Here is a 114,362-nt window from a genome sequence, read left to right as displayed (position 1 = left end):
GATCAGCCGAGCCCGGTCACCAACGATGCGGCGGCCACCGCGGCCAGCACGGACACCGGCCCTGCGGACCCGGCGGCTGGTACGGACACCCGCACTGCGGGCCCGGCGGCTGGTGCGGACACCGACGCCGGCGACCCGGCGACGACCGCCCCGGCCGCTTCCGGAGTGGAGGCCCCCGGGCCACCGGACCCGTGCCTGCTGACCAAGACTGAGATGTCGCGACTGGCCGGGGTGGAGATCGTCGCCACCGACACCGACGAGTCCAGCCAGGAGGTGGCGGTCTGCGCCTACCACTTCCACTCGACGGACGGGCCGGCCATCCTGCTCCAGTACCACCGGGGCGGCGCGGCAATGATCAACAATCCGCTCTTCAAGGGCACCGAGAAGGTGTCCGGGCTCGGCACCCCGGCGGAGTGGTTCGACGGCCAGGCCGGTCTGCACGTGGCCGTCGGGGACGGCGACGCGCTGGAGGTGATGCTCGGGGTGTCCAGCGTCAAACTACGCGGCGGTGACCTGAAGGGTCTCGCCGTGGACATCGCGAAGCTGGCGCTAACCCGCCTGGCCGGCTGAGAGCAGGTGCTCGGCCAGCGCCAGGTCGAACGGCCGGGTGACCTTGAGGGCGTACTCCGAGCCGGGCACGCAGACCACCGGCACACCCTGCTTCTCCACCAGGCCGGCGTCGTCGGTCAGCGGGTCGCCGGCCGTCGCGTGGGCGGCGGTCAGCACCGCCCGGCGGAAGCCCTGCGGGGTCTGCACGGCCCGCAGGGCGGACCGGTCCACCGTGCCGAGGACCAGCTCGCCCGTGCCGACCTCCTTGATCGTGTCGACGACGGGGAGCACCGGGATCACCGCATCGTGCCCGGAGCGGACGGCCGCGGCCACCGACTCGATCAGCTCCGGCGGGGTCAGCGCGCGGGCCGCGTCGTGCACCAGGACGATCTCCGGGCCGGCGGGGACGGCGGCCAGCGCGGCGGCCACCGACGCCTGGCGCTCCGCGCCGCCGGGCACCACGATCACCGGGGCGACCGGCGCGAGCATCGCCTGGACCGAATCGACGTCGGCGGCCGGGGCGGCCACCACGACGGTGTGCACGGAGGGCGCCGCCGCGATCCGGCGTACCGCGTGCACCAGCAGCGGTTCGCCGGCGAGCGGCCGGAGCGCCTTGGGGGCGCCGGGACCGAGGCGTACGCCGGCACCGGCCGCAGGAACAAGGACCGCGACGTCACCGCGCGGATTGAGCTGCGCGGTCACGTCGCGGTCCTCGGATTTCTTTGCTACGGGGTGGGTACGACGATGCTGTGGAACTCAGGCCTCGGTCAGCACCTTGTCGAGCAGCGTCTCCGCCTCGTCCTTGGTGCTCTTCTCGGCCAGCGCGACCTCGCCGACGAGAATGTCGCGAGCCTTGGCGAGCATGCGCTTCTCACCCGCGGACAGACCCCGCTCCCGCTCCCGGCGCCACAGGTCGCGGACGACCTCGGCGACCTTCAGCGGGTTGCCGGAGGCCAGCTTCTCCAGATTCGCCTTGTAACGCCGCGACCAGTTGGTCGGCTCCTCGGTGTGCGGTGCGCGGAGCACGTCGAAGACCTTGCCGAGGCCCTCTTCGCCGACCACCTCACGCACACCCACGATCTCGGCGTTCTCAGCGGGCACCCGGACCGTCAGGTCACCCTGCGCGACCCTCAGGACGAGGTACTGCTTGGGCTCGCCCTTGATGACCCGAGTCTCGATTGCCTCGATGAGTGCGGCCCCGTGGTGGGGGTAAACAACGGTCTCGCCGACACTGAAAACCATAGGTTCGAAACCCCTTTCGCTGTGTCTAGGGTAACACGCTCAGGCACCGATGTCTCACCGCTGTCCTGACCGTTGGCGCAGCTCAGGGGCCCTGTGAGAGGTATTTCTTCAGCTTGACAGGCGGTCAAACCGACGGTTTCCACACGCTCCGTGACCAACGGATGACAACCCGATGCGGGTGACGGAGCGTGGATGTCTAGGGCGATGCGCTCCTCCCATGGTAGCCCCGGAATCCCGAGTGCGCCCAGGTGTGGCGGTACGCCGACCGGTGCGGGACCCTGGGAGGTGGACGCGACGTCCGCTCACCGAGACGGTTCCTGGGGGTCCGATGGGCATGCCTGACGCTGAAGGCCAAGGGCCGCCGGACGGGCTGCCCGACCTGCCCCCGGAGTGGGGTCGGGTGGTCGTTCCCGACGACGCCTCGGCCCTCGCCGAGGAGGCCCGGCAGGTCCGTCGCGAGCTACGCCGGACCGGCCGCACCGCCCGACCGGGCGGCCGCCCGCCGCTGGGGCTGCCGCTGCTGGTCCTGCTGGTGTCCGTGTTGATCACCCTCGCCGGGCTGGCCGCGGTCACCTGGCCCCGCTCCTCGCGCTCCGGCGGCAGTCCCACGGTCGTCCCCTACCCGAGCAACTGGGTGGCGGTCGGGCCGCTCCCCGCGCTGGACCTGGTCGGCGCCGACGAGTCCCCGGTGCCGCTGCGCAGCCTGCTGCCGGCGATGATCGTCCTGGTGGACGCCTGCGCCTGCGCCGAACAGGTCACCCAGGCGGCGGCCGCCGCACCCCCGGGCGTCACCGTGGTCACCGTCACCGAGGGCCGCCAGGCCGAGCCCGCCGCCGCCCCCGGCGTACGCACCCTCGCCGACCCGGCCGGCGGGCTGCGCGCCTACTCCCACCTCGCGGCCCGCCCCGGCACGGCCCCCGCGCTGCTGGTGGACCGGGAGGGCACCCTGGTGCGGGTCGTACCCGAGCTGGGCCAGGTCGAGGAGTATCGCGACGACCTGGCTCGTATCGCCGGCTGACCGACCGGTCAGGGCGCGGTCAGGAGCCGGGCATCCAGGTCGACCTCGCCGTCGGCCACGGTGAACCGCACCAGCAGCGGGCCGCCACCGCCGGCGGTGAGCGGGCGGACGAGCGGCGTCCCCGCACAGGTCGTGGTCAGTGGCGTGCTGTCCTGGTCCGAGCCGGAGTAGGCCACCGTCAGCGTCCCCGGGCCGGTGCAGGACACCGCGAGCAGGTGGCGCTCGCCGGCCGACGGATTGGTCTGCCGGACCAACGGAGCGTCACCCGCGCCGAGGTGGGACCGCTCCGACCAGAGGGCGCGCGTGCTGAAAGCTTCCGCGGCGGCGCCCGGCTCCTGATGGACGACCAGGCCCTGGTCCGGGTCCGCCTCCGGCCCCGGGATCACCTGCCCGGTGTCCGGGTCGACGAACACCCGCCTGGTGTCCGGGTCGGCCAGCCGCACCCCGGGCTCGAGGAAGGCATCCGCCGACGGGCTGGGTGAGGCACCCGTCGGGCCGAGCGCCGGTGCGGCCTGTCGCCACCACCAGCCACCGGCGGCCAGCCCGGCCACCGTCAGCCCGGCCAGCAGCGCACCCCGTACCCGGTCGTCGGCGCCCATGCGGTCAGGGTAGCCGCGCGGCGCGGACGGCACCGTCCCGTGCCACCGGCCGGTCACCCGGTGCGGTCGAGCAGGGCGGCGTACAGGGTCAGGCCCGGTCCGAACGCGAGCATCACGATCCGCTCCGGCGGCGTCTGGGCCCGGCGCAACCGATCCAGGATCAGCAACACCGTCGGAGACGAACAGTTGCCGTGCTCGTCCAGCGTGGCCCGGGACGCCGCGAGCGCGTCCGGCGGCAGGGCCAGTTCCCCGTCCACCACGTTGAGGATGCGCGGGCCGCCCGGGTGCACCGCCCAGCCGTCCACCTCGGAGACCGTCCGCCCGTGCCGGGCCAGCAGCTCGTCGACCAGCCCCCGGACGTGGCGCGAGAGCACCTGCGGGACCTTCGGCGACAGCCCCATCCGGAAACCGGTGTCGGTGACGTCCCAGGTCATGTGGTCGGCGGTCGAGGTGTCGGTGACCGAGGTGACCTCGCGCAGCGCGTACCCCCGGCCGCCGGGGACGAGCACGGCGGCGACCGCGGCGTCCGAGAAGAGCGCGTGCGAGACGATCTGCTGTGTGTCCACCCGGACGCCGGCGGGCTGGATGTGCAGGCTGGTCAGCTCGGCGCAGAGCAGCAGCGCCGGGCGGCCGCGGGCGCTGACGAAGTCGCTGGCCGCGCCGAGCCCGGGCAGGGCCGCGTAGCAGCCCATGTGGCCGACGAACATGCGCTGGGTGTCCGGGGCCATGCCCAGGTCCCGGGCGAGCAGGATGTCCAGCCCCGGGGTGGCGTACCCGGTGCAGGAACAGACCACGAAGAGCCCGACGTCACCGGCGTCCAGCCCGGCGGCGGTGAGCGCACGGCCCACCGCCTCCTTGCCGAGCGGCAACGCCTCGACCTGGTAGCGCCGCATCCGGCGCTCGGTCGGCCACTCGGAGACGTCCTCCAGCAGCGGGTTCACCGCCGCCTGTCGCCGGGACACCCCGGAGTTGGCGAAGATGCGCTCGGCCAGGGCGTGCGTGGTCCCGGAGAAATGCTTCGCGAAGAAGCCGTCCCAGAGCTCGTCCTGCGTCGTGGCCGGCGGCAAGGCCGTACCCACACCCGCGATCACCGGCACGGCCATGTCGCCCACCTCTCGTTTCCGATCCCACGCTTCACCAACGACCATCTCCCGTTCGCGACTGCGGGGTTCGCAAACCCGGCTCACTCCTCGCGGTCACCAACGACCATCTCCCGGTCGCGACCGCGGGGTTCGCCCGCCGCGCTCACCAACGGCCGGCGCCCGTCGCCGGTGCTGGCCCGCCGCGCTCACCAGCGGGGCGTCGCGCCGTCGCGGTCCGGGTCGCCGCCGAGTGCGGCGATGCCGAGCCAGTCGGCGCAGACGTCGGAGGTCGCCGGGTGCAGCGAGCCGCACCGGGAATCCCGGTAGAGCCGCTCCAGCGGGTGGCCCCGGCGGGTGGCCGAGGTGCCGGCGGCCTCCAGCATGGACGCCGCCACATCGGCGGCGGTGGTGCCGGCCAGCAGCTTGGCCCGCCACACCCAGCGGTTGGTCTCTGGGTCGCCGGGCGCCTCGTCGACCCGGCGGGCCGCCTCGGCCACCACCAGCTCGGCCGCCGCGACCGCCGCGTCCGCCCGGCCCAGCCGGGCCCGGACCGCCGGCAGACCGGCGAGGTTACGGGCGTTCAGGTGCTCGGCGGCGGCCTCGATCGCCGCCCGTGCCACCCCCACGTAGACGGCGGCGTAGCTGGCCACCAACCAGTGCGGCATGAGCTGGGCGACCACCAGGGCCAGTCCCTCCACCCCGCCGAGCAGCCGGTCGGCGGGCACGGTGACGTCCAGATGCAGGTCGTGCGAGGAGGTGGCACGCATGCCCAGCGAGTCCCAGGTGGCCTCGACGGTGATGCCCTCGCCGGCCGGGACGAGGAACTGGGAGACCACCGACTGGTCGGCGGCGCTGCGGGCGGCGACCAGATAGCCGTCCGGATGCCCGGCACCCGAGCAGAAGGTCTTGCTGCCCTTGATGTGCCAGCCCCCGTCGACCGGCTCGTACACCGTGCTGAGCTGCGACAGCCGGGCGCCGGCGCCACGCTCGCTCATCGCCACCGCGTACCAGGCGCCGTCGGCCGCGGCGCGGAGCAGCCGGTCCCGGGCGGCCAGCGCCTCGTCCGGTACGCCGAGCGCCTCGGCCAGTTCCTCGGTGACCGCGCCGAGTGCCCCGGTGACCGAGGCGTGCATGTTGAACACCAGCGCGGTGGCGCCGTTGCCCCGGGCCAGCTCGGTGGCGACGGCGGCGTACCCGGCGAAGCTGGCGCCCGCGCCGCCCAGCTCCCGGGGCACCATCAGCCCGAAGAGCCCGGCCTCCCGCAGGTCGGCGAAGTCGTCGACCGGAAAGGAGCCGTCCCGGTCGTGCCCCGCCGCGCGGGCAGCCAGTCGCGGTGCCAACCGGCGGGCCGCCTCCAGCGCGTGCACAGTCATGTCGCCCCCTTCTCGGCGTCCCTCTACCCCGGCCGGCCCCGGCTATCCGTGCCGGACCCCCTGGCCCTGGTAGAGCACGGCTCTGGACCAGGTCGGCACGATCCGGGGCGTCCGCCCGGGCGGACGGTCGGTGGCGCCGCTCCGCATCCGGCGCAGCAGCCAGGCCAGCGTCCCACCCAGCTCGGGACGGATCCCCCGCAAGCGCAGCGCCACGCCGTGTCGGGCGCACTCGGCGACCAGGGCGCGGGCGTCCACGAACAACCGTGGATCGTGGATGCCGCGCGGCACCGTGGGCAGCCGTTCGCCGATCTCCACCGCGATCAGCCGGGCCAGCACGGTGTCGTTGAGGGTGTCCAGCACCAGCAGGCCGCCCGGACGCAGCAGGCGACACGCCTCGGCCACCGCGCGACGCCAGTCCGGCACGTGTTCCAGCAGTTCGCCGGCCGAGACCACGTCGGCGCAGCCGGCCGCGAGCGGGACGGCGGTGGCGTCGGCGCGGAGCGCGGCCACCCCGTGCGCGGCGGCCTGGACGAGGGCGGAACGGGTGAGGTCCACCCCGATGTGCCGGTAGCCCTTGCCGGCCAGGTGCGGGGCGAGCAGCCCGGCGCCGCAGCCGAGGTCGACCAGGACGGCGTCCGACCTGGACGCCGGGGGCACCAGGTCGGCCCGGGCCCGGGCCAGCCAGTGCAGCATCGCGAACGCCCCGTCGGGCCGCCACCACTCGCCGGCCAGGTCGTCGTACTGGCGGGGGTCGTTGGGTGGCAGCACCCGGAGCGGGGTGGACACGGGGGCCGCGTCGCGCATGGACAGAGCGTGACACGACTCCCCGTTAACGACCAGACTTCTCTTATGTCGTCGTCGGTGTTAGGGCTGGTCAGGGCGAGCCATCCGGAGCCGGCCGCCGCGGTCACCGTGGTGGCCGGGCTGCTGGCCTGGGGTGTCGGGCACCGACCCGTCGGGATCGCCGTCGTGGTGCTCACCGTGCTGGCCAGCCAACTCGCCGTCGGGTGGAGCAACGACCTCATCGACGCCGACCGGGACGCCGCGGTGGGACGTACCGACAAGCCGGTGGCCAGCGGGCTGATCGGACGGCGTCCCCTCGCCCGAGCCGCGGTCGCGGCCGCCGTCGCCACCCCGCTGGTGGCGCTGCTCACGGGCGGCGCGGCGGCGCTCTGCGTGACACTCGGGCTGGTGTCGGCGCTGCTCTACAACTGGCCGCTGAAGTCGACCCCGGTGTCCGTGCTGCCGTACGCGGTCTCCTTCGGCACGCTGCCCGCGTTCGTGGTGCTGGCCCTGCCCGGCGCGCCCGCACCCCCGGTCTGGCTGGTGGCCGCCGGCGCCTGCCTGGGCGCCGGGGCCCACTTCGCCAACGTCCTGCCCGACCTGGCCGACGACGCCCGGACCGGGGTGCGCGGGCTGCCGCACCGGCTCGGCGCGGCGGGCAGCCGGGTGGCCGCCGCCGCGCTGCTCCTCGCGGCCACCGTCATCCTGGTCGTCGGGCCGCCCGGGCCGCCGTCGTGGGCGGGCCTGTCGGCGGTCGCCGCCGCCGTCCTGGTACCGGCCCTCGGCTGGTACGCCGGCCGGGCCGCTGCCCGGACCGGTGGCCGGCCGGTGGCCGCCTTCCGGGCGGTGATGCTGGTGGCGCTCATCGATGTGGTCCTGCTGGTGGCGAACGGACGGGTGGTGTGACGGATCCCCGGAAGGTGGCATAACCGGGTCGGCGTGCGGGCCTCGATCAGCCCCAACTACCCTGGAGCGCGGTCTGCGCGGGTATGACCACCCCGTGCCCGGCGTACGGCCGGGTGGGGATCGTGACGAGGAGGACCGACGTGACGCGCTCGATCAGGGGTTCCCGGCGGGCGGCCCTGTTGCTGGCCGGTACGGCGGCGGCGACGAGCCTGCTGCTGTCCGGGTGTGGCGCCGGCCAGGTGGCCGAGACCGCCAAGAAGATCCCGTCGGTGCAGGGCGTCAACGTCCAGACCCCCGACAACGTCTACGCGGTGCGCGGCCTGTACGTGCAGTTCCCCGGCGTCGAGGGCTACCAGGCGGGCGCCGACGCCCCGCTCAACATGGTGATCTACAACGACAGCGCGTCCCCGGTCACCGTGACGGTCACCACCGACAGCGCCCGGGACGTGGTGCTGGCCGGTGCCACGCCGAGCGGCGCCCAGGCGAGCCCGAGCGAGTCGGCCACCGAGCCGGCGTCCGCGTCGCCCAGCCCGACCGAGCCGTCGGCCTCCGCCAGCGCCGCCGAGTCCGCCAGCGCCTCGGCCAGCCCGTCGGCCTCGCCGAGCGAGTCGGCGCCGACCCAGCCGGCCCGGATCGAGATCCCGGCGCTCGGCTACGCCCAGCTCAACGCCAACAGCGGCCGGTTCCTCCAGCTCGTCGGCCTGAACGACAAGCTGCTCTCCGGCCAGCAGGTCGACCTGATCTTCGACTTCGGCAACGGCAAGACCATCAAGACCGCGGCCCCGGTCGGCGTCCCGCTGACCCCGGCCGCGCGCCCTTCGCCGGTCGTTCAGCCCCGCGAGGAGGAGGGTGGCGCCGGCCACCCCGGTGGCCTGGTGGAGGGTGGCGGCCACAGCTGACCGACCCGATCGTCGACGACACCGCCGGTGTGGCCAGCGCCACGCCGGCGGTGTCGACGTTTCCGGGTGGGCTTTCGTCGTACCGCCCGGTTAGCGTCCTGGGGTGAGCACCTCCCGATCGACGTCCCCCCGCACCACCGCCGCCACCGGCCGGAGCCGGGGCGCCGCCCGCGAGCCGCGCCCGGCGTACGAGTGCGACGCCTGCGGCCACCAGCCACCCAAGTGGGTCGGGCGCTGCCCGGAGTGCGGCGAGTGGGGCTCGGTGGTCGAGTGCACCGTCACCGGGCCGCTGGTCTCCGGCCGGGTGGTCAGCTCCCGGATGCCTGCCGAGCCGGCCCGTCCGATCGCCACCATCAGCGCCGCGCCGGCCCGGGCCCGGCCGACCGGGGTCAGCGAGCTCGACCGGGTGCTCGGCGGTGGCCTCGTGCCCGGTGCGGTGGTGCTGCTCGCCGGCGAGCCGGGGGTCGGCAAGTCGACGCTGCTGCTCGACGTCGCCCAGCAGTGGGCGGCCAACGCCGGCAGCCCGTCCCTGGTGGTGAGCGGCGAGGAGTCGGTCAGCCAGGTGCGGCTGCGCGCCGAGCGGATGGGCACCCTGCACGAGCAGCTCTATCTGGCCGCCGAGAGCGACCTGTCGGCGGTGCTCGGCCACCTCGACGCGGTCAAGCCGGGGCTGCTGGTGCTCGACTCGGTGCAGACGATCTCGACCACCGGTACGGAGGGCGTGCCGGGCGGGGTGACCCAGGTCCGGGCGGTCACCGCGGCCCTGGTGACGGTCGCGAAGGAGCGGGGCATCGCCACCGTGCTCGTCGGCCACGTGACGAAGGACGGTCAGGTCGCCGGCCCCCGGGTGCTGGAGCACCTGGTCGACGTGGTGCTGCACTTCGAAGGCGACAAGCACTCGTCGCTGCGGATGGTCCGGGGGGTGAAGAACCGGTTCGGCGCGGCGGACGAGGTGGGCTGCTTCGAGATGCACGAGGGTGGCATCAGCAGCCTGGCCGACCCGTCCGGGCTCTTCCTGACCCGCTACGCCGAGCCGGTGCCGGGCACCTGCGTCACGGTGGCGATGGAGGGCCGGCGGGCCCTGGTGACCGAGGTGCAGGCGCTGATCGGGGCCACCGTGGCCGGCTCGCCGCGGCGTACGGTCTCGGGGCTGGACGGGGCCCGGCTGGCGATGGTGCTGGCGGTGCTCCAGCGGCGGACCGAGCGGCTGACCCTGCACGACCGCGAGGTGTTCGCCGCCACCGTGGGCGGCATCCGGGTGGTGGAGCCGGCGGCCGACCTGGCCGTGGCGCTCGCGGTCGCGTCCGGCGGCCTCAACCTGGCCATCGCCCCGCATCTGGTGGCGATCGGCGAGGTCGGGCTCACCGGCGAGGTGCGCCGGGTCGGTGCGGTCCCCCGCCGGCTGGCCGAGGCGGCCCGGCTCGGTTTCCGGTTGGCCCTGGTGCCGCCGGGCTGTGGTCCGACCAGCAGCGGGGTGACGCAGGACAACATGCGGGTGATCGAGGTCACCGACGTCCGTGCGGCACTTCAGGCGGCCGCCCGCGCGTCCGCGGAGTGACGCGTGGGGCGGCAGGGGCGGACCGGCTGGGCCATTTCGGGCACCGGGCGCACCCGGTTGTTGATCACCGAAGTAGGACATCGTGACACATCACAGTAACCACGAGAGCACCCACCGCACGGCAGTCCGTAGACTGTGCCCGTGCCGATCGACCGCGATGCCACCAAGCCCGCCGCGGCGACGCCGCACGCCCGCACCGGCGCGGTGGGCTCCCCCGCCCGTCCGATCAACGTGACCGTCACCGGAGGCGTCGGCGCCGGCGGAGATCCGCTGCGCGCCAACCTCGCCCTGATGGCGCCGGGCACCGCGCTGCGCGACGGGCTCGAGCGCATCCTGCGCGGCCGCACCGGCGCGCTCATCGTGCTCGGCTACGACAAGGTGGTCGAGCAGCTCTGCACCGGCGGCTTCCCGCTGGACGTGGAGTTCTCCGCCACCCGGGTCCGCGAGCTGTGCAAGATGGACGGCGCCGTGGTGCTCTCCAGCGACGGCACGCGGATCGTCCGGGCCGCGGTGCACCTGATGCCCGACCCGTCCATCCCCACCGAGGAGTCCGGCACCCGGCACCGCACGGCCGAGCGGGTGGCCCGGCAGACCGGCTACCCGGTCATCTCGGTGAGCCAGTCCATGCGGATCATCAGCCTCTACGTCAACGGCCAGCGGCACGTGCTGGACGACTCGGCGGCCATCCTGTCCCGCGCCAACCAGGCCCTGGCCACCCTGGAGCGCTACAAGCTCCGCCTGGACGAGGTCTCCGGCACCCTCTCCGCCCTGGAGATCGAGGATCTGGTGACCGTACGCGACGCGGTGGCCGTGGTGCAGCGGCTGGAGATGGTCCGCCGGATCGCCGACGAGATCGCCGGGTACGTGGTGGAGTTGGGCACCGACGGCCGGCTGCTCGCCCTCCAGCTCGACGAGCTGATGGCCGGCGTGGACGCCGACCGCACCCTGGTCATCCGGGACTACCTCCCGGTCGGCCGCAAGTCCCGCACCCTCGACGAGGCGCTGGTCGAGCTGGACCTGCTCAGCGCCACCGAGCTGATCGACCTGGTGGCGGTGGCCAAGGCCATCGGCTACCCGTCCGCCTCCGACGCCCTCGACGCGGCGGTGAGCCCGCGCGGCTTCCGCCTGCTGGCCAAGGTGCCCCGGCTCCCCACGGCCGTGGTCGACCGGCTGGTGGTGCACTTCGGCAGCCTCCAACGGCTGCTCGGCGCCACCGTGGAGGACCTGCAGACGGTCGAGGGAGTGGGCGACGCCCGCGCCCGGGGGGTCCGCGAGGGCCTGTCCCGGCTCGCCGAGGCGTCCATCCTGGAGCGTTACGTCTGAGCCCGCGTCCGCCCCGGCCGCCGGTCAGCCGGCCTCCGATCAGCCGGTGATGGTCAGCTTCACCGGCTCGCTGAGCTTGGTGCCCACCCGGGCGAAGACCTGGTACGCGCCGGGCTGCGCGTACGGGCCGTCGGCCAGACCGTTCGCGCACTTCGTGCTGTACCGGCCGTTCCAGCCCAGCTCGTAGGAGCGCTCGAAGTTCGGCGTGAACGACTGCACGTCCGAGCCCTTGCCGGTGCCGCAGGTGTCCGAGGACCAGACCTTCTCCGCGCCGACCTTGACGAACAGTTCCTGGAGGTCGGCGCCCACATCCCGGCTGCAGGTACGGTTCGACACGTTCTTGACCTTGAGCCGGAGGGTGACCACCGTGCCCTGCCGGGCGGTGGCCGGCAGGGCCACCGGGGTCACCCGGATCTCGGAGTCGGCGCAGGTGCCGTCGTCGACCACCGGGGCGGCCGGCACGTCGTTGGACCCGCCGCCGCTCTGCCCGCTGTCCGAGCCGCCCGAGTCGCCGCCCGAGTCGCCGCCCGAGTCGCCGCCGGCGTCGCCGGGCGTCGGGGACGGGCTGCCGGAGGTCGGTGTCAGCACCGACCCGGTCGGCTGCGGCGCCGGCCCGGACGCCTTCGCCGAGGGATCGGCACCCGTCGCGCCGGTGTTGTTGCGCTCCGTGCCGGTGCAGGAATAGAGCAGGACAATCAGGAAGAGAAGCCCCGCTCCGAGCACGACGGCGCGACGCCGCCAGTACACGGCGGGTGGCAGGGGGCCGACCGTCAGACGCATGATGCGTTCACGGTAGCGGCGTACCGCACGACGCGGGGCACGACGCGCCGGTACGGACGAACCCGGCCGAGCCGGCCCTCCACACTCGACGGCAGGTCGTCACCGAGCGGCTCCGGACGGGCGCGCAGCGCCATGACGGCTCAGAGATAGACCTTGCGCTGGTAGACGGCGTGCGCCCCGGCGACCCGGTCGAGAAAGAGCAGTCCGGCGCAGTGGTCGATCTCGTGCTGGAGCGCCCTCGCCTCGAACCCGTCCGTCACCAGCCGCACCGGCGCGCCGCTGCCCGGCAGCACCCCCTCGACCACGAGCCGGCCGGCCCGCTTCACATCGCCGGTCAGGTCGGGCACCGACATGCAGCCCTCCCGGCCGGCCTTCCAGCGGCTCGCCTCCACCACCTTGGCGTTGCAGAGCACGAAGGTGCCATGCACCGTGACCGCCTTCGGGTGGCCGGTTACGTCCACCGCGAACACCTGCGCGCCCACCCCGACCTGCGGCGCGGCGAGGCCGACACAGCCCGGCGAGACCCGCATGGTGGCGACCAGGTCGGCGGCGAGGCGGATCACCTCGGTTGAGGTCGGGTCGACCTCCGGCCCGGGCCGGCTGAGCACCGGGTCGGGCGCGGCGACCACCGGACGCACCTCGCCCGGCACGCCGAGCGCCTCGGGGGTCCAGCCACCCAGGCCGACGTACTCGGCGGTCACAGCAGGTCCGGGTCCGCCGGCCGGAGGCTGACGCCCACGCCCAGCTCGGCAGCAGTACGGGCCAGCCGGCCGGCCACCTCGTCGGAGCTGCCCGGCGGCAGTTCCACCTCGGCGACCACCACGTAGAGGGACCCGGTCAGCCGGGTGCTCAGATCGGTGACGTTGCCGCCCGCGTCGGCCAGCACCCGGGTCATCGCCGCGACGATGCCCATCCGGTCCGCGCCGTGCACCGCCATCACGTACGGCTCGCCGGCCGGCGCGGTCCGCCCGTCGGGGGTGACCGCGCGTACGGTGGCCAGCAGTTGGCCGTCCGCGGCGAGCGGGGCCAGCGCGGCCTCGACCTCGGCGGCGGCCGGGCCCACGCAGATCAGGGTCATCGCGAAGTGTCCCCGCAGCCGGGTCATCGTGGAGTCGGTGAGGTTCGCGCCGAGCCGCGCGAGTGCCTCGGCGACGTCGGCCACGATGCCCGGCCGGTCCCGGCCGATGACGGTGATCGCGAGCTCGTTCATCCGGACATTCTGCCCCGTCGGCCCTGGTCGGCCGCGTGGGCCCGGCCCGCCCGCCCATCCTGCGGGAAAGCCGTCCGTGACATGATCGGCAGCGCGATGTCTGAGCCCACCTTCGCCACCCTGGTCAGCCGGTGGTACGAGCGGAACGCCCGCGACCTGCCGTGGCGCAAGCCGGGCGTCGGCGCCTGGGCCATCCTGGTCAGCGAGGTCATGCTCCAGCAGACGCCGGTGGTCCGGGTGCTGCCCGCCTGGGAGGCGTGGCTGGCCCGCTGGCCCGTCCCGGCCGCGCTCGCCGAGGACACCCCGGCCGAGGCGATCCGGATGTGGGGCCGGCTCGGCTACCCCCGCCGGGCCGTCCGGCTGCGGGACTGCGCGGTGGCGATCGTGGACCGGCACGGCGGTGCGGTGCCGGACCGGCTGGACCAGTTGCTGGCCCTGCCAGGCGTCGGGACGTACACGGCCCGGGCGGTGGCGGCGTTCGCGTACGGGCAGCGGCACCCGGTGGTCGACACCAACGTGCGCCGGGTGGTCTGCCGGGCGGTCGCCGGGGAGCCGGACGCCGGACCGGCCACCCGCCCCGCCGACCTGGTGGCCACCGAGGAACTGCTGCCGGCGGAGCCCGCCGCGGCGGCCCTGGCCAGCGCCGCGTTCATGGAACTCGGTGCCATGATCTGCACCGCCCGCGCACCGCGCTGCACGATCTGCCCGGTCGAGTCCGTCTGCGCCTGGCGGGCGTCCGGGCAGGAGGCCCCGGCCGGCCCGACCCGCCGCCCCCAGCGGTACGCCGGCACCGACCGCCAGGTACGCGGCCTGCTGCTCGCGGTGCTCCGCGAGGCGACCGGCCCGGTGCCGCACCAACGGCTGGACCAGGTGTGGCACGACGACGTGCAGCGGGCCCGGGCCCTGGCCGGGCTGGTCACCGACGGACTGGTCGAACCCGTCGGCGAGGAGTCCTTCCGCCTGCTCGGCGACGGCCCCCCGATCCCTCTCCCCCGCCCCTGATCCCCACCCCGGGCCGTCGTGGCAGCACCCGGTCGCCGATCTGGCGGTATCTCACCCCCGCGAGGGCGCCGAATCGCCGAACTGGCGGCACCACGCCGCCGCGGACACCACCACATCGCCGACCTCGCGTCGATCAAGCGCGACGGCGACGCGGCCGGATTTGCGCCGAGCCGGCAAGGCGGTCCGGCGAGACGGTGCGGGGCAGGGCGGGGCAGGAGCAGGGCAGGAGCAGGAAAAGGCGACGGCCCCGGCGGCTTTCGCCGACCGGGGCCGTCGCCCTGTTTGATGTGCCTTACTCGTCCGCACCTGCGGTGGCGGCGCCACCGAGGTCCGCCGGGACGGCGTCCGGCACGGCCACCGGCCGGTCGGCGCCCCGGAAGACGAGCTTGGACTTGTCGATGTTGCTCGGGTCGCCCTCGCAGTCCACCACCACGATCTGACCCGGGGTCAGCTCGTTGAAGAGGATCCGCTCGGAGAGGTTGTCCTCGATGTCGCGCTGGATCGTGCGACGCAGCGGCCGCGCGCCCAGCACCGGGTCGAAGCCCTTCTTCGCCAGGTACTTCTTGGCGTTGTCGGTCAGCTCCAGGCCCATGTCCTTGTTCTTCAGCTGGGTCTCGATCCGCTGGATCATGATGTCCACGATCGACAGGATCTCGTTCTCCCGCAGCTGGTGGAAGACGATGGTGTCGTCGATCCGGTTCAGGAACTCGGGCCGGAAGTGCTGCTTGAGCTCGTCGTTGACCTTCTGCTTCATCCGGTCGTAGTTCGACTCGGAGTCCTCAGAGGCCTGGAAGCCCAGCGACACCGCCTTGGCGACGTCCCGCGTACCGAGGTTGGTGGTCAGGATGATGACCGTGTTCTTGAAGTCCACGATCCGACCCTGGCCGTCCGTGAGCCGCCCGTCCTCCAGGATCTGGAGGAGCGTGTTGAACACGTCCGGGTGGGCCTTCTCGATCTCGTCGAACAGGACCACCGAGAACGGCCGACGGCGCACCTTCTCGGTCAACTGCCCGCCCTCGTCGTAGCCGACGTAGCCGGGAGGGGCACCCACCAGCCGGGACACCGTGTACCGGTCGTGGAACTCGGACATGTCCAGCTGGATGAGGGCATCCTCGCTACCGAACAGGAACTCGGCGAGCGCCTTGGACAGCTCGGTCTTACCCACACCGGACGGGCCGGCGAAGATGAACGAGCCGGACGGGCGCTTCGGGTCCTTCAGGCCGGCCCGGGTACGCCGGATCGCCTTCGAGACCGCCTTGACCGCGTCCTCCTGGCCGATGACGCGCTTGTGCAGCTCGTCCTCCATGCGCAGCAGGCGCGAGGTCTCCTCCTCGGTCAGCTTGTAGACCGGGATGCCGGTCCAGTTGCCGAGCACCTCGGCGATCTGCTCGTCGTCGACCTCGCTGACGACGTCCAGGTCACCGGCCTTCCACTCCTTCTCCCGCTGGGCCTTCTGGCCGAGCAGCTGCTTCTCCTTGTCGCGGAGCTGAGCGGCCCGCTCGAAGTCCTGCGCGTCGATCGCGGACTCCTTGTCGCGGCGCACCTGGGCGATGCGCTCGTCGAAGTCACGCAGGTCTGGCGGCGCGGTCATCCGGCGGATGCGCATCCGGGCACCGGCCTCGTCGATCAGGTCGATCGCCTTGTCCGGCAGGAAGCGGTCGGAGATGTACCGGTCGGCCAGGGTTGCGGCGGCCACCAGGGCGGCGTCGGTGATGCTCACCCGGTGGTGCGCCTCGTAGCGGTCCCGCAGGCCCTTGAGGATCTCGATGGTGTGCGCCAGCGAGGGCTCACCCACCTGGATCGGCTGGAAGCGGCGCTCGAGAGCGGCGTCCTTCTCCAGGTGCTTGCGGTATTCGTCGAGGGTGGTGGCACCGATGGTCTGCAGCTCGCCACGGGCCAGCATCGGCTTGAGGATGCTGGCGGCGTCGATCGCGCCCTCGGCGGCACCCGCACCCACCAGGGTGTGGATCTCGTCGATGAACAGGATGATGTCGCCGCGGGTGCGAATCTCCTTGAGCACCTTCTTCAGGCGCTCCTCGAAGTCACCGCGGTAGCGCGAGCCGGCCACCAGGGCACCGAGGTCCAGCGTGTAGAGCTGCTTGTCCTTCAGCGTCTCGGGCACCTCGCCCTTGATGATCTTCTGGGACAGCCCCTCCACCACGGCGGTCTTGCCGACGCCGGGCTCACCGATCAGGACCGGGTTGTTCTTGGTACGGCGGGAGAGCACCTGCATGACCCGCTCGATTTCCTTCTCGCGCCCGATGACCGGGTCGAGCTTGCCCTCGCGGGCGGCCTGGGTCAGGTTGCGGCCGAACTGGTCCAGCACGAGGCTGGTCGACGGCGCGGCCTCACCCGGCGCGGCACCTGCCGCGGCCGGCTCCTTGCCCTGGTAGCCGGAGAGCAGCTGGATCACCTGCTGGCGGACTCGGTTGAGGTCCGCGCCGAGCTTGACCAGCACCTGGGCGGCGACGCCCTCACCCTCGCGGATCAGGCCGAGCAGGATGTGCTCCGTGCCGATGTAGTTGTGGCCGAGCTGCAGCGCCTCACGCAGCGACAGCTCCAGCACCTTCTTGGCCCGCGGCGTGAACGGGATGTGCCCGCTCGGCGCCTGCTGGCCCTGGCCGATGATCTCCTCGACCTGCTGGCGGACGCCCTCGAGGGAGATGCCGAGGCTCTCCAGGGCCTTTGCCGCGACACCCTCACCCTCGTGGATCAGGCCCAGCAGGATGTGCTCCGTACCGATGTAGTTGTGGTTGAGCATCCGGGCCTCTTCCTGGGCCAGGACGACAACCCGTCGCGCTCGGTCGGTGAACCGCTCGAACATGCCCTCGTGCTCCTCACGTGCCGTGCGCCTTGATGGTCTAGATCTTGGCGGGGCCGGTGCGCGGACGTCCGGGACGGGCGTCCGTGCCTCCTTACTCTATCGCCGCGGACCGACTCCGCTGAGGTCGTGCGACCCCGCGAATGGCCGTTCACGCGTCGTTTCTGACAACCGTCCACGCTCAGGAGGTGTTCCGGTACCCCTGCCTGTACGCGCAGAGCGAAATTCGACCGTGGGTGGAAAAGCCCGGTCGGGGGCTCCCCGGACGTCTCCGGGCCGGGGCGGGCGGCGTCAGTGCCGGCCGCCGGTCATCCACAACCTGTGGACAAGTTCTCCACTGCCTGTGGACAACTTCCCCCACGGCGGTTTTCTTCCCGGTCCCGGCCCAGGTTTCCCGGCACCCGACCGCCGCTCCCGACGGCCCCGGGACATACCGGACAGACGGCGCGAGAGGGCTGAAACGGCGACGCCGGCCCGGAGTGGCACTCCGGTCCGGCGTCGTAGTCGCCTGGTAGGCGCGTCGGCTCAGTGGCCCGCCTTCGCGTGGTACTCGTCGACGATCTCCTGCGGGATGCGGCCCCGGTCCGAGATGTCCTTGCCGGCCTTCTTGGCCCAGGCCCGGATGGCCTTGTTCTGCTCGCGGTCGGCGGTCGCGCCGCCCCGGCCACGCGCGGCCCGGCCACCGACGACCACCCCGCCGCGCCCGACCTTGGTGCCGTGGGCGATGTACTGAGCGAATACGTCGCGCAATTTCTCGGCATTGGGAGCCGACAGGTCGATCTCGTACTGCACGCCGTCGAGCGCGAACTTGACGGTCTCGTCAGCGTCCCCGCCGTCCAGGTCATCGACCAGCTTGTGAATGATCTGCTTGGCCACAGCCCCACATTCCTTTCGAGCAGGGTGGTCCTCCCGTTATTACAGGAGCACGATAACCCGCCCGACACTTGCCGCGTCAATAGGACCCGGTAACGACCCGGTAGTGCTTCGCGGCTACTCGGGGCGGACCAACGGGAACAGGATGGTTTCCCGAATTCCCAGGCCGGTCAGCGCCATCAAGAGCCGGTCGATTCCCATTCCCATACCGCCGGCCGGCGGCATTCCGTACTCCATCGCCCGGAGAAAGTCCTCGTCCAGTCGCATGGCCTCGTCGTCGCCGCGGGCGGCGAGCTGCGCCTGGGCCACCAGCCGCTCCCGCTGCACCACCGGGTCGACCAGCTCGGAATACGCGGTGCCCAGCTCGAAGCCGAGCACGTAGAGGTCCCACTTCTCGGCCAGGCCCGGCTCCGTGCGGTGCGCCCGGGTCAGCGGGCTGGTCTCCTCCGGATAGTCGCGCACAAAGGTGGGCGCCTGCAGCGACGGGACGACCAGTTCCTCGAACAGCTCCTCGGCCAGCTTGCCCGGACCCCACTTGGGGTCGACACCGAGCCCGACCTTGTCCGCGTACTCGACCAGGCGGGACCTTTCCGTGCGCACGGTGACCTCCTCACCGAGCGCTTCGGAAAGAACACCGAACAGCGTCACCGACCGCCACTCGCCGCCGAGATCGAACTCGCGGCCGTCGGCGTGGGTGACCACCGTCGAGCCACCCACCGCGATCGCGGCCTGCTGCACGAGATTACGGGTCAGCTCGGCCATCGTGTTGTAGTCGCCGTACGCCTGGTAGGCCTCGAGCATCGCGAACTCGGGCGAGTGCGAGGAGTCGATGCCCTCATTACGGAAGTTGCGGTTGATCTCGAAGACCTGGTCCACACCGCCGACCACGGCACGCTTGAGAAACAGTTCCGGCGCGATTCGCAGATACAGATCGGTGCTGAGCGCATTGCTGTGGGTCACGAATGGGCGGGCCGCCGCGCCACCGTGCAGCAACTGGAGCATCGGGGTCTCCACCTCGACAAAGCCCTGCGCGTGCAGGGTGTCGCGGAGGCTGCGCACGGCGGCGGCGCGGGTGCGTACCATCTGCCGCGCCTGCGGCCGAACGACCAGGTCCACGTAGCGCTGGCGGACCCGGGCCTCCTCGCTCAGCGGCTTGTGCGCCACCGGCAGCGGGCGGAGCGCCTTGGCGGTGACCGCCCACTCCTCGACCAGCACCGACAGCTCGCCGCGCCGGCTGGTGATCACCTCACCGGTGACCCCGACGTGGTCGCCGAGGTCGACCAGGCGCTTCCAGTCCTCCAGCCGCTCCGGGCCGACCCGGTCCAGCGAGAGCATCGCCTGCAGTTCGGTGCCGTCACCGTCCCGCAGCGTGGCGAAGCAGAGCTTGCCGGTGTTGCGTACGAAGATCACCCGGCCGGTGACCGAGACCCGGTCGCCGGTGGCGGTGTCGGTGGGCAGGTCGGCGTACTGCGCCCGGATCCGGGCCAGCGTGCTGGTCCGGGGGTATCCGACCGGGTACGGCTCGACGCCCTCGGCGAGCATCCGGTCCCGCTTCTCCCGGCGGACCTTCATCTGCTCCGGAAGGTCGTCGGCGGGGTCGACTGGCACGGCGTTCTGCTCGGTCACGGCACGCTTCCTCAAGCCTTGGGAAAAATCGGCGGGTCAGCCCATGAGCGTACTCAAGCGGCCTGCTGGCCGTTACGGGATAACCTGCCGCTCATGACGGACCCCACTCAGGCGCTCTCCTTCGGCGTCGCCGCCGCCGAGTACGACCGGTTCCGCCCCCGGTATCCCGAGGCAGCGCTGCGCTGGGCGCTCGACGGGCTCGTCGTGCCGGCCAAGGTGGTGGACCTGGGCGCGGGGACCGGCATCCTCAGCCGGGGCGTGCTCGCGCTCGGCCACGACGTCGTACCGGTGGAACCGGATCCGGGAATGCGGGCGCAACTGGCAGTCGCCACCCCGGGCACGACGGCGCTGGCCGGCAGCGCCGAGGCGATGCCGCTGCCGGACGGGTCGGCGGACGCCGTCCTGGTCGGCCAGGCCTACCACTGGTTCGACAAGGAGCCTGCGCACGCCGAGATCGCCCGGGTGCTGCGGTCCGGCGGCACCTTCGCCCCGATCTGGAACGTCCGCGACGAGCGGGTTACCTGGGTGGCGGAACTGACCCGGATCGCCCACCTCGGCGACACCGCCGGCGACGTGACCGAGAAGTACGGCGACTTCGGCCCCGCCTTCGAGCCGGTCGAGCTGGGCGAGTTCGCCCACACCACCACACTCACGCCCGACGAGGTGGTGGGCATGCTGCACACCCGCTCGTACTGGCTCACCGCCCCGGCGGAGGAGCAGGAAAAGATCGACCGGGAACTCCGGGAGCTCTTCGCGACCCACCCGGACCTGGCCGGGCGGGAGACCGTCGAACTCCCCTACCGCACGTTCGTCTTCCGCTCCCGACGGCGCTGAACCACCGAAGGGTTTCCGGGCAGCCCGACCGGCGGAGGGATCAAGCCTGACCGCCCGGAGCCGGTTGGGCTGCCCGGAAACCCACCGGGTCAGAGGTTCCGCTCATAAACCATCCGCAGGCCGATGAGCGTGATCATCGGCTCGTGGTGGGTGATCGTGCGGCACTCGTTGAGCACCAGGGCGGCCAGGCCACCGGTGGCGATCACCGCCTTCACCTCGCCCAGCTCCTCGGTCATCCGCTCGACGATCCGGTCCACCTGGCCGGCGAAGCCGAAGTAGAGGCCGGCCTGGAGGCACTCGACGGTGTTCTTGCCGATCACCGACCGGGGCATGGTGGCCTCCACCTTGCGCAGCTGGGCGGCGCGGGCGGCCAGCGCGTCGAAGGAGATCTCGATGCCCGGCGCGAAGGCCCCGCCGAGGAACTCGCCCCGGCCGCTGATCACGTCGAAGTTGGTGGTCGTGCCGAAGTCCACCACGATCGACGGCCCGCCGTAGAGGGTGTACGCGGCCAGGGTGTTGACCACCCGGTCCGCGCCGACCTCCTTGGGGTTGTCGATGGCGAGCTGCACCCCGGTGCGTACCCCGGGCTCGACGATCACACTCGGCAGGTCCGCGTAGTAGCGGGCCAGCATGGTGCGCAGTGAGCGCAGCGCGGCCGGCACCGTGGAGCAGGCGGCCACCCCGGTGATCTCCACGGCGTCACCGGCGAGCAGTCCCCGGAACATCAGACCCAGCTCGTCGGCGGTGGAGCGGGCGTCGGTCTTGATCCGCCAGGAGTGCACCAGCTTGTCGCCGTCGAAGGTCGCCAGCACGGTGTTGGTGTTTCCGATGTCGATGCAGAGCAGCACGCTGGCAGCCTAGACGGCGCTCGCGCCGCGGGTGAGCGCGAGGAGTGAGCCGGGTTTGCGAGCCCCGCAGTCGCGAACGAAGACCAGCACAGCTCATGCCGTGCGCAGATCCAGGGCGATGTCCAGGATCGGCGAGGAGTGGGTCAGCGCGCCCACCGAGAGGAAGTCCACCCCGGTCGCGCCGTACTCGGCCGCCACCGGCAGGGTCAGCCCACCGGTCGCCTCCAGCTCGGCCCGGTCGCCCACCGCCGCGACCACCTCGCGCAGCTGCGCCGGGGTCATGTTGTCCAGCAGCAGGAAGTCGGCGCCCGCCTCGACCGCCTCCACCGCCTCGGCCAGGGTGTCCACCTCCACCTGCACCGGCACGTCCGGGAACGCCTCCCGGACCCGGCGGTAGGCGGCGGCGATCCCGCCCGCGGCGACCTTGTGGTTGTCCTTGATCATGGCGACGTCGTGCAGACCCATCCGCTTGTTGGTGCCGCCGCCGGCGCGGACCGCGTACTTCTCCAGGGCGCGCAGGCCGGGGGTGGTCTTGCGGGTGTCGAGCACCATCGCCTTGCTGCCGGCCAGGGCGTCGGCCCAGGCCCGGGTGTGAGTGGCCACCCCGGACATCCGGCACAGCAGGTTGAGCGCCGTCCGCTCGGCGGTGAGCAGCAGCCGGGTCGGGCCGGCCACCGTGGCCAGCACGTCGCCGCGGGCCACCCGCTGCCCGTCCTGGGCCACCAGCGACACCTCCACCGTACGGCCGGCGCCGGTCACCTCGCCCACCAGCTCGAACACGGCCGCGGCCACGGCCAGCCCGGCCACCACGCCGTCGGCCCGGGCGACCAGGTCACCGGTGTCGTGCTGGGCGGCCGGGATGGTGGCGACGCTGGTGACGTCGAGGAAGTCGGGACCCAGGTCCTCGGCGAGCGCGTCGACGATCACCCGCCGTACCCGCTCCGGGTCCAGGCCACCGGCCCGCAGGGCCCGCTCCGTCGACTCCCTCACCGTGCCTCCTCTGTTCGCGACTGCGGGGCTCGTTCCTCCCAGCGCTCGGTCAACCGTCCCTCGGTCCCGACCCCGGCGACGAGATGGCCCAGCCACCGGTCGTCGGCCGTCGGGAAGTCCTCCCGCCAGTGGCAGCCCCGGGTCTCACGACGGGTGTACGCGGCGGCGACCAGCGCCGACGCCACGGTGATCAGGTTCGTCGCCTCCCAGTCGGCGGTACGCGGAACCCCCCGGCCCTGACCCAGCTCGGTGAGCGTGCCGGCCGTCGCGGCCAGGCTCTGCGCCGAGCGGAGCACCCCCGCCCCCCGGGTCATCGCCCGCTGCAGGGTGGCGGTGGTCGCGGCCGGCACCACCCAGCCCTGGCCACCCACCCAGGCGCCGGTCTCGGCCGGCTTCGCCTGCTCGGGCAGCCCGGCGGCCACGTCCTCGGCGATCCGGCGGGAGAAGACCAGCCCCTCCAGCAGCGAGTTGCTGGCCAGCCGGTTGGCACCGTGCACCCCGGTGCAGGCCACCTCGCCGCAGGCGTACAGGCCGGGGATCGAGGTGCGGCCGTGCAGGTCGGTACGGACGCCGCCGGAGGCGTAGTGGGCGGCCGGCGCGACCGGGATCAGGTCGGTCGCCGGGTCCACCCCGATCGCCAGGCAGGACGCCACGATGGTCGGGAAACGCCGGGCCAGGAAGTCCCCGCCGAGGTGCCGGGCGTCCAGGAAGACGTGGTCCGCGCCGGTGGCCAGCAGCACCCGGTGGATGCCCTTGGCGACCACGTCCCGCGGAGCCAGCTCGGCCAGCTCGTGCTGGCCGACCATGAACCGCTTGCCGTCACCGTCGACCAGATGGGCGCCCTCGCCGCGCAGCGCCTCGGAGACCAGCGGCTGCTGGGCCCGGGCGGCGCCGGGCGCGCCGGCCGGCACGATCAGCGCGGTCGGGTGGAACTGGACGAACTCCACGTCGGTGACCGCCGCGCCGGCCCGCATGGCGAGCGCCACGCCGTCGCCGGTGGAGACCGCCGGGTTGGTGGTGGCCGCGAAGATCTGGCCCATGCCGCCGGTGGCCAGCACCACCGCCCGGGCCAGGAGCGCCCCGACGCCGTCCTCACTGCCCTCGCCCAGCACGTGCAGGGTGATCCCACACGCCGGGCCGAGCCCGTCCGGGCCGTCCCCGGGGGCGCGCAGCAGGTCCAGCACGAGGGCGTGCTCGACCAGCCGGATCCACGGGTCGCGGTGGACCGCCGCATGCAGCGCCCGCTGCACCTCGGCCCCGGTGGCGTCGCCGCCGGCGTGCACGATTCGGTCCGCCCGGTGGCCGCCCTCGCGGGTGAGCATCAGCGAGCCGTCCGGGTTACGGTCGAACTCGGCCCCGATCCGCATCAGCTCGCGCAGCCGGGTCGGGCCCTCCTCCACCAGCACGCGGACCGCCGCCGGGTCGCACAGGCCGACCCCGGCCACCTCGGTGTCGTACGCGTGCGCGACCGGGGTATCGGTCGGGTCGAGCACGGCGGCGATGCCGCCCTGCGCCCAGCGGGTCGAGCCCTCGTCCATGTTGACCTTGGTGACCACCGTGACGTGCAGCCCCGCCTCGCGCAGGTGCAGCGCGGCGGTCAGCCCGGCGACCCCGGAGCCCACCACGATCACGTCCGTGGTCTCCACCCAGCCGGGTGCGGGCGCGGCCAGCAGCCTGGGCAGGGCCGGCAGGTCGACGGTCGGAACGTCCATGAGCACAGTCAACCCGAACGTCCCTCGCCCCGGGCGGCGGGGGCGGGACGAGTGGTTTCGGCTACCTCGTCCGCACCGGCAGGCCGGCCGGCCCGGCATCCTTCAGGGAGGCGGTGACCGTCCGGTCGCTGAGCCACAGGTAGCAGCGGACACCACGGTCACCGACGGCCCACCGGCCGGCGCCGGGCGGGCGTACCACCACACCGCTGCGGAAGCGCAGGGTCGCGTCGTCGGGCACGCCGACGTACCGGGCGAGGACACTGTTGCAGCCGGCGTAGAGCGGAACCCAGTCGGCGTCCCTCGTCGGGTAGGGGCGGTCCGGCGCCGGCCACACCCCGACGAACTCGGCGTCGTGCGCGGTGCCGCAGTCCACCGGGGACAGCGCCTGCACCCGCCGGGCATCGCTGCCGGTGCGCTGGCAGCCCAGCCGCAGCGCGGACGGCCCCTTCAGCGCGTCCCGCAGGCTGCCCGTCCGGGTCACCACCTGCGCCGCCGCCTCGACCGTGGTCAGCTCGGTCAGGTCGCAGCGGTACCACCGGGAGCCGGCCGTCCAGCCGGGCCCGGTGGGCAGGGCCACCGCCAGCCGCAGCCGCCCGGCCCGCCAGTTGTCGCCAACAAACCCGCTGGCCCGGGCGTCGCAGTCGGCGAACGCCGTGCGCAGCTCGGGCGAGGCGGGGGCCGGTGGGGCGGTGCGGTCGGCCGGGAAGGCGCCCACGTGCACCGTCTCCACCCGGTGCGGCAGGTCGCAGCCCACCGGGTCGTAGCCGGCCAGGCCGACCGTGGCGGTGAAGTCGGCGACCTGGCAGACCCCGGCCGCCGGGGTGAACGCCCCGGCCGCCGGCAGCGCGGCCCAGTCGTCGGTGAGGTCCCCGTCCAGCCCGCCGACCCCGGCGCAGCCGGCCAGGGCGGCCCCCGCGACCAGGGCGGCGACCAAGATCGTCATCGCACGGCGCATCGCGGCCTCCCCCAGCGACGACCGTCAACCCGACGGTCCGCCCAGGGTAGCCGGAAATGACCTTCCGGTGACAGACCGTGCTGTCCGGGTCAGTTCAGGGCGGCGGCGAGCGGGTTGGGCACCGGGTCACCGGCGGTGCCGGCGGCGGCGGTGGTCGGATCGGCGGTCAGGTCGACCACCTTGTTGTCGGCGTCGACGTGCACCACCCGCGGCTGGTACGTCCGCGCCTCGGCGTCGTCCATCTGCCCGTACGAGATGAGGATCACCAGGTCACCGGGGTGCACCAGGTGCGCCGCGGCGCCGTTGATGCCGATCACGCCGCTGCCCCGCCGCCCCGGGATCACATATGTCTCCAGCCGGGCCCCGTTGGTGATGTCGACGATCGCCACCTGCTCGCCGGGGAGCAGGTCGGCGGCGTCGAGCAGCTCCTCGTCCACGGTCACCGAGCCGACGTAGTGCAGGTCGGCCTGGGTCACCGTGGCCCGGTGGATCTTCGACTTGAGCATGGTCCGGAGCATCGGGTCCCTTTCCGGGGTGTGGTGGTGCGTTCAGGAGCGCGGCGCGAGCCGGATCGCCGTGTTGTCGATCAGACGGGTGGTGCCCACCCAGGCGGCGATCAGCAGCCGCGCCGGACCGGCCACCGGCCCCGGCTCCAGGGCGGCGTCGGTGAGCACCAGATAGTCGAGGCGGGCGCCGGGTGTACCGGAGTCGAAGGCGCGGTGGGCGGCGGCCAGCACCCCGCCCGCGTCCGCGCCCTGCTCGGCGGCCTCGACGCCGGCCCGCAGCGCGGCCGACAGGCTCAGTGCCGAAGCCCGCTCCTGCGGCGAGAGGTAGCGGTTGCGGCTGGACAGGGCCAGGCCGTCCGGCTCCCGTACGGTCGGCACGCCGACGATCTCGGTCGGCACGTCCAGGTCGCGGACCATCCGCCGGACCAGGGTGAGCTGCTGGTAGTCCTTCTCGCCGAAGAAGGCCAGGTCGGGGCGGGTGAGCTGGAGCAGCTTCAGCACCACGGTGAGTACGCCGTGGAAGAAGCCGGGGCGGCTCAGCCCCTCCAGGTCCTCGCCGAGCGGGCCCGGGTTCAACCGGACCGTCGGCTGGCCGTTCGGGTACATGTCGGCCACCGCCGGGGCGAAGACCACGTCCGCGCCGGCCCGCCGGCAGATCTCCAGGTCGGCTTCGAGGGTGCGCGGGTAGCGGTCGAAGTCCTCGTTCGGGCCGAACTGGAGCGGGTTCACGAAGATCGTGACGAGCACGTGGTCGGCCTGCTCCCGGGCGGCCCGGAGCAGTGTCTCGTGCCCGGAGTGCAGCGCGCCCATGGTCATCACCACGCCGACCGTGCCGGTCAGCCCGTCCCGCGCCGCCGTCAGTTCCTTGCGCGTGTGCACCAGCTCGGTCACAGCGTCACCTCGGTTCGCGACTGCGGGGCTCGCAAGATCGGCTCACTCCTCGCGCTCACGCAGCCACCTCCCCGTAGATCCCGGTCAGCACGTCCAGCAGCGACTCCGCGTCCGCCGGGCGCAGCCGGCCGGCCGCGATGGCGCGGTCTGCCGTCCGTCGGGCCAACGCCAGGTAGGGGGCCACGGATTCCGGCGCGGTCGCCGCCAGCCGCTCCAGGTGCCGGCGTACGGTGCCGGCATCGCCCCGGGAGACCGGGCCGGTGAGCGCGTCGTCACCGAGCCGCAGGGCGTTCTCCAGGGCGGCCCGCAGCAGCGGGGCGAGCACCTTCTCCGGCCGGTCCACCCCGGCGTCGCGCAGCCGGTCGGCCGCCTCGTTGACCAGGGTCACCAGGTGGTTGGCGCCGTGCGCCAGCGCCGCGTGGTAGAGCGGGCGGTCGGCCTCCGCCACCCACTCCGGCACCCCACCCAGGTCGGCGACCAGCCGGGCGGCGAGCGGACGCAGCTCCGGCGGGGCGGTCACCCCGTACGAGATGCCGGGCAGGCGGGTCAGGTCGTCCGGCGTACCGGTGAAGGTCATCGCAGGGTGCAGCGCGAGCGGCCGGGCACCGACCGCGGCGGCCGGGGCGAGGACGGCCAGCCCGTGCGCGCCGGACGTGTGCGCGACCACCTGGCCGGGGCGCAGCACGCCGGCCTCGGCCAGGCCGGCGATCACGCCGGCCAGGGCGTCGTCGGGGACCGCCACGATCAGCAGGTCCGTGGCGGCGCGGGCGACCGCGGTCACGGACCGGTTCGGGGTCCGCGGCAGCAGCAGCGCCAGCCGGGCCTGCGCGGCACCGGAGGCGCCGGAGGCGGCGGCCACCCGGTGGCCGGCGGCGGCGAGGGCCGCGCCGAGCACGGCGCCGACCCGGCCGGCGCCGAGCACGCCGACGGTGAGGGCGCGCGGAAAGACGAGCGGGGCGCCGGAGGCGGCGCCACCCGGCGGTACGGCGAGCCCGCGCGGGGCGGCCGGACGCGGGCGCAGCGGTGCGCTCATGGCAATCGATCCAGTCCTCGTTGGGGGTACCGGTCGATCGCAAGTATGCGCCGGGGTCACGGACCCTGAACAAGCATGTGTGAAAACCTTCACCGAGCGTGTGGAACGCGGAATTCTGGGCACCGGGTGAGCCGCCGCCGGCACCGGCCACAGCCCGGTCGTACCGTCAGCGGGTGACCTTCCCCGAGCAGCCGCTGCCGTGGCGAGCGGCAATGGAGCGGGCGCTCTACGGTCCGGGCGGATTCTTCGTCTCCGGTGCCGGGCCGGCTGCCCACTTCCGCACCAGCGTGCACGCCTCCCCGGTGCTTTCCTCCTGCCTGCTGCGCCTCCTCAACTCCCTTGATCGTGCGTTGGATCACCCCCCTCGTCTTGACGTGGTGGACGTGGGGGCTGGGCGGGGTGAGCTACTTCGGGCGCTGCTCGCGGGGGTTTCCGGGGAGCCCGCCCGCTCCGGGCGGTCAGGCTTGATCCCTCCGCGGGCGGGCTCCCCGGAAACCCTGACCGCCCCAGCCGCCGCCCGCCCGTTGCCCTCCGGGCTCGGGTCGCTCTCCGCCGGGCCGTCGCCCGCCGCGCCGCTCCCGCTCGCCGACCGGGTACGCCTCACCGCCGTCGAGAAGGCACCCCGCCCCGACGACCTCCCGGCGGAGATCCACTGGGCCGACGAGATCCCGGACCGAATCACCGGACTATTGCTGGCCACCGAGTGGCTGGACAACGTCCCGCTGGACCTGGCCGGGGACACTCCCGAGGGCTGGCGGTATCTGCTGGTAGACCCGACGACGGGCGAGGAGTCGGTGGGTGACCTGGTCGACGCCGCGGATACCGACTGGCTGGACCGGTGGTGGCCGCTGACCGGAAGCGACGACGCTGGCTTGACCGGGTCCGGGTTCCGGGCGGCCCGGCCGGCGGAGGGATCAAGCCTGACCGCCCGGAGCCGGTCGGGCTGCCCGGAACCCCCCACGGGAGCAAGAGTCGAGATCGGCAGGACCCGGGACAAAGCCTGGGCCGACGCCGTCCAGCGAATCGAGAAGGGCTGCGCGTTGGCCGTGGACTACGGGCACCTGAGGGACGGCCGGCCGGTAGACGGAACGTTGACCGGGTATCGGGGTGGGCGGCAGGTGTCGCCGGTGCCGGACGGGTCGGGTGATGTCACCGCGCACGTCGCCATGGACTCGGTCGCCGCTGCCGGTGAGCGGGTCGCCGGGTGTGCGTACACCTTGATCACACAGCGGGAGGGGCTGCGGGCGCTCGGGGCCGACGGCGGGCGACCGCCGCGGAGCCTGGCCGCCCAGGATCCCGCCGGGTACGTTCGGGCGCTCGCCGCCGCGTCGGCGGTGGCCGAGCTGACCGACCCGGCCGGCCTGGGCGGGCACTGGTGGCTGCTGCAACCGGTCGGCGTCCCGGTCACCCAGGTCATGCCCGGCTGGGATCCCTGCGCCTGCCCGGGATGACCGTCATGGTTGGGCTGCCGGCTTGATCCGCGCTCGTGGCACGATGACGGGCATGACCACGGACGCCGGCGACCTCCGCGAACTGACCGTCGGCACGGGTGCCGGCGGGGAGCAGCTCGGCACCGACATGGTGCTCAACATCGGCCCGCAGCACCCCTCCACCCACGGCGTGCTGCGGCTGCGGCTGGTGCTCGACGGCGAGCGGGTGGTGTCTGCCGAGCCGATCGTCGGCTACATGCACCGGGGCGCCGAGAAGCTCTTCGAGGTACGCGACTACCGGCAGATCATCGTGCTGGCCAACCGGCACGACTGGCTCTCGGCCTTCGCGAACGAGCTGGGCGTGGTGCTGGCCGTGGAGCGGCTGATGGGCATGGAGGTGCCCGAACGCGCGACCTGGCTGCGGATGGCGCTCGCCGAGTTGAACCGGGTGCTCAACCACCTGATGTTCCTCGGCTCGTACCCGCTGGAGATCGGCGCGATCACCCCGATGTTCTACGCGTTCCGCGAGCGGGAGACCCTGCAGGCGGTGATGGAGGAGGTCTCCGGTGGCCGGATCCACTACATGTTCAACCGGGTCGGCGGCCTGAAAGAGGAGGTGCCCGCCGGCTGGGCGGGCCGGGCCCGGGCGGCCATCGCCGAGGTCCGCCGGCGGATGCCGGACCTGGACCAGCTGATCCGACGGAACGAGATCTTCCTGGCCCGGACGGTCGGGGTGGGCGTGCTGTCGGCGGCGGACGCCGCCGCGTTCGGCGCGTCCGGGCCGGTCGCCCGGGCCTCCGGCCTGGACCTGGACCTCCGCCGGGACGACCCCTACCTGGCGTACGACCAGCTCGACGTGCCGGTGGTGACGAAGACCGCCGGGGACTGTCACGCCCGCTTCGAGGTGCTGCTCGACCAGGTGTACGCCTCGCTCGACCTCGCCGAGCAGTGCCTGGACCGGGTGGACCGGCTCACCGGACCGGTGAACACCCGACTGCCCAAGGTGGTCAAGGCCCCCGAGGGGCACACCTACGCGTGGACCGAGAACCCGCTCGGCATCAACGGCTACTACCTGGTGTCCCGAGGCGAGAAGACGCCGTGGCGGCTCAAGCTGCGCACCGCCTCGTACGCGAACGTGCAGGCGTTGGCGACCCTGCTCCCCGGCTGCCTGGTGCCGGACCTGATCGCCATCCTCGGCTCGATGTTCTTCGTGGTCGGCGACATCGACAAGTAGCCCTCGGCTCCGGCGGGGTCAGCGCCAGCGGCCGGCGGAGCGGGGGCTGGCGGCCCGGGCCGCCTCGCCGCGCGGCGGGTAGCCGTGCCGGTCGTCGCCGTACCGCGCCGGTTCCGGCTCGGCCTGGTGCCACTCGGGCTCCACCTGGCGCCACTCGGCCTGCCCGCTGCGCTGCGCCGGGGGACGCCACTCGTCCGGTACCGGCACCCCACCGACCGGCAGGGCCGGCCGGTTCTCCCCCGCCCAGCCGGCTCCCGCGTCGGCGGGCGCCGCGTGGCCCCGGTGGGGCTCGCGGACGGACGCCCAGCGATCCTCCACCCGGTACTCGGTGCCGGCGCCGTCGGCGTGCACCGCGGCGTGCCGCTCCCCGACCCGGACCTGCCGGCCATGCTCGTCGTCGCGAACCGACGCCCAGCGGTTCCCCGCGCGCAACTCGGACCAGTACTCGCCGTCCGGATCGTCGGAGACGGCCCGGCCGGGCGGCGCGGGCGAAACCTCGGCGCCGTCCGGCGACGTCCAGCCCGCCCGCGGGCCGGCCCAGGAGCGCTCGTCCTGCGTCGCCGACCAGGACTGCTCGGCACGGGCTCCGGCCCGGCTCGTCGACCACTGCTGGTCGCCGTCGCGGTCCGCCGACCAGGACCGCTGGTCCGCCGGTCCGGCCGGTTCCGTGGACCGGTCCCGCTCACCGCCCTGGCCGGACCAGGCGCCGCCGTCCCGCGCCCCGCCCTGCCCGGACCAGGTACCGCCCTCCCGCGCCCCGCCCTGCCCGGACCAGGTGCCACCGTCCCGCGTTTCACTCTGGCCGGACCAGGTGCCGCCGCCGTGGCCGGTCCGGCGGTCGCCGGACGGCCAGGCGTGGTCGTCCTCCGCCTCCCGGTACCCGGACCAGGGGCGTTCCTCCGGCTCCGCGCCGTTCCACGGCCGCTCCTCCGGCACCGGGGACCAGCGGCCGGCGTAGCCGCCGTAGTGGCCACCCGTGGCCGGATCCGCGGCACCGTCCACGATGGTGTGCCGGGTGGTGACGTGCACGGTCTCGGTGCGATGCACCACCCCGACCTGCCGGGGTTCCGGCCGCCCGTCCGGCTCCGGCGTACGCGGGGCGCCGTAGACGCCGGGCTGCGAACGGTCGGCGGGCGGGACGGGCCGCTCCGTGCCGTAACGGGTGCCGGACTCCGGGCGGCGGGCCGGCTCGTCCTCGTCCCGGCCGGCGGGCTGCCCCCAGCCCGGCTGCTCCGGGGCGGCGTAGCTGGCCCGGCCGTCGTCGTACGTCCCGGTGGACGGCACCCGGGCACGGCCACCGGCGGGTTCCGCGGCGGCGGGCATGCCGGTCCCGGCGGCGGCGGCCGCCGCGGCGTCCAGCCGGCGGCGCAACGCGGTGACCGTCTCCTGGGTCCGGTGCGCCTGGTCGAGCGCCTGGTTGCCACGCTGCGCGGCCGCCGCGATCTCGCTGCGCAGCTCGTGGCGAAGCTGCTCGATCTCCTCGCGCACCTCCTCGACCGCGGCCGCGCCGCCGCTGCCCTCGGCGCGCAGCGCGATGGAGAGACCGATCAGCACCACGGCGAGGATCGCCAGCACGGCACCGAACCGCAGCGGACCGTCGCCGTCGGCGACCAGCAGGAGAAGCGCCGCCAGGGGCGCGAGCGCCACCCCGATCCAGAACAGCACGTTCAGTAGCGATGGCGTGCGCTTTTCGGCGGGGGCGACCGGGGCGGGCATGGCTGAGCAGACTACCGAGAGTTGCCCCGGTAGGGAACGGGCCGAAAGCACCGATGTAACGGTGGCGACCAGGCATTCGCTGCTGGGCGTCCCGGCCGGGTCCGGTCGCCGACGGACCGGGTTCGGTCCGTCGGCGACCGACGACTTTTCCAGATCGGCGACCCGGCGCCAGACGCGCCGAGCCGGTCGCGGGAGGTCAGCTCGCGGCGAGCGCGGCGTCGGAGGAGAAGACCAGGCCGACGCTGGCCGCCCCGGTCTTCAGCGCGTTCTTGGTCTGCGGGCCACCCGCGTCCAGCGAGCTGAACGAGCCGGCCTTGAAGTCGTAGACCTGGACCAGGCCGGCCTGGCACTTCGGCCGCTGCGGGCACTCCGGCGGGCCGGCCAGCACGGTGGCCTGGCCGGAGCACTTGCTCGCCAGGTCGGAGAGCGTGGCGAGCTGGTACTTGTCAGCGAAGGCCTTGGTGACCGCGAAGGCGTTCTGGTCCTGGGCCTGGGACGGCTGGCCGAAGGTGATGCCGACCTTGTCGCCCGCCGCCGTCAACGCGCTGACCGTCTTGTCCAGCTCGGGGGATGAGATCGGCTCGGCGTCCTTGCCGTTGGCCTTGGTGTTGAGGAACTCGGCCATGGTGGCCGCGTACTCGGGGACGACCTGGATCTCGCCCTTTTCCAGGGCCGGCTCGTAGAGCTCCCGGTTGCCGATCGTCTGCACCTTGACCTGGTAGCCGGCCGCGGTGAGCGCGATCTTGTAAAGCTCGGCGATGGTCTGGCTCTCGCTGAAGTTGCCCGCGCCGACCGTGACCTGGCCACCCGGGCCCTGCTCCACGCCCTGGGTGACGCCGTTGGCGTCGGCGAACGCCTTCGCCGCGACCTGCGGGGTCTTCCGGTCGACGTCGACCGCCCGGTTCAGCTCGATCAGCTTGGTGGTGTCGAGCTTCGCGGAGACCTTGTCCAGCGCGGCGACCAGCTGCGGGGTGGCGGCCTTCTTGTTGATCGCGGGGAGGACGTTGTCGGTGTTCTGCAGCTTCTTGTCGTCGGTGAGGACGACCAGCTGGTCGCCCGCGACCGGGGCGCAGCCGGCCCCGGAGGCGCCCTGCTGGGGGGCGTCGGTGCCCGAGGAACCGGCGTCACCGCAGCCGGTGAGCAGGCCCGCCGCGGTGAGGGCGCCGAGTGCCCCGACGGCCAGGCGTGTACGTGCGCGCATCGATTGCCCGCCTTCCGTGTCCCGGCGCGACCCGTCTCGGGCCGGCCGCGTGTCCGACGGGCGATCCGGTCGGCCGCCCGCGATTCCAGCCAATATCCTCCGGGCCGGACCGACAAACTCCGAGCCGATTTCGTCACCGGATCGTCACCCGGCACGCGGTTTGGCCCGGTTCAGGCACCCGCAGTGGCGTCGGTCACGCGCCGGTTCGCCGCGCCTCGGGCCCGCCGCAGCGGGCGCGGCGTCGCGGCCCGCTCCACCAGCGCCAGCACCCCCTCGACCAGCAGCGCCAGCCCGGCGACCAGCACCCCGCCGGCGATGATCTGGCCACCGCCGGCCGCGATGTCCAGCCCGAAGCCGGCCCGGATGATCTGCCCCAGCCCGCCGCCGTTGACGAAGGAGGCCAGCGCCGCGGTGGCGACCACCTGCACCGCGGCGGTACGGAACCCGGCGGCCAGGTAGGGCACCGCGAGCGGCAGCTCCACCCGGCGCAGCAACTGCCCGCCGGACAGCCCCATGCCGCGCGCCGCGTCCCGGGCCTCCGGGTCGGCCTGCCGCACCCCGGTGTACGCGTTGGCCAACAGCGGCGGCACCGCGAACACCGCGAGCGCGACCACCACGGCCGGGCGGCCGAAGCCGAGAAACGTCAGCGGCAGGATGGTCAGCAGCGCCAGGGTGGGTACGGCCAACGTGACGTTGGACACCAGCAGCACGGCACCCCCGCCCCGGCCGGTGTGCCCGAGCCAGAGCCCGACCGGCCAGGCCACCAGGCAGCCCAGCAGGACGGCCAGCGCGGAGATGCTCAGGTGCTCGCCGAGCCGGTCCAGGACGCCGCCCGGGTTCGTCCAGTTCAGCGGGTCGTTCAGCCAGACCACGGCCTGCTCGACGGGGTTCATGCGGCCCGCCGGCGGAGCCAGGGGGTGAGCAGCCGGCCGACGCCGGCGAGGACCAGGTCCAGCACCAGCGCCAGCAGGACGCAGAGCACCGTGCCGGTCATGATCTCCGCCTTGTAGAAGTTGTTCTGGAAGCCGGCGAAGATGAGCTGCCCGAGGCCGCCCCGGCCGACCACCACCCCGACCGTGACCAGCGCCACCGTGGAGACGGTGGCCAGCCGCAGGCCGGTCAGGATGCCGGGCAGGGCCAGCGGCAACTCGATCCGGAACAGGCGGCCCCAGCGGCCGTACCCCATCCCCTCGGCGGCCTCCCGGACCTCGGGCGGCACCTGATTGAGCCCGGCCAACGCATTACGCACGATGACCAGCAGCGCGTACAGCGCCACCACGCTGAGCACGGTGACCGCGCCGATGCCCAGGTACGGCGCGAGGAAGGCGAACAGGGCCAGCGACGGGATCGTGTACAGCGCCCCGGCCAGCGCCAGGATCGGCCCGGACAGCGACCGGAACCAGTACGCGGCCACCGCCAGCGGCAGCGCCACCAGCGCGGCGATCAGCACCGCCCGGCCGGTCAGCCAGGCGTGCTCGCGCAGCGCCGCGAGGATCGTGTCAGAGTTGTCCCGCACGTACTGCCAGGAGAACCACGGGTTACCCGGCGCGGCCCGGTAGCTGAGGTGGAGGGACACACGTGGACGTTACCCCGGGATCCGCCGGCGGACACAGCGCGGCATCGATCACTCTCGAGCGCATCCGCAAGCGCTACCCCGACGGCACGGAGGCGGTGCGGGAGCTGAGCCTGGAGGTGAAGGCCGGCGAGCTGGTGGTGCTGATCGGCCCGTCCGGCTGCGGCAAGTCCACCGTGCTCCGCATGATCAACCGGCTGATCGAGCCGACCGACGGCCGGATCCTGCTCGGCGACGACGACGTCACCCGGGTCGACCCGGTGGCGCTGCGCCGCCGCATCGGGTATGTCATCCAGAACGTCGGCCTCTTCCCGCACCAGACGGTCGCCGCCAACGTGGCGACCGTGCCCGGGCTGCTCGGCTGGCCGCGCGGGCGGACCCGGGACCGGGTGAACGAGCTGCTGGAGCTGGTCGGCCTCGACCCGGCACAGTTCGGCCGCCGCTACCCGCACGAGCTCTCCGGCGGCCAGCGGCAGCGGGTGGGGGTGGCCCGCGCGCTCGCCGCCGACCCGGTGGTGCTGCTGATGGACGAGCCCTTCTCGGCGGTCGACCCGATCGTCCGGACCCGGCTGCAGGAGGAGTTCCTGCGGCTCCAGGCCGAGGTCCGCAAGACCATCGTGCTGGTGACCCACGACCTCGACGAGGCGGTGCGACTGGGCGACCGGATCGCCGTGCTCTCCGAGGGCGGCCGGCTGGAGCAGTACGACACCCCGGCCGCCCTGCTCGGGTCGCCCGCCTCGCCGTTCGTGCGCGAGTTCGTCGGCGCCGACCGGGGCATCCGCCGGCTGGCGGTCACCCCGGTCACCCACGAGGTGCTGGAGCCGCTCCCGGCCGGTGACGGATCGGACCTGCCGGCGGTGCCGCTGGGCGGCTCGGCGTACGACGCACTGGCCGCGCTGCTCAGCTCGGCCGCCGAGCACGCCGTGGTCACCAAGGAGGGGCGGCCGGTCGGGCTGCTCAGCCGGTCCCGGCTGCTGGAACTGGGCGCCGTGGCGGACTGAGCGGCGGCGGGGGCGGAACGCCGTGAGTCGCCTCAGGCGCGGCCGCCGAGGCTGGCCAGACCGATGATCCAGCCCGCGAAGAAGCCGTAGCCGACCCCGGCGCTGGCGGCCTGGAAGGCGGCGAGGAGCGATCCGCCCGGCCCGAGGAGGCTGGCCAGCAGCCCGGTGAACCCGCCGGCCAGGGCGTACGCCGCCCAGCCGGAGAGGAACTGGCTGGCCGAGCCCTGCACCCGGGCCACCTGTGCGGCGGGCAGCAGGTAGAGGAGGGCGGCGGCCAGGATCACCAGCAGGATCGCCCGCAGGTCGGCGGCGAGCACCCCCTGGGACGGGTCGTCGGCGTGCAGCCGCCAGGCCGGCCAGGCGAGCAGCCGCAGAAACCAGCCGCCGGCTCCGTTCGGGTCGGTGTGATCCTGCACCCAGCCCACGTACATCGGGCTACCGCACACGCCGACGAGGAGGAGCGCGGCGAGGGCGCCGGTGCCGGCGGCCGTGCCGTACCTGCTGACGGTCCGGGGGCGGTTGCGCAGCGCCATGGGACGGTCAGTGCCCGACGCACCCCGCCGGGCAAACCTGCGCGCCACCGCCCTGGGTCGGCGGACGGCCATCCGTCAGTGCTTCAGCAGGTAGTCGATGAACGCGGCCCGCAGCAACGGGGCGGACTCCTCGTAGCCGTGGCCGGTCAGCTCCCGCCACAGCGCGTTGGCCTCGTCGATGGTCGGCCCGACCGAGTTGGGGGCGCCGTCCAGGGCGGCGGCCTCGTCCGAGTTGGGCAGGTGCCGCAGCACCGACCAGAAGAACCCGACGTCGCGGCGCTCCCGGGCCAGGGCGAACGCCTGCTCGCGCAGCTCCTCGGTGGAGAGCCTGTCGAGCTCGTCGAAGGTACGGCCGCCGGCGCCGGTGGCAGGAGTCTCGCTCATGCCACCGCCTCGCTTCGCTCGGCGACGGCATGAGACACGACCGGGCTGGGCTGATGATTCGCTCGCTGGCGCTCGCTCATGCCGCCGAGCCTAACCGGCGAGATCAGGTTCGGCCCGTCATCGCCGGCGGCGGCCGCGATCGACGCCGTCCGGTGTCGTCAGCGGTCGTCGGCGTCCCAGCGGCGCGGCTCGCTCTCCCAGCGCGGGGCGTCCCACCTGTCGACGGTCGGGTCGGTGCGTACCGGCAGCACCGAGGGCCAGTCGTCGGCCGGCTCCGGCGGCCGGGCCAACGCCCAGCCGGAGCTGATCGTGGGATCGCCGGGCGGCCCCAACTCCGCCGGGACGAGGGCCGGCCGCGGCCGGCCGAACTTCTCGACCAGCCGGGTGGCCAGCAGCCCGACGCCGAGCGTCGCCCCGCCGACGGCCCACCGGCTGATCGTCCAGCCCTGCGCCGCCGCCCAGACCAGGAAGACCTCCACCAGGCTCACCGCGAACAGCGTGCCGAAGATCCCGCCGCGCCGGCCGTACGCGCTGGTGCCGCCGAGCATCGCGGTGCCGACCGCCAGCACCGACCAGTCCAGCCCGGTGGCCGGCGCGACCGGGCCACTGCCGTTCGCCGCGATCAGCATGCCGCCGAGCATCGCCAGCACGGTGGAGCCGATCATGGCGAACGCCGCCACCGTGGCGGCGACCGCGCCCCGGCGCCGGGCCGGGTCGACGACCGGCCGGAACCGCCCGACCAGCCGCCGGATTGGCCGTATCGCGCCGAAGAGCCCGCCGAGCACGGCCACCGCGGCGAAGCCGATGACGAGGTACAGGGCGGTGGGCCGGGGGTCGTACCCGCCCTGGACCACGACCGGGCCGGTACGCCGCTCGATGTAGACGATCACACCGGCCGCACCGGCCAGGCTCGCCGCCCAGGCCGGCACGTGCAGCACCACCACCGCCAGGGCCAGCGCCAGCCCGCCGAGCACCGCCACCGCCAGCGCGGGGAGCAACGCCTCCCGGACGCCCCGGTCGCCCTGCTCGGCGTAGTGCAGGGCGGCGGCCACCGCGACCGGGCCGACCGCCAGATTCACCACGGCGGCGCGCAGGCTCAGCCCGGCGGCGAGGGCGAGCAGCCCGAGCCCGGCCACGGCGACCAGGAGGGTCTTCAGGCCGCTGCCACGCAGCGCGTCCGCGTCCGCGCGCCAGAGCAGCCAGGTCAGCCCAGCCAGCCCGGCCAGCAGCAGGAACTCCCAGACCACGTGTACGGCGATCCGGTCGCGGCCGGGTTCGCCGTGCGCGGGGTCGTCGAAGACGTTCTCCAGCACGGCGGCGGGCACCCCGGACGACTCGGCCCGGCCCGTTTCGTCGTACCCCATGACCCGCGCCTCCCACGTCGCCCGGCCGTGCCGTCCGACGCTCGGGCGGACCGGCGGCGGCCGTTGCTCTCCGGTCGCCAGGCACGGTACCTGCGGGCGCGGATGGTGGGAACCCCTGATCAGAGGCGGCCGCGCGGAGTCTCCCGGTCGCCGGGATCGCGGTCCTCGTCGTCCTCCTGCTCCGGCACCCGGCAGGACCGCTCCAGCCAGAGCGCCGCCGCGACCAGGGCGAGCGAGGCGACCAGCCCGGCCACGGCGGCCGGCCGGTCGCCGACGGCGGCGTTGGTCCGCTCGACGAAGAGCCACCCGGTCAGCCCGGCGTAGAAGCCGGCGAAGATCGCCCCGGCCAGCGATGACGCCTTGGCCAGCACCACGAACCGGGCGACCAGCAGCGGATTCACCGGGTCCCGCCCGGGTCGGCGTTCGATCCGGCCGCGGGTGTTGACCGCCGCGTACCCCTCGAGCACGGCGAGGCCGGCCAGCGTGACCACCGGCAGCCAGGGCAGGTTCGGCGCGCTGGGGTAGTAGAAGCTGCTGATCAGCAGCCAGGCCAACGCGGCGGCGGCCAGCCCGGCCACCACCAGTGTGGAGATCCGGGTGGGACCCATCCGCCATCGTTCAGGGTCGCGCGGGAACTGCGCCTGACTCATGCGGTCGCCTCGCTCCGCTCGGCACCCGCCTGAGGCTCCGCGGCACAGTGCCGGATGATTCGCTCGCGGCGCTCGCTCATGCCGCCCGGCTCCACTGGGTCATGGGTCCGACTGTAACGCCAGATCCGGTCGAGGGCTGAGTTCCAGGGCGTCCCCGGCCAGCGGCTCGGCGTTGAGCAGGTCGGTCAGCCAGCCGTGCCCGGGCAGCCGGCCGTGCGGTTCGATGTCGATCCACGGCCGCAGCACGAAGGCCCGCAGGTGGGCGCGGGGGTGCGGCAGGGTCAGCTCCGGGTCGTCGCTCAGCACGGGCGCACCGGCGTCGTCCCAGACCGCGATGACGTCGACGTCGAGGGTGCGCGGCGCGTACCGGCGCTCCGGGTCCCGGGTCCGCCCGGCCGCCCGCTCCGCGGCCCAGGCCCGGGCCAGCCAGTCGCCAGGGGTCGCCGCCGGGTCTCCGACCAGCACCGCCGCGTTCAGGTACGCGGGCTGGTCGGCGTCCCCCCACGGTGGAGTCTCGTAGACGCCGGAGACGACCAGCACCGCGTCGCCGAACGCGGCCACCGCCGCGCGGAGGTGGGCCAGCCGGTCACCGAGGTTGCTGCCGATCGACAGCACGGCCCGGGTCACCGGGTACGCCGCATCGTCACGGCCACGTCCCGGAAGGTGTGCGGGATCGGGGCCTCGGGCTTGTGGACGGTGACCGTGGCGGCGACGACCAGCGGTTCGGCCAGGCAGACCGCGAGCAGCCGGTCGGCGAGTGTCTCGATCAGGTTGACCGGCTCGCCGGTGATCACGGTGACCAGCCGCTCGGCCAGCTCGCCGTAGTGCACGGTGTCGGTCACCTCGTCGGAGCGCGCGGCCGGGGCGAGGTCGAGTTCGAGCACTGCGTCGACCACGAACTCCTGCCCCTGGGCACGCTCAAAGTCGTACACCCCGTGCCGGCCGTGGGCGCGCAGGCCGGTCAGCTCGATCCGGTCGGTCACCGTGCCCCCTTCGTTCGCGACTGCGGGGCTCGCAAAACCGGCTCACTCCTCGCGCTCACCGGTCCCCCTCCCGCACGGTGGTCGCCAGGCACGGGCGGCCGGTGGCCCGCCAGACGGCGAGCGCGTCGGCGGTGCCGCGGACGTCGTGCACCCGTACCCCCCAGGCCCCGGCCGCCACGGCGAGCACGCTGGTGGCGATGGTGGCCGCCTCGCGGCCGGAGGTGGGCCGGGGGGTGCCGTCGGCGTCGGCGAGCAGCCGGCCCAGGTACGACTTCCGGCTCGACCCGAACAGCAGCGGGAAGCCGAGGTCCACCAGCTCGGGCAGGCGGGCGCTGAGTTCCCAGTTGTGCGCGGCGGTCTTCGCGAAGCCCAGTCCGGGATCGACGATGATCTTCTCGGCGGCGATCCCGGCGGTGAGCGCCTCGTCGACCCGCTGGCTCAGCTCGGTCCGGACGTCGGCCACCACGTCGCCGTAGCTGGCCAGGTCGCGCATCTCGCGTGAGTGCCCCCGCCAGTGCATGAGCACCCAGGGGCAGCCGGCGTCCCGGACCACCCGGGCCATGTCCGGGTCGGCGAGGCCGCCGGAGACGTCGTTGACCACGTCCGCGCCGGCGGCGAGGGCCGCCTCGGCCACCCGGGCCCGGCTGGTGTCGATGCTGACCGGGATGCCGGCGGCGCTCAACTCGCGGATGACCGGCAGCACCCGGGCCGTCTCGGTCTCCGCGTCGACCCGGTCGGCGCCCGGCCGGGTGGACTCGCCACCCACGTCGACCAGGTCCGCGCCGGCCGCGCGCAGTCGCACTCCGTGTCCGACGGCCGCGTCGAGATCGGCGTACCTGCCGCCGTCGGAGAAGGAGTCGGGCGTGACGTTGAGGACGCCCATCACCACCGGGGCCTGCGCCCGTACCAGCTCGGTCACGACCCGACAGTACCGGTCGCCAGCAGGGCTTCCGGCGGCCCGGGCGGCAACCGGCCACGACGGCCCTGACATGCGGATTGGAACAGGTGTACGATCGGTCGTCCGGGTCGCTCCGGGTCGACTCTTCGCGGGTTGTCGCAAAGGGGGCCGGCCCGTACGCTTTGGAATTGCCCAGCATCGAGATGGCGAAGCCTGGAGGGAGGGCCGAAGCGGGAAGAATCCCCCCAAAGCTCGCCACTCTCCGTGGTGGGTGACGAACACAGCGTCGCGCACGCTGTGCCCAATGAGCACCATCCCGCCAGGCTTGCCTACTGCACCGCCGCGGCGCCGCCGGCCGCGACATGGGGAGGTTTCCAGTGATCGCCACCGAGCTCATGGGGGCGGCGACGGCAGCCGTCGACCACGCGCTCCACACCCTGGCGTCGACTCCACTCGCCGAGCCGGCACCCAAGGGCATCGCCACCGAGAACATCGTCAGCTTCTTCGCCAGCAAGATCGCGCCGATCCTGCTCGCGGTGCTCGGCGTCATCTTCATCGGGCGGGCCAGCCGGGGCGAGATCTCCAAGGTGCTGACCAGCTCCGCGATCGCCATCGTCGGCCTGGCCTTCATCGCCGGCGCCGCCACACTCTTCTTCGTCGGCGACTACCTGATCAACCTGATCTTCGAATAGGCGCGGGCGACCATGCGGCTGCGCACCGACGACGACATCTACCGGGCTCGTCTCGTCTACCTCGGGCCGCCCGGGTACACCCTGCCCGTCCACCTGCCGTACGCCCAGTACGGCCTGTTCATGCTGCTCGTACCCCTCTACATGTTCATCCACTGGCTGTTCACGTTGCAGGTGGAGCTCTTCCCCGCCTGGGAGATCTCGCTGGCCATCGTGACCACCTCGTTCATCTTCCGGCACGTCGACCCGGACCGACCGGCGCGCATGGTCATCCGGACCGCGCTGACGGACTGGCGACGCACCCGGGAGCCGGCCGCCGAGCTGCGCGACCCGCGGCTGGTGGCGAGCCGGATCAGGATCCGGGAGGAACTGGCATGACCGGGCGTACGCCACCGGCGCGGACGAACGACGCGGGTGAGGCGGTCGCATGAGTCGCTCTTCCACGCCGGGCTCCCCGGCCGGACGTCCGGCCGGGCCGCACGGTAACCGAGCGCGATCGTTCGATTACCCGCAGGACGAGGAGCTCGACGAGGTCGCGCTCGACCCGGCCCTGGTCACCAGCCCCGGGCACGGTCGGGTCGGGGTCTTCCAACCGCCCCGCCCGGTGTCGCCCCGCCCGCCCGGTTCGGAGCAGCGGATGCCGGCGGCCGGCGACAGCGGCGACATCGACTCGCCGTTCCTCGACCTGTTCGGCGGCGCGCAGCCCGGCGCACGGCGCCCGGTCCGACCCGCCAGCCCTCCGGCCGGTCCACCTCCCGCGACGGAGCCGACGCCGGTGGTGGCGCCGCCCCGCCGGGGCGTCGGGCGGGAGGCGCTGCCCATCCCGCACCAGCCCGCCGCCCCGACCGAGCCGCTCCCGGCGTCGCAGGGCGAGCACGGTGGCGCACCGGAGGACGAGCCGCCCAGCGCCCGGCGCCGGGAGAGCGCCCCCGGCGTACGGCCGGTGGGCCGACCCCGGGAGGCCGCCGAGGCCGCGCCGTCGCACGGCGCCTCGCCGGTGGAACGGCCGGCCGCCCTCGACCCGGCACCCGCCCGTACCCGGGTACCGCACCAGGCCGGCGACCGGCTCCCCGTGCTCCGGCCGACCACCGAGCCGGACCTGGCCGACGCGGCGCCCCCGGTCGACCGCCCGGCCCGCCGCACCGACCGGCGCGTGGAACCGGCCACCCGGTCGAACGGTCGCGAGGTGGCCACCGCGCCCGGCCGGGAGGTGACCCCGCCGCGGCAGCGGTCCGCCGAGCTGAGCGGGAAGCCCGTCAAGCCGGTTCGGGTCCGCCCCCCGAAGATCAAGTTCGGCGACCGGGACCCGTCGGTGGAACTGGCCGTTACCGAGATCGCCGGTCACCTCACCTTCACCCCGAACACGGTCACCGCCTGGTACTGGCTGCCCGAGGTCCGCTGGGCGTTCCGCCCCGACGCCGAACGCGAGGCGCTGCTCTCGGCGATCTCCGAGCAGTACGCCGGCCTGGCCGGCTTCCGGCTGCACCTGCGCCGCACCACCCGGCCGTTCCCGGCCGACGAGTGGGCCCGCACCATCGACGCGCACACCGCCGCGGCGCTGCCCGACGTGCCCGGTACGCCCGGCTGGGCCGACCACCTGGTCGCCGCGCAGCGGCACCTGATGGCGGTCAACCACGCCGAGGGGCAGACCTACCTCGGGGTCACCTTCGCTCGCCGGTCACTGGGGGACTCCCTCACCGAGCGGCTGCTGCGCACCTTCGGCCGGGGCACCGCCGACGGCGAACGCCGCCGGCTGGGCCGCACGGTCGAGCAGTTCGACGAGGTGCTCGGGGCATTCGGCATGCGGGGCCGCCGGGTCACCGCGCAGGAGCTGGAGTGGCTGCTCTACCGCTCCGTCGCGCTCTGCATGGCGCCACCCGGCGCGCTCTCCCCGGTGACCAACGGCCGGTGGGAACGCGGCGATCTGCTCGCCCTCACCGAGCAGGTCGAGCGCTACCGCACTCCGTACGGCTCGACGGTGAAGCTGGTCAACCGGATGACCGGCGAGGAGCGGCACGTGGCCGTGCTCGCGGTCGGCCGGATGGAGCCGCTGGAGATCCCCGAGCGGCACGAGCCCTGGCTGCACTTCCACGAGCGCCTGCCGTGGCCGATGGAACTCTCCACCCGGGTGGACATTCTCGGCCCCGGCGACTCCTTCCGGAACCTCGAGCACCGGCTCCGGATGATCCGCTCGCAGCAGCTCGACTACGCCGAGCACGGCATCGACGCCCCGCCGGAGCTGGAACGGCTCGCCAAGCGGGCGCTGGTGATCGGCGACGAGATGACCACCGGCCTGCCGGTCGACTCGGCCCGCGCGCACGGCTGGCACCGGATCGCGGTCGGCGGTCGGACCCGCGAGGAGTGCCTGGAGCGGGCCCGGCGGCTCATCCAGCTCTACTCCCGCGAGCTGCGGATCTCGCTCCAGCATCCGAAGAACCAGGACTGGCTGGCCCGCGAGTTCATCCCCGGCGAGCCGATCGCCAACACCGGCTACGTCCGGCGGATGCCGGTCAACCTGCTCGCCGCGGCGCTGCCACAGGCCGCGTCCACGGTCGGCGACCGGCGCGGCGACCTGATCGGCCGCACCGCCGGCACCTGCCGCCGCCCGGTCTTCCTCGATCTGCACTTCCCGATGGAGGTACGGGAACGGTCCGGGCTCGCCGTCTTCGTCGCCGAACCCGGCGGCGGCAAGTCCACCCTGCTCGGCGCGCTCGGCTATCTGGCCGCCCGACGCGGCGTCCAGGTGACCCTGCTCGACCCGTCCGGCCCGCTGGCCCGGCTCTGCGCGATGCCGGAGCTGGCGCCGTACGCGCGGGTGCTCAACCTGACCGGCTCCGACCAGGGGACCCTCGCCCCGTACGCGCTGATCCCGACGCCGCTGCGCAGCGAGTTCGCCGCCGGCTCGGCGGGTGACCGGGAGTTCGAGATCGCGGTCTCCAACGCCCGCGCCGAACGCCGGATGCTGGTGCAGGACATCTGCATGATGCTGGTGCCCCCGCAGGTGGCCCGGGAGGCGTCCACCGCCACCCTTTTCCGGCACGCCGTACGCCAGGTGCCGGCCGAGGAGACCGCCACGCTGGACGACGTGGTCGCCTGCCTCCAGGGGCTCGACGACGACGCCGGCCGGGAGCTGGCCAACCTACTGCTGGACACCGCCGAGATGCCGCTGGCCATGCTCTTCTTCGGCCGGCCGCCGGAGGGGCTGCTCGGCGCGGACGCCGCGCTCACCGTGATCACCATGGCCGGGCTGCGGCTGCCCGACCTGAAGATCGAGCGGGAGTACTGGTCGGCCGAGGAGGCCCTCGCCCTGCCCATGCTGCACACCGCGCACCGGCTAGCCGTCCGCCGCTGCTACGGCGGCTCGATGTCCTCCCGGAAGCTGGTCGGCCTGGACGAGGCGCACTTCATGGAGGGGTGGCGTTCCGGGCGGTCGTTCCTGGTCCGCCTCGCCCGCGACTCCCGCAAGTGGAACCTCGCCGCCCTGGTCGCCTCGCAGAACCCGAAGGACATCCTCGGCCTCGACGTGCAGAACCTGGTCTCCACCGTCTTCGTCGGCCGGATCGCCGAGGACACCGAGATCGCCTCCGAGGCGCTGCGGCTGCTGCGGGTGCCGGTCAACGACGGCTACGAAGCCACCCTGGCCTCGCTCTCCCAGGCGGACTCCGGATCGGCCACCCGGCTCGGCTTCCGCGAATTCGTGATGCGCGACGTCGACGGGCGGGTGCAGAAGGTCCGGGTCGACGTGTCGTACGTGGACGGGCTGCTGGACCACCTGGACACGACCCCCGCCGCCGCCCAGGCAGCCGGGCAGCTGCCGACCGTCCTGGCTGATCTGGAGGCGTGACATGGCGAGGGCCCGGGCACGGATCGCGGCGCTCCTCCTCGCGGTCGGCGTACTCGCCGTGGCCACCATCGCGTGGCCGGTGGTCGGGGCGACACCCGCGTACGCCACCGCCACACCGGTAGCCGCGGCCCGGGCCGAGCTGTGCAGCACCAAGGAGTGGCAGGCCGACTTCCGCGCCTGCGTCGCCCGACTCAAGGAGGTCAGCCAGGACGAGGTCGAGTGCCGCAACGCGCCGGTACCCGCCGCGCCCGACTCGGGCCTGGCCGGCTGGTTCGCCTCCCGCCCCGACTCCGCCAAGCTCCCCGGCCCCAAGGGGCTCTACAGCGACTACGGCTACGCCGGGTACAGCTACACGACGTACGACGTCGACGGCGGCTGCGCCTCGGCCGTGCTCCACCCCGACTACCGCTTCACCACCATGGTCGCCAACGGCGAGTTCATGTTCGCCAACGCGGTCATCGGCGCGTCCAACGCGTTGCGTGAACGGGCCTGGGACCCGCGCTCCATGTGGGCCTGGGCGGACCCGCTGGTGGAGCAGGCCACGAAGGCCGTCTACCAGAAGGTGTTCAGCGTCTTCGGCATCATCACGCTCTGCGTGGTCGGCCTCTACCTGCTCTGGCGGTCACGCCAGTCGGACATGAGCAACGCCATGACCACGGCCGGCTGGGCGTTGCTGGTGATGGTGGCGGTGACCGCCCTGGCGGCCTGGCCGGTGAAGTCGGCGAACGTCGCCGACAGCACCCTGATCACCACACTGGGCGTGGTGCACGACGCCGTCGGGCCGGGCGCCCGGGACACACCTGCCGACCAATGCGACGACTCGACTCGGGATGCGTGCAAGGACCATCGGCCTCCCGCCGTACGGGCCAGCGACACCGCCACCGAGACGATGCTCTACCGGAACTGGCTGCGGGGCGTGCTCGGCTCGGCCGACAGCGAGACGGCCAAGAAGTATGGTCCGGCGCTCTACGACGCCAAGTCGCTCACCTGGGAGGAAGCGGAGAAGCTCCGCCAGAACCCGGCGACACGGCAGGCCACCATCAAGGCCAAGCAGCAGCAGTGGGCCCGAGTCGCCGAGCAGATCAAGACGGAGGACCCCGAGGCGTACGAGTACCTCCAGGGTGTCCGCGACATGGACCGGATCGGGGCCGGGTTCATCGCGGTGCTGGCCTCGCTCCTCTTCGCGATGTTCGACCTGACCGCCTCGCTGCTGGTGCTGCTCGGCTTCCTGATCTTCCGCTGGGCGGTGATCGCCGCGCCGATCCTCGGCACGGTCGGTCTGCTGCGTCCGGCGAGCGCGGGCCTCCGCCGGCTGGCGAACGCGGTGGTCGCGGCAGTCTTCAACATCGCCATCTTCGGCACCGGCGCAGCGATCTACCTGTTCGCGGTCGACCTCATCATGAACACGCCCGCACTGCCCGGCTGGCTCCAGATGGTCCTGGTCTGGCTCTGCGGCGTGGTGGGTTGGCTGCTGCTCCGCCCGTACCGGCGGATCACCCAGCTCGGCGGCAAGGACAGCAGCGAGGCGATCAGCTCGGCCGGCTCCTGGCACCGCCGGTTCTTCCGCGATATGCGGGTGGCGGCGCGGCTGGACGTGGCCGAGCCCGGCGGCACCGCCGAGCCGACGTTCGGCCGGCGGCGCGGCGTCGCGCTCGAGCAGAGCAGGCTCCGGCCGGAGGCCCGGCACGAGGACCCGTCGCACGCCGGGGTCGCCGAACGCCAGCGGCCGGACGGGCGGGAGCGAGCCGAGGAGACACCGGTGCCCGAGCCGCAGGGCGGACGCCGCAGCACCGCGCCACGCCCCCGCCGGCAGCCGGCGAGTTGGACGGAGCCCGACGTGCCCGAGGAGGCTCCCTCCTTCGCCGTCTACCGGCCGGGCTCGACCGACCGCGCGCCGGCCGACCCGGCCCCCCGGGTGCGCTCCGAGGCGCGGTGAGGCCGATGCGTCGGGCACTGGAATTCCTGGTCACCCGGGTCCTGCGGTCCCGGCTCGGCGTCGCACTCGTGATCGCCGCCCTGGTCTTCGGCGTGATCGGCGCGGCCCGGCTGTTCTCCGGTCCGGTCGACCCGACCGCCGGCCTGAGCAACCGGCCACGCGAGCCGATCAGCACCGTCGACCCGGAGGCCGGTGACGACGGCGTGCTGGCGAGTTCGGCGCCGCCGCCCTCGCCAAAGACCCGGCCGGGCGAGTTGACCCCCGAGCAGACCGCCGGCCGCTTCACCACCGCCTGGTTGACCGGCCCCGGTAGCAGCGGGGAGGACTGGCAGAGCCGCCTGCGGCCGCTGTCCACGAGCGCGCTGACCGAGAAGCTGACCGGCGCGGACCCGGAGAGCGTGCCGGCCCGACGGGTGGCCGGCCAGGTGACCCTCCGGCCCCGGACGGAGTCGTTCGTGGAGGCGCTGGTCCCGCTCGACAATGGCCGGCTCCGGCTGGAACTGGTGGTCTCGGACGGGCGGTGGCTGGTGGACGTGGTCGACTGGGAGCGGCAATGAGCGCCGCGGCGGACGAGACGGTCCCGCGCCGCAGGCGGTTGCGGCTCGGCGTGCTGGTCACCGCGCTGACCGCGGTGCTCGCCCTGCTCTGCTGCGTCGGTGGCGCCGGCGCGTTCTTCCTCACCGAGCTGGGCGGCGACGAAAAGGACGACCTGACCGCCCGCCTGGGCTGCGACGCCGCCTACCAGGTCGACGTCACCGGGGACATGCCGCGCTTCACCGAGTACGGCGAGGGGCAGCTGCGCAACGCCGCCGTCATCATCAAGGTCGGCCAGGACATGAAGGTGCCCGCCCGGGGCTGGGTCATCGCGCTGGCCACCGCCATGCAGGAGTCCGCCCTGCGCAACCTCGCCAACACCACCGTGCCGGCGTCGCTCACGCTGCCGCACGAGGGCGTCGGCTCCGACCACGACTCGCTGGGCCTGTTCCAGCAGCGGCCCGGTTGGGGCAGCGTCCAGCAGCGGATGACGCCGTCCTACGCCGCCGGCAAGTTCTACGAGAAGCTGCTGAAGGTGCCGAACTGGCAACGGCGCCCACTGACCGTGGTGGCGCAGCGGGTGCAGGTCAGCGCCTTCCCGGACGCGTACGCCAAGCACGAGGACCTGGCCGGCCGGATCGTCGACGCGCTCGCCGGGGGCGCGGCCCGCACGGTGGAGATCGCCGGAAAGGCGGTCTGCGACGCCGCCGCCGGCGCCCGGATCGCCGCCTCCGGCTGGACCGCTCCGCTCCCCGGCGGCATCGTCTCCGGCTTCCGCACCACCGAACGCCCCAGCCACAACGGGGTCGACCTGGATGCGGACAAGAGGACGCCGATCCACGCCGCAGCCGCCGGCCGGGTGCTGGTGGCTCGCTGCGACCCCGACCACTCGGGACGGCGGGACTGCGACCGGGACGGCTGGCCGGGCAAGGGCGGCTGCGGCTGGTTCGTGGACATCCTGCACGCCGGCGGTTACGTCACCCGCTACTGCCACCTGATCCAACGGCCTACGGTGACGCCCGGGCAGGCCGTGGCGGCGGGCCAGGTGATCGGCTACTCCGGCAGCAGCGGAAACTCCTCCGGCCCGCATCTGCACTTCGAGGTGCACACCGACGGCGACCGGTCCAGCCGGGGCGCCATCAATCCTGTGCCGTTCATGCGGGAGCGCGGCGCACCGCTGGTCGGCACCGCGTGAGGCACGCCGGCACATGAGCAATCCCCTGCCCGACCCCTTCGCGGATCAGCCCGACTGGGCGCCGCGGCCGCCCCGACCGGTCGAGATCGTCCCCGCCGCCGGCCGCGTCGACCTCCGGGGCCGCCGGGTGCTGGTCGGCCTGCCCGGCCTCGGCTGGCGCGGCGATCTGCGCGCCGACGAGCAGGTGGTGCAGGGCAGCCGGACGTACGTGCCGGTCATCCCGGAGCACGAGTGGTACCGCGCCGAGGCGGAGCAGGTGGAGGTCTTCGCGCCGCTGGTGCCGGTGGAACGGGTCTGGGTGGAGACGGTGGCCAAGCGGGGGCCGGCGGCCCGACCGGCCGGGTCGGGTCTCCGGCTGGTCTCCCTCGACGCGCCCACCCGTCGCCCGCCCACCCCGGTCGTCGAGGCGGACTCGGTAGTCGGCCGGCGCGTGGTGCACGTGACGGGAGCGACCGAGCAGCGCGACCTCCGCGCGGTGACCGAGACCTACGCCGGCGCGGACGGGGACATCTGCGTCCGGGTGGCGCCGGAGCTGGAGTGGTACCGGTGGGCGTGGCGCGGCCAGGCACCGATCACGTTGGAGGTCCCGGTCCACCTGCTCTGGCTCGAATGAGCCGAGCTCACCCGATCTTCTTGCCCCCGCAGACGCGCCAACCATCCTTGTCGACCACCTGGAACTGCCAGTCCTCGCGCCGGCTGCTTCGCATCCGGCCGTCTGCGGAACTGGAAATGGTCAGCGTGGTGGTCACCGATTCACCATCACCGTTTTTCACGCTGGTGAGCGGCCCCCAGCTGACCCGGACGACCACGTTGAAGTTCGCCTCGCGCCGTTCCAACTCCTCCCGCAGACCACGGACTGCGTTCAGATCATCCCCGGCGTCACAGGCGAATTCCTGCGCCCTTATGTCGTTGCGGTCCACCAGGAACGCACGAAGGTAGTTGTCCACCACCACGTCGGGGGCGCTGCGGTCGGGCGCGGTGGCGCGGTCGTACAGCACGAAACCGACGACGGCGCCGCCGGCACAGAGCAGCGCCAGCACCCCGGCGACGACCGTGAGGACGGTACGCAGCGGCCGGCGCGGACGTTCCGGCGCCGGGGCCGGCGCGGGTGGCGCCAACTGCTCGGGCGGGGTCCGCTGCGCCGGTACGCGGGAGACCTGGGAACCGGCGGGGGGCTGCACTGATTCCACCTCCTGAGGCTATCGGCTGCGCGCCGCGTACCCAATGCCCCAGATCCCCCGATCGTGGCGAACCGCCGGGCCGGCCGCCGCCGGCGTGGGCGCCCCCGGCGGCCCGGCCGGGCGGGATCGGGTGAGCCGGCTCACCACCACGGCAAAGACCGGCGCAGCGCCGACCGACATCCCGGAGGACGGCCCTCGGCTGGGATACCGTCACACCTCGGGGAGGAGATGTCGGCCTCGGGAAGAGAGGTGGACGCGGTGGCGAGTCCGAAGGCGCGAGCCGGTCGGGCCGCCGCGCTGCACCGGCGGGCCGAGGCCGCCGCGACCGCCGCCGCCGGCATCCTCGACGAGATCCGTCCGGCGCCCGCGGACCACCACCGGCAGTACGAGTTGGCGGAGCGGCTCCGGGCGGCGGCGGCCCTCGCCGCACCCGGCTGGGCCGGCGATCCGCTGGAGACCCTGGCCGTGGCCACCCCGCCCGGGGACCGCCCGCCACCCGTCGTCCGGGTCGGCACCGCCGCGCCACTGGACGACGCCCGGTTCCCCGCGCTGGTGCCGCTGTTCGGCAGTGGACATCTGAGCATTGACGCCGGCGCCGACGATCCGCGGGTGGCCGGCCTGCTCCGGGCCCTCCTGCTCCGGCTGTTCGCCGCGACGCCGGCCGGGGCCCTGCTGGCCCGCGCGGTCGACGGCACCGGTGCCGGGGCGACCTTCGCCGGGTTCGCGGCGCTCGCCGATGCCGGGCTGCTGCCCCCGCCGGCGACCGACGTGGCGGGACTCCGGGCGGTCCTCACCGAGGCCGAGCAGTGGGTGGCCGCGGGCACGGCCCGGCAGCGTGGGCACGACCGTACGTTGCTGCTGGCGGTGGCCGCGCTGCCCGACGGCACGGCCCCATCCGACCTCGCCCGGATCGGGGGGCTGGCCGCCCAGGGGCACCGGGCCGGGCTGCACCTGGTGGTGGCCGGCTGGCCGGCGGGGGACCCACTGCCGCAGGCCACCCCGCTGGCGGTGCGCACCGCGTACGCGTTGCTCGGCGATCCGCCGGGCGTGGGCTTCAGCAGCCCGGGCGCGGAGCCGCCCGGCGGGCTCAACTGCCCGGTCTTCGTGGCGGAGGACCCGCCGGAGGAACTGGTCGTCGGGGTCTGCCTGCGGCTGGCCCGGCAGATCGAGGACGGCAGCCGGCTCGCCCTGACCGACCTGCTCCCAGCGGGCGAACTGTGGACCGACCGCGCGGTCGACGGGCTGTCCACCATGGTCGGTGACGCCGCGGGGCGCCCGGTCAGCCTCGGCTTCACCGAGCTGACCCCGCACTGGCTGGTCAGCGGCCGTTCCGGGGCGGGGCGGTCGGCGTTCCTCACTAACGTGCTGTTCGGCTTGTCCGCCCGCTACGGCCCCGACGAACTGGCCCTCTACCTGGCCGATCTGGGCGACGGCGAGTCCTTCGTGGAGTTCCTCCAGACCGAGCGGGACCGCTCCTGGGTGCCGCAGGTCCGGGCCGCCGGAATGGCCGCCGACCGGGAGTACGTGGCGGACCTGCTCGGCGAACTGACGGCGGAGCTGCGTCGCCGGGAGGAGGCCGGCCGGCGAGCCGGCGGGCAGCGCTACCCGGAGCTGCGCCAGCACCAGGAGCTGCCCCGGATCGTCTGCGTGATCGACAACTTCCCGTTGCTGCTGCACGAGCGGGACCGGTTGGCCACCGACACCCTGGCCCGGCTGGACGCGCTGGCCCGCGCCGCCCGGGCGTACGGGATCCATCTGGTCCTGGCCGGCGAGGGCGACCTCGGCATCGGCGGCCCGCGCGACCCGCTGCTCGGCCAGTTCCCGGTCCGGGTGGCGCTGGCCGGCGGCTCGGCGGTGCTGGAGCCGACGAACGACGCGGCCGCCGGCCTGCCGGTGGGCAGCGCGGTGGTGAACACGGCCGGCGGGCTGGGCGGGCCGCGCGGGGCGACCCGGGGCCACGAGCGGATGATCCGGTTCCCGGACCCGCACGCGGACCTTGAGGTTCTCGCCGAGCTGCGGCACCGCCTCTGGTCGGCCCGACCCGAGAACACCACCCCGCCGGTGGTCTTCGCCGGGTACGCGCGCCCGCTGCTCGCCAACGACCCGCGCTACCGGGCCGCGCTGGCCGGTCGGGCGCACACACCGGCCGCGTTGCCGGGCCGGGCGGTGGATGTGCGCCGCTCGACGGTGGCCGTACCGCTCGGGCCGGCGGCCGGCCGGAACCTCGCCGTGCTGGGTCGGGACGAGGAGGCGGAACGGCTGCTGCTGACCGCCGCGAGGAGCGTGGCGGCACACCACGGCGCGGCCCGGTTCGTGTTGGCACCGCTGGCGCACGGGTCGGTCGAGCCGGCTGCGGCGCTCGCCGCCGAGCTGGCGGAGCGGCACGAGGTCGACACCGTCGACGTGGCCGGCCTGCGGGCGGCGATCGAGGCGGACGAGCCCGGCTACCTCGTGGTGTTCGGGTTGGACGTGCCGGGCGCGGCCGAGCTGCCGCCCGATCGGCTGCGGTTGCTGCTGCTGGAGGGGCCGCCAGCCGGGCGGCACCTGCTCGGCTGGTGGCGCTCGGTGGGGCCGCTGGTCGGGGTGCTCGGCCCGGAGGGCGAGGTGGACAAGCTCACCGCCGTGGTGGTGACCGACGTGCCGGGCAGCCGGCTGGAGCAGCTCTTCGACCGGCCTGTGCTGTGGCGGCCCCGGCCAGGGCGGGCGATGCTCTGGGACGGCCCGGGCGAGCAGGGGACGGTGCTGGTGCCGTTCGGGGAGGGGCCGCTGCCGTGAGCGCGGACGTTCGGCTCGGCAGCGTGGCGCGGCGCGCCGCCGGGGAGCGAAGCGAGGCGACGGCGTGAGCGAGACCGGCACGCCCGTGCCCACGCCCCGGTCCGGCGGACCGACGGCCGACGTCGACCCGGCCGAGGCGGCCTGGGCGGACTACGTCGCCGCCGCCCGGCAGCTCGACGGGGTACGCCGGGCGGCGGCGACCGCCGCCAGCGAGCAGGCCCGGTCGGTGGCGGCGGCCCGGGAGGAGCTGACCGCCGTCCGGGAGCGGCTGGCCCCGCAGCAGTCGCGGCTGCGGGAGCTGGGCGTACCGGCTATCTCGCTGGTGCCGACGCCGCCGGAGGTGACCGAGGCGGCCCGGTCGATGGCGGCCGGTCCGGCGGCGGTGCTGGCCGGCCTGCGGACCGCCCGTGGGTGGGCGGACGCCGCCGACGACACGCTTGCCGCGCGCGGCCTGCCCCGGCTGGCGCGCTGGCCGGCACGCCCCCGCAACCTGCTGGTGTACGGGCCGCTGGCGCTGATCGTCCCGCTGATCCAGGTGGTGCTCTTCCTCGCCACCGGCACCAGCCCGGCGAGCGTGCTGACGCTGGTGGTCGGGCTGCCGATGCCGGCGGTCGCGTTCATGGTGGGCTGGCTGGCGGTCGGGCGGCTGTTCCGGCCCCGCCCGACGGACCGGGTGGACCGCACCCCCCGGTTCGGCGCGTTGGTGTGCCTGGTCCCGGCGGTGCTGGCCAGCGCCGGGATCGTCCTGGCCATGCTGGCCGCCTGAGCGCGGCCGGCCGCCGGACGACGACGGGCGCTCCGCCGGCGGCCGCAGGAGGGCGGCGCATGCTCCGCGCAGTCGCCCTACGACGGCGGCCGCGCGCTCCGGGGCGGGAGCACGCGGCCGTCGGGATGTCGAGCGGTCAGCGGGGGATGATCAGGGACATCGCCTCGGCCCGGGACTTGGCGTCGTGCTGGAGGGTGCCCCGCACCGCCGAGGTGATCGTTTTGGCGCCGGATTTCTGGATGCCGCGCATCGCCATGCACATGTGCTCGCACTCGAGCACCACCACGACGCCGCGCGGGGCCAACCGGCTCATCAGCAGGTCGGCGATCTGCGAGGTGAGCCGCTCCTGCACCTGCGGTCGGCGGGCGAAGACCTCGACCAGCCGGGCCAGCTTGGACAGGCCGGTGATCCGGCCGTCCGGCCCGGGGATGTAGCCGATGTGCGCGCTGCCCCGGAACGGGAGCAGGTGGTGCTCGCAGAGGCTCATCACGTCGATGTCCCGGACGAGCACCAGCTCTTCGTGGTTGGCCTCGAAGGTGGTGCTGAGCACCTGCGCCGGATCGACCCGCAGGCCGGCGAAGAGCTCGGCGTACGCGCGGGCGACCCGGGCGGGCGTCTGCTGGAGGCCGTCCCGGTCCGGGTCCTCACCGACAGCGATGAGGATCTCCCGGACCGCCTTCTCGATCCGCGCGAGATCGATGGTCTCCTCCACCGGACGCCCGGTCAGCTTGCCGCTGATCAGGCGCGCGGCGACGTAGTCGAGGCCGTCCTCGCCATCGGGCTCGGTCGCGGAGACGGCCAGCTCCCGGTTAGGGGAGCTGGCCGTCGGGTCGGTGCTCAGTGGGTACCGTCCGAGTTGTTCGCGGACCCGCCGACCGAGGCGCCGTCGGCCTGGGCCTGCGCCTTCAGGGCCTCCTTCTCGGCGGGGGTGAGCACGGGCGGCTCGGTGGAGGGCTGGCGCTTGCCGAAGCCGTGGTACGGGGCCATCGGCGGGCGCTTCGCCACCCGGGCGCAGATCCGGGCCATGTCGGCCGTGGAGAGGGTCTCCTTCTCCATCAGCTCGAGCACGATGTTGTCCAGGACGTCCCGGTATTCCACCAGGATCTCCCAGGCCTCGTCGTGGGCCAGCTCGATCAGCGCCCGCATCTCGCCGTCGATCTCGGCGGCCACCGCGTCCGAGTAGTCCCGCTCGTGGCCCATGCTGCGGCCGAGGAACGGCTCGTCGCCGCTGGTGCCGTACTTGATCGCACCGAGCTTGGAGCTCATGCCGTACTGGGTGATCATCGCGCGGGCCAGTTGGGTGGCCTTCTCGATGTCGTTGCCGGCACCGGTGGTCGGCTCGTGGAAGACCAGCTCCTCGGCGGCCCGCCCGCCCAGCGCGTACGCCAGGGTGTCGACCATCTCGGCCCGGGTCTGGGTGTACTTGTCCTCGGTCGGCAGGACCAGGGTGTGGCCCAGCGACCGACCCCGGGACAGGATCGTCACCTTGTGCACCGGCGCGGCGTGCGGCAGCGCCCAGGCGACCAGCGCGTGCCCACCCTCGTGGTACGCGGTGATCTTCTTCTCCTGGTCGCTCATCACCCGGGTCCGGCGCTGCGGACCGGCGATCACCCGGTCGATCGACTCCTCCAGGGAGTCGTTGGTGATCGCCCGCTGGTTCTTGCGGGCGGTGAGCAGGGCGGCCTCATTGATCACGTTGGCCAGGTCGGCACCGCTGAAGCCGGGGGTACGCCGGGCGACCGAGTCGAGGTCGACGTCGGGCGTGAACGGCTTGCCCTTGGCGTGCACCCGCAGGATGGCCTTGCGGCCCTCCATGTCGGGGGCGTCGACCGGAATCTGCCGGTCGAAGCGGCCCGGGCGCAGCAGCGCCGGGTCGAGGATGTCCGGCCGGTTGGTGGCGGCGATCAGGATGACGCCGCCCTTGGTGTCGAAGCCGTCCATCTCGACCAGGAGCTGGTTGAGGGTCTGCTCCCGCTCGTCGTGGCCGCCGCCCATGCCGGCGCCACGGTGCCGGCCGACGGCGTCGATCTCGTCGACGAAGACGATCGCCGGCGCGTTCGACTTGGCCTGCTCGAAGAGGTCGCGGACCCGGCTGGCGCCGACACCGACGAACATCTCCACGAAGTCCGAGCCGGAGATGGAGTAGAAGGGCACCCCGGCCTCACCGGCCACCGCCCGGGCGAGCAGGGTCTTACCGGTACCGGGCGGGCCGAAGAGCAGCACGCCCTTGGGGATCTTGGCGCCCAGGGCCTGGTACTTCGCCGGGTTCTGCAGGAAGTCCTTGATCTCGTGCAGTTCCTCGACGGCCTCGTCCGCCCCGGCCACGTCCGCGAAGGTGGTCTTCGGCGTGTCCTTGGTGATCATCTTGGCCTTGGACTTGCCGAAGTTGAGCACCCGCGAGCCGCCGCCCTGCATCTGCGACATGAAGAACAGCAGCAGGAGCACCAGCAGGGCGATCGGTAGCAGGTTGACCAGCAGGCTCACCCAGATGCTGTCCGACGACACCTTGGTGTCGGCCGGACCGGTGATCTTGTTTTCGGACTTGGCCTTGAGGACCTCGTTCCAGACCTGGTTGCCCACCTCGTACGGGAACTGAGCCTGGATCTTGTCGGTGGTGGTGTCGTCGAACTTGGCCTTGTCCTTCAGGTCGAGCTGGAGCGTCTGCTCCTTGTCCTGGAAGACGACCTTCTCGATGCCGCCCTTGTTGAGCTGCTCGAGCGCGACCGACGTGTCCACCCGGTGGTAGCTGGGGCCAGCGGTGAACAGCTGACTGAGTACAACGGCGCCGAGGATGACCAGGATGATCCAGACCACCGGTCGGCGGAAGAAACGCGTACGTTCCATACTGTCGTCGGGCATCGAGACGCCCGCATCCTCCTGATCGACGTCCTGACCGTCTGAATGGTGTCGCCGCCTCGGGCGGCGGCCGCAGCCGCCGTGCGGGCCGGCCCCGACCCCGAGGCGCGCCTACTGCCGCGCCGCGGTCATTCGACGGTACACCGTTCGTGCCAGATGTGAGCTCGCGAGCCCGGCACTTACGCGTACGGCGAACCCGGGTTTGAGCCGGCGTGGCGGGGAGCTCCCCACCCGGCCCGCCCGACCGCCCGGTCACGCGGTTCGAGGGGTCGGGCATGGAGGGTGCCTCCACGTCACCGGCATCTACCGTAGACCGGATGGCTGAAAGCCCGCTGAACGTCCGCTTGACGTAACCAGAGTCTCCCCGGCCGGGTCCGGCCGGCGGGGGCTCAGGCCCGGGCGTACACCTCGGGCTTCAGGACGCCGACGTAGGGCAGCTCCCGGTACCGCTCGCCGAAGTCCAGGCCGTAGCCGACGACGAACTCGGTCGGGATGTCGAAGCCGACGTACTTGACCGGAACGGGCACCTTGACCGCGTCCGGCTTGCGGAACAGGGCGACCACCTCGACGCTGGCCGCAGAGCGGGACTCCAGGTAGCGCAGCAGCCAGGAGAGGGTCAGGCCGCTGTCGACGATGTCCTCGACCACCACCACGTGCCGGCCGGCGATGTCCCGGTCCAGGTCCTTGAGGATCCGGACCACGCCCGAGGAGGTGGTGCCCTGGCCGTACGAGGAGATGGCCATGAAGTCCAGCTCGGCGGGCGGGCCCTGGCGACCCAGCGCGCGGGCGAAGTCGGCCATGAACATGACCGCGCCCTTGAGCACGCAGACGAGCAGGAGACCGTCGTCGACGTGCGCGTAGTCCGCCGAGACCTGCTTGGCCAGTTCCGCGGTCTTCTCGCGGATCTGCGCCTCGGAGATGATCACGTGGTCGATGTCGGCGTCGTACCAGGAGCCGTCAGCCATGCTCCTAGCCTGCCGTACGCCGGTTCTCCTCCGTCGGCGGGGCCGCCCCTTTTGGCGCGGTCCCGCCGGGGGATTTTCGGTACGGGATGGGTAAATCACCTCAGCAGGTACGGGAGTTCCACCGGCGGCCGTCGTCGGTGGGCTTCCAGTCGGCCGAGTCCCGCGAGTCCGCGGTCAGCCCGGCGGCGCTCGCGACGACGAGGGCGAGCAGCAGGAGCAGGAGCAGCAGGACGGTCATGGCGGCGCTCGCTTTCATGTGGTTGATGTCGGTTTCGCCGCCGGTGCGCACCGGATGTAATCCAGTCTGCGCCCGGATTCCCGGCCCGGACAGCGGCAGGAATGCCACTGGGCATCGATTTCCTGCCACCTGTCGGGTTACCCTCGTCACATGCTCCGATCCGTGGCCGTCATCGCGCTCGACCAGGTCGCCGCGTTCGAACTCGGCGTCCTCGCCGAGGTGTTCGGCACCGACCGCACGGCCGACGGCTTCCCCGGCTACCGCTTCGACGTCTGCACCCTCGACGGCCGGCCGGTCCGCAGCCGCTCCGGCTTCCTGCTCACCCCGCACGCCGATCTGAGCCCGGTGGACGAGGCGGATCTGGTGGCCGTGCCGGCGCACGCCGAGGGGGCACCCGTCCCGGAGCCGGTCCTGGCCGCGCTGCGCCGGGCCGCCGACCGCGGCGCCTGGTTGCTCAGCGTCTGCTCCGGCGCGTACGTGCTGGGCGAGGCGGGGCTGCTCGACGGGCGGGACTGCACCACCCACTGGCGGCACGTGGACGACCTGCAACGCCGGTTCCCGGCGGCCCGGGTGCAGTGCAACTCCCTCTACGTCCAGGACGGGCGGCTGCTGACCAGCGCCGGCACCGCCGCCGGGATCGACGCCTGCCTGCACCTGGTCCGCCAGGAACACGGCTCGGCGACCGCCACCCGGCTGGCCCGGCGGATGGTCGTCCCCCCGCACCGCGACGGCGGCCAGTCCCAGTACGTCGAGGCACCGATCCCGAAGGCGCCGGAGGCACCCACCCTGGAACCGGTGCTGGAGTGGCTGATGGGCCACCTGGACCGGTCGGTGACCGTGGACGAGTTGGCCGCCCGGGCCGGCATGGCGCCGCGTACCTTCGCCCGCCGATTCCGCGCCGAGACCGGCACCACCCCGCACGACTGGCTCACCAACCAGCGGGTGCTGCTCGCCCGGCGGCTGCTCGAGGAGACCCGGCTGAGCGTGGACAGCGTCGCCGACCAGGCCGGCTTCGGCGACGCGGCGGCGCTGCGGCACCACTTCACCCGCCGGGTGGGCACCACCCCGCACGCCTACCGGACCACGTTCCGGGAACGGGTCGAGGCCTGATCACCAGCCCAGCATCGCGCCGTCGATTCGGGACTCGGACCCGGCGACGTACCCGCCGGACGGCGAGCGCCAAATCGCCTGGCCGTACCCGAAGACCGACGGCTCCGCCGCGACGGTGACCTCGTGCCCCCGGACCCGCAGGCCGGCGACCAGCTCCGGGTCGAGCGCCGGCTCGACCAGCAGGGTCCGCCCGGCGTGCCAGTACCAGCGCGGGGCGTCCAGGGCGGCCTGCGGGTCGCGCCCGTCGTCCAGGGTCGCGGAGACCAACTGCACGTGCCCCTGCGGCTGCATGTGCCCGCCCATCACGCCGAACGGGCCGACCGGGGCGCCGTCCCGGGTCAGGAAGCCCGGGATGATGGTGTGGAACGGGCGCTTCGCCGGACCCACCACGTTCGGGTGGTCGGGGTCGAGCCGGAAGCCGAGGCCCCGGTTCTGCAGCGCGAAGCCGTGCCCGGGCAGCACCACCTGCGAGCCGAAGGCCAGGTAGGTGGACTGGATCAGGCTGACCATCATGCCGCCGGCGTCCGCGGTGCAGAGGTAGACGGTGCCGCCGCGCTCCGGCTCGCCGGCCACCGGCTCGCCCGCGCGCCCGGTGACCAGCGCCCGGCGGGCCGCCGCGTACGCCGGGTCGAGCAGGGCCGCCGTGGGCACCTCCGCCCGTTCCGGGTCGGCGATGTACGCGTGCGCGTCGGCGAAGCCGAGCTTCACCGCCTCGATCTGCCAGTGCAGCCGTTCCTCCGGGCTCAGCGCGGCCAGGTCCACTCCGTCCAGGATGTCCAGCGCCAGCAGCGCCGCGATCCCCTGCCCGTTCGGCGGCAGCTCCCACACCTCGTGCCCGCGGTAGCGGACGCGCACCGGATCCACCCAGGTGGACCGGTGCCGGGCCAGATCGTCGCCGGTGACGAACCCGCCGGTCCGGGCCGCGTGCCCGTCGAGCGCCGCCGCGATCCGCCCCCGGTAGAAGTCCTCCGCACCGCTGTCGGCGATCCGCCGCAGCGTCCCGGCCGCGTCCGGGTTGCGCCACCGCTCCCCCGGTCGCGGCGCCCGGCCGCCCACGGTGAACACCCGGCGGAACTCGGCGTACTCCGCGCCCACCAGCCCGTTGTGGGCGGCGACGCCGCGCGCCCAGGTGGCGGCGGTGCCGGCGGCGACCGGGTAGCCGCGCTCGGCGTAGCCGATCCCGTCGGCGAAGAGGTCGGCGAAGGGCAGCGACCCGAACCGGTCGTGCAGGTCCCGCCAGCCGGCCGGCGCGCCCGGCACGGTCACCGGCAGCCAGCCCCGGGCCGGCATGGTCGGCCCGGCCGCCTGCGCGCCGCCGAGCGCGTCGACCGGTGGCGCGCCCCGCCGGTCGGTCGCGGCCAGCACCAGCTCCCGGGTCAGCGCCGCGGGTGACCGGCCGGAGGCGTTCAACCCGTGCAGCCGCTCGCCGTCCCAGACGATCGCGAACAGGTCGCCGCCGATGTCGTTCGACGGTGGCTGCACCACGGTCAGGGTGATCGCGGTGGCCAGCGCGGCGTCGACAGCGTTGCCGCCGCGCCGCAGCACGGCCAGGCCCGCGGCCGCCGCGAGCGGCTGGCTGGTCGCGACGGCACCGTTGGGGGCGAGCAGCGGCTGCCGGGGGTACGCCATCCGCCCTGTCTACCGCCTCCGGCGGCTCCCGGCGAGACCCCGGCCCCCTGATCACGCCACCTCGGCGATGTGGGGGCATCAGTGGCCGGCGGTCACCGCCACCTCGGCGATTTCGCGGTCCGCCTCTCCGCCTCGGCGACCTGGCGGCATCCCCCGTGCCAGGTCACCCCCAGCTCGGCGAACTGGCGGGCCGCGGGCACCCGGAGGCCGGCGGCCACCGGGTCAGGTGGTCAGGCGGCCGTCGCGGCGGACCACCGGCAGCCCACCGGGCAGGTGCACGGCGCCCTGTCCGTGCCAGTCGGTGACCAGGGCGTCCAGCGCGGCGACGTGCCGGTGCGACAGGGCGGCCGGAACGGCGCCCAACTCCCGGGCCCAGGCGTGCAGCACCCGGGTGCGGACCGCCGGCGGCAGCGCGGCCAGCGCCTCGACCGCGAGCCCGCCCCCGGCCGCCCGTACGTCGGCGAGCGCGGCGGCGGCGTGGGCGTCGAGGGCGGCGGCGTCGGCCGCCACCAGGCGGGCGGTCCGGGCCAGGTTGTCCACCACCCCCGGGCCGAGCGCGCGGACCAGCGCCGGCAGCACCTCGGCCCGGACCCGGGACCGGGCGTACGCCGGGTCGGTGTTGTGCGGATCGTCCCACGGGGTGAGCCCCAGCGCCGCGCACGCCTTGCGGGTGTCCTCCCGGGAGACGTCGAGCAGCGGACGCAGCAGCGGCACCCCGGCCAGCTCGCGGCGCTCCGGCATGCCGGCCAGGCCGCGCGGGCCCGCGCCCCGGGCCAGCGCGAGCAGCACCGTCTCGGCCTGGTCGTCGCGGGTGTGCCCGAGCAGCACCGCGACGGACCCGTGCCGCCGGCCGGCGGCGACCAGCGCCTCGTACCGGGCGTCGCGGGCGGCCGCCTCCGGGCCTCCGGTACGCCCGTCGACCCGCACCGGCACCGCCTCCACCGGATCCAGGCCCCGCTCGCGGGCCCAACCGGCCACCGCCTCGGCCCGCTCCGCGGAGCCGGGTTGCAGGCCGTGGTCGACGGTCACCAGGCCGGCGCGCCGGCCGAGGCGGGGCGCCACGAAGGCGGTGGCCGCGGCCAGCGCGAGCGAGTCGGCACCGCCGGAGCAGGCCACCAGCACCGGCCCGTCCCCGGGCAGCCCGGTCAACGCCCGGCGGACGGCGACCCGGACGGCGGCGACCGGCGGGGCGAGCGCGGCCACGGGCTCAGGAGGCGGCCGGGGTGGCGCCGGTCGGCCCGTGCACCCGGGCCACCCAGGCGTCCGGGTCGCCCAGCTCGTCCAGCCGGGGCAGGGTCAGCGGCGAATCGAAGATCTTGTTGAAGCCGGCCATGCCGACCCGGTCGACCACGCCGTGCACGAACTTGCGGCCCTCGGCGTACTGGCGCATCTTGACCTCGATGCCGAGCAGCCGGCGGATCGCCTTCTCCAGCGGGTTGCCCGACTCCCGGCGCCGGTTGAACGCCGCGCGGATCGACTCCACGCTCGGGATGACCTGCGGGCCGACGCCGTCCATGACGAACTCGGCGTGCCCCTCCAGCAGGGTCATCAGCGCGGTGAGCCGGTCGAGCACGGCCCGCTGCGCCGGGGTCTGCACGATGTCCAGCACGCTCGCCCGGCTGTCCGGGTCCTTCACCGCGTCGGAGAGCGTGGCGATCCCCCGGCGCAGCCGTTCCAGCAGGTGTTCGCCCGCCTGGGCGGCGTCCACGAACGCCTGCACCTCACTCAGGAAGTACGCGCGCATCCACGGCACGGCGGTGAACTGGGTCCGGTGGGTCACCTCGTGCAGGCAGACCCAGAGCCGGAAGTCCCGGGAGTCGGCCCCCAGCTTCCGCTCCACCTCGACGATGTTCGGCGCCACCAGCAGGAGCTGGCCGGGGTCGCCGGCGAAGACCTCGTACTGGCCGAGCACCCGGCCGGAGAGGTACGCCAGCACGGTCCCGGCCTGCACCCCGGTGAGCCGGGAGCCGATCGCCTCGGTCAGCGGCCCGGGGCGCTTGTCCCCGGAGAGGCGGTTCACCAGCGGGCTGATCACCTCGCGCAGCCCGGCGATGTTCGCGGCCGCCCAGTCCCGGCGGTCGACCACCCGTACGGGCGGGTGGGTGACCTGGGCCCGCAGGCCGGTGTAGTCGGCGACGTGCCCGGCCGCCTCCTCGGTCAGCCGTCGCAGCTCGCTGACCACGTCGGTGGCCTCGGCGTACGACACCCGGGGGCCCGACTTGCCCAGTGCCCCCGCGGTGGCGGCGGCCAGATCCCAGTCCACGAACTGCGCCATGAACCCACCGTACCCGCGCCGCGACACCCCGACCTGCGCTCGCGCCCGCCGATCGACGCCGGTCGCGCCGGTCAGCGGCAGCCGCAGCGGGCCAGCGCGGAGCTGATCCGGTCGAGGGCCTCCCGGGTCTCGTCGAGGCTGCCGGTGGTCCGGTCGGTGAGCACGGCGAAGGTGAGCAGCCGGTTGTCGGCGGTGGTGACCAGGCCGGCGATCGCGTTGACCCCGGTCAGCGTGCCGGTCTTGGCCCGGACCACGCCGGCCCCGGCCTTGGTCACCGACGCCTGGTAGCGGTCGCCGAGGGTGCCGGACCAGGCACCGACCGGCAGTCCGCCGAAGATCGCCGCCAGCTCGGGGTGGCTGCCGTTGCCGGCGAGGGTGATCAGGTCGGTGAGCAGCGACGGGCTGATCCGGTTGGTCCGGGACAGGCCGCTGCCGTCCGCCAGACTGATCTCGTCGGCCGGCAGGCCCAGCTCGCCGATCACCTGGTCGGTGGCGGCCGCGCCCCCGACGAACGACGCCGGCTGGCCCTTGGCGAGGGCCACCTGCCGGGCCAGGTACTCGGCGATCACGTTGTCGCTGTCGCTGATCATGATGTCGACCAGCCGGACCAGCGGCAACGACTCGACCTTGCCCAGCTCGGCGCCGGGCGCGGGCGCCGCCCCGGCCGAGGCGCCGGGGGCGCTGCCCCGCTTGACCTCCGCGGCGGCGCCGGAGAGCCCGAGCAGCTTCGCGAACTGCCGGCCGGCGGTCAGGTCCGGCTGGGGCACCCGCTCGGCCGCGCCGTGGCTGTCGTCGAAGTTCTTCCGGGCCTCCTCCGGGTCCTTCCGGGCGGCGTCCGTCGTCAGCGCGCTGATCGCCGCGCCGAACCCGCCGGTGGGGATGTCGTCGTCCCAGCCGGGCTCGTACACCGGGCCGCTGAACAGCGACGAGTCGACCGTGACCTTCGTCGGAGCGGTGCCGCCGAGCGCCTTGCGGACCTGGGCGGCGAGGTCGTCCAACCGCGCCGCGTTCGGGTAGAAGCCGTTCTTGTCGACCGCGAGGGTCGGGTCGCCGCCGCCCACCAGGACCACCTCGCCGGGGGCCGCGCCGGCCACCGCGCGGGTGGGGATCCGGTACGCCGGCCCCCGGGCGACCAGCACCGCGACGGCCGTCGCCAGCTTGGTCACCGACGCGGGAACGGTGGGGGTGTCCTGGCCGCGACCGTAGAGCTGCTGGCCGGTGGTCACGTCGGCCACCGACAGGTTCACCCGGTCACCGAGCGCCGCGGCGCCGACCAGCGGTTCGAGCGCGGCGCGTACCCCGTCGGGGGTCGGCTGTGGTGCGTTGGCGTCGAGGCCGGCCAGCACGGCCGGCGGGTCGGGCTCGGGTGGCTGGGCGCTCGCCCGGGGCGCGCCGGCCTCGCCGCCCAGCCAGCCGGCGAGCGGGCCGGGGCGGACCACGACCAGCCCAACGGCGGCCAGGGCGATCACCAGCACGGCGGCCAGCACCGTCAGCAGCCGGACCCGGCTCCGGCGTGGGGGCGGGGGCGGAACCGGTGCGGCACCGTACGGCGGGGCGGGCGGGCTCACCGGCATCCCAGCGGCCGGCGGGCTCACCGGCACCCCGCCCGGTGCGTCGTGCGTGGGCCAGTTCAGCGGGCCCGGGCCGTACTGCCCCGGGTCGGCCCGGCCCACCGGGTTGGCGCCGTACCCCTGCTGGTCGCGGCCGACGGAGGCGGACCCGGTCGCCCGCCCCGGGGTACGCGGAAGATGCGCGTCGGGGACCGGTACCCGGCCGGTGGCGCCGCCGGACCCGGAACCGCCGAAGTTCCGCCCGTCAACCCCTTCGGGGCGGTAGTGTGAATCTTCCCTCCCCACGACCCCCTCCTCCCCCGCTCAAAAGCACCCTGGGTGACACTACTTCGGTCCGAACACTATGCGGCGGCCGGAGCCGGCGGGGGTCATTCACCCTTCCCCGGGAGCGGCGCCACTGGTTTCCGTTAGCCAGCGTGGGCAAACGAGGGAGCGTGCGAGATGGATTTCGACGTCACGGTTGAGATCCCCAAGGGTCACCGCAACAAGTACGAGGTGGACCACGCGACCGGCCGGATCCGGCTGGACCGCACCCTCTTCACCTCCACGCAGTACCCGGCTGACTACGGCTTCATCGAGGGCACCCTGGGCGAGGACGGCGACCCGCTGGACGCGCTGGTGCTGGTCCCCGAGCCCACCTTCCCGGGCTGCCTGATCCGCTGCCGCACCATCGGCATGTTCCGGATGACGGACGAGAAGGGCGGCGACGACAAGGTCCTCTGCGTCCCCTACGAGGACCCGCGTCAGGAGCACCTGCGGGACATCCACCACCTGGGCGAGTTCGACCGGCTGGAGATCCAGCACTTCTTCGAGGTGTACAAGGACCTGGAGCCGGGCAAGTCGGTCGAGGGCGCGACCTGGGTGGGTCGTACCGAGGCCGAGGCCGAGATCCAGGCCTCGTACCAGCGCGCCAAGGAGGCCGCCGAGCGCGGCGAGCACCACTGATTTTCGGCGTCGACGGGCCCGGGCCGCTCAGCCGAGCGACCCGGGCCCGCGCGTTGGCTCAGCCGAGCAGGCCGCGGGCCCGGTCGTAGAGGTCGAGCACCGCGCAGGCCACCGGCACCAGGGACACCACCAGCGCGGTGTCGGTCAGGTCGGCCAGCCGACCGAGGTACGGGGAGACCGGCCGCTGGGCGTACCGGGCGCCGGCCGCCACGGCGACCAGGGCCAGGGCGAGCCCGCCGACGGCAAGCGCGAGCCGGCCGGTCGGACCGGCGCGGTCGGCGAGCACCGCGCCGAGCAGGGCGTACCCGGCCAGCCCGGCGGCCACCGCGGGCACCCGGTGGCGGACCGCCACGAAGAGCCGGGAGCGCAGCAGCAGCACTGCGCCGCCGGCCGCCGCCAGCAGCCGCCCGGCCAGCCCGCCGGCGGTGGCGAGCACCACCGTGGCGGCGACCGCCAGCACGGCGTGCCCGAGCAGCATCCCGGTCAGCATCTCCTCGGTCCGGGCCACCGCCGCGTGCACCCGCCCCTGATCCGGCAGGTCGCGGACCCCGTCGGGAGCGCCGGCCGGGGTGGTGACGGGCAGGGTGATCGGCGGCAGCGGCAGCTTGCCGAGCCGGATGGCCAGCAGGGGCAGCCCGCCGAGCGCGAAGACCAGCCCGCAGAACAGCACGGCGGCGGCGCCGGCCGGGTCGAGCAAAAACCCGCCGAGGGCGGCGAGCACGCCGCCCGCGCCGGTGGTCGCGCCGGCCACGACGACCCGGGACCGGCTGGCCACCCCGAGCAGGCCGAGCACCGACACCAGGAGCAGCGCCACCGAGCCGGCCAGCAGCTCGGGCGCGCCGACCCAGCGCAGCGGCCCGAACGGGCCGACCGGGTCGCCGGAGCCGACCGCGAGGGCACCGGCCGCGGCGGCGTACGGCAGGGCGTACCCGCCGAGGGTCGCGCCGATTGGCGCGTCGCCGTACGCCCGGGAGGCGGCGGTGGCGGCGAGCACGAGGAGCAGGGCCACCGCGGTGGCGACCGGCCAGCCGCTCCGGTGCTCGGGCCCGGCGGCGAGCACGGCGAGCAGCCCCACGGCGAGCGGCACGCCCGCCCCGGCCAGCGCGGCGGCCCGGGTGGCCGCGGGCGACCAGGCGGCACCCCGGCGGCGCGCTCCAACGGCGATCGCCTCGATCACGTCGTCGTACTCCAGCTCGGGCCACTCGGCGCGGGCCGGGACGAGGTGCAGCACCTCGCCGTCGCGGACGCCCTGGGGCAGCAACGCCTGCGCCGTGGCCAGCACCGCGCCGTCGGTGCGGCGCAGCACCCAGCCGCCGTGCCGCTCCCCGTCGTCGGCCAACCCTTCGCCGGCGTGCCGGAGCACCTCCGGCAGCAGCTCGGCCAGGGGAACCTGCTCCGGCAGGGCCACGTCCACCCGGCGCTGCGGAGCGCTGATGGTGACCCGGGCCAGCCCGCTTGTCATCGATATTTCTCCATGGTGAGCGGAAACGGCGGCTGACGGACGACAGGACTTTACCTACGATGAGCCAGGCTCAGGTTACCGAGAGCCATGGGAGGCTGTGTGTCCACTGTGGTCATCAAGCGACCGGCACGCCGTCCGGCGCCGGAGATACCGGCCGGCGAGCTGCCCGTCGAGGCACCGCCGGAGATCCCGGTGGCCACCGGCGGGCGCTGGCAGCAGGCGCTGATGGTGCTGCCCATGCTCGGCGGCACGGTGGCGATGGCGATGATGTTCGGCCGGGGCGGCGGGGCCTACTCGTACGTGGTGGGCGGCATGTTCGGGCTCTCCTCGCTGGCGATGCTGGTGACCTCCTGGGGCAGCGCCGGCCCGAGAAAGTCGGAGCTGATGGCCGCCCGCCGGGACTACCTGCGGCACCTGGCCACGCTGCGACGCCGGGTCCGGGAGACCGCCGGGGCGCAGCGGGCCGGGCTCTACTACCGGCACCCCGACCCCGGCCGGCTCTGGTCGACAGTGGACAGCCATCGGGTCTGGGAGCGGCGGCCGGGCGACCCCGATTTCGCCGTGGTCCGGGTCGGGGTCGGACCGCAGACGCTGGCCACCCCGCTGGTCCCTCCGGTCACCCGGCCGCTGGAGGAGCTGGAGCCGATGACGGCGGGGGCGCTGCGGCGCTTCCTCGACGCGTACGCGGTGGTGCCGGACCTGCCGGTGGCGCTGTCACTGCGCAGCTTCGCCCGGGTGTTCGTGCGTGGCCCGGACCTGCGACAACTCGACCCACGCAGGGCCGGCTCGCCGGCCGCGCAGGCGCTGGCCCGGGCCATGCTCACCCAGCTCGCCGTCTTCCACGCCCCGGACGAACTGCTGATCGCGGTCTGCGCCGGTCCCGAGCGGCGGGCGTGCTGGGAGTGGGTCAAGTGGCTGCCGCACGCCCACCACCCGACCCGCACCGACGCGCTCGGCCCGGTCCGGCTGGTCACCAGCTCCGCCGCCGAGCTGGAGCGGCTGCTCGACGAGGTGCTGGCCAGCCGCTCCCGGTTCAGCCCGGCCGGTCCGGCCACCGACGGCCCGCACGTGGTGGTGGTGCTCGACGGCGGCGACCTGACCGGGGCCACCGACCTCGCCGGGGACGGCGGCATTGACGCGGTCACCGTGCTGGACCTGGACACCCCGCCGCCCCGCCTGCTCGACCGGTACGCCCTCCTGCTCGACCTGGCCGACGGCCGGCTGCATTCGCACTCCGCCGAGGGGCACGCCGAGGTCGGCACCGCGGACGGGCTGGCCCTCGCCGACGCCGAGGCCGTCGCCCGCCGGCTCGCCCCGCTGCGGCTCGCCGGCACGGTACGCGGACCCGACGCCCCGCCCGGCACCGAGCCCGGCCTGCCCGAGCTGCTCGGCACCGGTGCCCCGGAGAACTTCACGGCCGAGCAGGGCTGGGCCCCACGGGCCGCCCGGGACCGGCTGCGGGTGCCGATCGGGGTGGGCGCCGACGGCGGCGCGATCGAGCTGGACCTCAAGGAGTCCGCGCAGGACGGCATGGGCCCGCACGGTCTGCTCATCGGCGCGACCGGCGCCGGCAAGTCGGAGCTGCTCCGGACGCTGGTGCTGGGGCTGGCCGCCACGCACAGCCCGGAGCAGCTCAACTTCGTCCTGGTCGACTTCAAGGGCGGGGCCACCTTCGCGCCCTTCGAGCGGCTGCCGCACACCGCCGCGGTGATCACCAACCTGGCCGACGCGCTGCCCCTGGTCGACCGCATGGTCGACGCGATCAACGGTGAGCTGACGCGCCGACAGGAGTTGCTCCGCCGGGCCGGCAACTTCGCCAGCCTGCGCGACTACGAGCGGGCCCGGGCGGCCGGCAGCCCACTCGCCCCGCTGCCGTCGCTGCTGCTCATCTGCGACGAGTTCTCCGAACTGCTCTCGGCCAAGCCGGACTTCATCGACCTCTTCGTCCAGATCGGCCGGGTCGGCCGGTCGCTCGGCGTACACCTGCTGCTGGCCTCGCAGCGGTTGGAGGAGGGACGGCTGCGCGGGCTGGACACGCACCTGTCGTACCGGATCGGCTTGCGGACCTTCTCGGCGCTGGAGTCCCGGACGGTGCTCGGGGTGCCGGACGCGCACGAGTTGCCCCGCTCCCCCGGGCACGGCTACCTGCGCTCGGGCACCGACCCGCTGGTCCAGTTCAAGGCCGCGTACGTCTCCGGCCCGGTGCGCCGCCGGTCCGACGCGGCGGGTACGCCCGGTGCCGGACCGCCCCGGCTGCACGCCTTCTCCACCCATCCGGTGCCGTTGCCCGAACCGGCCGCCCCGGCCGCGCTCCCCGCCGCGGAGGAGCTGACCGAATCCCTGCTCGACCTGCTGGTCGGGCGGCTGGCCGGGCAGGGCCCGCCGGCGCACCAGGTATGGCTGCCGCCGCTGGACGAGTCCCCCGCCCTGGACGAGCTGTTCGGTCCGGTGGGTCCCGACCCGGTTCGCGGGCTGACCGTGGGCAACCCCGAGCTGCACGGCGCCCTCCAGGTGCCGGTGGCCGTGGTGGACAAACCGCTCGAGCAGCGGCGGGACCTGTACTGGCTGGCCCTGGACGGGGCGGCCGGGCACGTCGCGGTGGTCGGCACCACCCGCAGCGGCCGGTCCACCCTGCTGCGAACGCTGATCTGCGCGCTGGCGCTCACCCACACCCCGGCCGAGGCACAGGTCTACTGCCTGGACTTCGGCGGGGCGCTCGCCGCGCTGCGCGACCTGCCGCACGTGGGCGGGGTCAGCGGACGCGCCGACGCCACCGCCGTACGCCGGACCGTGGGCGAGATCGCCGCCCTGCTGGCCGAACGGGAGCGGCGCTTCGCCGAGGCGGGCGTGGAGTCGATGGCGGCCTGGCGCCGGCGGCGGGCGGCGACGCTGGCCGGCGGGCAGCCGGGCACCGACCCGTTCGGCGACGTCTTCCTGGTCGTGGACGGCTGGAACAGCCTGCGCAACGACTACGAGGACCTGGAACCGCTGGTCACCGAGTTGGCCACCCGGGGTCTGGCGTACGGGGTGCACGTGGTGGCCACCGCCCTGCGCTGGTCGGACTTCCGGCCGGCGATCCGGGACCTCTTCGGCTCGCGGCTCGAACTGCGCCTCGGCGACCCGGCCGACTCGGTGGTGGTGAAGCGACCGGTCGCCGCGACCGTGCCCGAGGAGCAGCCGGGACGCGGGATCACCCCGGGCGGCCTGCACTTCCTCGCCGCCCAGCCGCGCGTGGCCGGCCTGGGCGCGGAGACCACCGACCTGGTCAAGGCGGTTGCCGGGGCCTGGGCCGGGCCCGCCGCGCCCCGGGTCCGGCTGCTCCCGCCGGTGCTGCCGTACGCCGAGCTGGACCAGCAGGCGACCAGCGGGCTGGCCTTCCCGATCGGGGTGGCCGAGGCGGACCTGCGCCCGGTGGTGCTGGACTTCGCCACCGAGCCGAACTTCGTGGTCTTCGGCGACGCCGAGTGCGGCAAGTCGTCGTTCCTGCGCGCGCTGGCCACCTCGATCGTCAACCGGTTCACCCCGGAGCAGGCCCGGGTGATCCTGGTGGACTACCGGCGCAGCCTGATCGGCACGATCGAGACGGCACACCTGATCGGGTACGGCACGGCCGCACCGCACACCACCGAGCTGATCGAGTCGGCGGCCGGCTACCTGCAGGGGCGCCTCCCCGGGCCGGAGGTCACCCCGGCCGAGCTGCGCAGCCGGTCCTGGTGGGCCGGGCCCGAACTGTTCGTGCTGGTGGACGACTACGACCTGGTGGCCGGTGGCCCCAGCAACCCGTTGCGGGCCCTGGAGGAGCACCTGCCGCACGCCCGGGACGTCGGCCTGCACCTGGTGCTGGCCCGCCGCTCCGGCGGTGCCGGCCGGACCTCGTACGAGCCGATCATCCAGCGGCTGCGGGAACTCTCCACCGCCGGTCTGGTGATGTCGGGCGCCCCGGAAGAGGGCCCGCTCGTCGGTCAGGTGAAGGCCGGTCCGCTACCGCCCGGCCGGGGCCGCCTGGTCACCCGCCGGGAGGGCGTACGCCTGGTGCAGCTGGCCCACCTGCCGGCCGGGTGACGGTGTCCGTGACCGGCACCGTGGCGTACGGGAAAACCGGTAATCTCCGAGCAGCATGTTTCGGCGGCGATGAACGGCTGGGGAATGTGACCGGGGATCGGCAGTCAGCGAGGGCGGCCCGACGGCTCGTCGGGCGCGCGCTGCTCGGTGCGGCGGGGGCGCTCGCCACCGTGGCCGGCCCGCTGGCCCCGCCCGCGCACGCCGCCCCGGCCACCGCCGCCCCGGGGCCGGCCTGGCTGTCGCCGGCACCCAGCCGTGTGGACCAGGTCCGCGAGGAGCAGTGGCAGCTCGACGAGCTGCGGGCGAAGACCGCCTGGCGCGGCTCGACCGGACGCGGTGTGGTGGTCGCGGTCATCGACTCCGGAGTGGACGGTTCCCACCCGGACCTGGTCGGCCAGGTGCTCCCCGGCATCGACCTGGTCTCGCCGGACGGGGCCGACGGCCCGGATCCGGTGGGTCATGGCACCACGGTCGCCGGGCTGATCGCCGGACGCGCCGACGACGACCGGGGCGTGGTCGGCCTCGCGCCCGATGCCAAGATCCTCCCGGTCCGGGTGCTCGACGACGAGAACCGGTACGACGACGCGATGATCGTCGCCAAGGGGGTGCGCTGGGCGGTCGACAACGGCGCCCGCGTGATCAACCTGTCCCTCGGCGGCAGCAGCGACAGCCCCGCCCTGGCCGCCGCCCTCGACTACGCCTTCGCCCGAGACGTCGTGGTGGTCGCCTGCACCGGCAACCTGGCCACCTCGAACAGCCCCAAGGTCTGGTACCCGGCCCGGGAGCCGGGCGTGATCGCCGTGGCCGGCCTGGAACGCAACACCAAGAACCTGTGGTCCGGCTCGATCACCGGCCACGAGACGGTGGTCACCGCGCCCGCGACCGCGCTCTACGGAGCCCGCCCCGACAGCGGCTACTGGCGGGTGCAGGGCACCAGCTTCGCTTCCCCGCTGGTCGCGGCGACCGCCGCCCTGATCCGCGCCCGGTACCCGCAGATGTCCGCCGGGGACGTCGTCAACCGGATCATCAAGACCGCACGGGACCTGGGCCCGACCGGCCGCGACGACCGGTTCGGCTACGGCATGGTGGACCCGGTGGCCGCGCTGACCACCGACGTGCCGTCGGTGGGGCGCAACCCGCTCGACGACAACGACTCCCCCGGGGTGGTGGGCTTCGGCCCGGCACCCGGCACCGGGCCGGACACCCGGGCCGCCGCCGGGCAGGGCGCCAATCCGTTCGGCTTCGCCGCGCCGAAGAAGCAGCCCCCGTGGGCGGCCCACCCGGCCGGCCAGACCGACGACCCGGCGCCGGAACGGCTCTGGACCGGGCTCGCCCTGTTCGTCGCTCTGGTCACCGGTGCCGCGCTGGCGGTCCGCCGGTTCCGCCAGTCGCGCCGCTGACCCGGGCCGCGGTCTGGCCGGGAACTGCCGTGGGTAGTGGTCAGCACATGAACGCGTCGGCTGCGGGCGGCCAGCGGTCCTGGCGGACCCGCCGATTGGACCCGGACGATTCGCTGGGGCTGCGGCTCACCCTGGCCGCCGCCGCGGCGTTCCTGGTGCTGGTGCCGTTCGCCCTGCTGGCGCTCCTGGTGCTGGCCGCCTGGCCGCCCCTGTTCCGGCTGGACGTCACGGTCACCGACGCGCTGCACCGGTACGCCCTCCACCACCCGGCATGGGTGCGGCTGATGAGTGTCTGGACGGACGTCTTCGCGCCCAACCCGCTGCGCGCCGCCACGGCGGTCGTGGTGGCCTGGCTGCTGTTCCGCCGGGCCCGTCGGCTGGCCCTCTGGGTGGTCACCACGATGACCGTCGGCGGCCTGCTCGGCGCCCTGCTCAAGGTGCTGGTCGGCCGGCAGCGGCCGGACCTGCTCGACCCGGTGGCCCGGGCGGCCGGGTTCGCCTTCCCGTCCGGGCACGCGTTGAACGCGACCCTGGCCGCCGGGGTGCTGCTGCTGGTCTTCCTGCCGTTCACCCGGGGCCGGCGGCTGCTGCGCTGGTCGCTCTGGACCGCGGCGGTGCTGATCGCCGTGGTGACCGGCCTCAGCCGGATCGCGCTGGGGGTGCACTGGACCAGCGACGTGGTGGGCGGGTGGCTGCTCGGCGTGGCGGTGCTCGCCGCCACCACGGCCGCGTTCAGCACATGGCGGGCCCGGACCGGTCACCACCGGGCGCGGACCGTCCGCGAGGGCGTCGAGCCGGAACTCGCCGATCCCCGCCGGAACGGCACGCAACTGTAGGTCGATCCGACCGCGCCGGACGTGGGGCTGCCGGCGCCGGTCGGGCGGTCTGCCGCCGCCGGTCGGCTCAGGTGCAGTCACCGGTGCCGACCGCCCGGGTACGCTCCGCGCCAGCCAGCGCCACCGACCGGGCCTCGGCGGCGGTCACCGCGAAGCCGGTGTTCGGGTCGTCGGCCGCCGCCGCGAAGATCACCCCGAGCACCAGCCCGTTCGAGGAGACCAGTGGCCCGCCCGAGTTGCCGCTGCGCACCAGCGCCCGGATCGTGTAGATCTCCCGGGTCACGTCCCCCGAGGAGTAGATGTCCGGCCCGGTGATCCGGTCGACGTCCCGGATCCGGGCCGGGCGGGCGTCGTACGGGCCGTCAAGGGGGAAGCCCAGCACGATGGCGTCCGCCCCGCTGCCGGCCGACCCGGCGGCGAAGCGCAGCGACGGACCGGGCAGCCCCGGCACGTGCAGCACGGCCAGGTCCCGGGCCGGGTCGTAGACGACCACCTCGCCGTCGTACCGCTCGCCGCGCAGCTCCACCGCCACCGAGCGGGTGCCCGCCACCACATGCGCGTTGGTCATCACCCGGTCGTCCGCGTACACGAAGCCGGAGCCCTCGATGCGGCGGGCGCAGCTCGGCGCGGAGCCCAGCACCTTCACCACCGACCGCTGGCTGTTCGCCACCACCTCGGAGCCGGCCAGCGCCGGGTCCGGCGGGGCGACCTGGCGGGCGCGGGTCGGTGCCAGGTCACCGAAGACGTCCGGGAAGCCATTGGTGTCGACCGTGTCGCGCAGCGCCGTGGAGAGCTGCTGCGCCTTGTCGGGCAGGACCCGGTCGACCACGGTGAGCAGAGCGCTGTTGCGGACCGAGGAGGCAAGCCAGGGCAGCGACGAGGAGCCCAGCGGCACCGCCACCAGCCAGGCCACCAGCATGACCGCGAAGACCGAGATGAGGGCCCCGCCGATGTCGTCGATCTTCCGCCCGGCGCGGCCGGTGATCGCGGCCCGCAGGTTGGCGCCGAGCCAGCCGGCGAGCGCCTGGCCGATCACGGCGAGCCCGAAGATCGCCACGAGGGAGATCAGCACCCGGGCGCCGCTGTCGGTGAACTGCCGGGCCGCCAGCGGGCCGACCTGGAGCCCCAGCAGCGCACCGAGGAAGAAGCCGGAGAAGGACAGCGCCCCGATGACGAAGCCCTGGCGGTATCCGCTGATCGCGAACACGAGCATGAGCAGAAGCAGGACCAGATCCACGGCCGACACCCGTCAAGGGTACGGGCAGCCGGCCCGCCGGGGGCTCAGCGCTCGCGGAACGTGACCGTCCGGTCGGTGGAGGTCACCGCGACGGCTCAGCGGACCGGGCTCTCGTCGACCTCGTCGGTGCCGGCCGAGGGCGCCGGGGCGGCCCCGGTCGGGGGCAGCTCCACCACCCGGGAACGCGGCCACGGACGGGTCCAGCCGCCCATCTCCAGCAGCGTGTTCAGCACCCCGGCGGTGAAGCCCCAGACCAGCATCCCGCGTACCGAGAAGGCCGGCCCGATCCAGCCGCTCGGATGGCGTACCCGCATCCGGTTCTCCGGGTCGACCAGCTCGGCGACCGGCAGCCGGGCGACGTGCGCCACCTCGGCCGGCTCGCGGGGGTGCACCGGGTGCGGGGCGTGCCACCAGGCGAGCACCGGGGTGACCACGAAGTCGCTGACCGGGATCCAGAGCCGGGGCAGCTCGGCCAGGACGGTGACGCTGCCCGGGTCGAGCCCGACCTCCTCGTTCGCCTCGCGCAGCGCGGTGGCTCTGGCGTCGGCGTCCTCCGGGTCGGCCGCGCCGCCGGGGAAGGCCGGCTGCCCGGCGTGGTTGCGCAGCGTTGCGGCGCGCTGGAGGATCAGCACGTCCGGGCCGACCCCCGGCTCCTCGCCGAGCAGCACCAGCACCGCGCTCTCCCGGCCGCCGCTCTCCGGGGTGGTGAGCCGGGTGAAGTCCTCGGCCCGGGCGGTGCCGAGACGGTCGAGCAGCGGGTCCAGCCACCCCGGCGGCTGCCGGGTCTCGCTCCGCTCGCTCACGCCGCCGCCACGCTGCTGAGCCGGATGGTTCGCTCGCTCACGTGACCTCCGCGCCGAGGTGCTTGCGGACCAGCTCGGCGAGGCGGGCGTCGTCCAGCGCGCCGGTCGAGTCGGTATGCCGGATCCGGCCGTCCGCGTCGACGAAGACGGTCAGCGGGAAGGCGTTCCGGCGCAGCGCCCGCTCGAACGCGTCCCCCTGGTCGATCAGCATGGGGAAGCGGACGTCGAAGTCCTCGCCGATCGACTGCGCCCCGCCGCGGCTGTCCCGGCTGTTCACCCCGATCACCTGGAACCGGCCCTCGGCCCGCTCGCTGAGCCGCTGGAATGCGGGCAGCTCCTTGCGGCAGGGCGGGCACCAGGACGCCCAGACGTTGATCACCGCCGGCCCCTTGACGTCACGCAGCGACACCGGGGCGCCCCCGGTGAAGCAGGAAAGGGTCAGCTCGGGCAGCGGGTCACCCGGGCTGCCGGCCGGGGCCGGGGCGGCCGACGGCGGCGCGGCGGTCAGCGGGGCGCAGTCGGCGAACGGCGAGGGGCGCTCCGGCCGGGCCGCCGGCACCGGGCTCTCCTGCTGGGCGGTGGTGCCGGTGCAGCCGGCCACCGCGAGCAGCAGCGGGACGAGCAGGTACGCGAGGCGACCGGTCACGGCACGTCCGCCGCGACCGCCTGCTGCGGCACCAGGTCCGGGTCGAGGCCGACAGCCGCCGCGAGATCGCGGGCGCGGGGCCCCTTGAGCAGCTTGGCGGCGGCCACCGGGTCGGTCGGCCCGGTGCCGTACGCCGGGCAGAGCTTCGCCAGCGTGCAGGCGCCGCAGGCCGGCTTGCGGGCGTGGCAGACCCGCCGCCCGTGGAAGATGATCCGGTGCGACAGCATCGTCCAGTCGCGCTTCGGGTACAGCGCGCCGATGGCGTGTTCGATCTTCACCGGGTCGGTCTCGGTGGTCAGCCGCCACCGTTGCACCAGCCGCTGGAAGTGGGTGTCCACGGTGATGCCGGGGACGTCGAAGGCGTTGCCGAGGATCACGTTGGCGGTCTTGCGGCCGATCCCGGGAAGGGTGACCAGGTCGGCCAGCCGGCCGGGGACCTCGCCGTCGTACCGCTCGCAGAGGGCGCGGCCGAGGTTGATCAGCGAACTGGTCTTGTTGCGGTAGAAGCCGGTCGGCCGGATCAGCTCCTCCAGCTCCGCGCGGTCCGCCCCGGCGTAGTCGGCGGCGGTGCGGTAGCGGGCGAAGAGCTTCGGCGTGACCTCGTTGACCTTCTTGTCCGTGCACTGGGCCGACAGGATCGTGGCGACCGCCAGCTCCAACGCGTTGGAGTGGTCGAGTTCACAGTGCGCGTCGGGGTGCGTCTCGGTCAGCACCCGGCCGATCCGCCGGGCGCGGCGGGTACGGCCGAGGTCGGTCTCGGGGGAGCGCGTGGTCACGCCGGCCAGCCTACGTCGCGCGGCCGACCTCCTGGCGGGCCCACGCGGGGCCGGCGCTACGCGCCCGCCGGGGGACTGATCCGGCCCGACTCGTCGATCTCGGGGCCCGTCTTCGGGAAGTCGGCCCCGCTCACCTGGCGGACCAGCCCGAGGCCACGGTGCTGCCGGTCGATCGCCGGCCGCCCCACGTTGTTCATCGCGGTCGAGGTGAACTGGCCCTCGACGAAGCTGCCGTCCGCCTTGACCGACACCTTCAGCACCCCGCCCCAGCCCAACCGGCCGGAAGGGTTCAGCGACCTCCCGCCGCCGGCGAAGTTGCCCAGGCTGTAGGCGATCAGCCGCCCCCGGTAGACCTCCATCCCGCGCAGCACGTGCGGGCCGTGCCCGATGACCAGATCGGCACCGGCGTCGATCACGGCGTGCGAGAACCGGATCGGGTCGCCCCGGTTCTCCCCGAAGAACATCTCGGTGCCCGGCTTGACCCGGGTCTTGTCGGCGCCCTCGGCGCCCATGTGCACCTGCACCACGACCACGTCGGCCAGGTCGGTGGCCGACTTGACCACCTTCTTCGCCGCATCGAGGTCGACCAGGCTGTTCGACCACGGGTACGACGAGAAGCCGAGCACCGCGACCTTCACGCCCTGCACCTCGACCACGGTGATCTGGTCCGGCGCGCCGGTGTGCTCGAGCCCGTGCGCCTCCAGCGCGGCCTGGGTGTTCTCGTAGCCCTGCTTGCCGTAGTCGTAGCCGTGGTTGTTGGCCTGGTTCAGCAGCTCGAACCCGGCGTCGCGCAGGTGCGCGGCGTAGCCGGGGGGCGCCCGGAACTGGAAGCAGTTCGTCGCGTTGGCCCCGCACTTGCCGGTGCCGGTGTCGTCGGTGAGCGGCTCCTCCAGGTTGCCCATCACCAGGTCGGCCTTGAGCGCCGCCTTGACGTCGTCGAAGAAGCCCTTCCCGCCGTTGGCCGGCAGCCGGGACGGGGCGTTGCCCATGATCACGTCACCGGTCGCGGCCAGCGAGATCGTCTTGCCCGACTCGTCCGCCGTCTTGCCCGACTCGTCCGCCGACTTGGCCGGCTGGTCCGCCTCGTTCGGGACGGTGCTGCCGGCCGACCCGTCGGCCGTGCCCGAGTGCCAGGTCGAGCCGTCCCCGCCGGACTCGCCGCAGCCGGCGGCGAGCAGGGCGACGAGCAGGACGCCGAGGACGGCGGTGCGGCGACGCGGGAGACGGGAGGCGAGAGTGGCGGAGGCGAACATCGACCGCGACGCTACCGTCCGGAAAGCGCTCCGACGATGGCCGATCGGTCGGAAAACCCGTCTGGTTGAGGGGAACCCATCCGGCTCAGCCTGCCTGACGGTCGGACCAGGGCACGACCGCGCCGGTGCCGCCGGCCCGCACGGCCGCGTGCACGGCCCGGGCCAGTGGGGCACCCCAGGCCGACCGGGGGCCGCCGTACGGGGCGGCCTCGCCGTCGGCCGGGCAGAGCACGGTGACCGCGTCGGTGGGGGTGCCGGTGGCCGGCAACCCCAGTTCCCAGATCGCCTGCGCCTTCGCCTCGGTGGCCGTGGCCACCGCGTTGACCAGAGCCGCCTCGCTGAGCCGGGCCGGGACGTACACGACGATGTTGACCGTGCCGACGCGCTGGGCGGGGGTGGCGGGCGCGGGCGCGGCGGCCCAGACGGGGGTGCCCAGCCCGACGGTCGCCCAGGCCCGTACGCCGGTGTCGGCCCGGGCCACCACCTCGGCCACGTCGACCCCGGTCAGCAGCCCCACCCCGGGCCCGGCCAGGTCGAGGCCGTCGGCCAGCTCGGCCAGGTGGGCGGCCGGGTCGTCCCGGGCGTACGACATCGGCACGGTCGCGTTGACCACCCACCGGCGTACGCCGATGCCACCGCCCAGCGGGGCGCTGCCGACCGCCAGCAGCGGCTCCGCGGCCCGCCAGACCAGCAATGGGATGTTCCACCCGTCCTCGGCACGGGTGGTCAGGAACGGCTCGCTCAGCACGCCCCAGAGCCTATGATCCGAGGGGGTGCACCTCTGATTCCCGCTCAAGTGGGCCTAGACTGGCGGCGCGCGAGGGATCAGCGGACGGCGGACCCGGCCGACGGACGGCACGCGCAGGCGGAGGTGCGCGATGGACGAGGTACTGGCCCGCAGCGGGATCTTCCAGGGTGTCGACCCGGAGGCTGCCGAGGCGCTCGCCAAGGAGATGGAGACGATCGAGGTCCGTAAGGGCGAGGTCGTCTTCAACGAGGGCGAGCCCGGCGACAGTCTCTACATCCTCCTTTCCGGCAAGATCAAGGTGGGCCGCCGCGCAGCGGACGGCCGGCAGAACCTGATCGCCGTGATGGGTCCCTCGGACATGGTCGGCGAGCTGTCGCTCTTCGACCCCGGCCCGCGTACGGCGACGGCCACCGCGGTGACCGACACCCGGCTGGTCCGGCTGCGCAAGCAGGCGCTCCGGCCCTGGCTGAACAACCGGCCGGAGATCGCCGAGCAGCTGTTGCGGGTGCTGGCCCGCCGGCTGCGCCGGACCAACGACTCGCTGGCCGATCTGATCTTCACCGACGTGCCGGGCCGGGTCGCCAAGAACCTGCTCCAGATGGCCGGCCGGTTCGGCACCCGGGACGGCGGCGTGCTGCGGGTGACCCACGACCTGACCCAGGAGGAGATCGCCCAGCTCGTCGGCGCCTCCCGGGAGACGGTCAACAAGGCCCTCGCCGACTTCGCCTCGCGCGGCTGGCTGCGGCTGGACGGCAAGAGCATCATCATCCTCGACCCGGAGCGCCTCGCCCGCCGCGCGCGGGTCTGACGCCCCGCCCGGCCGGTCCGACCCGGCCATCGGCTCGTTCCCGGCCCGGCCCGCCCTGAGCGGTCCGGGCCGCGCCGTTCCCGGGCCCGGCCCACGCCTGGCCAGCCCGGGCCGATGCCGATCCGTCTGCCGGGCGCAGAATCGCTGGACCGCGCCCCGGTGCGGCGGGAACGCTGGGGCGATGCTCGAACGTGTCGCAGTCCTGTCCGACATCCATGGCGCGCTGCCGGCGCTGGAGGCCGTCCTCGCCGAACCGGACGTCGCCGCGGCGGACCTGATCGTGCTCACCGGTGACATCGCCAGCGGCCCGCAGCCGGTCGAGGTGCTGGACCGGCTCGCCGCGCTCGGGGACCGGGCCTGCTGGGTGGGTGGCAACGGCGAGCGGGAGCTGGTCGAGGCGCGGGCCGGCAGGAAGTCGCCGTTCGAGGTCGCGAACTGGGCAGCCGAGCAGCTCCGGGAGGACCAGCTGGCCCGGCTGGCCGCGCTGCCGCTGACCGTCACGCTGCCCGTCGCCGGCCTCGGCGACGTGCTCTTCTGCCATGCGACGCCCCGGGACGACGAGGAGGTCGTGCTGGTGGACTCGCGGATGGAGCGCTGGGCGGAGGTCTTCGCCGGCGTACCGGCCGAGGTGGGCACGGTGGTCTGCGGGCACACCCACATGCCGTTCACCCGCCTGGTCGACCGCCGGCTGGTGGTCAACCCGGGCAGCGTCGGCATGCCGTACGGCGGCGCGGGCGCCTGGTGGGGGTTGCTCGGCCCGGGCGTGCAGTTGCGCCGGACCGGGTACGACGTGGACGCCGCCTGCGCCCGGGTGGTCGCCGAGTCCGGCTTTCCGGACGCCGCCGAGTGGGCCGACGAGTACCTCCGCGCGCGGCACAGCGACGCCGAGGCCCTCGCCGTCTTCGGCCCCCGCGACGGCCGCTGACGCCCGCCGACCGGCTCTCCCGACCGCCGCTGACTTCTCGGCCATGGGCCGCTCGTCGCCGAGGTCGGCCGCGCGCCGTGCGGCGACGCGGACAACAGGGTGGTCGCAGAGGTCCGGCGGCCGCTACGAACTTGATGACGTGGATGGATCGGAGTGACCGCAGGACTGATCCGGATTCGTCATCAAGTTCGTAGCCGACGAACCACTTTCCCGCCGCCCCCGCAGGCCCGCGCAGACGTCTGAAAAAGTCAGTCTTGACTGTTTGTTTCGCGGGCGGCACCCTGTCCCCGTGTCCGTCGCATCGATCCGTGTCCCTCAACAGGAACGCAGCCGCGCCACCCAGGCCCGGCTGCTGGAGGCGACCGTCGAGTGCCTGGTCGAGCGCGGCTGGTCCGGCACCACCACCACCGTCGTGGCGGCCCGGGCGGGCGTCTCCCGGGGCGCCCAGCTGCACCACTACCCGACCAAGGCCGCCCTGGTCACCGCCGCCGTCACCCACCTCACCGAGCGCCGGGCGGCGGAGCTGCGCACCGAGGCCGACGCCCTGCCGGCCGGCCCACGCCGGCTGGACCGGGTGGTCGACCTGCTCGCCGCCGCCTTCACCGGCCCGCTCTTCGTCGCCGCCCTGGAGCTGTGGGTGGCCGCCCGCACCGACGCCGAACTGCGGGACGCCCTGGTGCCCCTCGAAGCCCGGGTCGGCCGGGAGATGCACCGGCTCACCGTGGAACTGCTCGGGGTGGACGAGCGCCGGCCCGGCGTACGGGAAGCGGTGCAGAGCACGCTCGACCTGCTCCGCGGCCTCGGCGTGGCCAACCTGCTCAGCGACGACTCGGCCCGCCGTACCGCCCTGCTGCAGAGCTGGAAGCGCCAGCTCACCGCCCTGCTCACGCCCGACGATCCGCCGGACGCCGGCGGAGCCTCCGGGAGCACACGGCCCTGACCCCTGACCCGCCCACCCCACCCGGAGGCACCATGGTCGACCTGACCGCACTGCTCGCGGACCTGGCCGCCGAGTCCGCGCAGCTCGACGCCCTAGTCGCCCCGCTGCCCCCGGTGGATTGGGACCGGCCCACGCCGGCACCGGGCTGGACGGTCGCCCACCAGATCGCCCACCTGGCCTGGACCGACCACGTGGCCCACCTCGCCGCGACCGACGCCGCCGCGTTCTTCGCCTCGGTCACGGCCGCGCCGGACCCGTCCCGCCTGGTCGACGACGGCGCGGCGGCGTTCCTCGCCCCGCCGGCCGAGCTGCTGGCCCGCTGGCGAGACGGCCGGGCCGCGCTCGCGGCGGCCCTGGCCGCCGCCCCGCCCGGCGAGAAACTGCCCTGGTACGGCACCGGGATGTCACCCGCCTCGATGGTGACCGCCCGGATCATGGAGACCTGGGCGCACGGCGAGGACGTGGCCGAGGCGCTCGGCGTCGAGCGTGCGCCGACCGCTCGCCTGCGGCACGTCGCGCATCTCGGCTTCCGTACCCTCGGGCACGGCTTCGCCGCGCACGGCCGTCCGGTGCCGGCGGCGCCGGTGCGGGTGGAGCTGGCGGCGCCCGACGGCGCGCTCTGGACCTTCGGGCCGGCGGGCGCGGCCGACCTGGTCACCGGGCCGGCGCTCGACTTCTGCCTGCTGGTCACCCAGCGCCGGCACCGCGCCGACCTGGCCCTGGTCGCCACCGGGCCGGTCGCGGACGAATGGCTGGACGTGGCGCAGGCGTTCGCCGGCCCACCCGGCGCCAAGCGGGCCGCCGGCAGCGGGCACGCCAAGGAGACGGCATGACCCCGGTGCTGCGGGTCGGCAACGCCTCCGGCTTCTACGGCGACCGGCTCACTGCCTGGCGGGAGATGCTCGACGGCGGCGAGCTGGACGTGCTGACCGGCGACTACCTGGCCGAGCTGACCATGCTGATCCTCGGTCGGGACCGGATGCGCGACCCCGCCCTCGGCTACGCGAAGACCTTCCTCCGCCAGTTGGAGGGCTGCCTCGGCACCGCGCTCGACCGCGGGGTGCGGCTGGTGACCAACGCCGGCGGGCTCAACCCGGCCGGCCTGGCCGCCGCGATCGCCGCGCTCGCCGACCGGCTCGGCCTCCGCGTCCGGATCGGGTACGTCGAGGGCGACGCGCTCGCCCGGCCGGACGCGCTGACCGCCAACGCGTACCTGGGGGCGTTCGGGATCGCGGCCTGCCTCGACGCGGGAGCGGACGTCGTGGTGACCGGCCGGGTCACCGACGCCTCGCTGGCGGTCGGCCCGGCCATCGCCCGCTTCGGCTGGACCCGGGACGACCTGGACGCGCTGGCCGGGGCCACCGTCGCCGGGCACCTGATCGAGTGCGGGGCGCAGGTCACCGGCGGCAACTTCAGCTTCTTCACCGAGCTGCCCGACGGCGGTCACCGGCTCGGCTTCCCGATCGCGGAGATCCACCCGGACGGCTCCGCGGTGCTCACCAAGCACCCCGGCACCGGGGGCGCGGTCACCGTCGAGACGGTCACCGCCCAACTGTTGTACGAGGTGAGCGGGCCGGCGTACCTCGGGCCGGACGTGGTGAGCCGGCTGGACACGGTGCGGCTCAGCCCGGACGGCCCGGACCGGGTACGGGTCCACGGCGTCCGGGGCACGCCCCCGCCGGACACCCTCAAGGTGGGCGTCAACAACCTGGGCGGATTCCGCAACTCGATGACGTTCGTGCTCTGCGGGCTGGACATCCCGGCCAAGGCGGCCCTGGTCCGGGGACAGGTGGAGGAGGCGGTCGACACGGAGGGGCTGGAGTTCGTGCTGGCCCGTACCGATCATCCGGACGCCTCCGACACCGAGGCGGCGAGCGCGCTGCTGCACGTACACCTGCGGGACGGCGACCGGGCGCGGGCCGGACGGGCCTTCTCGGCGGCGGCGGTGGAACTGGCGCTGGCCTCCTACCCGGGCTGCACCCTGACCACCGTGCCCGGCGACGCGACGCCCTACGGCGTGTTCACCGCCGACACCATGCGGCAGGACGCTGTCGCGCACGTGGCGGTGCTGCCCGACGGGGTACGCGTGCCGATCGCCCCGCCGGCGCGGACGACGACCGCGCCGGAGGCCGCGGCCACGGCGGCACCCGCCACCGGGCCGGCCCTCGGGGACGGGCGGCCGGCGGGCCCGACCCGGCGGGCGGCCCTCGGCGAACTGGTGGGTGCCCGGTCCGGGGACAAGGGCGGGGACGCCAACCTGGGCGTCTGGGCCCGGACCGGCGCGACCTGGGCCTGGCTGCGCGGCTGGCTCACCGTCGAGCGGCTGGCCGAGCTGCTGCCGGAGACCGCCCCGCTGACCGTCGAGCGGTACGAGCTGCCGAACCTGCGCGCGGTCAACTTCGTGATCCGGGGGCTGCTCGGGCCGGGGGTGGCCGCCTCCACCCGGTTCGACCCGCAGGCCAAGGCGCTCGGCGAACTGCTCCGCTCCCGGATCGTGGATCTGCCGGCGGACCTGCCCGTCGGGCCGGCCATGGAGGAGGGACAGTCGTGACCATCGTGGACACCCCGGAACGCCGGCAGCTCCGCGAGCTGGCCCGCGCCTTCGTGACCAAGGAGGTGCTGCCGTACCTGGACGACTGGGAACGGGCCGGCGAGGTGCCCCGGTCGCTGCACGAAACCGCTGCGAAGGTCGGGCTGCTCGGCATCGGCTTCCCCGAGCAGGTCGGGGGCAGCGGCGGCGACCTGCTCGACTCGATCGTGGTCACCGAGGAGATCATCCGTTCGGGCGGCTCGTCCGGGCTGGTCGCGGCGCTGTTCACGCACGGGATCGCCCTCCCCCACATGGTCGCGGCCAGGAACGAGGACCTGATCGACCGGTACGTCCGGCCCACCCTCGCGGGGACGATGATCGGCGCCCTGGCGATCACCGAACCGGACGGCGGCTCCGACGTGGCGGGCATCCGCACCACCGCCTGCCGGGACGGCGACCACTACGTGGTGAACGGGTCGAAGACCTACATCACCAGCGGCGTCCGGGCGGACTTCGTGACCACGGCGGTGTGCTGCGATTTTCCGGGCAGCGGCGAGCTCAGCCTCCTGGTGATCGAGAAGGGCACGCCGGGCTTCGCGGTCGGCCGGCCGCTGGAGAAACTGGGCTGGCACTGCTCGGACACCGCCGAGCTGTCCTTCACCGACGTCCGGGTGCCGGTGGCGAACCGGGTCGGCCCGGAGGACACCGGCTTCATCGCGATCATGCAGCACTTCGCCACCGAGCGGCTGTCCCTGGCCACCCAGGCGTACGCGATCGCGCAGCGCTGCGTCGAACTGGCCGTCCGCTGGTGCCGGGACCGATCCACCTTCGGCCGGCCGCTGGCCAGCCGGCAACTGATCCGGCACCGGCTGGCCGAGATGCACACCCGGGCCGAGGCCGCCCGGGCGTACGTGCACGACGTCGCCGAGCGGGTCGCCGCCGGGCAGCCGGTGGTGACCGAGGTGGCGATGGCCAAGAACGTCGCCGTCGCGGCGTGCGACCAGGTCGTCGACCAGGCGCTGCAACTGCACGGCGGCTTCGGCTACCTGCGCGACGCCGAAGTGGAACGGCACTACCGGGACGCCCGGATCCTCGGCCTCGGCGGCGGCACCACCGAGATCATGAACGAGATCATCGCGAAGGGCATGGGGCTGTGAGTGCGAGGAGTGAGCCGGGTCTGCGAGCCCCGCAGTCACGAACGAAGGAACCCCGGTGACCACACTGGGCAGCTCGCTCGATCCGTCCTCGCCGGCCTACCAGGCCAACCGGGCGGCCCTGCTGGCCCGCCTCGCCGAGCTGGACGCCGCGCTCGACCAGGCTCGAGCCGGCGGCGGCGAGAAGTACGTGACCCGGCACCACCAACGCGGCAAGCTGCTGCCCCGGGAGCGGATCGAGCTGCTGCTCGACCCGGACAGCCCGTTCCTGGAGCTGTCGCCGGTGGCCGGGTACGGCACCGCCTTCCCGGTCGGCGCCAGCGTGGTGACCGGCATCGGGGTGGTCGAGGGCGTGGAGTGCCTGGTCGTCGCCAACGACCCGACCGTACGCGGCGGCGCGGTGAACCCGTGGTCGCTGGCCAAGACCCGGCGGGCCGGCGAGATAGCCCTGGCCAACCGGCTGCCGATGGTCAACCTGGTCGAGTCGGCCGGCGCGGACCTGCCCACCCAGGCGGAGATCTTCATCCCGGGCGGCCGGGTGTTCCGCGACCTGACCCGGCTCTCCGCGGCGAAGATCCCCACGGTCAGCGTGGTGTTCGGCAACGCCACCGCCGGCGGCGCCTACATCCCGGGGATGTCCGACTACACGATCATGATCCGGGACCGGTCCCAGGTGTACCTGGCCGGGCCACCGCTCGTGAAGATGGCCACCGGCGAGGTGACCGACGACGAGTCGTTGGGCGGGGCGGCCATGCACGCCACGCGGTCGGGCCTGGCCGACTTCCTCGCCGAGGACGAGCGGGACGGCATCCGGCTGGCCCGGCGGTGCGTACGCCGGCTCAACTGGCGCAAGCAGGGCCCGCCGCCGCGCACCGCGTACCCCCAGCCGCCGAGGTACGACCCGGAGGAGCTGCTCGGCCTCGCCAGCGCCGACCTCAAGGTGCCCTTCGATCCCCGCGAGGTGCTCGCCCGGGTGCTCGACGGCAGCGAGTTCGACGAGTTCAAGCCCAGCTACGGCAGCGCGCTGGTCACCGGCTGGGGCGAGGTGCACGGGTGGCCGGTCGGGGTGCTCGCCAACGCCCGCGGCGTGCTGTTCAGCGAGGAGGCGCAGAAGGCGGCCCAGTTCATCCAGCTCGCCAATGCCACCGACACCCCGCTGGTCTTCCTGCAGAACACCACCGGCTACATGGTCGGCACCGAGTACGAGCAGCGCGGCATCATCAAGCACGGCGCCCTGATGATCAACGCGGTGGCCAACTCGACCGTGCCGCACCTGACCGTCAACCTGGGCGCCTCGTACGGTGCCGGCAACTACGGCATGTGCGGCCGGGCGTACGAGCCGAGGTTCCTGTTCACCTGGCCGAACGCCAAGTCGGCGGTGATGGGCCCGGCACAGCTCGCCGGGGTGCTCTCCATCGTGGCCCGGCAGGCCGCCATCGCCCGGGGCCGGGAGTACGACGAGGACTCCGACGCCGCGATGCGGGCGATGGTGGAGCAGCAGATCGAATCCCAGTCCGGGGCGCTCTTCCTCTCCGGCCGGCTCTACGACGACGGGGTGATCGACCCCCGGGACACCCGTACCGTCCTCGGGCTGTGCCTGTCGGCGATCCACAACGGACCGGTCCGGGGCGCCGACGGCTTCGGCGTCTTCCGAATGTGAGGCCGAGATGATTCGGAGACTGCTGGTGGCCAACCGGGGCGAGATCGCCCGCCGGATCTTCGCCACCTGCCGGGCGCTCGGCGTCGAGACGGTCGCCGTGCACTCGGACGCGGACGCCGGGGCGCCCTTCGTCGCCGAGGCCGACCGGGCCGTCCGCCTGCCCGGGCATACGCCGGCCGAGACGTACCTGCGGATCGAGGCGATCCTCGACGCGGCCCGCCGGGCCGGCGCGGACGCCGTCCACCCGGGCTACGGTTTCCTCGCCGAGAACGCCGAGTTCGCCGCCGCGGTGACCGACGCGGGGCTGACCTGGGTCGGGCCGAAGGCCAAGGCGATCGCCGTGATGGGCGACAAGCTGGCGGCGAAGGCGCTGCTCGCCGACGCGGGCGTGCCGATGCTGCCGAGCTGGACCGATGGCGACCAGGTCACCGGCTTCCCGGTGCTGGTCAAGGCCGCCGCGGGCGGCGGCGGGCGGGGCATGCGGGTGGTCCGCGACGCCGCCGGGCTGGCCGAGGCCGTCGCCGCGGCGCGGCGCGAGGCGGCCGCAGCGTTCGGCGACGGCACGGTCTTCATCGAGCGGTACGTCGAACGCGGCCGGCACGTGGAGGTGCAGATCTTCGGCGACACCCACGGCACCGTGGTGGCCCTCGGCGAACGGGACTGCTCGATCCAGCGCCGGCACCAGAAGATCGTCGAGGAGGCCCCGGCTGTCGTGCCGGCCGAGCTGCGCGAAGGACTGCACGCGGCGGCGGTGGCCGCCGGCCGGGCGGTCGACTACGTCGGCGCGGGCACGGTCGAGTTCCTGCTCGCCCCGACCGGCGAGTTCTTCTTCCTGGAGATGAACACCCGCCTCCAGGTGGAGCACCCGGTCACCGAGGCGGTCACCGGGCTGGATCTGGTCCGGCTGCAACTGCTGGTCGCCGAGGGCGAGCCGCTGCCACTGGCGGCGACCCCGGCGGCCGACGGCCACGCGATCGAGGTACGCCTCTGCGCCGAGGAACCGGCCCAGGGCTTCCGCCCGGCCACCGGCACCTTGCACCGGTTCGCGATTCCCGGGGTGGCCGGCGAGTTCACCCCGACGAAGGGGCTGCGGCTGGACTCCGGCGTGGCGGACGCCTCGACGGTGAGCGTGCACTACGACTCGATGCTGGCCAAGCTGGTCGCCTGGGCGCCCACCCGCGCCGAGGCCGCCCGGGCCCTGGCCGGTGCGCTGGCCCGGGCTGAGCTGCACGGCGTTGCCACCAACCGCGACCTGCTGGTCCGGGTGCTGCGCAGCCGGGAGTTCGGCGCCGGGGAGATCGACACCGGCTTCCTGGAGCGGCACCGGGAGGTCCTCGCTCCGCTGCTCCCGGCCGACCAGCTCCCGCTCGCCGCGCTGGCTGCCGCGCTCGCCTCCGCCGCCGGTCGGCGCGCGGCGGCGACCGTGCTCGCCGGGCTGCCCTCGGGCTGGCGCAACGTGCCGGCGTTCCCGCAGGTCACCCGGTATGCAGGGACGGACGGCGGCGAGATCGAGGTGCGGTACCGGCTGGACCGCAGCGGGAGGCTCGCCGAGTGGTCGGCCTCGCCGAGCGCGGCGCCTGCCCCACTGGAAGCGGCAGCGGTGGGCCGGGATGCCACGTCGGGCGGCGCGGCGGCCCGTGGCCTGCCGCCGGCCGTGACCCTGGTCGAGGCCGCTCCGGACCGGGTGCTGCTCGACGTCGGCGGGGTACGGCGGCTGTTCCGCGTACACCGGGTGGGGTCGGCGGTCTTCGTGGACGGCCCGGACGGGGCGGCGAGCTTCACCGAGCTGCCGCGTCTCCCGCTGCCCACGGCGGAGCTGGCGGCCGGGTCGCTGCTCGCGCCGCTGCCCGGCACCGTCACCCGGGTGCACGTCGAGGTCGGCCAGCGGGTCGCCGCCGGTGACCTGCTGCTGACCCTGGAGGCGATGAAGCTCGAACACCCCGTGCTCGCCCCGGCCGACGGCGTCGTCATCGAACTGCCGGTGCCGCCAGGCGGCCAGGTGGACACCGGGGCCGTGCTGGCGGTTGTGGACAACTCGAGCTCGGCGTGCCGGTACCTGGAGCCATCCGACCCCGCGGAGGACGCGCGATGAACTTCGACCTCACCGCCGAGCAGGAGCAGCTCCGCGACGCCGTGCGGACGCTGGGTCGCCGGTACGGCCACAGCTACTTCGTCGAGAAGGCCAGGGCCGGCGCGCACACCACCGAGCTGTGGCACGAGGCCGGCCGGCTCGGCTACCTCGGGGTCAACATCCCCACCGAGTACGGCGGCGGGGGTGGCGGCATCACCGAGCTGGCCATCGTCTGCGAGGAGCTGGCCGCGGCCGGCTGCCCGCTGCTGCTGCTCGTGGTCTCCCCCGCCATCGCCGCCACCGTGATCGCCAGGCACGGCACGGAGGCGCAGCGCAAGCGGCACCTGCCCGGGCTCGCCGACGGCTCCCAGAAGATCGTCTTCGCGATCACCGAACCGGAGGCCGGGTCGAACTTCCACCGCCTCGGCACGGTGGCCCGCCGGGATGGCGCCGACTGGCTGCTCTCCGGCCGCAAGTGCTACATCTCCGGCGTCGACGAGGCGGGGCATGTGCTCGTCGTCGCCCGGGTTGCCGTCGGCGACGGCCCGGCCAGCTCGGCGGAGGCCGCTCCGCAGAAACTCAAGCCCGCGCTGTTCATCGTGCCCACCGACGCACCGGGGCTGACCTCGTCCAAGCTGGACATGGAGATCGTCTCCCCGGAGAACCAGTTCCTGCTCTACCTGGACGACGTCCGGCTTCCCGCCGACGCGCTGGTCGGCGAGTCCCTGGACGCCGGGCTGCCGGCGCTTTTCTCCGGGCTCAACCCGGAGCGGATCACGGTGGCCGCGATGGGCGCCGGCACCGGCCGGTACGCGATCGAGCGGGCCAGCGGATACACCACCACCCGGAAGGTGTGGGGCGGGCGGAGCATCGGCTCGCACCAGGGCGTCGCCCACCCGCTCGCGCACGCCGCCGTGCAGGTGGAGCTGGCCCGGTTGATGATCTACAAGGCGGCCACCCTCTACGACGCCGGCCGCGACCTGGAGGCGGGCGTCTCCGGCAACATGGCCAAGTACGCGGCCGGCGAGGCCGCCGCGCTCGCCGTGGACACCGCCGTCCAGGCGCTCGGCGGGGCCGGCATGACCACCGAGTACGGGGTGGCCACCCTGCTCGGCGCGGTACGGGCCAGCCGGATCGCCCCGGTCAGCCGGGAGATGATCCTCAACTTCGTCGCCCAGCACGTGCTCGGCCAGGAGAAGTCCTACTGACCCGGCGGTCGAGGGCCGGCGAGGTTACACCGGCCCTCGGTCTACCGTGCGGCAGGCGGCGTCGATGCGGTTCACCGGGCGGACCCGCCGGCCCAACCCCTCGAGCAGCGAGTCCTCGACGTGGAAGTCGCGGATGCGCAACTGGCGGCGGGGCAGTTCCTCCTCGCTCGGGCAGAGCACCTGGGCCCGGACCTGGTCGACCGGCAGGTAGCGGACGCCCCCGCGCTCCTGGAGCAGCACGACGTTGACGTCGTCCACCGTCACCACGTGGCCGCGGATGTCCTCGCTGACACCCGGGGCCGACTCGATCGTGGTGACGGTGAGCGGCAGCACCGGGGTGCTGATCACCGGGAGCGCGGCCCACACCAGCGTGGCCAGCACCGCCGCCTCGGTCACCGAGGCCAGTGGCCGGATCACGGCCGCCGGCAGCGGCCCGGTGACGGAGAGGGCCAGCACCGGCGGTACGACGAGCAGCGCCAGGGCGAGCAGTTCCCGCTGCTGCCAGGCGTCCAGCAGGGTCGGCGCGAGCAGCCACAGATAGCCGGTGAAGCCGGCGCAGAGCAGCAGCACCCGGGGCACCACCTGCTCGTGCAGCCGCTCCGGGCTGAGCTGGAACGCCGCCGCGAACGCCGGGACGAGCAGCGGCAGGTAGAGCAGCGGCCAGGTGACCAGGGCCAGCAGGAAGCTGGCCACCGCGAACCAGGCCGGGGTGACGTCCACCCAGCGGACGAAGAGCGGGCGGCGGACGCCGGGCGGCATCCGGTCCACGCTGACCCGGAGCACCGCGCCGAGCGCGAAGACCGCGACCAGCCCCGCGGAGAGCAGCCGGGCGGCCGTGGTGAGGAAGCCGGCGAGCAGGTTGACCGTGCCGACGTTGGCGACGAGCAGCAGGGTGGTCTGCAGTTCCCCGCCGGCCTCGACGCCCAGCCGGAGCACGGAGAACACCGCCGGGACACCGACCACGGCCGTCCAGAACGACTGGCTGGCCCGGGCCCGCCGTTCGGCCTGGTCGTGGCCGGCCGGGACGGGCGGGAGTGGATCTGCCTTGGCCGGGACGGTCACCGCTGGGGCGCTCATCGGCGGGGTGCCTTGTCGTCGAAATCGACAAGCTTGGGCACGTCCAAGGGCTGCGGCTGCGACCGGCCGCCCTTCAGCCACGGTCCCAGCGTCCGGTTGTACGCGGTGAGCCACGGGCTGCTGATCCCGCTCCGCCCCTCCAGATAGCTCTTGTGCAGGAAGAACGCGACCAGGTCCCGCAGCGCCGGGTCGCCGATCGGCACCCCGATGCCGAGCTGTTCGCTGGTGCCGAAGGGCATGTCGACGATCTCGAACTCGGTGGGATACCGGGAGAGGAAGCCGGCGAGGATGGTCTCGTCGGAGCTGACCGCGTCGTAGCGCCCCTTCCGGATGCCCTCGACGCAGTCGCCCACGTCCTTCACCACGTACGCCTTGACCGCGTGCTTCTCCAGCTCGGCCTCGGTGGTGGAGCCGCCGCTGGTGCAGATCCGGTAGCCCGGCTCGCGAAGGTCCTCGATGGTGCGGATGCGGTCCTTGAGCCGCGTGGGCACCATCACCTCCTGGGTGGTGACGAAGTACGGCCCGGCGAAGCTGACCAGCTTCTTGCGCTCCTCGGTGATGGAGAAGCTGGACACCACCAGGTCCACCGTGCCGGCCTGCAGGGCGGGGATGCGATCCTCGGTCGACAGTGCCACCCACTCGATCCGCTGGTCGCCCTCGAAGCCGAGGGACGAGGCGATGTAGCGGCCGATCTCGACGTCGAAGCCGGTGTGCATGCCGTTGCGCAGCTCGCCCATCAACGGCTCGGTGGTGGCCACCCCGATCTTGATTCGGGGTTGACCGTCGATGTGCGACTCGCGCAGCTTGTCGAGCACCGACGGCAGCGGCGGTTCCCGGCGGTTGTCACAGCCGGCTGCGGCGGCCAGGGTCAGGGTCAGCGCCACCGCGACGGTGGTGGCGACGGACCGGAGCCGGTGACGGGGAGGAGGAACCTCGTTCATGGGCGACCTCGATCACGGACACGGCGGGGTACCCAGGGTAGCGGCATGGGCGAGCGGCGTGATGGTTCACAGTGGTCGGTTCAGTCCGACGTGGAGGTGGCCGGCCCATCGGGTCGGTGTCGCCAGGAATTCGTCGCGGACGGACCGAACCGTGTCGGTGAGCACCCGGGCCGCCGCAGCCGTGTCCGGGCGTCGTGTGCCGCCGTTCGTCAGTCCGGCGTAGAAGGCCTCGGCGATCCGGGCGCTGTCCGTGGTGCGCCAGGTCGTACCGATCACGCCGCGGAAGCCCGCGAGCTGGAACGCCGCGGCCAGGTGCAGCGGTTCGTCGGTGAACGTCGGGTGCGTCTCGGCGGTGCTGCACGCGGAGAGAAAGGCCAGTTCGGCCCGCTCGAGGTGAGCTGAGCCGACCCGGTGCGGGCTGAGCGTGCCACCTCCGCCGAGGCGCAGGCCGCCGGTCAGCATCGCGCTCAGGCCGGCGTCCGCCTCGCCGTGGCAGGCGAAGTGCGCGATCGGGTGTGCCCGCAGCGCTTCCTCGACCGCGCGCGCCGCCACCTCGGTCCCGGTGAGCACCGTCGAGCCGGGGACCAGGCGGGCGACGTGCTCGACCTCGGCGCGTACCTGGGACAGCGCCGGCAGGTCCCGCGCGGCCGGTACGCCGACGACGGCGGCCGTGGCGGTCGCCGGTGGCCGTGGACGGTCCGCGGCGGCGTGCGCCAGGGCGGTGAGGGTCGGCGTGTAGGACGAGACGGTGCGGTCGAGAACGGTACGCCTGCGGCCCGGGTCGCGGTGGTGACCGGCGGCGTGGAGCGGGAGGCGGGCCAGCGCGCCGACCGGGGACCACCAGATCCGGGGTGCCGGGTCGTCCACGGGGGCGACCCGGTCGAGCACCGGCCCGGTGACGGCGTCCCAGAGCCAGGCCAGGATGCCGTGCAGCTGCTCCTGCGCGGAGGCGCGCCGGTCGAACGGCACCGCCGGGTCGGTCGCCTCGGACAGCGCCGCGTACCACCCGACCACGTGCCGCTGGACGGCGGTCTCCGACAGCTCGGGCAGTCGGATCACCTGCACGGGTCGCCCCGGGTCCGCCGGCACGACGAGAGCGTCGCCCTGGTCGCCGTGCGTGTTGACCACGACGACCGGCATTCCCGCGAGCCGCTGGCGCAGGCGCGCCACCGACGGTGGACGCAGGAAGTCGGCGAATCCGGGGAGCCCGCGGATCCGCTCGATCAGCCGGTCCCGTTCGACGGCGAGCTGCCGGGTACGGGCCTGCCAGACCGATCGGGGGTCCCATTCCGTCGTCGAGCTGCCCAACACTTCGCCGGCCGCCGACCGGCGCTCCACCTCGATGGTGAACTTCCGGACGTGGGTGTAGGCGTCCGCCTCCGCCAGCTCCCGGTCGACCCGGTCGAGTTCCGTGGCGAGCTGGGGGCTGACGGTGCGCAGCTCCGCCCGCCCGCTGCGGATGCCCAGGGCCTCGTTGAACAGCAGGCCACGGCCGCGTTCCAGGAGCTCGACGGCTCCGTCGGCGTCCCCGGCCGTGATCGCGACCGCGGCGGCCTCGGCCGCCAGCCCGCCCAGTGCGGCGACGGCTCCGAGCCGGCGGCGGGCGCTCGACGACCGGCTGACCGAGGTCGGCATGCGCCGCACCGCCCGCTCCAGCGCGGCCAATCGGGCGGCCGGGTCGCCGGCCTCACGGGCCAGCGCGGCCTGCTGGCGTTCGGCGTCGATCCGGGTCTGTGCGTCTGCCCTGGGCGACGCGGCGATCGCAGCGTACGTGGCGATGGCCTCGGCCCGCGCCCAGTTGGCGTCCGGCTCTTTCGATCTCGACAGCTCGGCGACCGCCCGGGCCAGCAGCCCGGCCCGCAGCGACCACCAGTGGTGCTCGGTCGGGGTCTCCTCGACCGCCCGCCTGGCCAGCTCCACGGCGTCGGCCAGGACCATGAGGTCGCCGCCGACCAGGTAGCGCTGGTACCGCGTCTCGGCGACTGAGCTGAGGATCCGGGGCTGGTCGGGGTGGTCCGGCGGCAGCAGGGCGAGCGCCTCGCGGTAGGCGCGCTCGGCCATCGCAAGGCCGGCCTCGTCGTTCCGGCGGACGGCCTGCCGGGACAGGCTGCTCGCGTGGTTGAACAGGAAACCGATTCGGCGGGAATCGTGACCCGGCAGGGCCTCGACGGCACGCCGGCTGGTCTCCACTGCTTCGGCGAGGAGCGTGTCGTCGGGTGCCAGCACGTCCCGGTGGGACAGCAGGTTGGCGAGCTTCATGAGCCGCAGCGGATACAACCCGTGCCGGGTGGACGTTTCGCTGAGCGCCTCCCGCTGGTACCGCAGCGCCTCGTCGAGGAGGTCCGGGTCGTCGGCCAGCCAGCCGGCGTCGGCCAGCGTGTCAGCGAGGACCACGAGCTGGAACGGGCGCAGGTCCGGCTGCGTGTCGGTCAGTTCCAGTGCCGCGCGGGCGGCCGACACGGCGGTCGCGACCATTTTCTCGTCCCGCCCGTGCACTCCTGCGTGGCCGGCGCCACCCGCCAGCAGGTTCAGCGCGTCCCGCCACAACGGATGCGCCGGCCCGGTGGCGTCCAGAGCCACCTGCGCCCAGGTTGCCGCCCACGCGGCGCCATCCAGCTCACCGCCGTGTTCCCAGCGATCGAGCTCGGCCCGGCCGAGCGACAGCAGGGCCTGCGGCCGGGCCGGATGGAAGCCGGGCACTGCGGCGAAAAGCAGGGCGGCCGACTCGTGCCGCTCGGCCAGTGCCCGTGCTGAGGCGTCCACCGCGATCCGCGCGTCCGTCTCCGCGACCTGCTGCAGGAGCCGGTCGATCACCTCGGGTTGGTTGGCCGCGGTGGCGACGGTGAGGGCCGGTTCGGGGCCGATCTCCCGGGCCAGCACGTTGACGACCGTGTTGAGCCGCTCAAGAGCCGAGGCCGCCTCGGGCCGGTCCGGCGCGGCGGCGTGGACCGCGTCCCGCCAGGCGGCGGTCGCCTCCAGCAGGACCAGGACCGATGCCTTCTCCGGAACCTCGTGCAGCCGGCACAACGCCCCGCCGAGCTGTGCCACCACCTGTGGATCGGTGGGATGCCGCTGCCAGCTGAGCTGCGCCGCCCGGCGGTATTCCCCGACGGCCAGCTGCAGCGCCTTGGGGCCGGCGCCCCGGTCGAAGTAGAGCTCCAGCAGGCGACCGCGGCGGACGAGCCGGTGCGCCCGGTGCGGGTCCTGGGCGGAGGTGGCCGCCAATGCCTCCGTGGCGGCGTCCAGCGCCTCGTCGTACGTCGGCCCGTCCCCGGTCGCCTCGGCCAGCGTGACCAGTGCTTCGGAGAGATCGGTCAGCAGCGCGGCCCGGATCAGAACGGCCGACGCGTCGCGCTCCCGGGCCAGGGGCCGAAGCCATTCCCGGTACAGCGTGACGAGCATCCGGAGGGCTTTCTCCGAACCGGCCCGGTGCCGCTGCCAGAGCCCCGCGACCCGGTCGGCCTGCTGCTGGCTGAGCAGGACATCGGACAGTCGCGGTGAACCCGGTCGATCGGTCTCCCGGCATTCGTCCCGGATCAGCTCGGGCACCAGGTCCGGGTCGCGACGGCACCCGCGCCGGAACTGCTCGACCGCTGCTCCGCGCTCCCGCAGACCGTCCAGGCCGGGCAGGTTGAGGTAGCGGTTCCAGTGGAGCTCGGCCAGTGCCCGCGCCGCCTGGCGTCCGGTTCCACGGTCACCGGCTGCGGCGGCGAGGGCCTGCTGTTCGTGGGCGAGGTCCGCTCCGAACAGGACGTTCGGGTCGCCGGTGCGTTCGTACTCTGTGATGACCGCCGTGACCCGCTGCGCGGCACTGCCGGTGGTCCATCTCGACATCGCTGCTCGATTCCCCGTGGCTGGCGTCGGCCGGCGATCTCCTCGTCCCGCAACGATCCTGCCCGCTCCGGACCGGCCGACGGAAGCGGAAACACGACTCCCGTCCGGGAATGGTGTGCTGGCTTCCCGCGATCGTTACTGTGACAGCGGAAGCACCCAACCGGGGTACGGGGAGCGGCCTTGGAACTGGTTCCGGAGCGCATCGATCGACTGTGCCGACAGGCCGACGGGCAGTTGCGTGAGCATGCCGAGCGGTACGGCGTCGCCGACGTGCTCGACCGGATCGTCGACGCGGTCGGCCAGGGACGCCTGGACCGGCAGCTGGCGGAGGACCTCGACCGGCTGGACGGGGCATTCGCCCGCAACGGCGTCGACGGGCTCACCACCGGCGTACGCGGGTTCGAGCCGTGGCTCGGCGGAGGCGGCCATCCGGCGGTTCTCGCCTGGGGCTGTCCGAGTCCCCGACCGTGCCTTAGGAAGGCCCCGATCGACGACGGCGACCGACCGGTGTGCGGGCTGACCGGCACGCCGTTCGTGGAGAGCCGGACCACGTTGTGAACGCGTTCCTGGCCGAGTTGGGCAAGCAGCTGGTGACCCGGTGGACGGTGGCGCTGATGCTGCCGGGGGCGCTGTTCGCCGCCGCGGTGGTCCTGGCCCACGTCCTCGGCCACCAGCACGCCGTGGATCTCCGGATCCTGCCGGTCTGGTTTGCCGGGCTGGCCGGTGGACGCGGCGGGCCCCTGCTGATCACCACGGCGGCGTTCCTGCTCGGTGCGGCGGCGGCCGGGCTCACCGCGCAGTCGGTGGGCGTGTTCGTCTCGTGGACGTGGAGCCTGACCGGATCCGTGCCGGTGCTGCGCCGGCTCGCCGACCGGCGCCGCCGCCGGTGGGAGCGGGCGGACGCCGAGGTGGTGGCGGCCGAGCGGGCGCTCCTCGCGGACACCGCCGACCCAACGGTGCGGGACCGGGCCCGCCGGGCCATCGCCCGCCGCACGGCGATCTGCCTCGTGGAGCCGGCGCGACCCACCTGGGTCGGTGACCGGCTGCACGCGGCCGACGTACGGCTGCACCGAAGCTACGGGATCGACCTCGCGGCCGTGTGGCCACGACTGTGGCTGCTCCTCCCCGCCGAGGCGCGCGGCGAACTGACGGCGGTGCAGGACCGGTGCGCGTCGGCGGCCCGGCTGGCCGGCTGGGGTCTCCTGTACGCCGTCCTCGGGGCGTTCTGGTGGCCGGCCCTGGTCGTCGGCCTGGCGACCCTGCTCATTGCCCGGTACCGCGCCCGCCTCGCCGTGAGCGTGTACGCCGACCTGGTCGAGGCCGCCGTCGACCTGTACGGCCGGGAGTTGGCGGTCCAGCTCGGACTGTCGTGTCCGGACCGACTCACCCGGGAGGTCGGCGAACAGCTCACCGCGATCGTCCGCAAGGACGGCGTCGTTCCACACGCCCGTCGGGCCAGATCCGCCGTGCCGTCGCCGCCCCGCACCTGACCTGCGGCCCTCCGGCCGTCACGGTTGCCAGGACGGATTGTGCAGGATGGCCAGGTTCTGCCGGGCGTTGACCGCCAGGCTGTGGTCGCCGGCGATCTCCTGCACCGAGTCGAGCACCGTCCAGTACAGGTCGATCGCCCGTTTCCGGTACCCGGCCAGCGCGAGGGTGGCGGCCAGGTTGTTGCGCCGGCCGATGGTGTCGAGGCTGTCCCGCCCGAGGCTCCGCTCGCTGTGCCGGATGTTCTCCGTGTGCAGCTCGATGGCCTGCGCGTACTGGCCGGCGTGCTGGTAACCCACCGCCAGGTTGTTCCGGACGACGAGGGTCAGTTCGCCGTCGCTGCCGTGCAGCTGCTCGGCGGCGGCCACGACCTCCCGCAACACGTCCAGCCCGTCGTCGACCTGCCCGGCTTCGAAGTACGCCTGACCGAGCGCGTTGCGGACCTTCAGGGTGTCCTCGTCGACCGGGCCGAACGCCTGTGCCGCCCCGGCGGCCAGGGCCTCGAGCAGGGCGATGGCCTCGGTGAACCGTCCCCATCGGCGGTGGTCCTCGGCGAGGCTCAGCCGGTACGCCAGCGTGGCACGGTCGCGGACGGCCTCCCGGCCCAGTCCGGCCGCACGCCAGACGTCGAGGGACGCCTGGACCACGTCGAGCGGACCACCCACCGCGCGCGGGGGCGGCGGGGGCATGGCGGGCAGGGGCTCGGGCGGCCCTGCCTCGTCCGCCACCCACGCCGCGAGCCGCGCCCGCAGCTCTGCGGCGGGGACGCCGTCGACGTACAGCCGGCACACCCCGTGGTCCAGGGACAGGTCCAGGAGCGAACCACCGCCGACCACCAGGCGGAGGTGAGTCAACGCCATGATGTGGCCGGGGGCCCGGACGTCCAGCCCGCGCAACGTGGGCCAGGCGACGGTCAGGAACTGACGGATCCGCCGGCGTAGCCGGATGCCGGAGCGGTCGAGGACCACGGTGAGCCCCGGTGTCTCGCCCGCCCCGCGCGGATGCCCACCGAGACAGGTCACCTGGGGTATCGCGAGCGACGACATCGCGTCATCCTTTCAGCCGGACGCGCAGCTGCCCACGGCCCGGGGTACGGCGGGCGCCCGATCGCCCGCCGTACCCCGGGGGTCCGTCAGCGGACGGTCAGCGTGCCGACCGCCGGCAGCGGTGCGACCACCGGCGGGAGCCGCTTCGGCTCGCCCCGGCCCGGCGCGCCCGCCCGGGCGAGGTCGCTCTTCGACGCGGTCGCCCGCGCGTCCGGCGTCTCCGGCGCGGCCACGAACGGCTGGTCGTCACCGGTGCAGACGGTGCCCTTCGCCGGCAGCGTCCCCTTCAGCAGGTACGCGTCGACGGCGCCGGTCACGCAGGCCGAGGTGCCGTACGCGGTGTGGCCCCAGCTGTCGCTGCTGAGCAGGCGGCTGTTCGGCAGCAGCGCCGCCGAGCTGACCGCACCCTGGTAGTTGGTCGCCGGGTCCCAGTAGTTGCCGACCACCAGCACCGGGGCGCTGGTGCGCCGGTTGAACGGGCCGGTGTAGGCGTCCTCGTCCCGCACCGTCCAGGTGTTGCGGGCGCAGGGCGACGTGGCCCACGCCCAGGTCCGCCCGAAGTACGGGGCCCGCTTGTCCTCCTTGGCGGCCAGCGCCGGCCAGGCGTCGGCGCTCTTCGGGTGGTACGCGTCGGTGCAGTCCACCGTCAGGAACGTCTCCAGCCCGTTGTCGTACGGGAAGTCGTAGCCGCGCTGCTTCCGGGCCTGCGTGGCGCGCTCGGCCACCGCGGTCTGCGCCTGCGACCGGCGGGCCGCCGACGCCGACGCCGGATCGGTCAGCACCAGCAGCTCGCTGGTGAGTCCGTCGATGTCCGCCCAACCGTACGGGCTGTACAGCGCGCTGAGGCTGGCGCCGACGAAGTCGGCGTAGCTGATGGTGAACGTGCCGTGGTCCGGGTCGTCGATCACCACCGGCTTCTTGCGCAGCCGCTTCGCCACCGTCTCGTACGCGGCGACCGGGTCGCCGGAGGACGCCAGCTCGCACTTGTCCGCGCCGGCCCTGGCGCAGCGGACCAGGATCTCGTGCAGCGCCCGGTAGGCGCCGTCGGCGCTGCGCAGCCGGCTCTCCTGCAGTTGGTCGCGGGCCTTGCCCTGGCCGACCCAGGCGTTCGGGTTGAGCACCCCGTCGATGACGAGGGCGCGGACCCGGTCCGGGAACATGTTGGCGTAGTACTGGCCCAGCGCCGTGCCGTAGCTGAAGCCCAGATAGGTCAGCTTCTTGTCGCCGACCGCACGGCGCAGCACGTCCATGTCGCGGGCCACCTCGGCGGTGGACGCCGCCCCGGTGAGCGGCTTGCCGGTGGTCGAGCAGGCCTTGCCGACCGCCTTGGACGAGGCGATGTACGCCTTCTCCTCGGCCTTCGTCCACGGGAAGGCGACGTTCAGCCCGGCGCCCGCCTTCATCTGGTCCTTGACCGAGCGGAAGCATTTGACGTTGTCGCTGGCGGCGACGCCGCGCGGGTCGACGCCGACGATGTCGAAGCGGTCGAGCAGGCTGTCACCGAGGAAGTACGGCGCGGCGAGCGCGATGCTGGTGCCGGAGCCGCCCGGGCCACCCGGGTTGAGGAAGAGGCTGCCGACCTTGTGCTTCTGGTCGCGGGCCTTGACCCGCAGCACCGCGATCTCGGTGCTGGCGCCCTTCGGGTCGTCGTAGTCCAGCGGCAGGCGGACGGTGGCGCACTCGGCGTAGCCGTAGCAGGCGTACCAGTCGAGCTTCGGCGTCGGCACGCGGTCGACCCGGCGCACCTCGACGGCGCTGGTCCGGTCAGACGCGGCCGGCTGCGCCGTGGCGGCCGCGGCGGGCGTGACCGCCGATCCGGCGAGGACGATGCCGGCGATCCCTGTTGCGGTCAGGGACCGGATTGCACGTGGCATGTGGCTGCCTTCCGGTGGGGAACGGGATCTGTCAAGGTGACCTCGACCCCCGTCACTCTAGGGATCACCGCCAACGCAGGCTGCCCGTCAAACGCGGACTGAACAGACAAATTGCCGATTGATGTAACGAAATTTTCTCGATCGACGCTTTTATCGCTCCCGCCGTCCTCTTGCGAGGGTGGTCTTGGGTCATGCTTGTCGGGTGAGTTCGTTTCCGAAGCCCGATGCGCGGGTGAAGGCCCTCGTCGCGTCCCTGGCGGCGGTGGCGGCGTTGGTGACGCTGGTGGTGTGGCGCCCCGCGGGCATCCGGTCGGTGATCCTGGCCCTGCTCTGCGTGGTGCTCGGGATGATCGCCGGCGTGGCGGTGGCCGCCGCCCGGCAGGCCCCGCGGCAGGCCCGCGGCGACGGCGCCTCGACCGAGGACTCGCCGGCACTCGGTGGGCACGCAGTGGACGCCGACACGCTGGAGGCGCTCGATCCCCGGGAGGTCCGGGAACATCGGACGGTGAACGGGCTCAGCGACCGGTGAGGGTCGGCACGGCGAGCGCGTTCACGCCCTGCCCGGCCAGGCAACGGTAGGTGCGGTCCCCGTCCTGGTCGGACGGCGGCAGCACCTCCAGGTTCCACCCGGCCGCCTGGTTGATGCCGCTGACCAGGCGGAAGGTGCTGACATTGCAGACCTGCCGGACGGCGGGGTCGGCGGTGACCGTGTGGTGGCCCGCCCCGGCCAGGGTCGCCGGCAGATCACCCTCGGCGTACGTCTCCCAGGTGTGCTGGCCGTCGCACGACACCCGGTCCGCCTCGGCCCGGTCGCGGCGCAGCCGTACCGGTCCGAAACACTCCAGTTCGGACGCACAGCGGGCGCCCGCTGGCAGCCGTACCCCGCCGGCCGCGCAGCCCGGCAGCACCTTGCCCGCGTCGACGACCCCGCTGACCGCCGGCGTGGGCGACGCCAGCGGGACGGGCGGGCCGCCGGCCAGCCACGCCCCGGCGCCGGCCGAGGCGGCCAACGCGAGAACCCCCGCGCCGCCGAGGAACCAGCGGCGCCGCCACCGGCGGCCCGGCGTGGGCACGGTCGGGTGGGCGTCGTCCGCCGGCGGGCGCGGGCTCGGCCCGCCGCTGCGCCCCACCGTGTACGGCCGGCCGGTGCCGGGACCGCTGACCGGAAACGCGGAGATCGGGGCGCCGCTGACCGGGGCGGCGCCCGGGTCGAGCGGGAGCGCGGCGAGCATCCCGCCCAACTCCACGGCGGACGGGCGCTCGCCCGGGTCGTTGGACATGCCGAGCCGCAGCACGTCGATCAGCTCGTCGGGAATCCCGGGCAGGCCGGGGATCGGCTGGTGGAACATCTCCAGCACGGTGACCAGGCTCGGGTTGCGCTCGGACTGCCAGCGCGGCGGCCGGCCGTGCATCACCGCGTAGAGGGTGGCGCAGAGCGCGTACACGTCGACCGCGGGCGTCGGCGGGCTGTGGTTGAACATCTCCGGCGGCGCGTACGCCGGGGTGAGCACCTCCAGGGTGACCGAGGCGTCCCGCACCTCGGCCAGCACCGCCAGCCCGAAATCGGCAAGCACCGCCGGATTGAAGTGGGAGTAGAGGATGTTGGCCGGCTTGACGTCCCGGTGCAGCACCCCGGCCGCGTGCGAGTGGGCGAGCGCGTCGGCGATCTTGACGCCCAGGTCCCGCGCCTCGACCGCGCCCAGCGGCGAGGTACGCATCCGCTCCGCGTACGACCCGTCGCAGAGCTCCATGATCAGATACGGGTGCTGGTCGACGGTGACCCCGACGTCGAAGAGGTCGACCACGTGCGGATGCGACGACATCTTGCCGGCCGCCCGCGCCTCGCGCAGAAAGCGTGCCTGGTCCCGCTCGCTGTCCAGCGTGCGGTTCTCCACCTTGACCGCGACCTCACGCCCCACCGAGATCTGGGTGGCCCGGTAGACGGTGGCGTAGCCGCCCCGGGCAAATACCCTCAAGTCGGTCAGACCGGGCACGATTGGCAGCCGCAGGGCACCGGGCGGGGTCTCGGTCACGACTCGAAAATACCCAACCAGTCGGGTCGCTCAGCGCACCGCGTCGGCCGCCGGCACGGGGCCGGAGCCGGCAGCGTCATCGTCCAGGCCACCCGCGGCGGCCGCCCGCCGGGCGTCCCACCGGAGGCCGACCGCGGTCGCGACCGCACCCAGCCCCTCCCAGGCGGCCACCCCGAAGAACCGGTCCGGGGCGACGTCGGAGAGCACGGCGATGCTGAAGACGGTGAACGTGACCAGCCGGAACCAGACCGTGAACCGGTAGAACGGCCGCCACTCGGTGGCGACGGCGAGCAGGTAGTAGACCCCCATGTTGAACGAGGCCATCGAGGACGCGGTGAGGAACGTGCCGGTGTAGTCACCCGGGGCCCGCTCGGCCGGCACCTCGAAGCCCAGCATGCGCAGCTGCGCCTCCGGCCAGATCAGCCCGAGCGCGCCGAGGAGCAGCGCCAGCACGCCGAAGACCGCCATCGTCCAGCCGGCGCCCGAGCGCGGCAGCCTCATGAGTCCTCCCCACCCGCGACCGCCGACGTGTGCGGCCTCCTCGGCCACCGAGGCTAGCCGCCACCTCCGCCGCCCACATCCCCGAAACCGCCAAAACTGCCCGCTCCGCCCCGGACGTAGCGGCAGCTTCACGGGGAGCGTGGCGCGTTTTCCGTGAATCTGCGCGGACCTCAGCTGGGGTGGGTCAGGGGGTCAGGCGGGTGAGGAGGGCGTCGGCGAGCGCCCGCTCGCTGCGCTGCTCGGTGGCGTACGCCAGGCGTACCGCCTCTTCGGCGCTGGCCAGCGCCTCGGCCGGACGGTCGCACGCGGCCAGCGTCTCGGCCAGCACGCAGGCCCCGATCACCTGGCTGCGAACGTCCTCGGCCGGGGCGGCGACCGCCCGCTGCGCCCAGTCCAGCGCCTGCACCGGCTGGCCGTGGGCGAGCAGCGCGGAGGCGTACCGGGCCATGGTCTGGCGGCGGGAGAAGAGCAGCGACGGGGTGTGGGCGGCGGCGGTGGCGACCGGGGCGAGCAGCCCCACCGCGGTCGCCGGATCGTCGTCGGCGAGCCGGGCCAGGGCGAGCAGCACCCGGGGCGCCACCTGAGCGGGGGCCTGTGGGTTGTGCGGCTCCACCGTGGTGAGCACCGACCGGGCCGCCTGCTCGGCGGTCTCCCAGTCGCCCAGGTCCAGCGCCACGAACCCGCGCAGCGTGCCCGCCATCCCGGTGAGCAGCGGGTGCGACGTCCGCCCGGCGTACGCGAGGGCGTCGGTGAGCAGGTCGGCGGCGTGCTCCGGCTCGCCCAGCCCGCGTGCCACCACCCCGCGTACCACCAGGGCGAAGCCCTGCCCCCAGTCGTCGCCGACCTCGGCGAAGTCCCGGTACGCGCGCCGCGCCGCCCGGTCCGCTTCGGCCAGCTCACCCAGCTCCGCGGTGGCGTACGCCTCGACCGCGCGCAGCGTGCCGACCGCCCACGCCTCGCCGACCCGCTCGCCGAAGGGGAGGAAGACCTGCGCCATCCGGCAGGCCTCCCGGAGCCGGCCGGCGAGCAGCCGGGCGAACGCGGTGGTGCCGCGCAGCCAGGCCCGGCCGTACGGGTCCTTCAGCTCGGCGAAGAGCCGGGCGGCCCGGCCGAGCACCGCGTCGGTGCCGGCGAAGTCGCCCCGGGTGGTGGTCACCCAGGCCAGGTTCTGCAACGACCAGGCCTGCCCGCGCGGGTCCTTCGCGGCGAGGCTGACCTGGTAGGAGGCGGCCAGCCGGCTACTCGCCTGGCCGAGCCGGCCGGCGACGAAGTCGGCCATGCCGAGCCGGCGCATCGCCGAGGCACGCATCGTCGGCAACTCGGCCGCCGTGGCCACCTGAAGGGCCTCCTGCCAGCAGCGTTCCGTCCGGGCCTGGTCACCGAGGGTCTGGTGGGCCTGCCCGGCGAGCAGCAGGGCACCGGCCCGGGTGGCCGCGTCGCCGGTGTTTGCCGCGATCTTCTCCGCGAAGGCGAGCGCGTCGTGGGGGCGGCCGACCTGGAGCAACGCCCGGGCGTGCACCACCTGGTCGGCCAGCGGCACGCCGTCGCGGGCCAGCTCGGCGGCGCGCTCGGCGTACTCGACGGCCAGGGCCGGCTCGCCGGAGCGCAGCGCGCGGCGGGCGGCCCGGCCGAGCGCGGCGACGCCCAGCGGGGCCACCGCGCGGGCCGGCGCGTCGGGGCGCAGCTTCACCGCGTCGGCGAGCGCAGCGGCCCGCGCCACGTGTTCGGCCACGAAGTCGTCCCGGGCCGCCTCGCTGAACCCACCGGGCAGGGCGGCGCCGGCGGCGCTCTCCGGGGCGGCCCAGCGGGCCAGCGCCGCGTGCCGCTCGGCCAGCTCCGCCTTGCTCACCCCGGCGTACGCGGCCTCGCGCATCAGCGGGGTGGCGAAGGCGAAGCCGGTGCGGGTGCGGTGCAGCATGCGTCGCTGCAGCAACTCCTCCACGGCCCGCTCCAGCTCGACCGCGACCACCGCCGCCGGGCGGCCGTCGCGCCCGGTGCGCTGCTCGCGGAGCGCCTCCAGGGTGCCGGCCGGCACGGTGTCCCCGACCACCGCCGCGTCGCGCAGCACCGAACGGGCGTCCACCGGCAGCGCGTCGATCCGCGCCGCGAGCACGGCGGCCAGGTCCCGGGAGAGCAGCCGGCTGCCCAGCGAGCCGGGCGCCAGCCGCCAGCCACCGGGAATGTCCCGGTCCGCGCCCGCGGTCAGCGCGCCCCGCTCCATCAGCAGGGTGACCAGCTCGGCCAGGTAGAACGGGTTGCCCTGGGCGGTGGCCAGCAGCCGGTCGGCGTCGGCCGGGGGCAGCTTCCCGCCCCCCAGGTAGCTGGTGAGCAGCCGGGCCGCGTCGGCACCGCGCAGCGGCGGCAGCGCGTGCACCTCGGCGTCCGCGACCCGGGTCAGCGCGCCGGCGGTACGCACCAGCTCCGGACGGCCGAGCAGCAGCACCAGCACCGGGCCGGTGAGGCGGTTGAGGGTCACGCCGAGTGCGTTGACGGTCTCGGCGGTGGCGTCGTGCAGATCGTCCACCACGATCACCAGTGGCGCCTCGACCGCGAGCGCGCTGAGCAGGCCGGTGACCGCGTTGGGCACCGCCTCGGCGTCCGGCGGCGGGGCGGCCGGGTTCCACTCGCCGTTACCGGTGGCAGGCGGGAGTTCGGCGTACCCGAGCAGCGCGAGGAGCTGGTCGACGGCGAGCGGGGGCAGGTCGCCGGGAAGCCGGCCGAGCCGCTGGCCGAGCCGGCGCAGCCGCTCCTCCACGGCCGGACGGGTGAGCGCGGTGGCGGCGTCGTTGGGCAGACCGACCGCGGCCCGGACCAGATCGGCCAGCGGGGCGAGCCGCCGCCGCTCGCCGAACGCGGCGCAGCGTACGGAGAGCACCCGGGCACCGGTGTGCGCGGCGTACCGGCCGGCGCCCACGTCGTAGCCGGCGGCGAGGCGTTCCACCTCGGCGGCGAACCGGGACTTGCCGATCCCCGCCTCGGCGGTCATCAGCAGCACCCGGGGCTCGCCCCGGTCGATCACCTCGGCGAGCCGGCCGGCGACCCGGCCGATCTCGGTCTCCCGGCCCACGAAGGGCGCCTCGTCGCCGAGACCGGACCGGGTGCCCGGCGCGTCCAGGAGACCCAGCAGCTCGTACGCCTCGACCGGCTCGCGCTTGCCCTTGAGCCGCAGCGGGCGCAGCGCCCGCCAGGAGGCGACGTGCCGGGTGGCGGCGGCGGTCCGTCCACCGGCGTAGACCGCACCGACCGCGGCGGCGTCGGCGAGCCGGGCCGCGGTGTTCACCGTGTCGCCGATGACGGTGTATTCGATCGCCGCCTGGATGCCGGCGATCACGTCGCCGGTGTTCAGCCCGACCCGCAGGCCGAGCGGCGCACCGCCGCCCCGCTCGTCGTCGAGCACCCGGCGGACGGCCCGCTGCATGGACAGCGCCGCCCGGACCGCGCGCTCGGCGTCGTCCTCGTGCGCGACAGGCGCACCGAAGACCGCCATGATCCCGTCGCCGGTGAGCTTGTCGACGTGGCCGCCGAAGGTCTTGACCGCACCGGCGAGGGCGGCGAGCACCCGGTCGGTCACCGCGCCGACCCGTTCCGGGTCGAGGTCCTCGGACCAGGAGGTGAAGTCGGAGAGGTCGCCGAAGAGCACGGTGACCACCCGCCGTTCGGCGGCGGGCAGCGTCGCGGCGGCCGGCAGCGCAGCCCCGCAGTTGTGGCAGAACCGCGCGCCGGGTACGGCGACGGTTCCGCACACCGGGCAGGTCACGGCTGCTCCACTCCGAGGTACTCGAGCTGCGCGCGGACCGACCACTCGGCGGCCCACCAGAGCGACCGGTCGACGTCGGCGTACACCTTCGCGACCACCTCGGGCGCGGTGGTGGCGCCCGCCGCGACCGCCGCGCGGACCTGGTCGAGCCGGGCCCGGCGGTGGGCGAGGTAGAAGTCGGCCGCCGCGCCGCAGTCGGCCAGCGCCGGGCCGTGCCCCGGCAGCGCCGGCACCCCCCGGTACGTCGACAGCAGCTCCAGGCTGGTCAGGTAGTCCCCGAGGTGCCCGTCAGGGTGGGCGACCACGGTGGTGCCCCGGCCCAGGATGGTGTCGCCGGTGAGGACCACCCGCTCGTCGCCGTGCTCGACCAGGAAGCAGACCGAGTCGGCGGTGTGTCCCGGGGTGGCCAGCAGGCGGATCTCCAGGCCCGAGCCGTCGACGGGCCCGGTCAGCGGCTCACCGCCGATGGTGTGCGCCGGGTCGGCGGCGCGGACGGGCGCGCCGCCGAGCAGCTCGTGCAGCCGGGCCGAGCCCTCGGTGTGGTCCGGGTGCCCGTGGGTGATCAGCACGGACCCGACCGGCCCGTGCGCCGCGATGGCGGCCAGGTGCTCCTCGTCGGTCGGGCCCGGATCGACGACGACCGCGTGCTCGGCACCGGGGGCGCGCAGCACCCAGGTGTTGGTGCCGTCGAGCGTCATCGGCCCCGGGTTCGGGGCGCGCAGCAGCGTCACCCAACCCGGCAGCTCGTCCGCGAGCGCCCCTGCCGCCCCGGTCACATGCCCGCCCATGGCAGCGATCGTACGACCCCGCCCGCCGCTCCCCGCGATCTTGCAGCTCCGGCCTGTGATTTGTGGTCGTTCACGGCTTTCGCTGGGCCGGAACCAGCAAGATCGCGGGGACGGAGCGTGAGCGGCGGCTTAGCCGACCTCGACGATGACCTCGACCTCGACGGGGGCGTCGAGCGGCAACTCGGCGACGCCGACCGCGCTGCGGGCGTGCCGGCCCGCCTCGCCGAAGACCGCGAGGAACAGGTCGGAGGCACCGTTGATCACGCCCGGCTGGCCGGTGAAGCCCGGCGCGCTGGCCACGAAGCCGGTCAGCTTCACGATCTTGACCACGTTCTCCAGGCCGACCAGCGAGTCGATCGCGGCGATGGCGTTCAGCGCGCACCGCTGCGCCAGGTCCTTCGCCTGGTCGGCGGAGACGCCGTTGCCGACCTTGCCGGTGGCGAGCAGCTTGCCCTCCGCCATCGGCAACTGGCCGGAGACATAGACGTGCTGCCCGGACTGGACGGCCGGCACGTAGCTGGCCACCGGCGGCACCACCTCGGGCAGGGCCAGGCCGAGTTCCGCGAGCTTCGCGTGCGGTCCATTGCTCATGCCGCTCACGCCTTCGGCCGCTTGAGGTAGGCGACCAGCTGCTCCGGGTTCGGGCCGGGAACCACGGAGACCAGCTCCCAGCCATCCTCGCCCCAGTTGTCGAGGATCTGCTTGGTCGCATGGACCAGCAGCGGGACCGTGGCGTATTCCCACTTCTGCATCAGGTTGAGGCCTCCTTGCCTGGCGTGGACTCGGTCAGGCACAGCCTACGGGCCGCCGGTGTCAGCGGGACGCCGGACGTTGCCCCGGCGTCGAGGGCGGCTCGCCACAGGGACCCTCGTGCTCGTACGGCTGGGGGCAACGGGACCGGTCGGGCAGCGGCAGGTCGCAGAAGACGCGGTGCCGGTTGTTCTGGTCGTCCGCCGTGGAGACCGTCGTCTCACCGGCGTCCAGTTCGCTGAGGAAGCCGAGCGAGGTGGCCACGGTGCCGGCGAGCGCGGTGGCCGCCGCCAGGTCGGCGACCCGGACCGGCAGGTGGATGACGTACCCGGGCTCCTCCTCGTCCCGAACCCGGTCGCCTGACCGGACCAGCGTGCGGAGCGCCTCGGCCGGGTGGCGGTACGACCGCTCGTTGAACGGCAGCGCCAGACCGATCCCGTCGGCATCACCGGGCCGCCCCACCCGGTCAGCGGGGACGAACTGGGCTCGAGGGGTGTTCTCCGCGTCGCGCATGCGATCCTCCGGGCGTCGTACCTGCTCACCGTCAGCACCATCCGGCTCGGACCCACCGCCGCACCGGTCCCGCGTCGCGACGAACGTAGGACCTGATGGCAGTCCCAGCAACGGGACGCGCAGGCGCGATCACGTTCAGTCACATATGCGACACATCTCTCGACTGAAATGCGACGGCAGGATCGCCTCCGACCCGCTCGTGCGTGCGACGGGCCGGTACGCGGGGCAGGCAAGGCGCCCATCGACCGCTACCCTTCCGATCTGGACGGGCGCCAGCGCTCGCCCGCCACGCTGGTCCACGTGTCCGCCGCCTGGGGCGGCGGCGCGCCGCACCCCGGGGGATGACATGACTCAACCGCCCATCGGTGGCGCCGCCGGTTCTCCCGGCGGTCCGTCCCACCAGGAGCCGCCCGCCGGCGCCGCACCGCCTCCCGGGGCGGCGTACCCCCCGCCGGCCCCCGGGGCATTCCCCGCGCCGCCCCCTGCGGCGTACCCCCCGCCCGCTTCCGGGGCGTACCCCCCGCCGGGCCCGGGGGCGTTCCCCGCGCCGGCCCCGGGGGCGTTCCCCGCGCCGGCGCCTGGCTACCCGCCACAGCCGGCGCCCGGCTACCCGCCACAGCCGGCGCCCGGCTACCCGCCACCGCCGGCGCCGGCGGCTCCGAAGAAGCGGCGCGGGCTGCTGATCACCTCGATCGTGCTGGCCGCGGCGATCCTGCTCTGTGGCGGTGGCGGCACCGCCGCGTTCCTGACGCTGCGCAAAGCCGAGCAGGGGCAGGGCGCGAAGGAGCCGGCGGTCGCCGTGAACGGCTTCCTCACCGCCGTCTACAAGGACCAGGATGCCCGGAAGGCCGCCACCTTCGTCTGCTCCGCCGCACGGGACGACAAGAAGATCGCCGCCAAGGTCGCCGAGGTGCAGAAGTACGCGACGCAGTACCAGAACCCCCGGTTCCGCTGGACCACGCCGAAGGTGGACAACCAGACCGGGGAGCGGGCGACGGTGACCACCAAGGTCACCATGACCACCTCCGACGAGAAGGTGGCCGACCAGGAGTTGCGCTTCACCGTGGTGCAGAAGACGGGTTGGTGGGTCTGCGAGGTCGCCTGAGCCGGGCGGCCGGCGCGCGCTCTAAGCTCAACGGGTGGCAGCAGCTGAGCACCCGGCCGAACCGGCCGGCACCGCATGGCCGGCCCGCCTGCACGTGGTGACCGGGAAGGGCGGTACGGGCAAGACCAGCGTGGCCGCGGCGCTGGCCCTCGGGCTGGCCGCCGGCGGCCGGCGCACCCTGCTGGTCGAGGTGGAGGGGCGGCAGGGCATCGCCCAGCTCTTCGGCACCGATCCGCTGCCCTACGAGGAGCGGCACCTGACCGACGCCCGGGGCGGCGGCGAGGTGCGGGCCCTGGCGGTGGACGCCGAGGAGGCGCTCCTCGAGTACCTGGACATGTTCTACAAGCTGGGCGCGGCCGGCCGGGCGCTGCGCAAGTTCGGTGCCATCGACTTCGCCACCACCATCGCCCCGGGCCTGCGGGACGTGCTGCTCACCGGCAAGGTGAAGGAGGCGACCACCCGCACCAACGGCCAGCGCCGGGCGTACGACGCGGTGGTGTTGGACGCGCCGCCGACCGGGCGGATCGGCCGCTTCCTCAACGTCACCGCCGAGACCGCCCGGCTGGCCAAGGTCGGCCCGATCAAGACTCAGAGCGAAGGGGTCGCCGTGCTGCTCCGCTCGCCCATGGCGGCGGTGCACGTGGTGACACTGCTGGAGGAGATGCCGGTCCAGGAGACGGTCGACGCGATCGCCGAGCTGACCCAGCTGGGCTTCCCGGTCGGCCGGGTGATCGTCAACGGCGCCCGGCCGCCGGTGCCGACCGGCCGCGCGGTGACCTCCGCCGAGCTGAAGCGGGGGTTGGCGGCCGCCGGCCTGCCGACCGACGCGCGCACCGTCGCGGCCCTCACCGGCGAGGCGCGCGACCAGCAGGTACGCCGGGAGCTGGAGGACTCGCTCCGGGGCGACCTGGTGGAGTTGGGGCTGCCCCTGACCGAGCTGCCGCTGCTCCCCGACGGGGTCGACCGGGCCGGACTGGAGACGCTGGCCGAGGCGCTCGTCCGGGCGGATTGACTCACACCTGCGGCCGGCACGGAGCAGAGACACCCGGAAGACCGATACGCTCGATTGGTGCCTTCCGAAGACGCGGCGCCACCGCTGGACGTCGACCAGATCCTCGCCGACCCCGGCGTACGGATCGTGGTGTGCTGCGGGGCGGGCGGAGTGGGCAAGACCACCACGGCGGCCGCGTTGGCGCTGCGGGCCGCCGAGCGGCACGGCCGGCGGACGGTGGTGCTCACCATCGACCCGGCCCGCCGGCTGGCCCAGTCGCTCGGCCTGACCGAACTGGACAACACCCCGCGCCAGGTCAAGGGCATCGACGTCGAGGCCAGCGGCGGCGAGCTGCACGCCATGATGCTCGACATGAAGCGCACCTTCGACGACGTGGTGCTCCAGCACACCGATCCGGCGAAGGCGGCGGAGATCTTCGCCAACCCCTTCTACCAGGCCATGAGCTCCACCTTCGCCGGCACCCAGGAGTACATGGCGATGGAGAAGCTGGGTCAGCTGCACGCCCGGGGGGAGTGGGACCTGATCGTGGTGGACACCCCGCCGTCCCGTTCGGCGCTGGACTTCCTGGACGCGCCGGCCCGGCTCTCCCGGTTCCTCGACGGCCGGATGCTGCGGCTGCTGCTCGCCCCGGCCCGGAGCGGGGGGCGGAGCATGTTCAGCTTCGTGACGGCCGGCTTCGGGATGTTCTCCAAGGCCGTGCAGAAGGTGCTCGGGGCGCAGCTGCTCACCGACCTCTCCGGCTTCGTCGCCGCGCTGGACTCGATGTTCGGCGGTTTCCGGCAGCGGGCCGAGCAGACGTACCGGATCCTGCAGGCGCGGGAGACGGCGTTCCTGCTGGTCGCGGCGCCGGAGCCGGACGCGGTGCGGGAGGCCGCCTACTTCGCGGGCCGGCTGCGCGAGGAGCACATGCCGCTGGCCGGCCTGGTGCTCAACCGGGTGCACCGGCCGGCGGTGCCGGAGCTGACCGCGGCCGACAGCCGAGCCGCCGCGGCCCGGCTGGAGGACGCTGGCGGGCACGAGGGCACCGTCGAGGTGTTGCGGGCCCACGCGGCGCTGGCCCAGCAGGCGGTACGCGAGCAGCGGGTGGCGGCCCGGTTCACCGAGGCGTTCCCGGCCGTGCCGACGGTGTCGGTGACGGCGCAGCCCGCCGACGTGCACGACGTCGACGGGCTGCGGACGATCGGCGAGGCGATCAGCCAACGGTGAGCCGCGGGTGACCGACGGGCCGGACGGCGCGGCGGTCAGTTCGCGGTGGTCACCAGGACCTTGTCCTTGCCGGCCTTCTCCTTGGCGTTCTTCTTCATGGCTGCCTCGAACATCTTCCGCCAGCTGGTCACCTGCGGGTGACGGCGCAGCAACGCCCGGCGTTCGCGTTCGGTCATGCCACCCCACACCCCGAACTCGATCCGGTTGTCGAGCGCGTCGGCCAGGCACTCGTACCGCACGGGGCAGCTCCGGCAGATCCGCTTCGCCACGTTCTGTTCAGCGCCCTGTACGAACAACGCATCCGGGTCACCGTTCTGACACGCCGCCAGTGACGGCCAGTCAGTGATCATGCCCATGTGTAAACGTCCCCCCTTGCAGTACCTACCGACGTCACGCGACCAGCCGTCGAACTCCCCCCGGTCGTCCGGCCTGCCTCCCCAGGGCGGCACGGACGACATGCGGCTCTGTCGCCGCCAACCATCATGCTGTGTAGTCACCTGATTACGCAACGTTGTCGGCGAAATCCATCATTCCGGACACTCCCGGCTTCCCGGGCTCTCGCCCGCCGTCTACCCCACCCGAGTACGTGAAAACGCTGCGCGGCTCCCCCTTTCGGGGGAGACTTCTGCGGGTCCACGCAACCACCCACCAGGGTTCGTGCGTTTAGCACAACGAGGCCGGCGCGTGCTGGAAATGGGGAAAGTTCCCCGCGCGCCCCTCATTCCCTACTCGCGTACCCTGTCGAGGTGACCTGGATGCGGAAACGTGACCACAATGTGCTGACCAACGCCGCATCGCTACTCATCTGTGGCCTGTTGGCCGGCGTGGTGGTCGCGGCGGCGGCCTTCCCCGCAGTGGCGATGTCCGGACTGGCCGCCAAGGCGGGGGCCGAGACCTTTGGCGCGCTGCCCAAGGAACTGACCGTGGCCCGGTCCCCGCAGGCCACCGTTCTGGTCGCCGCCGACGGCAAGACCGCGTTGGCCGCGATGTATGACGAGTACCGCAAGGAGGTCAAGCTCAAGGACGTCTCGCCCTACATGCAGAAGGCCATCATCGCGGCCGAGGACCACAACTTCTACAAGCACAACGGCGTCGACCTCAACGGCGTCGCCCGCGCCTTCGTCAACAACAGCTCCGGGGCCAACTCCCGGCAGGGCGCGTCCACCCTGACCATGCAGTACGTCCGGCTGGCCATCTCGTACTCGGCCACGCACCCGGCTGACGTGGTCGCCGCGACCGAGGACACCAGCGCCCGCAAGCTGCGCGAGATGTCGCTTGCCATGCAGGTCGACAAGGAGTTCTCCAAGGACGAGATCCTGGAGCGCTACCTGAACATCGCGGCCTTCGGCAACGGCGCGTACGGCATCTTCGCCGCGAGCCAGACCTACTTCGGCAAGCCGCCGAGCAAGCTCGACATCCAGGAGTCGGCGCTGCTGGCCGGCCTGGTGAAGGCGCCGACCGCGTTCGACCCCACCACCAAGTCCGGCTACACGGAGGCGGTCGGGCGGCGCGACTACGTCATCCAGAACATGGTGCAGATCGGCGCCATCACCCAGGCGCAGGCCGACGAGGCCAAGAAGATCAAGCTGGTGGTCAAGGACAAGCGCGCTCCGAACGGCTGCGTCGCCGCCAACACGCAGAGCTGGGGCTTCTTCTGCGACTACTTCTACCGCTGGTGGTTACAGCAGGAGACCTTCGGCGCCACCACGTACGACCGCGAGCGCCGACTGAAGAGCGGCGGCTACACCATCAGGACCAGCCTGGACGTGCAGGCGCAGCGGGCGGCAGACAAGGCGGTCCGCAACCACCTGAGCGTGAACAGCAAGGCCGCCCGGATGGTGGCGGTGGTCGAGCCCGGCAGCGGCAAGGTCCGTGCCATCGCGGTCAACCGCAACTTCAAGCTCGACGATCCGAACCATCCGCAGAACCAGCTCAGCAGCGACCCGAAGAAGCGCAAGAAGGGCATCCGGGGCACCTACCCGAACACGGTCAACCCGCTGATCACCGGCGGCGGCGGCGCCAACGGCTACCAGGCCGGCTCGACCTTCAAGATCTTCACGCTGGTGGCGGCCCTGGAGAAGGGCATCCCGCTCAGCTACACCATCAACGCGCAGCCGGTCTTCAAGTCCGACTACATCATCAAGCAGGGCTCGAAGGCGGCCTGCCCGGGCACCCACTTCTACTGCCCGCAGAACGCCTCGAAGTCGATGGCCGGCGTGCACAACATGTGGAGCGCATTCGGCTTCTCGGTCAACACCTACTTCATCCCCCTTCAGCAGCAGGTCGGCGCGGAGAACGTGGTGAAGGCCGCCGAGAAGCTCGGCATCACCTTCCGCTCCTCCGACGATGCCGCGCTCGCTGCGGACGCCCACCAGTGGGGTGCGTTCAGCCTGGGCGTCTCGCAGACCACGCCGCTGGAGCTGGCCAACGCCTACGCCACCCTGGCCGCCGACGGCAAGTACTGCGAGCCGATCCCGGTCGAGGAGATCCGCGACCCGGACGGCGACAAGCTGGACATCGCCAACCCGCGCTGCGAGCAGCGGATCGACACCCAGGTGGCCCGGGCCGCCGTGGACGCCGCCCGCTGCCCGGTGGGCGACAGCTCCTCGACCACTGAGTGCAAGACCGCCACCGCAGGCGAGGTTCACCGCATCGTCAAAGCGCCGGTCGCGGGCAAGTCCGGCACCACCGACTCGGACAAGACCTCCTCGCTGGTCGCGATGACCAAGCAGTACGCGGTGGCCGGCATCATGGCCGACCCGGACTGGCCGCAGACCAACCAGAAAATGGGCCACAAGGAACTCACCGGCATCAACCCCGCGGTGACCGAGACGCTGCGGGACGCCATGGAGGGCAAGGAGCGGAAGGAGTTCACCCCGCCGAGCGGGAAGATCATCAAGGGCGACCAGCGCTCCATCCCCAACGTCAAGTGCCAGTCGATCGACGCCGCCAAGTCGCGGCTGCGCGGCGCCGGCTTCGACCCGGTGGTCTCCAGCAACCAGAGCCCGTCGGAGTGCCCGGCGGGCACC

Annotated in this window: 100 protein-coding genes (2 of these 100 cut by a window edge); 41 read left to right on the top strand and 59 right to left on the bottom strand. The window is 73.9% G+C overall.

Annotated elements, in window-relative coordinates; translation table 11 throughout:
• Nucleotides 1-570, top strand: partial view of a hypothetical protein gene (locus tag ABZ783_RS18755; protein ID WP_357439610.1) — the 3' portion only. 60 nt of this gene lie to the left of the window's left edge; only the last 570 of its 630 coding nucleotides appear in the window; the start codon falls outside the window, past its left edge; the stop codon is at nt 568-570.
• Here the strand turns inward: ABZ783_RS18755 and ispD are convergent.
• Nucleotides 550-1,251 carry a 2-C-methyl-D-erythritol 4-phosphate cytidylyltransferase gene (gene ispD, locus ABZ783_RS18750; RefSeq protein ID WP_357439608.1) on the bottom strand — a complete coding sequence of 234 codons (702 nt, stop codon included), beginning with the start codon at nt 1,249-1,251 and terminating at the stop codon, nt 550-552. The genes ABZ783_RS18755 and ispD overlap by 21 nt on opposite strands.
• 54 nt (nt 1,252-1,305) lie before the next feature.
• Complete coding sequence (locus ABZ783_RS18745; protein ID WP_007073334.1) at nt 1,306-1,791, bottom strand: CarD family transcriptional regulator; 486 nt, start codon at nt 1,789-1,791, stop codon at nt 1,306-1,308.
• 328 nt (nt 1,792-2,119) lie between these two features.
• Between ABZ783_RS18745 and ABZ783_RS18740 the strand changes: the two genes are divergently transcribed.
• Entirely contained in the window at nt 2,120-2,809 is a 690-nt protein-coding gene (locus tag ABZ783_RS18740; RefSeq protein ID WP_357439606.1) for a hypothetical protein, read from the top strand.
• Nucleotides 2,810-2,817: 8 nt separating this feature from the next.
• Here ABZ783_RS18740 and ABZ783_RS18735 read toward each other — a convergent pair whose 3' ends face one another.
• The 4 genes from ABZ783_RS18735 to ABZ783_RS18720 form a co-directional block, all read right to left on the bottom strand.
• Nucleotides 2,818-3,408: a hypothetical protein gene (locus tag ABZ783_RS18735; protein WP_357439603.1), complete on the bottom strand. Its 591-nt coding sequence runs from the start codon at nt 3,406-3,408 to the stop codon at nt 2,818-2,820.
• 53 nt (nt 3,409-3,461) lie between these two features.
• Nucleotides 3,462-4,511 carry a type III polyketide synthase gene (locus ABZ783_RS18730; protein WP_357439601.1) on the bottom strand — a complete coding sequence of 350 codons (1,050 nt, stop codon included), beginning with the start codon at nt 4,509-4,511 and terminating at the stop codon, nt 3,462-3,464.
• Between the two features lie 185 nt (nt 4,512-4,696).
• Complete coding sequence (locus ABZ783_RS18725; RefSeq protein ID WP_357439599.1) at nt 4,697-5,863, bottom strand: acyl-CoA dehydrogenase family protein; 1,167 nt, start codon at nt 5,861-5,863, stop codon at nt 4,697-4,699.
• 42 nt (nt 5,864-5,905) lie between these two features.
• Entirely contained in the window at nt 5,906-6,667 is a 762-nt protein-coding gene (locus ABZ783_RS18720) for a methyltransferase domain-containing protein (protein ID WP_357439596.1), read from the bottom strand.
• 45 nt (nt 6,668-6,712) lie between these two features.
• Here ABZ783_RS18720 and ABZ783_RS18715 point away from each other — a divergent pair, with 45 nt between their 5' ends.
• The 4 genes from ABZ783_RS18715 to disA all read left to right on the top strand — a co-directional run bounded on the left by ABZ783_RS18715 (nt 6,713) and on the right by disA (nt 11,332).
• Complete coding sequence (locus ABZ783_RS18715) at nt 6,713-7,552, top strand: UbiA family prenyltransferase (RefSeq protein ID WP_357439594.1); 840 nt, start codon at nt 6,713-6,715, stop codon at nt 7,550-7,552.
• 140 nt (nt 7,553-7,692) lie between these two features.
• Nucleotides 7,693-8,451: a hypothetical protein gene (locus ABZ783_RS18710; RefSeq protein ID WP_357439591.1), complete on the top strand. Its 759-nt coding sequence runs from the start codon at nt 7,693-7,695 to the stop codon at nt 8,449-8,451.
• 103 nt (nt 8,452-8,554) lie between these two features.
• Nucleotides 8,555-10,009 (top strand): DNA repair protein RadA, encoded by a 1,455-nt coding sequence (gene radA / locus ABZ783_RS18705; RefSeq protein ID WP_357439590.1) that lies wholly within the window; start codon nt 8,555-8,557, stop codon nt 10,007-10,009.
• Nucleotides 10,010-10,150: 141 nt separating this feature from the next.
• The gene (disA, locus tag ABZ783_RS18700) at nt 10,151-11,332 is read left to right on the top strand and encodes a DNA integrity scanning diadenylate cyclase DisA (protein ID WP_357439587.1); all 1,182 of its coding nucleotides are present in this window, start codon (nt 10,151-10,153) and stop codon (nt 11,330-11,332) included.
• A gap of 39 nt (nt 11,333-11,371) precedes the next feature.
• Here the strand turns inward: disA and ABZ783_RS18695 are convergent, their stop codons facing one another.
• From ABZ783_RS18695 to ABZ783_RS18685, 3 genes are all read right to left on the bottom strand, one after another.
• On the bottom strand, nt 11,372-12,112 hold the full coding sequence (locus ABZ783_RS18695; protein ID WP_357439584.1) for a hypothetical protein: 741 nt from the start codon (nt 12,110-12,112) through the stop codon (nt 11,372-11,374).
• Nucleotides 12,113-12,252: 140 nt separating this feature from the next.
• Complete coding sequence (locus ABZ783_RS18690) at nt 12,253-12,813, bottom strand: peptide deformylase (RefSeq protein WP_357439581.1); 561 nt, start codon at nt 12,811-12,813, stop codon at nt 12,253-12,255.
• A complete protein-coding gene (locus ABZ783_RS18685) occupies nt 12,810-13,322 on the bottom strand; it encodes an ACT domain-containing protein (protein ID WP_357439579.1) in 513 nt (170 codons plus the stop codon). Before ABZ783_RS18685 ends, ABZ783_RS18690 begins: the two co-directional genes overlap by 4 nt.
• A gap of 96 nt (nt 13,323-13,418) precedes the next feature.
• On the opposite strand from ABZ783_RS18685, the gene ABZ783_RS18680 reads away from it, so the two are divergent.
• Nucleotides 13,419-14,324 (top strand): A/G-specific adenine glycosylase, encoded by a 906-nt coding sequence (locus ABZ783_RS18680; RefSeq protein WP_357439577.1) that lies wholly within the window; start codon nt 13,419-13,421, stop codon nt 14,322-14,324.
• Between the two features lie 292 nt (nt 14,325-14,616).
• Here ABZ783_RS18680 and ABZ783_RS18675 read toward each other — a convergent pair whose 3' ends face one another.
• The 3 genes from ABZ783_RS18675 to lysS form a co-directional block, all read right to left on the bottom strand.
• Nucleotides 14,617-17,148 (bottom strand): ATP-dependent Clp protease ATP-binding subunit, encoded by a 2,532-nt coding sequence (locus ABZ783_RS18675; RefSeq protein ID WP_073837748.1) that lies wholly within the window; start codon nt 17,146-17,148, stop codon nt 14,617-14,619.
• Between the two features lie 522 nt (nt 17,149-17,670).
• Complete coding sequence (locus ABZ783_RS18670) at nt 17,671-18,021, bottom strand: Lsr2 family protein (protein WP_148793152.1); 351 nt, start codon at nt 18,019-18,021, stop codon at nt 17,671-17,673.
• 114 nt (nt 18,022-18,135) lie between these two features.
• Complete coding sequence (gene lysS, locus ABZ783_RS18665) at nt 18,136-19,644, bottom strand: lysine--tRNA ligase (RefSeq protein ID WP_357439573.1); 1,509 nt, start codon at nt 19,642-19,644, stop codon at nt 18,136-18,138.
• 93 nt (nt 19,645-19,737) lie between these two features.
• Here lysS and ABZ783_RS18660 point away from each other — a divergent pair, with 93 nt between their 5' ends.
• Nucleotides 19,738-20,478, top strand: a complete 741-nt coding sequence (locus tag ABZ783_RS18660; RefSeq protein WP_357439570.1) for a class I SAM-dependent methyltransferase — start codon at nt 19,738-19,740, stop codon at nt 20,476-20,478.
• Nucleotides 20,479-20,567: 89 nt separating this feature from the next.
• Here ABZ783_RS18660 and ABZ783_RS18655 read toward each other — a convergent pair whose 3' ends face one another.
• From ABZ783_RS18655 to ABZ783_RS18625, 7 genes are all read right to left on the bottom strand, one after another.
• Nucleotides 20,568-21,326: a type III pantothenate kinase gene (locus tag ABZ783_RS18655; protein ID WP_357439568.1), complete on the bottom strand. Its 759-nt coding sequence runs from the start codon at nt 21,324-21,326 to the stop codon at nt 20,568-20,570.
• A gap of 93 nt (nt 21,327-21,419) precedes the next feature.
• Nucleotides 21,420-22,316 (bottom strand): carboxylating nicotinate-nucleotide diphosphorylase, encoded by an 897-nt coding sequence (nadC, locus tag ABZ783_RS18650; protein ID WP_357439565.1) that lies wholly within the window; start codon nt 22,314-22,316, stop codon nt 21,420-21,422.
• On the bottom strand, nt 22,313-24,028 hold the full coding sequence (locus ABZ783_RS18645) for an L-aspartate oxidase (RefSeq protein WP_357439563.1): 1,716 nt from the start codon (nt 24,026-24,028) through the stop codon (nt 22,313-22,315). The genes nadC and ABZ783_RS18645 overlap by 4 nt, the downstream gene beginning before the upstream one ends.
• A 61-nt stretch (nt 24,029-24,089) precedes the next feature.
• On the bottom strand, nt 24,090-24,983 hold the full coding sequence (locus ABZ783_RS18640) for a septum formation family protein (RefSeq protein WP_357439561.1): 894 nt from the start codon (nt 24,981-24,983) through the stop codon (nt 24,090-24,092).
• 89 nt (nt 24,984-25,072) lie between these two features.
• Nucleotides 25,073-25,501, bottom strand: coding sequence for an aspartate 1-decarboxylase (gene panD / locus ABZ783_RS18635; RefSeq protein ID WP_357439558.1), 429 nt, complete (start codon nt 25,499-25,501; stop codon nt 25,073-25,075).
• A 30-nt stretch (nt 25,502-25,531) separates the two neighbouring features.
• The gene (gene panC / locus ABZ783_RS18630; RefSeq protein WP_357439555.1) at nt 25,532-26,380 is read right to left on the bottom strand and encodes a pantoate--beta-alanine ligase; all 849 of its coding nucleotides are present in this window, start codon (nt 26,378-26,380) and stop codon (nt 25,532-25,534) included.
• Between the two features lie 55 nt (nt 26,381-26,435).
• Nucleotides 26,436-27,413, bottom strand: a complete 978-nt coding sequence (locus ABZ783_RS18625) for a Rossmann-like and DUF2520 domain-containing protein (RefSeq protein ID WP_357439552.1) — start codon at nt 27,411-27,413, stop codon at nt 26,436-26,438.
• A 212-nt stretch (nt 27,414-27,625) separates the two neighbouring features.
• On the opposite strand from ABZ783_RS18625, the gene ABZ783_RS18620 reads away from it, so the two are divergent.
• Entirely contained in the window at nt 27,626-28,864 is a 1,239-nt protein-coding gene (locus ABZ783_RS18620; protein WP_357439738.1) for an SAM-dependent methyltransferase, read from the top strand.
• A gap of 43 nt (nt 28,865-28,907) precedes the next feature.
• On the top strand, nt 28,908-30,077 hold the full coding sequence (locus ABZ783_RS18615) for an NADH-quinone oxidoreductase subunit D (protein WP_357439550.1): 1,170 nt from the start codon (nt 28,908-28,910) through the stop codon (nt 30,075-30,077).
• Nucleotides 30,078-30,095: 18 nt separating this feature from the next.
• On the opposite strand, the gene ABZ783_RS18610 is transcribed toward ABZ783_RS18615, so the two are convergent.
• From ABZ783_RS18610 to ABZ783_RS18595, 4 genes are all read right to left on the bottom strand, one after another.
• Nucleotides 30,096-31,793 carry a hypothetical protein gene (locus tag ABZ783_RS18610; RefSeq protein ID WP_357439548.1) on the bottom strand — a complete coding sequence of 566 codons (1,698 nt, stop codon included), beginning with the start codon at nt 31,791-31,793 and terminating at the stop codon, nt 30,096-30,098.
• A 196-nt stretch (nt 31,794-31,989) separates the two neighbouring features.
• Nucleotides 31,990-32,994 carry a glycine betaine ABC transporter substrate-binding protein gene (locus tag ABZ783_RS18605; RefSeq protein ID WP_357439546.1) on the bottom strand — a complete coding sequence of 335 codons (1,005 nt, stop codon included), beginning with the start codon at nt 32,992-32,994 and terminating at the stop codon, nt 31,990-31,992.
• A gap of 170 nt (nt 32,995-33,164) precedes the next feature.
• Complete coding sequence (locus ABZ783_RS18600; RefSeq protein WP_357439544.1) at nt 33,165-33,887, bottom strand: ABC transporter permease subunit; 723 nt, start codon at nt 33,885-33,887, stop codon at nt 33,165-33,167.
• Nucleotides 33,884-34,570: an ABC transporter permease gene (locus ABZ783_RS18595; protein ID WP_073837732.1), complete on the bottom strand. Its 687-nt coding sequence runs from the start codon at nt 34,568-34,570 to the stop codon at nt 33,884-33,886. Before ABZ783_RS18595 ends, ABZ783_RS18600 begins: the two co-directional genes overlap by 4 nt.
• A gap of 2 nt (nt 34,571-34,572) precedes the next feature.
• Here ABZ783_RS18595 and ABZ783_RS18590 point away from each other — a divergent pair, with 2 nt between their 5' ends.
• On the top strand, nt 34,573-35,568 hold the full coding sequence (locus ABZ783_RS18590; protein WP_357439540.1) for an ATP-binding cassette domain-containing protein: 996 nt from the start codon (nt 34,573-34,575) through the stop codon (nt 35,566-35,568).
• A 32-nt stretch (nt 35,569-35,600) separates the two neighbouring features.
• Here the strand turns inward: ABZ783_RS18590 and ABZ783_RS18585 are convergent, their stop codons facing one another.
• From ABZ783_RS18585 to folP, 7 genes are all read right to left on the bottom strand, one after another.
• The gene (locus ABZ783_RS18585; RefSeq protein WP_357439538.1) at nt 35,601-36,101 is read right to left on the bottom strand and encodes a hypothetical protein; all 501 of its coding nucleotides are present in this window, start codon (nt 36,099-36,101) and stop codon (nt 35,601-35,603) included.
• 75 nt (nt 36,102-36,176) lie between these two features.
• Entirely contained in the window at nt 36,177-36,485 is a 309-nt protein-coding gene (locus ABZ783_RS18580) for a hypothetical protein (protein ID WP_357439535.1), read from the bottom strand.
• Nucleotides 36,486-36,643: 158 nt separating this feature from the next.
• Entirely contained in the window at nt 36,644-37,849 is a 1,206-nt protein-coding gene (locus ABZ783_RS18575; protein ID WP_357439534.1) for an ABC transporter permease, read from the bottom strand.
• 119 nt (nt 37,850-37,968) lie between these two features.
• Entirely contained in the window at nt 37,969-38,457 is a 489-nt protein-coding gene (locus ABZ783_RS18570; protein WP_198940496.1) for a DUF3180 domain-containing protein, read from the bottom strand.
• Between the two features lie 141 nt (nt 38,458-38,598).
• Nucleotides 38,599-39,126, bottom strand: a complete 528-nt coding sequence (gene folK, locus ABZ783_RS18565; RefSeq protein ID WP_357439531.1) for a 2-amino-4-hydroxy-6-hydroxymethyldihydropteridine diphosphokinase — start codon at nt 39,124-39,126, stop codon at nt 38,599-38,601.
• The gene (gene folB, locus ABZ783_RS18560; RefSeq protein ID WP_357439528.1) at nt 39,123-39,482 is read right to left on the bottom strand and encodes a dihydroneopterin aldolase; all 360 of its coding nucleotides are present in this window, start codon (nt 39,480-39,482) and stop codon (nt 39,123-39,125) included. Before folB ends, folK begins: the two co-directional genes overlap by 4 nt.
• A gap of 55 nt (nt 39,483-39,537) precedes the next feature.
• On the bottom strand, nt 39,538-40,401 hold the full coding sequence (folP, locus tag ABZ783_RS18555; protein ID WP_357439527.1) for a dihydropteroate synthase: 864 nt from the start codon (nt 40,399-40,401) through the stop codon (nt 39,538-39,540).
• 356 nt (nt 40,402-40,757) lie between these two features.
• Between folP and ABZ783_RS18550 the strand changes: the two genes are divergently transcribed.
• The 7 genes from ABZ783_RS18550 to ABZ783_RS18520 are packed head-to-tail and all read left to right on the top strand — an operon-like array spanning nt 40,758 to nt 49,191.
• The gene (locus tag ABZ783_RS18550) at nt 40,758-41,072 is read left to right on the top strand and encodes a hypothetical protein (protein WP_357439525.1); all 315 of its coding nucleotides are present in this window, start codon (nt 40,758-40,760) and stop codon (nt 41,070-41,072) included.
• Nucleotides 41,073-41,084: 12 nt separating this feature from the next.
• Nucleotides 41,085-41,447, top strand: a complete 363-nt coding sequence (locus ABZ783_RS18545) for a hypothetical protein (protein ID WP_073837722.1) — start codon at nt 41,085-41,087, stop codon at nt 41,445-41,447.
• A gap of 49 nt (nt 41,448-41,496) precedes the next feature.
• Nucleotides 41,497-44,913: an ATP-binding protein gene (locus ABZ783_RS18540; RefSeq protein ID WP_357439523.1), complete on the top strand. Its 3,417-nt coding sequence runs from the start codon at nt 41,497-41,499 to the stop codon at nt 44,911-44,913.
• 1 nt (nt 44,914) lies between these two features.
• Complete coding sequence (locus tag ABZ783_RS18535; RefSeq protein WP_357439521.1) at nt 44,915-46,849, top strand: MFS transporter; 1,935 nt, start codon at nt 44,915-44,917, stop codon at nt 46,847-46,849.
• On the top strand, nt 46,846-47,406 hold the full coding sequence (locus ABZ783_RS18530) for a hypothetical protein (RefSeq protein WP_357439518.1): 561 nt from the start codon (nt 46,846-46,848) through the stop codon (nt 47,404-47,406). Before ABZ783_RS18535 ends, ABZ783_RS18530 begins: the two co-directional genes overlap by 4 nt.
• The gene (locus ABZ783_RS18525) at nt 47,403-48,578 is read left to right on the top strand and encodes a M23 family metallopeptidase (protein ID WP_357439517.1); all 1,176 of its coding nucleotides are present in this window, start codon (nt 47,403-47,405) and stop codon (nt 48,576-48,578) included. The genes ABZ783_RS18530 and ABZ783_RS18525 overlap by 4 nt, the downstream gene beginning before the upstream one ends.
• A 13-nt stretch (nt 48,579-48,591) precedes the next feature.
• A complete protein-coding gene (locus ABZ783_RS18520) occupies nt 48,592-49,191 on the top strand; it encodes a hypothetical protein (protein ID WP_357439515.1) in 600 nt (199 codons plus the stop codon).
• Between the two features lie 7 nt (nt 49,192-49,198).
• Here ABZ783_RS18520 and ABZ783_RS18515 read toward each other — a convergent pair whose 3' ends face one another.
• Nucleotides 49,199-49,759, bottom strand: coding sequence for a hypothetical protein (locus ABZ783_RS18515; protein ID WP_357439735.1), 561 nt, complete (start codon nt 49,757-49,759; stop codon nt 49,199-49,201).
• A gap of 249 nt (nt 49,760-50,008) precedes the next feature.
• Between ABZ783_RS18515 and ABZ783_RS18510 the strand changes: the two genes are divergently transcribed.
• Nucleotides 50,009-52,534 (top strand): FtsK/SpoIIIE domain-containing protein, encoded by a 2,526-nt coding sequence (locus tag ABZ783_RS18510; RefSeq protein ID WP_357439513.1) that lies wholly within the window; start codon nt 50,009-50,011, stop codon nt 52,532-52,534.
• Nucleotides 52,535-52,619: 85 nt separating this feature from the next.
• Nucleotides 52,620-53,300, top strand: a complete 681-nt coding sequence (locus ABZ783_RS18505; protein WP_357439733.1) for a hypothetical protein — start codon at nt 52,620-52,622, stop codon at nt 53,298-53,300.
• A 136-nt stretch (nt 53,301-53,436) separates the two neighbouring features.
• On the opposite strand, the gene folE is transcribed toward ABZ783_RS18505, so the two are convergent.
• From folE to ABZ783_RS18485, 4 genes are all read right to left on the bottom strand, one after another.
• Nucleotides 53,437-54,102, bottom strand: coding sequence for a GTP cyclohydrolase I FolE (gene folE, locus ABZ783_RS18500; RefSeq protein WP_073837713.1), 666 nt, complete (start codon nt 54,100-54,102; stop codon nt 53,437-53,439).
• A gap of 35 nt (nt 54,103-54,137) precedes the next feature.
• On the bottom strand, nt 54,138-56,144 hold the full coding sequence (gene ftsH / locus ABZ783_RS18495; protein ID WP_073837712.1) for an ATP-dependent zinc metalloprotease FtsH: 2,007 nt from the start codon (nt 56,142-56,144) through the stop codon (nt 54,138-54,140).
• A gap of 401 nt (nt 56,145-56,545) precedes the next feature.
• The gene (gene hpt / locus ABZ783_RS18490; protein WP_073837711.1) at nt 56,546-57,121 is read right to left on the bottom strand and encodes a hypoxanthine phosphoribosyltransferase; all 576 of its coding nucleotides are present in this window, start codon (nt 57,119-57,121) and stop codon (nt 56,546-56,548) included.
• 100 nt (nt 57,122-57,221) lie between these two features.
• Nucleotides 57,222-57,359 (bottom strand): hypothetical protein, encoded by a 138-nt coding sequence (locus ABZ783_RS18485; RefSeq protein ID WP_357439511.1) that lies wholly within the window; start codon nt 57,357-57,359, stop codon nt 57,222-57,224.
• A 150-nt stretch (nt 57,360-57,509) separates the two neighbouring features.
• Here ABZ783_RS18485 and ABZ783_RS18480 point away from each other — a divergent pair, with 150 nt between their 5' ends.
• The gene (locus tag ABZ783_RS18480; RefSeq protein ID WP_357439508.1) at nt 57,510-58,469 is read left to right on the top strand and encodes a helix-turn-helix domain-containing protein; all 960 of its coding nucleotides are present in this window, start codon (nt 57,510-57,512) and stop codon (nt 58,467-58,469) included.
• Here ABZ783_RS18480 and ABZ783_RS18475 read toward each other — a convergent pair whose 3' ends face one another.
• From ABZ783_RS18475 to dacB, 4 genes are all read right to left on the bottom strand, one after another.
• A complete protein-coding gene (locus tag ABZ783_RS18475) occupies nt 58,470-60,098 on the bottom strand; it encodes a gamma-glutamyltransferase family protein (RefSeq protein ID WP_357439507.1) in 1,629 nt (542 codons plus the stop codon).
• A 222-nt stretch (nt 60,099-60,320) separates the two neighbouring features.
• Nucleotides 60,321-61,301, bottom strand: coding sequence for a tRNA lysidine(34) synthetase TilS (gene tilS / locus ABZ783_RS18470; RefSeq protein WP_357439504.1), 981 nt, complete (start codon nt 61,299-61,301; stop codon nt 60,321-60,323).
• Between the two features lie 4 nt (nt 61,302-61,305).
• On the bottom strand, nt 61,306-62,373 hold the full coding sequence (locus tag ABZ783_RS18465; RefSeq protein WP_357439501.1) for a zinc-dependent metalloprotease: 1,068 nt from the start codon (nt 62,371-62,373) through the stop codon (nt 61,306-61,308).
• A gap of 71 nt (nt 62,374-62,444) precedes the next feature.
• A complete protein-coding gene (gene dacB / locus ABZ783_RS18460; RefSeq protein ID WP_357439728.1) occupies nt 62,445-63,947 on the bottom strand; it encodes a D-alanyl-D-alanine carboxypeptidase/D-alanyl-D-alanine-endopeptidase in 1,503 nt (500 codons plus the stop codon).
• 438 nt (nt 63,948-64,385) lie between these two features.
• Here dacB and ABZ783_RS18455 point away from each other — a divergent pair, with 438 nt between their 5' ends.
• Nucleotides 64,386-64,889, top strand: coding sequence for an inorganic diphosphatase (locus ABZ783_RS18455; RefSeq protein WP_357439498.1), 504 nt, complete (start codon nt 64,386-64,388; stop codon nt 64,887-64,889).
• A gap of 58 nt (nt 64,890-64,947) precedes the next feature.
• Here the strand turns inward: ABZ783_RS18455 and eccD are convergent, their stop codons facing one another.
• Nucleotides 64,948-66,351 carry a type VII secretion integral membrane protein EccD gene (gene eccD, locus ABZ783_RS18450; protein WP_357439495.1) on the bottom strand — a complete coding sequence of 468 codons (1,404 nt, stop codon included), beginning with the start codon at nt 66,349-66,351 and terminating at the stop codon, nt 64,948-64,950.
• A 99-nt stretch (nt 66,352-66,450) separates the two neighbouring features.
• Here eccD and eccCa point away from each other — a divergent pair, with 99 nt between their 5' ends.
• From eccCa to ABZ783_RS18435, 3 genes are all read left to right on the top strand, one after another.
• Nucleotides 66,451-70,413, top strand: coding sequence for a type VII secretion protein EccCa (eccCa, locus tag ABZ783_RS18445; protein WP_357439493.1), 3,963 nt, complete (start codon nt 66,451-66,453; stop codon nt 70,411-70,413).
• A 77-nt stretch (nt 70,414-70,490) separates the two neighbouring features.
• Nucleotides 70,491-71,813: a type VII secretion-associated serine protease mycosin gene (mycP, locus tag ABZ783_RS18440; protein ID WP_357439725.1), complete on the top strand. Its 1,323-nt coding sequence runs from the start codon at nt 70,491-70,493 to the stop codon at nt 71,811-71,813.
• A gap of 47 nt (nt 71,814-71,860) precedes the next feature.
• On the top strand, nt 71,861-72,649 hold the full coding sequence (locus tag ABZ783_RS18435; protein ID WP_357439490.1) for a phosphatase PAP2 family protein: 789 nt from the start codon (nt 71,861-71,863) through the stop codon (nt 72,647-72,649).
• Nucleotides 72,650-72,716: 67 nt separating this feature from the next.
• On the opposite strand, the gene ABZ783_RS18430 is transcribed toward ABZ783_RS18435, so the two are convergent.
• From ABZ783_RS18430 to ABZ783_RS18405, 6 genes are all read right to left on the bottom strand, one after another.
• Entirely contained in the window at nt 72,717-73,895 is a 1,179-nt protein-coding gene (locus ABZ783_RS18430; protein ID WP_357439488.1) for a MarP family serine protease, read from the bottom strand.
• Nucleotides 73,896-73,981: 86 nt separating this feature from the next.
• On the bottom strand, nt 73,982-74,689 hold the full coding sequence (locus ABZ783_RS18425) for a CoA pyrophosphatase (protein WP_357439485.1): 708 nt from the start codon (nt 74,687-74,689) through the stop codon (nt 73,982-73,984).
• Between the two features lie 37 nt (nt 74,690-74,726).
• Complete coding sequence (locus ABZ783_RS18420; RefSeq protein WP_357439483.1) at nt 74,727-75,335, bottom strand: TlpA disulfide reductase family protein; 609 nt, start codon at nt 75,333-75,335, stop codon at nt 74,727-74,729.
• Nucleotides 75,332-76,111, bottom strand: a complete 780-nt coding sequence (gene nth / locus ABZ783_RS18415; protein WP_357439480.1) for an endonuclease III — start codon at nt 76,109-76,111, stop codon at nt 75,332-75,334. Before nth ends, ABZ783_RS18420 begins: the two co-directional genes overlap by 4 nt.
• A gap of 56 nt (nt 76,112-76,167) precedes the next feature.
• The gene (locus ABZ783_RS18410; protein ID WP_357439478.1) at nt 76,168-77,364 is read right to left on the bottom strand and encodes a CapA family protein; all 1,197 of its coding nucleotides are present in this window, start codon (nt 77,362-77,364) and stop codon (nt 76,168-76,170) included.
• 85 nt (nt 77,365-77,449) lie between these two features.
• On the bottom strand, nt 77,450-78,112 hold the full coding sequence (locus ABZ783_RS18405) for an adenosylcobinamide amidohydrolase (protein WP_357439475.1): 663 nt from the start codon (nt 78,110-78,112) through the stop codon (nt 77,450-77,452).
• A gap of 130 nt (nt 78,113-78,242) precedes the next feature.
• Between ABZ783_RS18405 and ABZ783_RS18400 the strand changes: the two genes are divergently transcribed.
• The 9 genes from ABZ783_RS18400 (at nt 78,243) to ABZ783_RS18360 (ending at nt 89,408) form a co-directional block, all read left to right on the top strand.
• The gene (locus ABZ783_RS18400; RefSeq protein WP_007073398.1) at nt 78,243-78,920 is read left to right on the top strand and encodes a Crp/Fnr family transcriptional regulator; all 678 of its coding nucleotides are present in this window, start codon (nt 78,243-78,245) and stop codon (nt 78,918-78,920) included.
• A 181-nt stretch (nt 78,921-79,101) separates the two neighbouring features.
• A complete protein-coding gene (locus ABZ783_RS18395; RefSeq protein ID WP_357439472.1) occupies nt 79,102-79,845 on the top strand; it encodes a metallophosphoesterase family protein in 744 nt (247 codons plus the stop codon).
• A gap of 289 nt (nt 79,846-80,134) precedes the next feature.
• On the top strand, nt 80,135-80,785 hold the full coding sequence (locus ABZ783_RS18390) for a TetR/AcrR family transcriptional regulator (protein WP_357439470.1): 651 nt from the start codon (nt 80,135-80,137) through the stop codon (nt 80,783-80,785).
• Between the two features lie 32 nt (nt 80,786-80,817).
• On the top strand, nt 80,818-81,618 hold the full coding sequence (locus tag ABZ783_RS18385) for a TIGR03084 family metal-binding protein (RefSeq protein ID WP_357439467.1): 801 nt from the start codon (nt 80,818-80,820) through the stop codon (nt 81,616-81,618).
• Nucleotides 81,615-83,336: an acyclic terpene utilization AtuA family protein gene (locus ABZ783_RS18380; RefSeq protein WP_357439464.1), complete on the top strand. Its 1,722-nt coding sequence runs from the start codon at nt 81,615-81,617 to the stop codon at nt 83,334-83,336. Before ABZ783_RS18385 ends, ABZ783_RS18380 begins: the two co-directional genes overlap by 4 nt.
• On the top strand, nt 83,333-84,472 hold the full coding sequence (locus ABZ783_RS18375; protein ID WP_357439461.1) for an acyl-CoA dehydrogenase family protein: 1,140 nt from the start codon (nt 83,333-83,335) through the stop codon (nt 84,470-84,472). The genes ABZ783_RS18380 and ABZ783_RS18375 overlap by 4 nt, the downstream gene beginning before the upstream one ends.
• 55 nt (nt 84,473-84,527) lie before the next feature.
• Nucleotides 84,528-86,129 (top strand): carboxyl transferase domain-containing protein, encoded by a 1,602-nt coding sequence (locus ABZ783_RS18370; RefSeq protein WP_357439459.1) that lies wholly within the window; start codon nt 84,528-84,530, stop codon nt 86,127-86,129.
• A gap of 7 nt (nt 86,130-86,136) precedes the next feature.
• Nucleotides 86,137-88,221: a biotin carboxylase N-terminal domain-containing protein gene (locus ABZ783_RS18365; RefSeq protein WP_357439455.1), complete on the top strand. Its 2,085-nt coding sequence runs from the start codon at nt 86,137-86,139 to the stop codon at nt 88,219-88,221.
• Nucleotides 88,218-89,408 (top strand): acyl-CoA dehydrogenase, encoded by a 1,191-nt coding sequence (locus tag ABZ783_RS18360; protein WP_357439452.1) that lies wholly within the window; start codon nt 88,218-88,220, stop codon nt 89,406-89,408. Before ABZ783_RS18365 ends, ABZ783_RS18360 begins: the two co-directional genes overlap by 4 nt.
• Nucleotides 89,409-89,432: 24 nt before the next feature.
• On the opposite strand, the gene ABZ783_RS18355 is transcribed toward ABZ783_RS18360, so the two are convergent.
• The 3 genes from ABZ783_RS18355 to ABZ783_RS18345 all read right to left on the bottom strand — a co-directional run bounded on the left by ABZ783_RS18355 (nt 89,433) and on the right by ABZ783_RS18345 (nt 95,260).
• Complete coding sequence (locus ABZ783_RS18355) at nt 89,433-90,485, bottom strand: hypothetical protein (protein ID WP_357439450.1); 1,053 nt, start codon at nt 90,483-90,485, stop codon at nt 89,433-89,435.
• The gene (locus ABZ783_RS18350) at nt 90,482-91,426 is read right to left on the bottom strand and encodes a transporter substrate-binding domain-containing protein (RefSeq protein ID WP_357439447.1); all 945 of its coding nucleotides are present in this window, start codon (nt 91,424-91,426) and stop codon (nt 90,482-90,484) included. Before ABZ783_RS18350 ends, ABZ783_RS18355 begins: the two co-directional genes overlap by 4 nt.
• A 66-nt stretch (nt 91,427-91,492) precedes the next feature.
• Complete coding sequence (locus tag ABZ783_RS18345) at nt 91,493-95,260, bottom strand: CHAT domain-containing protein (RefSeq protein WP_357439444.1); 3,768 nt, start codon at nt 95,258-95,260, stop codon at nt 91,493-91,495.
• Nucleotides 95,261-95,440: 180 nt separating this feature from the next.
• On the opposite strand from ABZ783_RS18345, the gene ABZ783_RS18340 reads away from it, so the two are divergent.
• Both ABZ783_RS18340 and ABZ783_RS18335 read left to right on the top strand, forming a co-directional pair.
• Nucleotides 95,441-95,818, top strand: coding sequence for a hypothetical protein (locus ABZ783_RS18340; RefSeq protein ID WP_357439440.1), 378 nt, complete (start codon nt 95,441-95,443; stop codon nt 95,816-95,818).
• Nucleotides 95,815-96,750: a hypothetical protein gene (locus tag ABZ783_RS18335; protein ID WP_357439437.1), complete on the top strand. Its 936-nt coding sequence runs from the start codon at nt 95,815-95,817 to the stop codon at nt 96,748-96,750. The genes ABZ783_RS18340 and ABZ783_RS18335 overlap by 4 nt, the downstream gene beginning before the upstream one ends.
• Before the next feature lie 18 nt (nt 96,751-96,768).
• Here ABZ783_RS18335 and ABZ783_RS18330 read toward each other — a convergent pair whose 3' ends face one another.
• Both ABZ783_RS18330 and ABZ783_RS18325 read right to left on the bottom strand, forming a co-directional pair.
• On the bottom strand, nt 96,769-97,794 hold the full coding sequence (locus ABZ783_RS18330; RefSeq protein WP_357439435.1) for a tetratricopeptide repeat protein: 1,026 nt from the start codon (nt 97,792-97,794) through the stop codon (nt 96,769-96,771).
• An 86-nt stretch (nt 97,795-97,880) separates the two neighbouring features.
• Nucleotides 97,881-99,668, bottom strand: coding sequence for an alpha/beta fold hydrolase (locus ABZ783_RS18325; protein ID WP_357439433.1), 1,788 nt, complete (start codon nt 99,666-99,668; stop codon nt 97,881-97,883).
• Between the two features lie 202 nt (nt 99,669-99,870).
• Between ABZ783_RS18325 and ABZ783_RS18320 the strand changes: the two genes are divergently transcribed.
• Nucleotides 99,871-100,197 (top strand): hypothetical protein, encoded by a 327-nt coding sequence (locus ABZ783_RS18320; RefSeq protein WP_357439430.1) that lies wholly within the window; start codon nt 99,871-99,873, stop codon nt 100,195-100,197.
• Here the strand turns inward: ABZ783_RS18320 and ABZ783_RS18315 are convergent.
• From ABZ783_RS18315 to ABZ783_RS18285, 7 genes are all read right to left on the bottom strand, one after another.
• Nucleotides 100,184-101,701, bottom strand: a complete 1,518-nt coding sequence (locus ABZ783_RS18315) for a serine/threonine-protein kinase (RefSeq protein WP_357439427.1) — start codon at nt 101,699-101,701, stop codon at nt 100,184-100,186. The genes ABZ783_RS18320 and ABZ783_RS18315 overlap by 14 nt on opposite strands.
• A 30-nt stretch (nt 101,702-101,731) precedes the next feature.
• The gene (locus ABZ783_RS18310; protein ID WP_357439424.1) at nt 101,732-102,202 is read right to left on the bottom strand and encodes a hypothetical protein; all 471 of its coding nucleotides are present in this window, start codon (nt 102,200-102,202) and stop codon (nt 101,732-101,734) included.
• A gap of 184 nt (nt 102,203-102,386) precedes the next feature.
• The gene (locus ABZ783_RS18305; protein ID WP_357439422.1) at nt 102,387-105,959 is read right to left on the bottom strand and encodes an adenylate/guanylate cyclase domain-containing protein; all 3,573 of its coding nucleotides are present in this window, start codon (nt 105,957-105,959) and stop codon (nt 102,387-102,389) included.
• Nucleotides 105,956-106,747 (bottom strand): MBL fold metallo-hydrolase, encoded by a 792-nt coding sequence (locus tag ABZ783_RS18300; RefSeq protein WP_357439419.1) that lies wholly within the window; start codon nt 106,745-106,747, stop codon nt 105,956-105,958. The genes ABZ783_RS18305 and ABZ783_RS18300 overlap by 4 nt, the downstream gene beginning before the upstream one ends.
• Nucleotides 106,748-106,876: 129 nt before the next feature.
• The gene (locus ABZ783_RS18295) at nt 106,877-107,338 is read right to left on the bottom strand and encodes a RidA family protein (protein WP_357439416.1); all 462 of its coding nucleotides are present in this window, start codon (nt 107,336-107,338) and stop codon (nt 106,877-106,879) included.
• Between the two features lie 5 nt (nt 107,339-107,343).
• Nucleotides 107,344-107,499, bottom strand: coding sequence for a DUF4177 domain-containing protein (locus ABZ783_RS18290; RefSeq protein ID WP_013736319.1), 156 nt, complete (start codon nt 107,497-107,499; stop codon nt 107,344-107,346).
• Nucleotides 107,500-107,560: 61 nt separating this feature from the next.
• Nucleotides 107,561-108,010: a hypothetical protein gene (locus ABZ783_RS18285; RefSeq protein WP_357439413.1), complete on the bottom strand. Its 450-nt coding sequence runs from the start codon at nt 108,008-108,010 to the stop codon at nt 107,561-107,563.
• 346 nt (nt 108,011-108,356) lie between these two features.
• On the opposite strand from ABZ783_RS18285, the gene ABZ783_RS18280 reads away from it, so the two are divergent.
• Genes ABZ783_RS18280 through ABZ783_RS18270 form a run of 3 tightly spaced genes read left to right on the top strand, consistent with a single transcriptional unit; the run spans nt 108,357 to nt 111,333 of the window.
• Nucleotides 108,357-109,115, top strand: coding sequence for a hypothetical protein (locus ABZ783_RS18280; protein WP_357439410.1), 759 nt, complete (start codon nt 108,357-108,359; stop codon nt 109,113-109,115).
• A 34-nt stretch (nt 109,116-109,149) separates the two neighbouring features.
• Nucleotides 109,150-110,127: an ArsA-related P-loop ATPase gene (locus ABZ783_RS18275; protein WP_357439407.1), complete on the top strand. Its 978-nt coding sequence runs from the start codon at nt 109,150-109,152 to the stop codon at nt 110,125-110,127.
• Nucleotides 110,128-110,181: 54 nt separating this feature from the next.
• The gene (locus tag ABZ783_RS18270; RefSeq protein ID WP_357439405.1) at nt 110,182-111,333 is read left to right on the top strand and encodes an ArsA-related P-loop ATPase; all 1,152 of its coding nucleotides are present in this window, start codon (nt 110,182-110,184) and stop codon (nt 111,331-111,333) included.
• 35 nt (nt 111,334-111,368) lie between these two features.
• Here the strand turns inward: ABZ783_RS18270 and ABZ783_RS18265 are convergent, their stop codons facing one another.
• On the bottom strand, nt 111,369-111,689 hold the full coding sequence (locus ABZ783_RS18265) for a WhiB family transcriptional regulator (protein ID WP_046564004.1): 321 nt from the start codon (nt 111,687-111,689) through the stop codon (nt 111,369-111,371).
• Nucleotides 111,690-112,088: 399 nt separating this feature from the next.
• On the opposite strand from ABZ783_RS18265, the gene ABZ783_RS18260 reads away from it, so the two are divergent.
• A protein-coding gene (locus tag ABZ783_RS18260; RefSeq protein ID WP_357439401.1) for a transglycosylase domain-containing protein crosses the window boundary here: on the top strand, nt 112,089-114,362 show its 5' portion. The gene runs 159 nt beyond the window's last position; only the first 2,274 of its 2,433 coding nucleotides appear in the window; the start codon lies at nt 112,089-112,091; the stop codon falls past the right edge of the window.

It is taken from the genome of Micromonospora sp. NPDC047738 (assembly GCF_040642675.1).
Lineage (GTDB): Bacteria > Actinomycetota > Actinomycetes > Mycobacteriales > Micromonosporaceae > Micromonospora.
This window is presented reverse-complemented; position numbering and strand designations above follow the sequence as displayed.

Excerpts from the sequence above, each read along its gene's own strand:
- ABZ783_RS18350 (WP_357439447.1), bottom strand. The coding sequence starts at position 91,426 with ATGAACGAGGTTCCTCCTCCCCGTCACCGGCTCCGGTCCGTCGCCACC.
- ABZ783_RS18310 (WP_357439424.1), bottom strand. The coding sequence starts at position 102,202 with ATGAGGCTGCCGCGCTCGGGCGCCGGCTGGACGATGGCGGTCTTCGGC.
- ABZ783_RS18535 (WP_357439521.1), top strand. The coding sequence starts at position 44,915 with ATGGCGAGGGCCCGGGCACGGATCGCGGCGCTCCTCCTCGCGGTCGGC.
- ABZ783_RS18265 (WP_046564004.1), bottom strand. The coding sequence starts at position 111,689 with ATGGGCATGATCACTGACTGGCCGTCACTGGCGGCGTGTCAGAACGGT.
- ABZ783_RS18720 (WP_357439596.1), bottom strand. The coding sequence starts at position 6,667 with ATGCGCGACGCGGCCCCCGTGTCCACCCCGCTCCGGGTGCTGCCACCC.
- ftsH (WP_073837712.1), bottom strand. The coding sequence starts at position 56,144 with ATGGAACGTACGCGTTTCTTCCGCCGACCGGTGGTCTGGATCATCCTG.
- ABZ783_RS18605 (WP_357439546.1), bottom strand. The coding sequence starts at position 32,994 with ATGCGCGCACGTACACGCCTGGCCGTCGGGGCACTCGGCGCCCTCACC.
- ABZ783_RS18525 (WP_357439517.1), top strand. The coding sequence starts at position 47,403 with ATGAGCGCCGCGGCGGACGAGACGGTCCCGCGCCGCAGGCGGTTGCGG.
- ABZ783_RS18485 (WP_357439511.1), bottom strand. The coding sequence starts at position 57,359 with ATGACCGTCCTGCTGCTCCTGCTCCTGCTGCTCGCCCTCGTCGTCGCG.
- ABZ783_RS18725 (WP_357439599.1), bottom strand. The coding sequence starts at position 5,863 with ATGACTGTGCACGCGCTGGAGGCGGCCCGCCGGTTGGCACCGCGACTG.
- ABZ783_RS18435 (WP_357439490.1), top strand. The coding sequence starts at position 71,861 with ATGAACGCGTCGGCTGCGGGCGGCCAGCGGTCCTGGCGGACCCGCCGA.
- ABZ783_RS18645 (WP_357439563.1), bottom strand. The coding sequence starts at position 24,028 with ATGGACGTTCCGACCGTCGACCTGCCGGCCCTGCCCAGGCTGCTGGCC.
- ABZ783_RS18600 (WP_357439544.1), bottom strand. The coding sequence starts at position 33,887 with ATGAACCCCGTCGAGCAGGCCGTGGTCTGGCTGAACGACCCGCTGAAC.
- ABZ783_RS18410 (WP_357439478.1), bottom strand. The coding sequence starts at position 77,364 with ATGTTCGCCTCCGCCACTCTCGCCTCCCGTCTCCCGCGTCGCCGCACC.
- ABZ783_RS18400 (WP_007073398.1), top strand. The coding sequence starts at position 78,243 with ATGGACGAGGTACTGGCCCGCAGCGGGATCTTCCAGGGTGTCGACCCG.
- ABZ783_RS18740 (WP_357439606.1), top strand. The coding sequence starts at position 2,120 with ATGGGCATGCCTGACGCTGAAGGCCAAGGGCCGCCGGACGGGCTGCCC.
- ABZ783_RS18675 (WP_073837748.1), bottom strand. The coding sequence starts at position 17,148 with ATGTTCGAGCGGTTCACCGACCGAGCGCGACGGGTTGTCGTCCTGGCC.
- ABZ783_RS18455 (WP_357439498.1), top strand. The coding sequence starts at position 64,386 with ATGGATTTCGACGTCACGGTTGAGATCCCCAAGGGTCACCGCAACAAG.
- ABZ783_RS18745 (WP_007073334.1), bottom strand. The coding sequence starts at position 1,791 with ATGGTTTTCAGTGTCGGCGAGACCGTTGTTTACCCCCACCACGGGGCC.
- ABZ783_RS18290 (WP_013736319.1), bottom strand. The coding sequence starts at position 107,499 with ATGCAGAAGTGGGAATACGCCACGGTCCCGCTGCTGGTCCATGCGACC.
- ABZ783_RS18325 (WP_357439433.1), bottom strand. The coding sequence starts at position 99,668 with ATGCCACGTGCAATCCGGTCCCTGACCGCAACAGGGATCGCCGGCATC.
- eccD (WP_357439495.1), bottom strand. The coding sequence starts at position 66,351 with ATGACAAGCGGGCTGGCCCGGGTCACCATCAGCGCTCCGCAGCGCCGG.
- ABZ783_RS18615 (WP_357439550.1), top strand. The coding sequence starts at position 28,908 with ATGACGGGCATGACCACGGACGCCGGCGACCTCCGCGAACTGACCGTC.
- panD (WP_357439558.1), bottom strand. The coding sequence starts at position 25,501 with ATGCTCCGGACCATGCTCAAGTCGAAGATCCACCGGGCCACGGTGACC.
- ABZ783_RS18300 (WP_357439419.1), bottom strand. The coding sequence starts at position 106,747 with ATGGGCGGGCATGTGACCGGGGCGGCAGGGGCGCTCGCGGACGAGCTG.
- ABZ783_RS18695 (WP_357439584.1), bottom strand. The coding sequence starts at position 12,112 with ATGCGTCTGACGGTCGGCCCCCTGCCACCCGCCGTGTACTGGCGGCGT.
- ABZ783_RS18685 (WP_357439579.1), bottom strand. The coding sequence starts at position 13,322 with ATGAACGAGCTCGCGATCACCGTCATCGGCCGGGACCGGCCGGGCATC.
- ABZ783_RS18520 (WP_357439515.1), top strand. The coding sequence starts at position 48,592 with ATGAGCAATCCCCTGCCCGACCCCTTCGCGGATCAGCCCGACTGGGCG.
- ABZ783_RS18295 (WP_357439416.1), bottom strand. The coding sequence starts at position 107,338 with ATGAGCAATGGACCGCACGCGAAGCTCGCGGAACTCGGCCTGGCCCTG.
- ABZ783_RS18715 (WP_357439594.1), top strand. The coding sequence starts at position 6,713 with ATGTCGTCGTCGGTGTTAGGGCTGGTCAGGGCGAGCCATCCGGAGCCG.
- ABZ783_RS18585 (WP_357439538.1), bottom strand. The coding sequence starts at position 36,101 with ATGGCGCTGCGCAACCGCCCCCGGACCGTCAGCAGGTACGGCACGGCC.
- ABZ783_RS18735 (WP_357439603.1), bottom strand. The coding sequence starts at position 3,408 with ATGGGCGCCGACGACCGGGTACGGGGTGCGCTGCTGGCCGGGCTGACG.
- hpt (WP_073837711.1), bottom strand. The coding sequence starts at position 57,121 with ATGGCTGACGGCTCCTGGTACGACGCCGACATCGACCACGTGATCATC.
- ABZ783_RS18365 (WP_357439455.1), top strand. The coding sequence starts at position 86,137 with ATGATTCGGAGACTGCTGGTGGCCAACCGGGGCGAGATCGCCCGCCGG.
- ABZ783_RS18620 (WP_357439738.1), top strand. The coding sequence starts at position 27,626 with ATGGAGCGGGCGCTCTACGGTCCGGGCGGATTCTTCGTCTCCGGTGCC.
- ABZ783_RS18345 (WP_357439444.1), bottom strand. The coding sequence starts at position 95,260 with ATGTCGAGATGGACCACCGGCAGTGCCGCGCAGCGGGTCACGGCGGTC.
- ABZ783_RS18280 (WP_357439410.1), top strand. The coding sequence starts at position 108,357 with ATGACTCAACCGCCCATCGGTGGCGCCGCCGGTTCTCCCGGCGGTCCG.
- ABZ783_RS18480 (WP_357439508.1), top strand. The coding sequence starts at position 57,510 with ATGCTCCGATCCGTGGCCGTCATCGCGCTCGACCAGGTCGCCGCGTTC.
- ABZ783_RS18625 (WP_357439552.1), bottom strand. The coding sequence starts at position 27,413 with ATGAGCGCACCGCTGCGCCCGCGTCCGGCCGCCCCGCGCGGGCTCGCC.
- ABZ783_RS18575 (WP_357439534.1), bottom strand. The coding sequence starts at position 37,849 with ATGGGGTACGACGAAACGGGCCGGGCCGAGTCGTCCGGGGTGCCCGCC.
- ABZ783_RS18545 (WP_073837722.1), top strand. The coding sequence starts at position 41,085 with ATGCGGCTGCGCACCGACGACGACATCTACCGGGCTCGTCTCGTCTAC.
- ABZ783_RS18680 (WP_357439577.1), top strand. The coding sequence starts at position 13,419 with ATGTCTGAGCCCACCTTCGCCACCCTGGTCAGCCGGTGGTACGAGCGG.
- ABZ783_RS18730 (WP_357439601.1), bottom strand. The coding sequence starts at position 4,511 with ATGGCCGTGCCGGTGATCGCGGGTGTGGGTACGGCCTTGCCGCCGGCC.
- ABZ783_RS18330 (WP_357439435.1), bottom strand. The coding sequence starts at position 97,794 with ATGTCGTCGCTCGCGATACCCCAGGTGACCTGTCTCGGTGGGCATCCG.
- ABZ783_RS18385 (WP_357439467.1), top strand. The coding sequence starts at position 80,818 with ATGGTCGACCTGACCGCACTGCTCGCGGACCTGGCCGCCGAGTCCGCG.
- ABZ783_RS18285 (WP_357439413.1), bottom strand. The coding sequence starts at position 108,010 with ATGCGCGACGCGGAGAACACCCCTCGAGCCCAGTTCGTCCCCGCTGAC.
- ABZ783_RS18360 (WP_357439452.1), top strand. The coding sequence starts at position 88,218 with ATGAACTTCGACCTCACCGCCGAGCAGGAGCAGCTCCGCGACGCCGTG.
- ABZ783_RS18465 (WP_357439501.1), bottom strand. The coding sequence starts at position 62,373 with ATGGCGCAGTTCGTGGACTGGGATCTGGCCGCCGCCACCGCGGGGGCA.
- ABZ783_RS18475 (WP_357439507.1), bottom strand. The coding sequence starts at position 60,098 with ATGGCGTACCCCCGGCAGCCGCTGCTCGCCCCCAACGGTGCCGTCGCG.
- ABZ783_RS18395 (WP_357439472.1), top strand. The coding sequence starts at position 79,102 with ATGCTCGAACGTGTCGCAGTCCTGTCCGACATCCATGGCGCGCTGCCG.
- ABZ783_RS18640 (WP_357439561.1), bottom strand. The coding sequence starts at position 24,983 with ATGCGCCGTGCGATGACGATCTTGGTCGCCGCCCTGGTCGCGGGGGCC.
- ABZ783_RS18380 (WP_357439464.1), top strand. The coding sequence starts at position 81,615 with ATGACCCCGGTGCTGCGGGTCGGCAACGCCTCCGGCTTCTACGGCGAC.
- ABZ783_RS18660 (WP_357439570.1), top strand. The coding sequence starts at position 19,738 with ATGACGGACCCCACTCAGGCGCTCTCCTTCGGCGTCGCCGCCGCCGAG.
- ABZ783_RS18580 (WP_357439535.1), bottom strand. The coding sequence starts at position 36,485 with ATGAGCGAGACTCCTGCCACCGGCGCCGGCGGCCGTACCTTCGACGAG.
- dacB (WP_357439728.1), bottom strand. The coding sequence starts at position 63,947 with ATGCCGGTGAGCCCGCCCGCCCCGCCGTACGGTGCCGCACCGGTTCCG.
- ABZ783_RS18570 (WP_198940496.1), bottom strand. The coding sequence starts at position 38,457 with ATGGGTCCCACCCGGATCTCCACACTGGTGGTGGCCGGGCTGGCCGCC.
- ABZ783_RS18355 (WP_357439450.1), bottom strand. The coding sequence starts at position 90,485 with ATGAGCGCCCCAGCGGTGACCGTCCCGGCCAAGGCAGATCCACTCCCG.
- ABZ783_RS18540 (WP_357439523.1), top strand. The coding sequence starts at position 41,497 with ATGAGTCGCTCTTCCACGCCGGGCTCCCCGGCCGGACGTCCGGCCGGG.
- ABZ783_RS18610 (WP_357439548.1), bottom strand. The coding sequence starts at position 31,793 with ATGCCCGCCCCGGTCGCCCCCGCCGAAAAGCGCACGCCATCGCTACTG.